Consider the following 113,387-nt stretch of genomic DNA (forward strand, 5'->3'; position numbering starts at 1 on the left):
CGACTCGGAACTCGCCATCATCGATGCGTCGGGCGCGCGCCGCACGATCATCTACAAGCCTGTCCTCATTCTCGGCGCGGTGCTGAGCCTTGTCTCCTTCGGTATCACCAATTTTGCCGAGCCGCCGGCACGTGCCGCTGCGCGCCAGATGGTCGCTGCAGCCTATGCCGACCTCCTCTCCTCGGTGATCGAAGAGAAGACCTTCCGCACCATTCAGGATGGACTTTATGTGCAAATCGGCCAGCGCCAGGGCCGAATCCTGCGCGGGCTCTTCGTTGCCGATCGCCGCGATCCGAACTACGACCTTATCTACTATGCCAAGGAAGGCATGATCGACGAAGGCGGTACCTCGCTCACCATGCGTGATGGCGAGGTTCAGCAGAAGACGCCGGACGGCAAGGTTTCGGTCGTCAAGTTCCTGTCCTACGCCTTCGATCTTTCCACCATGTCGGAGAAGTCCGACAATGAGCCGTCGCTGTCTGCCAGCGATGCCAGCCTCGCTTTCCTGCTATCTCCAGACGAGAACCTGGAAAGTTACAAGAAAAATCCTGGAAGCTTCCGTTCGGAACTGCACCGGCGTCTCGTCGACTGGATGTTCCCCTTCGTGTTCGCTTTGATATCGCTGGTCGTCGCAGGGGACGCACGCTCTCACCGCGAGGCACGGCTACATCCCATGGTGGTTGCGCTGGTCACGGCCTTCATGCTGCGCTGGCTGGGTTTCTATTTCACCAATCAGGTGAAGCAGAGCGCTGCCTTCATTCCCTTCGTCTATGCCGTTCCAGTGGTCAGTGGCCTCATTGCCGCCTATCTGCTGGCGACAGGCCGCAAGCTGCATATGCCGTCCTTCCTTCATACCGCAACTCAGGCGCTCCAACGTCGCGTCAGCCGGCCAAAGGCGAACGGTAACGGGGGACAGAGCGCATGATGTTCGGCACACTTGCCCGCTATTTTCTTCGTCGCTATGCCATGACCACCTTCTGGTTTCTGCTTGGCGTCTCGTCGATCATCTTTCTGGCCGATTTTAGCGAAACCGCGCGACGCATGTCCGGTCTTCCCGGATATTCCGTGCCGGCTGCACTGGGACTGACGGCGCTTCGGCTACCACTTATCCTACAGCAGACGGTTCCTTTCGTTGCCCTTTTCGTCGGCATGACGACGCTGATCTCGCTCAACCGCCGCTACGAGCTTGTCGTGACGCGCGCGGCGGGCATTTCCGTCTGGCAGTTCATGCTGCCCTTCATCACCGGCGCGATCCTGCTCGGTATCCTCTGCGTTGCGGCGCTCAATCCGCTTGCTGCCTGGGGCGAAAGCAAGTCGCTCTCCGTTGAGGCGGGATGGCGTAACGATGGCAGCGGCCCGCGTCAGCAGCAGGTGATTCCATGGCTGCGCCAAAGCAGCGGCGGAGAGGACACGATCATCGGAGCCAAGAGCTTCGAGGATAACGGCGCGCTGCTGAAAGATGTGGTGCTGATTCACCTCGACAAGAACGGCAACATCCTTTTCCGACAGGACGCCGCCTCGGCGAAGTTGGAAGATGGTTACTGGCTTCTTAACAACGTTTCGGAGATTCGACCGGGTCACGTCCCCACCCATCAGGCGACGGCCAGAATCAGTACCAATTTGAGACAGGAATTCGTTCAAGAGCGTCTGACTCAGCCGGAAACCGTTGCTTTCTTTGATCTTTCTCGAAAAATCGAAGTGGCGAAATCCTTCGGCCTGTCATCCAAGGCACTCGAGACGCAATATCACTTCCTGCTCTCCATGCCATTTCTGCTGGTGGCGATGACGTTCATTGCGGCAACTGTTTCTCTAAAGTTCAGCCGTTTTGCACAGTCCCGTTCAGTGATTCTGGGTGGAATCCTTTCCGGCTTCGTGCTTTATGTGGTAACCGTGCTCGTAAGGGCATTCGGGAGTAGCGGCGTTGTTCCGCCCTTCGTTGCGGTCTGGATTCCAGTCGTCGTAGCGTTGGCATTGGGGGCAACCATTCTGCTTCATCAGGAGGACGGCTAGTGGCGGTATTTGACCGCGGGAATATCAGACGGCTTGCGGCAGCCCTTCTGACAGGGGCTTCTGTGTGCGCATACGTAGCTACCGCATCCAGCGCTTTCGCTGATGACGGGGTGATTGTGGGCGACGCTCAAGACCAATCAAAACTCCTGCTTACAGCAAATGAACTCACCTATAATCGTGACGCTCAAGAAGTGATCGCGACGGGTGGCGTGCGCTTGAAATATTCGGGCTACCGCATGGTGGCCCAACGCATTGAATATAATCAGGGCACCGGCCGCGTCGTTGCTCGCGGAAACATCGAACTCATCGAACCAAGCGGCAACCGCATCTACGCCGATGAGTTGGACGTGACCGACAATTTCTCGCAGGGCTTCGTGAATGCTCTGCGCGTGGAAACGACCGACAACACGCGCATTGCCGGCGAAAGTGCTGAACGCGTCAATGAGGATGTTATGATCCTCAACAACGGCGTTTATACGGCCTGCCTTCCCTGCGCCGAGCGTCCGGACAAGCCGCCGCTTTGGCAGGTCAAGGCCGAGCGTGTCATTCAGGATGGCAAGAGCCAGACGGTTCGGTTGGAGAAGGCTCGTTTCGAGCTTTTCGGCAAGCCGATCGCCTATCTTCCGTTCCTCACCGTTCCCGACAACAGGGTAAAGCGCAAATCGGGCTTTTTGTTCCCTCAGATGAGCATAACCGACAAGCTCGGTTTCGGTATCGGCGTGCCCTATTACCAAGTGCTTGGCGATAGCGCGGATCTGACGGTCACACCGACCTTCTACACGGCGCAGGGTCTTCTTCTTCACGGTGAACTGCGCAACCGTTTCGAGATGGGAACGCACACGCTGACATTTGCCGGCATCGACCAGCGCGACCCGGAACGATTCGACTCTGGCACCAGCGACGCGCTGAACGACCGTCGCGGCATGGTTGCCAGCAAGGGTGACTTCAAGATCAATCCCCGCTGGTCATTCGGCTGGGACGTCATGGTGCAGTCCGACAACAACTTCGCCCGCACCTATGATCTCAAGGGCTATAAGAGCGAGACCCAGACCAACAAGCTTTACCTCACCGGCCTCGGTGATCGTAACAGCTTCGATGCCAATGCCTACTACTTCAACGTCCAGGACAAGGACGACTTTGAGTTGGAAGAGCGCAGGCAGGCGATTGTTCATCCAGCCGTCGACTATCGCTACTTCCTTCCCGATCCCGTCTATGGCGGCGAGCTTTCGCTGACGACGAACCTCACGAGCCTGACGCGCCGCAATCAGGATGCCTACGCGCTCGGAACCTCCAACCGCTTCCCGGGTCTTGAAGGCACCTATACGCGCCTGACGACGGAAGCCGAGTGGAAGAGAACCTACACCTTCGACAGCGGCCTTCAGCTGACACCGCTCGGCGCCCTTCGTGGAGACATCTTCTCCACCGATATGGCGACACAGGGTCTCACCTATGGCAGTTCGATTGACGATGACGCGGCCTTCCGCGGCATGGCAACGCTTGGTCTCGAAGCACGCTACCCGATTTTGTTTACGGCGCAGAACAGCAGCCACGTGATTGAACCGATCGCTCAGGTATTCGTGCGTCCGGATGAGCAATTCGCCGGTCGCCTTCCAAACGAAGATTCGCAGGCCTTCGTCTTCGATGCGACCAACCTGTTCGAACGCGACAAGTTCACGGGCTTCGACCGTGTCGAAGGCGGTACGCGTGCCAATCTCGGTTTCCGCTATAACGGCACGTTCGACAATGGCTACGGCATCCGCGCGATTGCGGGTCAGTCCTTTCATCTGGCCGGCGAAAATTCTTTCGCGTCGCCGGATCTCGTCAATGCCGGTGCGGATTCCGGTCTGGAATCAGACCGCTCCGACTACGTGACGATGGCGGCGATCGATGCACCGATCGGTCTGTCCTTCTCCAACAGCCTGCGTCTCGACAAGGATAACTTCGAGATCAACCGGATGGAGAACAGCGTCCACTACGCGGATAACCGTTTTACCGGCAAGGTCAGCTATACGCAGGTCAAGGCACAGCCGAATTACGGCTATGACCGCGATCGTGACATCATCCAGACGTCGGGAAAGATCCGTCTAGACGACAATTGGGCTCTGTTCGGCGCGATCAACTACGATTTGAACAACAAGTTCTCGAGCGAGCGCCGTATCGGTGTTCTCTATCAGGACGAGTGCACCATCTTTACCGTCAGCTACTCGGATGAGGGTAACCTCAGCACCGTGCGCGAGGCGGCAAATGACTGGTCGATCAATGCCCGCCTCGCCTTCCGCACACTCGGCGACATCAGCGTCGGCTCGGCTGCGGAAGACTGGGACAAGGCCGATATTGGCTGGCAGCCAAATAGCTACTGATAGCCTAGACCTTACAAAACAACGGCGGGATCTTCCCGCCGTTTTCATTTGCAGCGACACCTCCACCGGGTGTGGCGCTCGATATGATGTGATCGACAGACTGCCGTTAAGGTCACGCTTTTGCCGCAGATATCGACGATCTGGTTGTGACGGACGATTGCGGTGGTAATCATTCCAGTGGTATACACGGGCGCGTTCATATTTAGGATCGCGGAAGAAGGCGAAGCATCACCGTGAGGTGAGCGTACAAGCTTCATGCCGCGAGAGTTTCAAAAGCAATGCCGTGGAACCGGTCCACTGGCTTGCCGAGAGGGAGAGACCAGGATGAACTTCGGAAAGAAGGCGATGCGCAGCGTCGCGTTTGCCTTTGCGATCTTCGCAGTTCCCATGATTGTCGCGCCGCAGGCGAATGTCGCTTTTGCCGACAGCGCGGTGAAGATCGTCGTCAACAAGACACCGATCACCTCTGACGATATTGCACGCCGCGTGGCTTTCCTGAAGCTGCAGCGCCAGTCGGGCAATCTCAACGAGAAGGCCCGCGAACAGCTGATCGAGGAGGCTTTGAAGCGCGAGGAAATCGCCCGCGTCAAGGCTTCGGTCAGCACCGCAGATGTCGATGCCGCCTTCGGCCGCTTTGCTGCCAGCAACAAGTTGACGAAAGACCAACTGACCAAGGTGCTGACACAGGCTGGCGTGGGTGCCGACCACTTCAAATCCTTCATCGCCATACAGATGAGCTGGCCACGCCTGGTCAATGCGCGCTATGGCGGCAAGAACCGCATGTCGACACAGGACTTCATCACGCGCCTCAAGGAGCGCGGCCAGAAGCCTGTGACGTCGGAATACTTCTTGCAGCAGATTATTTTCGTCGTACCGGAATCGAAGAAGTCCATCATCGGCAAACGCAAGAGCGAAGCGGAAGCGTCCCGCAAGCGCTATCCGGGCTGCGAGCAGGCAAAGACCTTCGCAGCCACCATGCTGGATGTTTCGATCAAGGACCTTGGCCGGATTCTCGAACCGGAACTTCCCACAGAGTGGAAGGACCTGGTTACCAAGACGCCTGAGGGCGGCACCACCGCCACGCGCGTGACCGAGAAGGGCGTCGAGTATCTGGCTGTCTGCAAGAAGCAGCAGGTTTCCGATGACTATGCGGCGGAAGTTGTCTTTCGTGCCGAAGACCTGAGCAAGGCGGAAAAGGGTGAGAACCCGAACGAGAAGAAGTATCTGGACGAGCTTCGCAGCAAGGCACAGATCACTCAAACCTGATCCTGGTGCGGCACCCAGATGCGGTGCCGCTATGGTTTCCGAGATATCAAAATGCCGCTGATCGGCAGGGTCGCACCTTTCGAGACCAGCGCAACAGGTGAAAGATCCGAACGTCGTGACGTCGCTTGAACTGCCTCTCGCTTTGACACAGGGCGATCCCGCCGGCATCGGTCCCGATATCGCGCTTGCAGCCTGGGCAAGACGTGATGAACTCAACGTTCCGCCATTTCTCTTCGTCGGTGATCCAGACGTGCTGACGAGCCGGGCAAATATTCTTGGCATTCCGGTCAACATCGCCACCTGCGAGGCTGAAGAAGCGGTTTCTGCATTCACCACCGGCCTGCCCGTTTTACCTGTTCCTGTCGGTTTTGACGTACAGGCAGGCCAACCTCATGTCGGCACAGCCATCTCCACCATCAAAGCCATCGAGGCCGCTGTCTCGTTGACGATGGTGCGAAAAGCGGCTGCCGTCGTTACCAATCCGATCGCCAAAGCCGTGCTGTACGAAGCCGGCTTCGGCTTTCCAGGCCATACGGAATTTCTTGCGGATCTCGCGCTCAAGCACACAGGCCAGGCAGCGCGACCGGTGATGATGATCGCTGGGCCGAAGCTGCGTGTCGTGCCCGTGACAATCCACATTCCCATCAAGGATGTGGCATCTGCTCTGACGGAGGAGCTGATCATCGATACCTGCCGGATCGTTGCCAGCGACCTCAGAAGCAAGTTCGGCATGGATGCGCCAAGACTGGCGGTCGCTGGGCTAAACCCACATGCGGGCGAAGACGGCGCGATCGGCACAGAAGATCGCGATATCATCCATCCGGCGACCATGCAGCTGCGCAAGGATGGCATCGACGCATTCGGGCCTCTGCCGGCCGACACCATGTTCCATGATGCCGCGCGCAAGCGTTATGACGTTGCGATCTGCATGTATCACGATCAGGGCCTGATTCCGGCGAAGGCACTCGGCTTCGATGACTCGGTCAATGTGACGCTCGGCCTGCCATTCATCCGCACGTCGCCCGATCATGGCACCGCCTTCGGTATTGCCGGACAGGGTATCGCCAATTGCTCAAGCCTTGTGGCGGCGTTGAAGATGGCGGCCGCGATCGCTGCGCGGCAGGTTTCCTGATGGCAGCAATCGATGGTCTTCCGCCGCTGCGCGACGTCATCCAGCGCCACGGCCTTGATGCGAAGAAGTCGCTCGGTCAGAACTTCCTTTTCGACCTTAATCTGACGCAGAAGATTGCGCGTACCGCCGGTCCTCTGGACGGTGTTACGGTATTCGAGGTCGGACCTGGTCCAGGTGGCTTGACCCGCGCCATTCTCTCGCTTGGCGCAAAGAAGGTGATTGCCGTAGAGCGAGACAGCCGCTGTCTTCCAGCACTCGCAGAAATTGCCGATCACTATCCAGGACGGTTGGACGTGATCGACGGTGACGCGCTCAAGACCGATTTTGAAGCCCTTGTTCCCAAGGGCGAACTGGTCCGCATCATCGCCAATCTCCCCTATAACGTCGGCACCCAGCTTCTGGTCAACTGGCTTCTACCGCAGCAATGGCCGCCATTCTGGCTCTCCATGACGCTGATGTTCCAGAAGGAAGTAGGACAGCGCATTGTTGCCGAGGAAGGTGATAACCACTATGGCCGCCTCGGTGTACTCGCCGGCTGGCGCACTGTGCCGGAAATGGCTTTCGACGTGCCGCCACAAGCCTTCAGCCCACCCCCGAAGGTCACCTCGACCGTCGTGCATCTCCTGCCCAAGGAAAAGCCGCTGGCCTGCGATGTTGAGAAGCTTGAGAAGGTCACGGAAGCCGCTTTCGGCCAACGCCGCAAGATGCTGCGCCAGAGCGTGAAAAGCATCGGCGGAGAAGCCCTGCTTGAAAAGGCGGGCATCGACCCGACGAGACGCGCCGAGACGCTGTCGGTCGAAGAGTTCGTGCGGCTGGCGAACAGTTTGTAATCCTGCCACGGGCATTCCCAAGCCGACATTGATTTTGTTTTAGACCCTGCCGAGAGGGCCGCCATGAACGATGCCGGTTTCCAATACGAGCTTGCTCTCCCATCAGGAACCGCAGACTGCGTCGTGGTCCTTCTCCATGGGTCAGGACGGGATGAGGACGACCTCCTGGCATTCGGTCGGGCAGTGTTTCCCAACGCCGTTCTTTATGCCCTGCGCGGCGCTGTGCCCTGGGAAAATGGTTATGCATTTTTCCGCAGAAAGCCCGACCGGCAAATCGACGTGGACGATCTGAAAGCGCAGGCGACTAGGCTCTGCATGTTCATGGATTTTGTCATCCGTCAGACAGGCCAGACGCCGTTTCTCGTCGGCTATTCAAATGGTGCGATCATGGCGGCTGAGGTGCTGTGCCAGAATGGCAGCATGGCGCGGGGGGCCATCCTCTTGCGGCCGCTGTCGCCTAGAAGACATGAGGAACTCCCTAGCCTCTCCGGCTTTCCCGTCCTGCTGCTTGCAGCGAGGCAAGATGAAAGGCGGGCGGAGAACGACGCGCGTGATCTGGCCGACCAGTTCATTAGTGCTGGCGCGGATGTTCGTCTCGAAATGCTGGCGGGCGGCCACGGCTGGGCGGAAGACGCAGCCGATGAGAAGCTATCGCGTCAGTGGCTGGCAATTAAAGAACCGAGCTGATTAAAGCTGCGGCTCTTCCTCCAACAATCCCCTGACGAAATCGAACATGCCGTGGCGACGGTTGCGGCGGACACGTTCGGCCTTGACGATGGCTTCAACGGCCGAAAACGCGGCCTGAAGATCATCATTGAGGATCACATAGTCATAGTCGCGCCAGTGCTCGATCTCGGCGCGCGAATTGGCAAGGCGTGTGCGGATCACCTCTTCGGTGTCTTCGGCGCGGCGATGCAAGCGCGACTGCAGTTCGGTCATGGTCGGCGGCAGAATGAAGATCGACACCACGTCTGCCTGCATCTTGTCCTGAAGCTGTTCTGCGCCTTGCCAGTCGATATCGAACAGCATGTCGCGACCTTCAGACATGGCCTGCTCTACCGGCGCGCGCGGCGTTCCGTAGAAATTGCCGTGCACTTCCGCCCATTCCAGCAGTTGATCGCTGTCTCGCAGCACCTCGAATTCACGCTTGGTGATGAAGTGATAATGAATGCCTTCTATCTCGCTCTGCCGACGCTGGCGCGTCGTGACACTCACCGACAGGCTGATATTCTTGTCTCGATCCAGCAAGTTTCTGGCGATGGTGGACTTGCCCGCACCCGATGGCGAGGACATGACCAGCATCAACCCTCTGCGGGCGATATGAACGGGGGAGCTATCTGCTGGTACCATGGAGCCTACTCCAGATTTTGAACCTGTTCGCGGAATTGGTCGATCACGACTTTCAATTCGATACCAGCAGCGGTTACAGCACTGGCATTGGATTTGGAACAGATCGTATTCGACTCCCGGTTAAATTCCTGTGCAAGAAAATCGAGCTTACGCCCGATAGGACCGCCGGCGGCCAGAAGTTCCCGCGCGGCTGACACATGCGAGGTCAGCCGGTCAATCTCCTCACGCAGATCCGCCTTGGTGGCCAGCAGTGCGGCTTCCGCATAAAGGCGCTCGCGATCAAGACCTCCATTGCCATCGCCAATCAAAGCGATCTGTGCCTCCAGCCGCGCCCGGATGTGCTCCGGCTGACGGGAGGGATCGGCTTCGATCACAGACGTTAGTTGTTCGATACGGTCGATATGGGTAGAAAGCAGCGTGTAGAGCGATGCACCTTCCCTTTCGCGCATGGCTTTTAACGAAGCGACGGCCGCGGAGAATCCATCGACGATATCGGCGTTGCGGGCAGCTTGCGCATCTTCCGTTTCCTCCGGCTCGCGAAACTCCACGAGACCGCGCACGGACAGCAACGTATCGAAGCTGAGCGGCGCGTCGCTGACCACATTGCCCAGTTCCTGCTTCAAGGCCAACACCGCATCCAGCGCATCACGATTGACGACGGCCTCAAGCTTGGTCTCTGATGCAGAGACCGACAGCCCGGCCTGAATGTTACCGCGCGACAACCTTTTCGATGCGATGTCACGCAGCGCCGTCTCCAGTGCCTCCATGCCCGATGGCAGGCGCAGCCTTAGATCCAGCCCCTTGCCATTGACGGAGCGCAACTCCCAGGCCCAGCGATATCGTCCGGAGGAGCCTTCGCTGCGCGCGAAGCCCGTCATGGATTGCAATGTCATTCGAATGTCCCCCAGACCCTGGCGTGCGGCCACGCAGCCGCAGCCAGCCCTCTATTAATTCGCCGGTTTCTCTGCCTGATTGCCGCCTGGCTGACCGTCGACAACGGTTTCGGAGTTTCCGCCGCTAGCAGCCTTTTCGGCTTCGATCTTTCTCCAGCGACGGACATTGGCGTTGTGCTCGTCCAGCGTCTTGGCAAAGACATGGCCGCCTGTGCCATCGGCTACAAAGTAGAGATCGTCTGTCCGCCAGGGATTGGCGGTCGCCTCAAGCGCTGCCCGGCCCGGATTGGCGATCGGATGCGGCGGCAGGCCACGAATGATATAGGTGTTGAATGGCGTCTCTTTTTGCAGGTCCGACTGATAGATCGGCCGGTCGGATGGTTTGCCCTCACCGCCGAACAGACCGTAGATGATCGTCGGGTCGGATTGCAGACGCATGTTCTTTTTCATCCGGTTATAGAAGACGGACGCGACGTGCCCACGCTCATCATCCTTGCCGGTTTCCTTCTCGACGATGGAAGCAAGTGTGACGAATTCCTCGACGGTCTTCAGTGGCAGGTCCGGGTCGCGCCGCTGCCACAGCATGTCGACGAGCTTTGTCTGCGCCGCGCGCATCTGGCGCACGATCTCTTCCCGCTTGGTGCCGCGGGTAAAGGGATAGGTGTCCGGACGCAGGCTGCCTTCCGGTGGCAATTCGGTCGGAAGATCACCTTCGAGCACAGGGTCGGATTCAAGGCGCGCGAACATCTGTTTGACCGTCAGGCCTTCCGGGAAAGCAACTGTGTAGAGGATCGACTTCCCCGATTCCAGCAAGGACAGAATATCCTTCATCGATGCATGGGCCTTGATCTCATATTCGCCTGGCTTCGGCGTCTGACCGGCCTCCATGTAACGATCTGCCATGAGGCGGAAAATGCGTCCGTTGGAAATGGCGTCGCTTCGCTCCAGCGTATTGGCAATCTCCGCCAGACCAGCGCCATTGCGCACCGTGATGGTGGTGTTGGTCGGCAGCGGGCCCGGCTCATGAAAAGAGTGGATCATGTAGTAGAAGCCCGCGATACCCACCACGGTGACGGCCACGATCAGCGTCATCAAAAAATTCAGGAAGATCACGGTCTGGCTGTGGGCCTTGCGCGAGCGCTTCGGCGGCTCAGGCACTTTTTCAGGTCTCAGAGCCTCGGTCGGCGATTTGGGAATGATCGGTCCACCCTTGCTCTCATAGGAGCTGTCGCGGTCGTAGGGCGGCTGATTGTTCTCTCTGTTATCGCTCACCGGCGGTCCTTTTCAGTTCGGCATTACAACGGCTTATTTGAGCAGGCAATGCGGCAAAAACAGGTTCGGCAGGCTATTCTGCACTCTCAACTGGTGGACGGATCAAACACATCTTCGTTGACGAAGCGAGGTTCCTCCACCGTTCCAGTTCATCGAAGACGGACGCGCTCGCATCCTTGGTTTCGAAGAGCTGGCAGATCAGGCAATCCCGGCATGTCGCCGGGAAAGCTGAAAAACGTTCTGATCGATTCTTGGAAGGGCGGCAAGTGGCCGCCCCATGCTGACAGACTTAGAGGGTCAGTCCAGACACTCAGCCTTCGTAGCGGCGCAGGACCAGAGATGCATTCGTGCCGCCAAATCCGAAGGAGTTCGAAAGGGCCACATTGACGTCGCGCTTGCGCGCCTGGTGCGGTACCAGATCGATCGCGGTCTCGACATCGGGATTGTCGAGATTGAGCGTCGGCGGGACGATGTTGTCGCGGATGGCGAGCGTCGCGAAGATCGCTTCGATCGCGCCTGCTGCACCGAGAAGATGGCCTGTTGCCGACTTGGTGGACGACATGGAGATCTTTGAGGCGGCGTCACCCACCAGACGCTCGACCGCGCCAAGCTCGATTGTGTCGGCCATGGTGGAGGTGCCGTGGGCGTTGATGTAGTCGATGTCGGCTGGCGTCAGGCCGGCACGCTTGAGCGCCATGGCCATGCAGCGATAGGCACCTTCGCCATCTTCGGACGGAGCGGTGATGTGGTAAGCATCGCCGGAGAGACCATAGCCGACGACTTCGGCATAGATCTTCGCGCCACGTGCCTTTGCATGTTCCAGTTCTTCGAGAACGACAATGCCGGCGCCCTCGCCCATGACGAAACCGTCACGGTCGCGGTCATAGGGGCGCGACGCCTTCTGCGGATCGTCATTGTGCTGGGTGGACAGCGCCTTGCAGGCGGCAAAGCCAGCGAGCGAAATACGGCAGACGGGCGATTCAGCGCCACCTGCAACCATCACATCGGCGTCGCCAAGCGCGATCAGACGGGAAGCATCACCAATGGCGTGCGCACCGGTGGAGCATGCCGTGACGACCGAATGGTTCGGGCCACGCAGCTTGTGCCTGATGGACACCTGGCCGGAAACAAGATTGATCAGACGACCGGGAATGAAAAAGGGCGAGACGCGGCGCGGGCCTTTATCGCGAAGCGTGTAGCCTGCTTCCACGATGCCTTCGAGGCCACCGATACCGGAGCCGATCAGCACGCCGGTCATGATCTGGTCTTCATCGGTTTCGGGGTGCCAGTTGGCGTCGTTCAGCGCCATCTCGGCGGCGGCCATGCCATAGATGATGAAGGGATCGACCTTGCGCTGTTCCTTCGGCTCCATCCAGTCATCGGCATTGAAGGTGCCATCGGTGCCGTCACCGACAGGAATGCGGCAGGCAATTTTCGCGGGCAGATCTTCGACTTCGAATTCCGTGACGAGACGGGCGCCATTCTGACCGGCCAAAAGCCGCTCCCAGGTCACTTCCGTTCCACAGCCAAGGGGAGATACCATGCCGGTACCCGTGATAACGACACGTCTCAAAGTCAATTGTGCGCCCTCATAGTCCAATCATAGGTGTTTGGTATATGTCATCTTGCGTGCGACAAGCTTCATCCGGTCCAAAGAGACCGCATGATAAAATATTGGCCCGGACAGGCCGGGCCACATCGGGAAGGCTTTTGGGCCTTCCCTTGATCCATTCAAAGATTAGGCCTGAGCCTTTTCGATGAACTTGACAGCGTCGCCAACAGTCAGGATCGAGTCAGCTGCGTCGTCTGGAATTTCAACGCCGAATTCTTCTTCGAACGCCATAACCAGTTCAACGGTGTCGAGCGAGTCAGCGCCCAGGTCGTCGATGAAGCTTGCGCCTTCAACGACTTTGTCGGCGTCAACGCCAAGATGATCAACTACAATTTTCTTTACGCGTTCTGCGATATCGCTCATGTCGGTTTCCTCGACCTTTACTTTGAAAGGAATGCCCCTTCAGGCACCCTGCCCTGTTAAAACCCCCAAGCGCCCCTTTAAGGCAGGCACCGTGGGCAAACCCGTTCAACCCGGTCAAGCTAACATCGTCGCAAGAAATCGCAACGGTCGCCTGTCACTCCGGGACGACTGTTCACAGTCTTCGCCCGCTTAACATGCTTTCCTGCGGGAAAAAAGCCTTAAAATAGCGCTAACACACGCGCTCTACAGGCAATTTTCTTTTCGATACATGTCAGAAGTCGAAGTGTGCAAGCGCCACCACAGCAAGATGCAAGGCGCTTTCACCTGTTGGATCGTCCAATCACCCCTCACGAAAATCACAGCGGATTTTCATGCAGGATGGATCAGATCATGGCCATGCCGCCATTTACATGCAGCGTCTGACCGGTCATGTAACCGGCCTCGTTGGAGGCAAGATAAAGCACGGCAGAAGCGATTTCAGCGCCCGTACCCATGCGCTTCATCGGGATCGCTCCCATGATGCCTTCTTTCTGCTTGTCGTTCAGCTTGCCGGTCATCGCGCTTTCGATGAAGCCCGGCGCCACGCAGTTGACGGTCACGTTGCGCACAGCGATTTCCTGTGCCAGCGACTTGGAAAAGCCGATCATGCCGGCCTTGGAGGCGCAGTAATTCGTCTGGCCCGCATTGCCGGTGACGCCAACGATGGAGGTGATGTTGATGATGCGGCCGAAACGGCGGCGCATCATCGGGTGGGTCAGCTCACGTGTCAGGCGGAACATGGACGTCAGATTGACCTCCAGAACATTGTCCCAGTCCTCATCGCTCATGCGAACGAAAAGGCCATCCTTGGTGATGCCGGCATTGTTGACGAGGATGTCGACGCCTTCGAGTTCGGCTTCGGCCTTCTCGCCAAGTGCCTTTACCTCTGCGCGGTCAGCCAGGTTGGCCGGGAAAATCTTGACGCGCTCGCCGAGCTCTGAGGCCAATGCCTCCAGCTTTTCGACGCGGGTGCCGTGAAGGCCAACCGTGGCCCCCTGCGCATGGAGCATGCGGGCGATCTCTTCGCCGATGCCGCCGGTCGCGCCGGTAATGAGAGCCTTGCGGCCAGTCAGATCAAACATGCTGTTCGTCCTTTTATTTTTTCTCTTGAACTCAGCCGAGAAGCGTCTGAAGTGCGGCTTCGATATCCGCAGGGGAATTGACGGCAACGCCGTTGACGGTCTTGTCGATGCGGCGAGCGAGGCCCGTCAGAACCTTGCCGGAGCCGATCTCATAAAGTGTCGTCACATCATTTGCGGCAAACCACTCGACGGTTTCGCGCCAGCGAACCTGGCCTGTCACCTGCTCGACCAGCAGGGCGGCAATCTCATCGGCATCCGACACGGGTGCTGCGCGCACATTGGCGACAACCGGAACGACCGGATTGTTCTTCTGGACAGAAGCCAGCGCCTCGCGCATCGCCTCTGCGGCAGGTGCCATCAGGGCCGAGTGGAAGGGTGCGGAGACCGGCAACATGATGGCGCGCTTGGCGCCCTTTTCAGACGCAAGGGCTGCTGCCTTTTCCACGGGTGCCTTCGCGCCGGAAATGACCAACTGGCCGCCGCCATTGTCATTGGCAATCTGGCAGACGCCGCCGCTCGCTGCTTCGGCGCAAATAGCCTCCACATCGCCATGCTCGAGGCCGATGATCGCCGCCATGGCGCCCTGACCTACGGGAACGGCAGCCTGCATGGCATTGCCACGGATGCGCAGAAGACGGGTGGTATCGGCCAGCGAGAAGGTACCGGCTGCACAAAGCGCCGAATATTCGCCAAGCGAATGGCCCGCAACGTAGGATACTTTTTCAGCGAGCTTGAGGCCACGCGCTTCCAGGACGCGCATCACGGCGACAGAAACCGCCATCAGCGCCGGCTGTGCATTGGCGGTCAGCGTCAGCGTCTCTTCCGGACCATTCCACATGATGTCGGACAGTTTCTGTCCCAACGCTTCATCGACTTCCTCAAAAACGGTGCGGGCTTCTGCAAAATTCTCCGCCAGATCCTTGCCCATGCCGACAGCCTGGCTGCCTTGGCCGGGAAATGTGAATGCGATAGCCATGGAATGCGGTCCTTCTTTTTTGGCCTGTTCTCGGGCCATCCCTTCCATTGTGGGGCTTTCCATTCACATTCCGGCCCGCAAAGTCAAGGCTTTGCGCCGCTTGCGACGCCTTTGCCATCTGTTTCGCCGTCCTCTTCCACAGAGATTGAGACGGAATGTTTTTTCTTGCGCTGCGGCAATTCCGCATTACTTTCTGCCCACCTTCCAAGCAAAACGAGACATTTCCATGAAACAGAACACGTTGGGACGCACGGGCATTTCCGTGTCGGAAATCTGCCTTGGCACGATGACATGGGGCACGCAGAACACCGAGGCCGAGGCCCATGAGCAGATGGACTACGCGCTCGAGAACGGCGTGAACTTCTTCGACACCGCCGAGCTCTACCCGACGACGCCGGTCTCTGCCGAAACGCAAGGACGCACGGAAGACTATATCGGGACATGGTTCGAGAAGACCGGCAAGCGCAGCGACGTGGTTCTCGCCACCAAGGTTGCCGGCTCCGGTCGCGATTATATTCGCGGTGGGCGCGATATCGATGCCGCAGCCATTCGCGAAGCGGTCGACACCAGCCTCAATCGCCTGAAGACCGATTACATCGACCTCTACCAGATCCACTGGCCAAACCGTGGCACCTATCATTTCCGCGGGGCCTGGAGCTTCGATGCGTCCAAGCAGAACAAGGAAAAGACGCTCGAAGAATTCAACGAGAAGCTCGAAACACTGGGAGAGCTGGTAAAGGCCGGAAAGATCCGCGCCATCGGCCTTTCCAATGAAAGCGCCTGGGGCACGCAGAAATATATCGATATTGCCGAAGCAAAGGGGCTCCCGCGCGTCGCCTCCATTCAAAACGAGTACAATCTTCTCTATCGCACCTTCGACCTCGATCTGGCCGAAGTGGCCCACCACGAAGATGTGGGCCTGCTTGCCTATTCGCCGCTTGCAGGTGGCATCCTCACCGGCAAGTATCAGAACGGCGCGCGCCCGGAAGGATCGCGCGGGTCGATCAATCACGACATCGGCGGACGGCTTCAGCCTCTGCAGGAAGCGCCGGTGAAGGCCTATCTGGAACTGGCCTATGAGGCTGGTATCGATCCTGCCCAGCTCGCGATCGCATTTTGTCTTACGCGCCCCTTCATGGCGTCCGTCATCATCGGTGCAACAACAATGGAGCAGTTGAAGACGGATATTGCCGCGGCCGATGTCACGCTCTCCGACGAGGTGCTGAAGGGCATAGCCGATATCCATCGTCAGTACCCGATGGCAATCTGATCGAGGCCCTTAAACCAGGCTTTTTCGGGCAGCGCGCTTGCATTCGCAGCAAAATTCAGTATAAGCGCGCTGTTCACAACACCCGGTCTTATGGCTGGTGGCTGAACGGAGGGCTGGTTTCGATCTCGAAACAGCAGGAACCATAAGGTTTTTCCGGCCTCCCGTGTCTCCGCTCTCGACCGTCTCGAACAACGCTTTTCTTGCCTCCGGTTTTCCGATCAAGAGCAGTCGTTGAGGCTTAGCGCCGTTGCCGGGTGATGAATGAAACGCAAGAAAGGCAAAGCTTAAATGGCTCTTTACGAACACATCTTCCTTGCCCGGCAGGATATCACTGCCCAGCAGGTCGACGCACTTGTCGAACAGTACAAGGGCGTTATCGAATCGTTCGGCGGTAAAGTCGGACGCATCGAGAACTGGGGTCTGAAGTCCCTCACCTACCGCATCAAGAAGAACCGCAAGGCTCACTACGCTCTGATGGACATCGACGCTCCGGCGGCTGCTATCCACGAAATCGAGCGCCAGATGCGCATCAACGAAGACGTTCTTCGTTACATGACCATCGCTGTGGAAGCTCACGAAGAAGGCCCATCTGCCATGTTGCAGAAGCGCGACCGTGACGACCGCCCGCGCCGCGACGGCGACCGTCCTGACCGTGGCGACCGTGGTCCCCGTGATGGCGCACCGCGCGAAGACCGTCCGCGCCGTCCGCGCGAAGACCGTGCATAAGGAGAAACAATAATGGCTGACGCATCCTCTTCCCAGGCACGCCGCCCCTTCCACCGCCGTCGCAAGACGTGCCCCTTCTCCGGCGCAAACGCTCCGAAGATCGACTACAAGGACGTTCGTCTCCTGCAGCGCTACATTTCAGAGCGTGGCAAGATCGTTCCTTCGCGCATCACCGCCGTTTCCCAGAAGAAGCAGCGCGAACTCGCTCAGGCGATCAAGCGTGCACGCTTCCTCGGCCTGCTGCCTTACGTTGTAGCGTAATTTATCTTTCGAGGCCGCGGTTTCACGCGACCTCGTTCTCCCTCTCGAAGCAAGCGACTCTCAGTCAGCCTCTTCAAGAGCTCCAATTCCTTCCGCGTTGGGCGCGGATCGACTGACACCAAACCCCATGTTGGGGACGACGTTCAAACGAACGGTCCTCTAACTGCTAAGACAAGCAGGACAGCGACGTTGAGACAATTGAACCAGACAGTGCTGATCGCCGGCATTCTTGCCGGCATATGCGCCGCGTTTCTAACGCTTGGCGCAACGGCACAGTCGTCGATGTCTTTCCTGCTCTATGCAGCTTCCGCCATGCCGGTCCTCGTTGCCGGTCTCGGCTGGGGCAATGCCGCGGCCATCGTTGCCGTTCTTTCCGCTGGGTTCCTCGGCGCACTTGCCGTCTCCCCGCTTTTTGCCGTGACGATCGCGATCTTTACACTGATCCCGGCTGGCTGGCTGTCTCACCTCGCAAACCTCGCGCGGCCTGCGGCTGAAATCGGCGGCCCTGAAGACCTGATGGCCTGGTACCCGCTGTCCGGCATCGTTCTGCATCTGTGCGGCCTGATCACGGTCTCGGTCATCATTCTCGGCACGATGATCGGCTATGGTCCCGAACTGGTTTCGCAAATGGTCGACCTGATGATGGCCTCGGTCCAGGCAAGCGAATCGACCTTCAAGCCAGATCCGGCAGCCCTTTCGCAAACGAAGTCGCTTCTGGTTCTGATGCTGCCGATGATCCAGGGCGGCCTCTGGGTTATGCTTCTGTTCGCGGCCTATTATTTTGCAAGTCGCATGGTGCGCTCCTTCGGGAAGGGTCTTCGCCCACGCGAAGATATCGCAGCCGCACTTCGCATGCATCGCAACGCGATCTTCATTTTCCTTGGAGGCATCGTCCTGACTTTCTTTGGTGGTGTTCCCGCCATGGTCGGCGCGGTTCTCTGCGGTACATTCGGCGCGGGATTCATCATGGCGGGTTACGCCTCGCTGCATCACCGTTCCAAGGGCAAGGACTGGCGGCTGCCGGTTCTTATCCTCGCATACCTTTCAGCGATCTTCATGTTTCCGCTGTTCCTCATCCTCCTCCTAGGTCTCAGCGACGTGCGCAGCACGATCTCTCTGACACCTGCGCGGAACTCCGATAAATCGAACGAAACCAACTCCAAATAAGAAAGGATCAAGAAGATGGAAGTCATTCTTCTCGAGCGTATCGCAAAGCTTGGCCAGATGGGCGAAACCGTAAAGGTTCGCGACGGCTACGCACGTAATTTCCTGCTGCCGCAGGGCAAGGCACTGCGCGCCAACGCTGCCAACAAGACCCGTTTTGAAACCGAGCGCGCAACGCTCGAAGCCCGTAACCTCGAGCGCAAGTCCGAAGCCCAGAAGGTTGCCGACGCACTCGAAGGCAAGAGCTTCATCGTCGTTCGTTCCGCTGGCGAAACCGGTCAGCTCTACGGTTCTGTTGCTGCCCGTGACGTCGTTGAAATCCTCGGCGCTGAAGGCTTCAACGTTGGCCGTAACCAGGTCGAACTCAACACGCCGATCAAGACCATTGGTCTGCACAACGTCACGCTTCACCTGCACTCGGAAGTCGAGCTTCAGGTTGAACTGAACGTTGCCCGTTCGGCTGAAGAAGCTGAGCGTCAGGCCAAGGGTGAAAACCTCACCTCCGCTGACGCCATCTACGGCGTTGACGAAGATGCACTTCGTCCGGAAGACTTCTTCGATCCGGAAGCTGACCGCGACGGCGACGACGACTAATATCTTGAGGCCTTTTGGCTCAAGGACAAAACCCCGGATGGCGACATCCGGGGTTTTTGTTTGGGCGTTGCGAAAACTATCCGCCTGTGGCTTTCGCCGCTGTCGTCACTCTGGTCGGCATCCGTGACGGCAGCGTCATGGCGATGACGCCAGCCAGAATACACACAAGCCCGATCATCGTGCTTGCATGCAATTGCTCACCCAGAAATATCACGCCGATCGCCACGCCTACGGGCACGCGCACATAGGCCTGCGCCGTCGTTCCGAGAGATCCAAGCGTGCGGACCAGGCGGAAGTAGATGGTAAAAGCGAGCGCGGTGGAGAATATCGAGAGCCCAATCAGGGCCGCAATCGAACGCGTTGAGGGTGCAAGCTCCCACGGGCGGTCCACCACCAGGCTGACAGGAATGAGAATGATCGCCCCGCAGATCAGCGAGGCTGCAGCGGGGATCATCGAATCGATGCCCTTGAAGTTCTTCCCGAAAATTGCCGCGCCTGCATAGAAGGCGGTGGCAAGAATGACCGCCATTTGCGCCAGCACCACATCGCCTAATCCATTCAGCGCCTGAACGCCGATCATGACCACTGTCCCAACGAGACCGATCATGACGCCGATGAGCTTCCGGCCATTCACCACCTCATGCCGGGTGATGATCGCCGTCAGCAGAAAGGTGAAGACCGGTGTCAGCGAGTTGAGAATGACGGCAAGCCCGGCATCGATGTAATGCTCTGCCCAGGCGATCAGCGTGAATGGAAGGACGCTGTTCAGCACGGCCTGGATGGCAAACATCTTCCACAGCGCTGGATCCTTTGGTAGCCGCAAGCCTCGCGAGAGAATGATAATGGTGAGAATGCTGCCGGCTATCGCGGTGCGAGCCGCAATCAGCGTCAGCGGCGGGATCGTCTCGATGCCGATCTTGATGAAAGTGTAGGAACTGCCCCACAGGCACCCCAGCAACACAAGCAGGGCAAGTTCGGGCAGCAGCTTTTTGTCGGTCATTCTGTCAGTCTCTCTGTCGAAGCGATCCCTGTTTATAGAGTTGTGTTACGATGGGAAGCTTCGGTATCGGCCGAACAATGGCCCGCTGACGAAGGCATACTCGGATGATAGTGTTTCTCCCATGACCGGTATCGCCTCCCCCATCACCATTGCCGCCATCGCCAACCTGATTGGCGATACCACGCGTGCAAACATGCTCTGCGCCCTTATGGGTGGGCAAGCGCTGACAGCAGGTGAGTTGTCCCGGGGTGCGGGTGTAACGCCGCAGACAGGCAGCGAGCATCTGGCGAAAATGGTGGACGCCAATCTTCTGACGACGGTGAAACAAGGCCGCCATCGCTACTACCGGCTTGCTTCTGCGCAGGTTGCACATGGGATCGATGCGCTGATGTCGATTGCCGCAGCTGGGCCGAAACGGCATCATCCCATCGGGCCGAAGGAAAAGGACATGCGGCTTGCCCGCAGTTGCTACGACCACATCGCAGGCCGGCTTGCTGTGGCGATGGCCGACAGTCTCAGCGGCAGGGGACACATTCTGCTTTCCGACGAAGGTGCACTGGTGACAGAACAGGGCAAGGCCTTCCTGGCGGATTTCGGCATCGGTCTCAACGATGGCACCCGGTCGAAGCGACCGCTTTGCCGCACGTGCCTGGACTGGAGCGAGAGACGGCACCACATTGCGGGACACGTCGGTACTGCGCTTTTTCAGCGCACACTCGATCTTGGCTGGGTGACGCGCCGGACCGATAGCCGCGCGTTGAGGATCACGCCTGCCGGCGACAAAGGATTTCGAGAAATCTTCTGCCTGCCTGCTGAGTGGCGGGAAGGCCGAGAGGACGCGACCAGATCAACAAGATAAAGCCCTCCACGTCTCGATTTGAGCTGAAAGGCTTGAACGTGAAAGGCTTGCCTAAGACTACTTGGCCGCCGCTTGTTCAGCCACGGGCGCCTTGCTCGTATCGACGCGCACCACCACGGACAGTCCGGGAGACAGTTCCGTCGCGGCCGGCTGATCCGGATCGATCGACACGCGTACGCCGATTCTCTGCGCGATCTTGACGAAATTGCCCGTCGCATTGTCCGGCTTGATCACCGCAAATTCTGAACCCGCGGCGGGCGAGAAACGCTCGACCCTGCCCTTCAATTTGCGATGATGCAGCGCATCGACAGAAATCGAGACAGGCTGCCCGACTTCCATACCTGCAAGCTGGGTTTCCTTGAAGTTTGCAACGACCCAGACCTCATGCGGCACGACCGCCATCAACTGGCTGCCAGCGGCGACATATTGGCCGACACGCGCGCCAACCTCACCCAGTTCGCCATCGCGTGGGGCCCTGATCTCCGTATTTTGCAGATCGATCCGGGCGAGTTCGACCGCGGCTTGGGCATTGGCGACGGCGGCCTGAAGTGAGCTGCGGTTGACGATGATGGTCTGTAAATCCTGACGCGCGACTTCGAGTGCTGCCTTGGCCTGCGACAGCCCGGCACGGGACTTTTCGAGATTGGCTTGCGCTTCTTCCTGAAGACTTGAAGTGCCGACACCGCTACGGATCAGGTTGTCCTGACGGTCGGCAGCAAGCTGCGCCTGTTTCAAGGACGCTTCGGCACTATCCACCGCGGCCTGGCTGGACGCGATATTGGCGCGGGCAGCGTTTTCCTGCTGGCGGGAATTATCCGAGGCTGCCGTCTGGCCGGCGAGTGTGGCCTCGGCCTGGGCCAGTCTTTGGCGGAAGATGCGGTCATCGATCTTGACCAGCAGGTCACCCTGCTTGACCTCCTGATAATCCTTGACCGGGACATCCACGACGTAGCCGCTGACCTGTGGACTCATTGTGGTGACGTAGCCGCGTACATAGGCATTGTCGGTCATTTCGACATGGCTGGAAAAGGGTGGCAGGCGCCAGGCATAGAGAACCAGCGCTACCCCGGCGATGCCGCCGAGAAGAACGATAAGAGTAACGGGTGTGAAAATCTTTTTTAGCATTTTTGGGTCTCTGAAGGATCAGGATTGGGAAACGGCGGCGGCGCTCTCGCCGCCCGTCATCAATGGTTTGATGCGTAGCCACGCTAAGTGAAGGAGCAGCATCACGAGAGCGGCGGCGGCGCAGACGGCGATCAGCAGGAATGTGTCGTTGTAAGCCAGGATATAGGCCTCTCTCGACACCTGCTGGGCAAGAAGGGTCACGCCCTCCGCCCGTAATAGCGTCGGATCGGTAAGCACATGGCTGTAGGCACCGGAAAGCTGGCTGATGCGCTGCGCGACCTGCGGATTTTGCAGAAGGATGCTTTCCACCAGGATGTTGGAGTGGAATTTTTCCCTCAACGTCACGAAGGAGCCCAATAGGCCTGTCGTCAGCATCGATCCGGTAATCTGGGTGAACAGGAAGATGGTGATGAAATTGACGAGATAGGGCGGGCCTTTCGCCAGTGCGGCACCAAAGCCCTTCGCCATCACCGGCGGCAGGAACATGGCAGCACCGAAGGCGATCATCGCCTGGCTCAGATACATTTGTTCGGGACGCGTCAGGTTCGTCGATGTGCTGTCCATGAACGCGCCAAGCGCGATACAGGACAGCGCGATAACGTGCGCAGTCTCGACATATTTCGTCAGCATCAGCAAAGCACAGGTCGCGCCGCCAAGCACAGTTGCCAGAATGATGAGACCGTAAAGGCCCGTGGTCTGGTCATTGAGGATGCCGAGTTGCTGATAGAGGCTGACAGCTGTGGAAGACTGTTCCGACGAGACGGCGCGATAGACCAGCAGGACTGCGATAAGATGCAGATTGGTGCGCGAGAAGATCCAGCGCAGATCGAGCATCGGGTTCTTGCGTGGCAATTCGATCATTGTCATCACGGTCAACAGGGTGATCGAGGTTGCCAGCAGAACGCCGAGCCACCAGGTCTCGAACCACCAGTAAAAACGGCCAAGCGTCAGGAACACGGCAAGGCAGCCAAGCCCACCGGCAAACAGCAGGTAGCTTAAGATATCCAGGCGCTCGATGACCTTGACCCGGGGTGGTGCTGTCAATGGCAGAAGATAAATGATGGGCAGAACCGCAAGCGCCAAACCCACTTCCATGCTGTAGAGCGCGTGCCAGCCATCGATCTGCAAGAGAGGTGGCGAGACGATACGGGCTATGGGCGCAGCCAGAAGCGTTCCTGTAAGCGCGATGCTGAGGCCAAGCGTTAGCTTGCGTTGCACCGGGAAGGCTTCAAGGATGTAAAGAAAGCCAAGCGAGGAAAGTGGTGCGGCCGCCATGCCGCTGACGAAGCGCACGACGATGGCGGAGTGCAAATCCGTGACGAAGAGGTTGAGACACGACGCCAGGACGAAAGCGATGATGCTGATTTCCGCGAACGGCCGTAGGCCATATTGCTGGCGCACCTTGAAGAGCGCAATCGAGAAGGTGGCATAAGGCGCCATATAGGCGGCCGACAGCCCCGCGACTTCCGCCACCGTGCCGGAAAACTCGCCCTGTAGCTGATACAGATTGGCCATGACGATGTTCATACCCATTCCCTGGGTGATGAAGAAGGCAAGACCGGCGGCGATATACATCAGCTTTTCGCGAAGCGGCTTTTCCGCAGGCTGCGTTGGCGGCACCGGTGCAGCCTCCTCCGGCGCAGGCGCTGTCGCTGCGGGCGAAGCGGCTTGCTCACCTGCGTCATCCATAGGCGCGTCGCGCGTGCTCGTTATGGCAGTGCTCACGGCGTCACCTCTTCTTCCGAGAGTTTCTGTAGATTGCCCGTCAGGCGTCTCACCACGTTCAGCGCCACGCGGATCTCATCGGTCGAGATATCCAGCGCGATCTCGGCTCGCATGGCTTTTGCCTGCGCATCCACATCTTCGAATGTCTGCAGTCCGGCGGGTGTCATGTGAATTCGTTTCGCCCTCCGGTCGATCTCATCAGAACGCCGTTCGATGAGCTTTTGTTTCTCCATGGCATCCAATAGCCGCACGAGCGTCGGCGTTTCGATTTCCAGCTCCTCAGCAAGCTCCTTTTGCGTCAACGAACCCCTCCTCGACAGCGCAAACAATGTCCGCGCGCGTGCCAGCGTCAAGCCTCTCTCAGCAACGCGGGCGTCGAAGAAAGAGCGGAGCTTGCGATTGAAGGCCGCCATCTCATCGAAAAGCTGTTCTTTCTCAGTAATGCGGGACAACGTAATTAGACCTTATAATTAGGTAGCTACTTATTTTGTTCCTATCTATTTCGATCCTTGCTAAATTTCAAGTGTCTTTGGTGGATCGGAGCCATGCCTTAAAATCATGGCGGAGGATGCGTGATTCGCTCGGCGCTTAAGACGTCAGCCGAATCATCCTGTGGATTAATGGGGACAACCCGTTATGTTGGGCCCCCCGCCTCTCTTTAGGTAAAGTGAGGTGCGAGTGTTGCCTTCAGGTCATTGACGGCCACGCCTCCAGGCTTCAAACCGGCAGGCTTGCAGAAGAGAAGATAAGGCTAAAGGGAGATCACGAGACCATGAATGACGCCGTGAGAAAGATCACCCCAGCGCCCGCCGCCGAACCGCTTTACCGCGAGGCGCCCAACAACATTGAGGCCGAGCAGGCGCTGCTGGGCGCCATCCTCGTCAATAACGATGCCTATTATCGCGTGTCGGACTTTTTGAAGCCGGTGCATCTTTATGAGCCCCTGCACCGCAAGATTTTCGAAGTCGCGGGCGATATCATCCGCATGGGCAAGACGGCCAACCCCGTCACCATCAAGACCTTCCTTCCGGCAGATGATAAGGTCGGCGACCTGACCGTTGCCCAGTATCTGGCGCGTCTTGCTGCCGAAGCGGTTTCGATCATCAATGCCGAGGATTACGGCCGTGCGATCTATGACCTGGCGCTTCGCCGCGCGCTGATTCAAATCGGCGAGGATGTCGTCAACATCGCCTATGACGCGCCGCTCGACATGCCGCCGCAGGCGCAGATCGAAGACACCGAGCGCCGTCTTTTCGAACTTGCCGAGACGGGCCGATATGATGGCGGCTTCCAGTCGTTCAACGATGCGGTGGCGCTCGCCATCGACATGGCCGGCGCTGCCTTCGAGCGCGACGGCAATCTCTCCGGTATTTCCACCGGCATCCATTCGCTCGATGCCCGCATGGGTGGCCTGCAGCGATCGGACTTGATCGTGCTTGCCGGACGTCCAGGCATGGGCAAGACCTCACTTGCCACCAACATCGCCTACAACATCGCGGCAGCCTACGAGCAGGAAGTGCAGCCGGACGGTACCTACAAGGCCAAGAATGGCGGCGTCGTCGGGTTCTACTCACTCGAAATGTCGTCCGAACAGCTCGCAACCCGTATCATCTCGGAGCAGACGGAGGTTTCGTCCTCGAAAATCCGCCGTGGTGACATCACCGAAGCCGATTTCGAAAAACTCGTCGCCTGCAGCCAGATGATGCAAAAGGTACCGCTATATATCGACCAGACCGGTGGTATCTCGATTGCGCAGCTTGCCGCTCGCGCGCGCCGTCTGAAGCGTCAGCGCGGTCTTGATGTTCTGGTGGTCGACTACGTTCAGCTGATGACCGGCTCCGGCAAGGGCGGCGAAAACCGCGTGCAGGAAATCACCCAGATCACCACCGGTCTGAAAGCGCTCGGCAAGGAACTCAACGTTCCGATCATCGCGCTCTCACAGCTCTCCCGTGCGGTGGAAAGCCGCGAAGACAAGCGCCCGCAGCTCTCCGACCTTCGTGAATCGGGCTCCATCGAGCAGGACGCCGACGTGGTGCTCTTCGTGTTCCGTGAGGAATACTATGTGAAGAACATGGAGCCGCGCGATCCCGCAGACCCGAAATATGCCGAGTGGGAATCGCTGTTCGACAAGGTCAAGGGCACGGCCGACGTCATCATCGCCAAGCAGCGTCACGGACCGACCGGTACGGTGAAGCTCGCATTCCAGGCCGAGTTCACCCGCTTTGCGGATCTGGCCGATCCATCCTTCAGCCAGTATGAAGAGCACTAACAGTCCCTCCGCCTCATGTTTCTGCAGAGATGAGGCGGAGTCTTTTCAAGGGGATAGCGGCGGCGGTTCAGAAACTGAATCGCCCGCCTCAACCGCTTTCAAGGCAATGACCTGATCCTGCGGCCGAATGGAACTCTGGCGGTGTGTGATGGCGATAATCGTGAGATCTCCGTCCAGCTTGCGGAGCTGATCCATGATCTCACGCTCGGTTTCTTCATCGAGGGCAGAGCTTGCTTCGTCGAGAAGCAGGATTGACGGCGCGCCGTAGAGCGCGCGCGCAATCGCTATACGCTGGCGCTCACCACCGGATAGTTTCAGCCCCCTCTCCCCAACAATTGTGTCGAAGCCATCCGCCATTCCTTCAATGCGCTTCAAGATGGCAGCTTGGTCCGCGACCTTGCGCAAGCGCTCTTCATCATGCGGGCGACCGAGAGCGATATTGGTGCGCAGGCTGTCATTAAGGAGTTGAATCTCCTGCGGCACAATGCCGACCACCGCGTACCAACTGCTTTTGCCGACCTCGCCTAGCTCCACACCATCGACGAGGATGCGACCCTCCTGTGGCGTCATCGTCTTTTGCAGGAGCTTGAACAGGGTGGACTTACCGGAACCAGTTTCGCCGGTAATGAAGGTCAGACGTTCCCGTGAGGCGGTGAAAGAAACGTTATTGACGCCACGGCCATTGTCGTAACGGAAGCCGACATTTTGAAGTTCGACGTTCTGTACGAGCGCAGGTGCAGGCTTGGCTCCTAGCTCCTCCCGCTCCTCCCGCTCCTCCGGCGCCATCCACATACGGGCGCAGGGCATGAAGCGGGCAAGCGACCGCATGGCTTCGCTGACCGATTGCCCTATCATCTCAAAAGGCGTGTTGAGTTGAAGAAGTAACGTGTTGAACAGAACGATATCGCCGACGGAAATGAGGCCTTGCTGATAGCGCGGAAGGAGCAGCCAGAAGCTGAGGATAAGTTGAACGCAAAGCGCCAAAGCGATCGTTGAAACGAAAGCGATCCGTCGGAGCGAATAAAGCCGCCAGTTCTGGTAGATCGCTGTCGCATTGTCGCCGAAGCGTTGCTGCATCCATGCTGTGCTGCCAGTGTGCCGAAGAGGTTCGATCATATTCAACGCGTTGCCGACGAATGCAGCATTGTGCTGCCCGGCATCTATTGCCTGCTCCAGATAGCGATTGGTGAAGCGGTTGGAGGCAAGTGTCAGGCCGATGAAGAAGACGCCGTAACAAAGAACGATCAGAACCAGCTCCAGGCTGATCACAGCACCCATCACGATGGTGCTGAACAGGAAATTGGCCAGTCCGGGCACGAAATAGATAAGGCCAATCTGCATCAAAATCGACGCAGCGGATGCGCCCTGCATCTGCGCCTGCTGAATTTCCGCCGGATTATGGTCGGTGAAAAAGGCAGCTTGCTTGCGCGTGATTCTTTCGAAGAAGCGCGTGGTCGCCACCAGTTCCAGCCGTTCCGAATGGATCACTGCGAGATATTGCGTACAGCGCTGAATACCGGTCGCCAGGGCTGTCAGGATCGCATAGAGGGAAAATGCCACGATCCACGGACCGGCCTCTTTGGGCACGTCATCGATGATGCGCGAAAAAACATAAGGGCCGGATACTGACAACAACGCGCCTGTGAATATCGTAACGATCAGAACGACAATCGAACGCCAGGAAGTCCTCAGATCGTCCTGATATATCCGCAGCAAAGGCCGGAAGGCGATCTTGTAGTCTTTGAACAAAACGGTGCTCCCGCTTTTCACAAACTAGAAAGTCGTCGTTCCGGACATAGCGCCGTTGTCAAGTCTGCACAACCCTGGGGTCGCTGGACTACAGCCCAAGCGCGCGTAAAACCGCCACGGTTACCACACCCGCAGCTGCGGCAGGTAGAAGCGAAAGGCGCATCGCAGCGAGCGCGGTGACAGCGCAGCCGATGGTTTCGGCAAGGCCGCTCGTCAATGCTGTTGGGGTGACGACGGCCATCAGGACCGCAGGCGGCACGGCGTTGAGCGCGCGTTTGGCTCGATCCGTCATATGGACGTGACGGATGAGAAGGAGACCGCCGAAGCGTGTCGCGAGTGTCGCGACCGCCATGGCGAGGATGGTCAGCAGTGTGTTGGCATCGATGCTCATTGGGGCATCTCCGCCTCGTCCTTGACCAAGGCGGCAACGGCAAGTCCTGCGAGAGCACCTGCAGCGATATACCATGCGCCGGGTACGTATCTATGGGTGACGAAGGCGGCCGTCGCACTCGCCAGAAGAACGAAGCCCGTTTGCCTGCCTTTCCAAAACCCCATCAGAAGCACGATAAAGACCGCAGGGAATGCAAAATCGAGGCCGATGATGGTCGTGTCTCCCATGACGGAGCCGAGCAGAGCGCCTGCCAGCGTTGACAGGTTCCAGACGACATAGATCGAGAGAGCAGCGGCGGCGAAAAATGCCGGACGGAGCGTGCTCGTCATGCTGCGAAATTCCGCCAACGCCCAGGATTCGTCCGTCAAGACAGGCATGGCAAGCCAGCGCTGCCAGGGCTTGAAGCCCTCCATCTTCACGCCGATCGAAGCGCTCATCAATATGTGTCTGAGATTGACGAGCAGTGCCGCAAAACCGAGCGCTCCCCAGCTTGCTGGGTGGGTCCACAGGTCCATGGCGACGAATTGTGAGCCGCCGGCGAAAACGAGGAGTGACATCAGGCAGGCTTCCAGCGGCGACAGGCCTTTGCTGACGGCGATTGCGCCGAAGACAACGCCAATCGGCACCATGGCGACCAGCAGCGGGGACGCAGCTTTGAGGCCGGCGATTAATTCCTGGCGTCCCTCAGGTTTGGCTTTGCTCACCATGTCATTCTCCTTTTTCAGGAGATGCATCTAGGGAACAGCGGGTCGGCCCGTATTGAACGAAAATGATCTGCCGGTCATGCGGCGCGGAATTGACCCGGCGTTACGCCCGTGCGGGCCTTGAAGTGGCGCGTAAAATGCGCCTGATCGGCAAACCCGCATTCGAGCGCAACCGAAGCCGGGCTTTCTCCCTGACGCAACAGATGCCTTGCTCGGCGGATGCGGATATCAGTGAGATAGGCGTGCGGCGTGATGTGGAATTCGCGGCGGAAGGCGCGGATCAAATGCGCACGGCTGAGCCCCGCCATACCCGCCAATTCCTCAAGCCCGACATCCGTATCGAAGTTGTCGTTGAGATATTCACGCGCCTGATAGACCGCGGTTTTCTCGCGTGTCTGGACGGGCAAGATGATGGCGCTGCCGTGCCGGGAAAACAGTTCTGCCAGAACCGAGAACATGCCCTCATCTGCCTCCAGCGCCCCTGCCCCGTTTTCCAACCTGCGATGGGCAATCTGGAAGGCCTGCGCCATCTTCGGGTCATGCGGCAGGAAACCTGGAAAGGATGGTGTGCCGTGAAAGGTGCGGCCCGTCATGTCTTCGATGACCTCAGACAAAAGCGCGATATCTGGATAGATCATGCGGTATCGATAACCGTCACCGCCGGGTGCACCGTCATGTATCTGGCCGGGATCGATCAGATAGAGATGACCAGGGCCAGTGCGCTCCGTCGTGCCCTTGATGGTCGAAATCTGCGAGCCGTTTTCGATGGCGCCGATGGAAAACGTATCATGCGCATGCGGCGAAAACTCATGCGTCAGGAACGTCGCGGTCATGCACTCCATGCCTTTGAAACGCTTGTCCCGCCAGAACCTGGTGGTTTCCGCGCGCGAAAGCGGCATGTGGTCGGTGGCCTGTTCCTGCGAAACATTGTGCATAGCTCGGGTTTAGCCCAATCCGTCATGACCGTCTTGAACAAAAGTGATAGACCACGGCGACATTCAAAAGGTGCAGACCATGACAGACGACCTCGATGACAGCTTCTCCGAGATGGATGCGGATGCATTCGAAACCGCGCCACTTCGGCTGACCATAGATCTCGCCGCACTTGCAGATAACTTTCGCGACATGCAGCGCCGTTCCGGCAAGGCACGCGCCGCCGCCGTGGTGAAGGCGGATGCCTATGGCATGGGGATTGAGGATTGTGGCGCGACGCTCTATCACGCCGGTGCTCGGGATTTCTTTGTCGCCAGTGTGTCGGAGGGCGTTACGCTTCGTCCTCATGCGCCGGAAGCGCGCATCTTCGTTCTTTCCGGCATCTGGCCGGGCCAGGAGCGCGATGTCTTCGCCCATGATCTCGTGCCAGTCATTGCCTCTGAAGAGCAGCTCTCCTTCTGGACGAGCGCGCTTGCGGAGCGCGGCGATCATCCTTTTGCGCTGCATGTCGATACGGGTTTCAACCGGCTTGGGCTTCCACTCGAAGACGCGCTTTATCTCGCCGATGACCCGACACGTCCAGCAAGCTTCGATCCCGTATTGGTCATGTCGCATCTTGCTAGCGCCGATACCCCCTCTTCACCAATGAACAAGGCGCAGCTTGAATCATTTCGCAGAGTTAGCGCGGCTTTCGAAGGTATAGAATCAAGCCTTTCAGCCTCTGCCGGAATCTTCCTCGGCCCGGACTACCACTTCGACCTGACGCGTCCAGGCATCTCGCTTTACGGCGGCGAAGCGGTCAATGACATGAAGAACCCCATGTGCCCGGTCGCTAAGGCGGAGGCGAGGATCATCCAGATTCGCGAGGCCGGTGAAGGGCAGACGGTCAGCTATGGCGGCACCTATCAGTTGAAGCGGGCGAGCCGTCTGGCGATCGCGGCCGTCGGTTATGCCGATGGCTATTCGCGATCGCTCTCCGGCTCCGGCATTCCGCTGCGCGAGATGGGCCGTGGGGGCGCGGAAGGGTTCATCAATGGCTATCGCGTCCCGGTCGCTGGTCGCATCACCATGGACCTCACCATTTTCGACGTCACCGACGTGCCGGAACGTGCCATTCGCGCAGGCGACTATATCGAGCTCTTCGGGCCGAATGTTCCAGTCGATGAAGTGGCACGGGCCGCGGGCACCATCGGCTACGAGATGCTGACAAGCCTCGGGCTTCGGTATGAGCGGCAATATCTGATCGGCGACGAGTAACGATTTCCACCTCTTGGAAAGCTCGGACGATCCGTGCTAGACGAGAACAAAACGGGATCGAAATTCTTCGCGACCCCGCTCGTTACTCTCTAAAAGAAAAAGACTGACATTCATGGCCAAAGCCAAGACACAATTCGTCTGCCAGAACTGCGGCACGGTGCACACCCGTTGGGCGGGAAAATGCGAGGGCTGCGGCGAGTGGAACACCATCGTCGAAGAAGACCCGATGGGCGGAATTGGCGGCGGCCCCGGCAAGACGCCGAAGAAGGGCCGTCCAGTCACCCTCACCTCGCTTTCCGGTGAAATCGAGGAGGCACCGCGCATTCCAACCGGCATGAGCGAACTGGATCGTGCGACGGGCGGGGGCTTCGTGCGCGGATCGGCAGTTCTGATCGGTGGCGATCCGGGCATCGGAAAATCGACCCTTCTAATGCAGGCTGCGGCGGCACTCTCCCGGCAAGGTCATCGTGTCGTTTACGTATCGGGCGAAGAGGCTGTAGCGCAGGTGCGCTTGCGGGCGCAGCGTCTTGGTGCGGCGGACACCGACGTGTTGCTGGCGGCTGAAACCAACGTCGAAGATATTCTGGCGACGATTTCCGAGGGCAAACGGCCCGATCTCGTCATCATCGATTCCATTCAGACGCTGTGGAGCGACACCGCCGATTCCGCCCCTGGCACAGTGACGCAGGTGCGCACCGGCGTTCAGGCGATGATCCGGTTTGCCAAGCAGACGGGTGCCACCATGGTACTCGTCGGCCATGTAACCAAGGAAGGCCAGATCGCCGGTCCGCGTGTGGTGGAACACATGGTGGATGCCGTGCTCTATTTCGAAGGCGATCGTGGGCATCATTACCGCATCCTTCGTACCGTCAAGAACCGTTTCGGCCCGACCGATGAAATCGGTGTGTTCGAAATGTCTGACAGGGGTCTGCGCGAGGTCTCCAATCCATCGGAGCTTTTCCTTGGAGAGCGCAACGAAAAATCCCCGGGTGCGGCTGTTTTCGCCGGTATGGAAGGCACGCGGCCAGTGTTGGTGGAGGTTCAGGCCCTGGTGGCGGCCACGTCGCTCGGCACACCGCGTCGTGCTGTGGTGGGATGGGACTCCTCACGCCTTGCCATGATTCTTGCCGTGCTCGAGGCCCATTGCGGCGTGAAGCTTGGCCAGCACGATGTCTACCTCAACATCGCCGGTGGCTACCGGATTTCGGAGCCCGCGGCAGACATGGCGATTGCTTCTGCACTGGTTTCCTCGCTTGCCGGTCTTGCCCTGCCTGCCGATTGCGTCTATTTCGGCGAAATCAGCCTGTCGGGCGCAGTGCGGCCGGTTTCCCAAACGGCGCAGCGGTTGAAGGAAGCCGAGAAACTTGGATTTTCCGCCGCATTTCTGCCTTCAGCATCGGCAGAACTCCCGAAGGGCTCAAAGGGGCGCTGGACGGAGATTGAAAGCCTCCCCGATCTCGTGGCGCGCATTGCCGGCTCGGGCAACCGCTTCAGACAGGCTGAGGAAGACGAATAATGATCCTTTCGCTGGTTACCCGGCTAGTGTAAGAGGATCGCAAATTGGCACAGCGGCTCCCTGTTTGGGTGCTGCGACCTCCGGAGTTGGTAAATGCCCATTACGATTTTCGACGGTATCGTTCTTGCCGTTGTGCTTTTCTCCGCCGTTCTCGCCATGGTGCGCGGGTTCTCGCGTGAAATTCTGTCCATCGCAAGTTGGGTTGGCTCCGTTGCAGCTGCTTATTATCTCTACCCGCTGCTGCTTCCCTATGCGCGCAACTATACCGATGACGACAAGATCGCGATTGCCGGTTCGGCCGGTCTGGTCTTTCTCGTTGCGCTGATCATCATTTCCTTCATTACCTCGCGTGTCGCCGACTTCATCATCGACAGCCGCATTGGTGCGCTGGATCGCACACTCGGTTTTCTCTTCGGTGCGGCGCGTGGCCTGCTTCTGCTCGTCGTCGCGGTCGCCTTCTGGAACTGGCTGGTCGATGTCAGAACGCAGCCCGAATGGGTGACGCAGGCCAAGTCCAAGCCGTTCCTCGATGGTTTGGTCGGAAAGCTTGAGGCGGTTCTGCCGGATGATATCGAGCCGCAAATCCGCGCTCGCATTCTCGGCAAAAAGACAGAGACGACACCTGAGCAGGCGCCCGCGGAAGACGCACCGGCAACCACGGCACCGGTACCAGCGAATTGATGCGATAGCGCGCCTTGCAATAGATGCAAGGCGCGCTATTTGTGCTAGATACTTCGACATAGGCAGCAGACAGGCCAAACCGGCAAAGCAATTCGTCGGGGCGGTTTTTGTTTTTGGCAGTAAGCAAAGGCAAGCCAGATGAATGAGCCGCTTTCGCATTCCACCTTCAATGACATTATCGATGGCGATACGCTGCATGAGGAATGCGGTGTGTTCGGCATCCTCGGTCACGCGGATGCGGCGGCCCTCACGGCGCTCGGCCTGCATGCTCTCCAGCATCGCGGCCAGGAAGCGGCCGGTATCGTTTCCTTCGATGGCAAGCGCTTCCATCAGGAGCGGCACATGGGGCTGGTGGGCGATCACTACACCAACCCAATGACACTTGCCCGCCTGCCCGGCTCGATCTCTATTGGTCACACCCGCTACTCCACCACCGGTGAAGTGGCGATGCGCAACGTGCAGCCGCTGTTTGCCGAATTGGAAGAAGGCGGTATCGCCATTGCCCATAACGGCAACTTCACCAACGGCCTGACGCTTCGCCGCCAGATCATCGCAACCGGTGCGATCTGCCAGTCCACCTCCGATACCGAAGTCGTGCTGCATCTCATTGCGCGCTCGCGCCACTCCTCCACCGCCGACCGCTTTATCGACGCGATCCGCCAGATGGAAGGCGGCTATTCGATGCTTGCGATGACCCGCACCAAGCTGATTGCCGCGCGCGACCCCACCGGCATTCGCCCGCTCGTCATGGGCGATCTCGACGGCAAGCCGATCTTCTGTTCGGAGACCTGTGCACTCGACATTATCGGCGCGAAATTCGTGCGCGACGTGGAGAACGGCGAAGTCATCATCTGCGAAATCCAGCCAGATGGCTCGATCAGCATCGACGCGCGCAAGCCGAACAAGCCGCAGCCCGAACGCCTCTGCCTGTTCGAATATGTCTATTTCGCCCGTCCCGACTCGGTCGTCGGCGGTCGCAACGTCTACACGACGCGCAAGAACATGGGCATGAATCTCGCCAAGGAAGCACCGCTTGAGGCCGACGTCGTCGTGCCGGTGCCGGATGGCGGCACGCCTGCAGCGCTTGGTTTTGCGCAGGAAAGCGGCATTCCGTTTGAATATGGCATCATCCGCAACCACTATGTCGGTCGTACCTTCATCGAGCCGACACAGCAAATCCGCGCTTTTGGCGTGAAGCTGAAGCATTCGGCCAACCGGGCGATGATCGAGGGCAAGCGTGTCGTTCTGGTGGATGATTCGATCGTTCGCGGCACGACATCGGTTAAGATCGTACAGATGATCCGTGAAGCGGGCGCCAAGGAAGTCCACATCCGCGTTGCCAGCCCGATGATTTTTCATCCCGATTTCTACGGTATCGACACGCCGGATGCCGACAAGCTTCTCGCCAACCAGTGTGCTGACGTGGATGCGATGGCGAAGTATATCGGCGCGGACTCGCTCGCCTTCCTGTCGATCAACGGACTTTATCGTGCTGTTGGCGGCGAAGACCGCAACCCTGTCCGTCCGCAGTTCACCGACCATTACTTCACCGGTGAATATCCGACCCGCCTGCTCGACAAGAATGGCGAGTCGATGGGGAGCAAGATTTCCATGCTCGCCAGCAACGGCTGATCGCTTCAAGCCCGCATCTAAACTGCGGGCTTTTGTTTGCGGCCACCTGCGACCTTGAAGCCGCTTGCCGGACATGTCCTCCCTCAGTAAGAGAGAGCGGACGACCGAACGACATTCAGGGGGGACCATGACCATCGACCTTAAAGGCCGGATCGCACTCGTGACCGGCGCTTCACGCGGAATCGGCTATTTCACTGCGGTCGAACTGGCGAAAGCCGGCGCCCATGTCATCGCCTGTGCACGCACCGTTGGTGGGCTGGAAGATCTGGACGATGCCATCAAGGCGGTCGGTGGAACGGCAACGCTCGTTCCCTTCGATCTCGCCGACATGAAGGCGATCGATGCTCTCGGCGCCTCTATTCACGAACGTTGGGGCAAGCTGGATATTCTGGTTGCCAATGCCGGGATGCTTGGCGTCATTTCACCTGTCGGCCATATCGAGGCCAAGGTGTTTGAAAAGGTGATGAACATTAACGTCACCGCGACGTGGCGCCTGATCCGCTCGGTCGAGCCGCTTCTGTTGAAATCCGATGCTGGACGTGCGCTGATCCTGTCGTCCGGCGCTGCCCATTCCTGTCGTCCGTTCTGGGGCGTCTACTCCACCTCAAAGGCTGCCGTCGAAGCGCTGGCACGCACCTGGGCTGCCGAAACCGAGCAGACCCATCTGCGCATCAACAGCATCAATCCGGGTGCGACGCGCACGGCGATGCGGGCTCAGGCGATGCCCGGCGAAGATCCCGACACCCTCCCCCATCCTTCGGAAGTGGCCCAAGCCATCGTTCCGCTTGCCTCTCCGGAGCTTACCGAGACCGGCAAGATCTATGTGGTTCGCGACCAGAAATTCGTCAGCTATCGCGCGCCGGAATGACTTGCGAACCGGCGTGAATCTGAAAGCGATGCTCTTGACCGACAACGGGCATCGTTTCATAAAGCAAGCCATGAAAATAACGATCTGCCGCTGCTGCTGAGTTGAATTTTGCTGGCTTAACCCCCGGCCAGATCGTTTTCGTCTCCTGAAAGGTCAAAGCAGACAAACGCTCCGGTGGGGTCAATCTCCGATACCCGAAGGAAATACGCATGTCCTTGCGCTTGAAGCTCTACAACACGCTGACCCGCGAAAAAGCCGAATTCCAGCCGATCGATGCGAAGAATGTGCGCATGTATGTCTGCGGCCCGACGGTCTATGACTACGCTCATATTGGCAACGCCCGCCCTGTCATCGTTTTCGACGTGCTCTATCGCCTGTTGCGCCATGTCTATGGCGAGAACGGCGTCACCTATGCGCGCAACATCACCGATGTGGACGACAAGATCAATGCGCGGGCGCTTCGCGATTACCCGGACCTGCCGCTGAACGACGCGATCCACGCGGTGACGGAAAAGACCGCCAACCAGTTTCATCAGGATGTCGCAGCGCTTGGCTGCCTTGAGCCGACGGTGGAGCCGCGCGCAACCGATAACATCGCCCAGATGATCGACATCATCGAGAAGCTGATCGCGCGTGGCCATGCCTATGTCGCAGCGGGCGAAGTGCTGTTCGACACCAAATCCATGAGTGACTACGGCCAGCTTTCCAAGCGCCCTTTGGACGAACAACAGGCCGGCGCACGCATCGCGGTCGATGCGCACAAGAAAAACCCCGGCGACTTCGTGCTGTGGAAGCTTTCAAGCCATAACGAACCCGGCTGGGAAAGCCCGTGGGGTCGCGGCCGCCCCGGCTGGCATATCGAATGCTCGGCCATGTCGGGACGCTATCTTGGCGAGGTCTTCGACATTCACGGCGGCGGCCTCGACCTGATCTTCCCCCACCATGAAAACGAAATCGCCCAATCGCGTTGCGCTCACGGAACGCATGTGATGGCCAACGTCTGGATGCATAACGGCTTCGTGCAGGTCGAAGGCCGCAAGATGTCGAAGTCCGACGGCAATTTCGTTACCATCTATGATCTCCTGCACAGCGAAGCCTTTGGCGGGCGCAAATGGCCAGGCGAAGTTCTGCGGCTGGCAATGCTGATGACGCATTACCGTGAGCCGATCGACTTCTCGGTGAAGCGTCTGGAGGAAGCCGAGCGGCTGCTGGCGAAGTGGCCGGTTGCGGAAGCGGGCGACGCCGAGGTCGACCAGAGCGTGCTCGACGCGCTTGCCGACGATCTCAATACCGTCGCCGCCGTCCAGGCACTGCATGCTCTGGCCCAGGCCGCCAACGCCGATCCGGAAAAACTTCCCGTGTTTGCGGCGAGTGCCGCACTTCTTGGCGTGCTGCCGAAGAAGACGGAGGTGGATGAGGCAATTGCTGCTGCTGTGGATTCGCTCGTTGCCATGCGGCTGGAGATGCTGAAGGCGAAGAATTTCGCCGAGGCGGATCGGATCAGGGATGAGTTGTCGGCCAAGGGCATTCAGTTGAAGGACGGCAAGGACAAGGAGACGGGGGAGCGGGTGACGTCTTGGGAGTTGAAGCGGTAGGGTTTCAAACTGCCGGTCTTACTTTTCATTCGCAGCTTACCCCCTCTGCCCTGTCGGGCAGGTCGCTACGACCGGCAAAGAACCGAAACTCTCCAGCAAAACGGCTGGACCGTCATACGCTCCTGGAACGATGACGTCCTCCACCAGATAGACGATGTGTGCCTCAACATCCTGCGATCTATACCAAAGGAGCCATCATGACCACTCACACCGGCGGATGCCAATGCGGCGCGATACGGTTTCGAGCAGAAGGCGTTTTGAAGGATAGCTCGATCTGCCATTGTCGCATGTGCCAGAAAGCGTTCGGGGCCTATTATGCCCCACTCGTTTCTGTGCGTGGTGCGGAGTTTCATTGGACACGCGGTGAGCCGAAGCGGTTCCAATCCTCCAACCATGTGAAGCGTGGCTTCTGCGGTGACTGCGGTACGCCGCTGACCTATGAGGCGCCGGATGGGATGGCGATTGCGGCGGGTGCCTTCGATGATCCAGCGGCGCTACCGCCCGTCATCCAATGGGGCGTCGAGAACAAGATCGGTTTTGTCGATCATCTGCACACGCTTCCGGAAGAAGAAACCGAGGCGGATTTGACGTCTGCAAGTTTCATCGCCGGCCTTGTATCCTATCAGCATCCGGACCACGATACGGTGGAGTGGCCAGAGGAGAAGGGTTGATGAGCGAGGCAGGATATTCAGGTGGGTGCCAGTGCGGGGCAGTCCGCTTTCATGCGGGCAAGCTTGGCCGGCCGTCGATTTGCCATTGCCGCATGTGCCAGAAGCATTTCGGCAATTTCTTCTGCGCGCTCGTCACGGCTGATCAGGCGCACCTCACATGGACCCGCGGCCAGCCCAGCCTCTTCCGGTCGTCGACCAAGATCCATCGCGGCTTCTGCAACAAATGCGGCACGCCGCTGACCTATTACTATCCGGGCGGCGTCGAGATCGCCATTGGCGCCTTCGATCACCCCGATCAGATCGAGCCACAGGTGCAGGTCAACGCGCATATGCAGATGCCTTGGATCAAGGCGCTGTTCGACAAGCCGGAGATCAGGCAGAGCGTCGACGAAAGCACGATCATTTCCTATCAGCATCCAGACCACGATACCGTGGTCTGGCCGCCCGAAGACGAAGCAAACAAGGCATAGCATCAAGGACTGAATTCCATGACTGAAATACTGCGTGGCCTCTATCCGGAGATCGAACCCTACGAGACCGGCTTTCTCGATGTCGGCGATGGCCACACGATTTACTGGGAGCGCGTCGGCACCAAAGGCGGCAAGCCTGCGGTCTTCCTGCATGGTGGCCCGGGCGGTGGCGTCAACCCGACGCAGCGCCGTGTCTTCGATCCCGCTCTCTATGACGTCGTGTTGTTCGACCAGCGCGGCTGCGGACGCTCGACGCCGCATGCGAGCCTCGAAGCCAATACAACCTGGCACCTGGTCGCGGACATCGAAAAGCTGCGCCAGAAATTTGGCTATGACGAATGGCAGGTCTTCGGTGGCTCCTGGGGCTCGACGCTGGCGCTCGCCTATGCCGAGACCCATCCTGAGCATGTCAGCGAGTTGATCGTGCGCGGCATCTATCTGCTGACCAAGCGGGAACTGGACTGGTACTACCAGTTTGGCGTTTCGGAAATGTATCCCGAGCGTTGGGAAACCTTCATCGCGCCTATTCCCGAGGCGGATCGCGGGCAGATGATGGCGAGCTATTATCGCTATCTCACGGGTACCGACGAAAAGAAGAAGCTGGAATGTGCCAAGGCGTGGAGCCAATGGGAAGGTGCGACGATCGCGCTCGTGACCGATCCGGCACGCGTGGATCAATTCGGAGAAGATCACTACGCCATCGCCTTTGCCCGCATCGAAACCCACTTCTTCGTCAATGCCGGCTGGCTCGACGACGGACAGTTGCTGCGCGATGCCCACAAGCTGAAAGACATTCCGGGCGTCATCGTGCACGGTCGCTATGATATGCCCTGCCCGGCAAAGACGGCGTGGGACTTGTCCAAGGCGTGGCCGAAGGCCGACCTCCACATCATCGAAGCAGCAGGTCACGCGATGACCGAGCCCGGTATTCTCGATCAACTGATCCGCGCGACGGATCGCTTCGCTGGGAAGTGAGACCAGCCCTGCCGTCGCCTGATGTTCAGCCTTGAGCGTCACGCGACGGCGATAAAATTGAGCAAAATCTGGAATCGTTTCAGCTTCTTACGGCCATCACCTCTCAGACTGATTCATCTCGCATAGGCTTGCTGTTTGAGCATTTGCAGCTTTTCTAACCAAAGCTTCACGGAAATGAATTGGTACATCACGCCAAAGGGGAATACTGCGAAGAGACCCCGATCATATTGGCAGTATTCCCATGGCAATGAACCCCACCATTCAGGCTCCCCAGGCGGGCGATAGCGTCCGTGGCTTCATCTACGCACTGACGGCCTATCTTCTTTGGGGTTTCCTGCCCTTCTACATGAAGGCCGTAGCGCATATTTCGCCGCTCGAGGTCATCGTTCATCGCGTCGTCTGGTCGGTACCGATTGCAGCCATCGTGCTGATCGTGCTCGGTCGAACCGCCGAAATCCGCCAGGCGCTGACCACGCCTCGCATGCTTGCCATGGCCTGCCTCACCGCATCGCTGATCAGCGTCAACTGGGGTATCTACATCTGGGCTATCGGCTCGGGTCATGCGCTGGACGCTGCACTCGGCTACTTCATCAATCCGCTCTTCAGCATTCTTCTCGGCGCCTTGATCCTGAAGGAAAAGCTCAGTCGCATGCAGATCGCTGCCATTTCGCTGGTTGCGGTTGCCGTGGCGCTTTTGACATGGAATGCCGGCGGCCTGCCTTGGGTGGCGCTCGCGCTGACCGTATCCTGGGGCTTTTACGCCTTCTTCCGCAAGACGCTGCCGATCGGGCCGACACAGGGCTTCCTCTTGGAGGTGCTGCTGCTGACTCCCCCCGCTCTTGCCTTCATCGTTTATCTGGCCTTCACCGGGCAAGGACATTTCTTTGCGGGCACAGCGCAGGATAGCTGGCTTCTGGCGGCAAGCGGACTCATCACCGCCGTCCCTCTGATCTTCTATGGCAATGGCGCCAAGCTCTTGAAGCTCTCCACCATCGGCATCATGCAGTATATCGCACCATCGATGATCTTCGTCATCGCGGTTTTCGTCTTCAAGGAACCCTTCGACATGGTGCGCATGATCGCCTTTACGATGATCTGGGCGGCACTGGCGGTCTATACCCTGCCGAGCCTGATGAAAGGCAGAGCTGCCGGTTGACCGGCAGCGTTAAGCTTTAAAGCTTCGCAATCACCGAAGGGTCGCCTTCCGGATTTTGCTGTGACACGGCACGTTCGATGATGGCCGGCACTATATCGTCGATCCGGTCGATCACCAACGGGTTCAGCAAATGAGCGCGGTGGATGAAGCCTTGGTCGCGCATATGGCGGATCAGCTCCAGCATAGGGTCCCAGAAACCGTTGATATTGGCGAAGACCATGGGCTTGGCGTGACGACCAAGCTGCGCCCAGGTCATGATCTCGACGATCTCTTCCACGGTGCCGATACCGCCGGGCAAAGTGACGAACGCATCCGCGCGCTCGAACATCATGTGCTTGCGCTCATGCATGTCCTTGGTGATCACAAGTTCGTTCAATTGGCCAAGAGAATGGCGTGTCGCTTCCATATCGACGAGAAACTCGGGTATGATGCCCGTTACTTCGCCGCCGTTTGACAGAACGCCGCTTGCGACTGCACCCATGATGCCCTTGGTGCCGCCACCATAGACGAGGCGAATGCCGTTTTCGGCCAGGGATTTCCCAAGGTTGCGGCCTGCTTCCATATAGGCGGGATCGCGCCCGGGCTGAGAGCCGCAATAGACGCAGATGGATCGAATCGAATGGTTTTCATGTGTCATGGCCGGCACCGAACTACGCAGGGTCAATTCCGTCAAGAAATTTTGGGGGAAGATACGACAAACGCGGCGCTTTGGCGGAGGTGACGCTTGTATGAAAAGCGCTAAAACGCTAGCAATCCACGATAATATTGCGAAGAATGATCTGGAGACACATAATGAAAAATAAAAGAGCTGGATTGTTGGCGCTTGTCGTGCTCGGCATTGCCACGCTGCTCATGGTCTTCTTCGTTCTTCCTCGCATGTCCGGTGATGACAAGCCGATCGGCGACGCCATCAACGAAGCCAGCAATGCCGTCAAGAACAGCGTTGAGATGGGCAGTGAAAAGGCGGGCGACCTTCTGTCGGATGCCGCCAAGGACACGACCAATATTGCGGAAAAGGTTGGCCGTCTGGCGGAATCCGCCAACAAGTCCATCAAGGACATGAGCAACCTCTTTGCCGACAGCAAGGTGCCCTCCAATGAAGAGTTTGCTGCCGCCCGCAAGCAGGTCGAAGACTCGCTTCGCGAGTTGGAAAACATCGACATTCCGGAATCGCTCGACGAGACGACCTCGCGTCTGATCACGACTGCGCGTACGGCAGCCGAGCGGACCACGGCCTATCTTCGCAGCTTGCCGACAGATGCCGCAGCGGCCGCAGCTCAAGTCCGCCGTCTTGCTGGCGTGTTCGCGGGCACGGATGATGGCGCTCCTCGAACGGAGGCGCCTGCCGCCGCTCCTCAGCCGGCCCAGACGCCTGCACAGCCCGCGACACCATCGGCACCGACAACCACGGGCGATGCGGCTCAGCTCCCGACATTCGACGTTTTGCGCGTCGAGCCGGATGGTTCGGCGGTGATTGCCGGCAAGGCGCAACCGGGTTCGCAGCTTGAAATCGTCAACAAGGGTGAGGTTATCGCCAAGACGCCGGTTGAGGGCAGCGGCGATTTCGCAGCCGTTCTCGACAATCCACTCCCACCTGGCGACCATGAACTGGTGCTGCGCGCAACCGGAAAGGACGGCAAAGTCTCCGAGTCCAGTGAAGTGGCGACCGTGTCCGTCCCCGCCCAAAACAACGGCGATCTGCTTGCCATGGTCACGACACCTGGCAAGGCCAGCCGCGTTCTGACCATGCCGGAAGCCGCTCCGCCTGCCCTGCAAGCGCAGGCCATACCACCTGCTGCAAACGGCACACAAACGCCCGCGAACGCTGCACAGAGCGGCAATGCAGCGTCAGCCAACGCCGCACCTGAAACTGCGTCCGTGCGCGTCACCGCCGTCGAGTTCGACGGCTCAAAAATTTATATCGCCGGCTCTGCACCCGCGGGCACGACGATCCGCGCCCTGGTGGACGATACCCGTGTTGGCGAAAGCAAGGCAGAAGCCTCCGGCAGTTTTGTCGTTGAAGGCGACATCCAGCTTTCGGTCGGCAGCCACATCATCACGGCGGAAGCGCTCGATGCGTCCGGCAAGGTGACCGTGCGTGTGCGCGTGCCGTTCTCCCGCCCGGACACGGATCAGGCCACGGTTGCCATGCAGCCATCCGGCGCACCTGCCGCCCAGCAGAACGCGACGGCATCCGGCAAGGCTCCGGCTGCGGTCACCGATCAGGCTGCGTTCGAAGCGCTGCGCACGGAAGTGTCGAAGGCCTTCAGTATCCTGTCCGGTCTCTTTAAGGACGGCAAGACACCGACGCTTGACGAGGTCGCGGCAGCAAAGTCTGCAACGGTTATCGCGCTTCGTTCGCTTTCGGAGTTCCGCACTGCGGCTTCTGCCGACCCGGCCTTTACCGCATTCGTTGCTGGCATCTCTCACAAGGCGCGTTCCCTGCTCTCGCTCGTTGAAGCACTGCCAAGCGATGTCGCGGCTGTCGGTAAGGCCATTTCAGGCCTGACAGCTCGTTTCGAGGAGCTGAACGCATCAGCCCCCACAACATCTGCGCCGGCGAATGCTGGCACTCCGGCTACTGATGCGTCCGGCACAAAGACCTTCGAACAGGCGCCGCTTGCGCATAGCGACAGCGCGGTGATCATTCGCCGCGGCGATACGCTGTGGCAAATTTCGCGCCGCGTCTATGGTCAGGGCGTGCGTTACACCACCATCTACCTTGCCAATCAGCAGCAAATCCAGAACCCGGATCTGATCGAGCCAGGCCAGATTTTCGACGTACCGGAAAAGGCGCTGCCAAATGCCGAAGAGATCCACCGCAACCGGTTGAAGACGCGGTAAGAATAGGACCCAGGGCATTGCAAATGCCCTGTCAGGACACTATCTAATTTAGACAACGGCGGCTCATCAGGGCCGCCGTCTTGCTGTCTGCATCCCGGCAGACGCCGGAGCAGAGCATGGCCGACAAGAAGAAGACGATTTCAGCGGATTCCAGCAATCCGATGCAGACCATTGTCAACCTGTGGCCCTATATGTGGCCGGAGGGCAGACCCGATCTGAAGATGCGGGTGGTCTGGGCCACCTTCTTCCTGCTCATTGCCAAGCTGGTGTTGATCTCCGTTCCCTATTTCTTCAAATGGGCGACCGATGCACTGAATGGCAAGGTCGATATGGCGGGGCTGCTGCCCGTCTTCCTGCTGGGTGCGGTTGCGCTGGTCATCGCCTATAACATCACCCGCATTATCCAGATCGGCTTCAACCAGCTTCGAGATTCACTCTTCGCCAGCGTTGGTCAGCACGCGGTGCGCCAGCTTGCCTACAAGACCTTCGTGCATATGCACCAGCTTTCGCTGCGCTTTCATCTCGAGCGCAAGACGGGCGGTCTTTCGCGCATCATCGAGCGTGGCACGAAGGGCATCGAAACCATCGTGCGTTTCACCATCCTCAACACCGCCCCGACATTCATCGAATTCCTGCTGACGGCGGCGATTTTCTGGGTGTCCTATGGCTTCTGGTATGTCTTCGTCACCGTCGTGACCGTCTGGGCCTATATCTGGTTCACGGTCAAAGCCAGCAACTGGCGCATTTCCATTCGTCGGTCGATGAATGACAGCGATACCGACGCCAACACCAAGGCGATCGACTCGCTTCTCAACTTCGAAACGGTGAAATATTTCGGCAATGAGGGCATGGAAGCCCAGCGCTTCGATGCCTCCATGGCGCGTTACGAGAAGTCCGCCGTCGCCATTTGGACGTCGCTCGGCTGGCTCAACTTCGGCCAGGGCGTCATCTTCGGTCTTGGTTCGCTCGTCATGATGGTGATGTCGGCGCTCGCGGTTCAGCGCGGCGAACAGACCATCGGCGACTTCGTCTTCATCAATGCGCTGCTTCTCCAGCTTTCCGTACCGCTCAACTTCATAGGCTTCGTCTATCGCGAAATCCGCCAGGGTCTGACGGATATCGAGCAGATGTTCGATCTTCTGGAAGTCGAGGCGGAAGTGGTGGATGCACCGGATGCCAAGCCACTCCAAATCGGCACGGGCGCTGTCAGCTTTAAGGACGTCCAGTTTTCCTACGATCCTGAGCGCCCGATTCTCAAGGGCATCTCCTTCGATGTGCCGGCCGGCAAGACCATTGCCATTGTCGGACCGTCCGGAGCGGGGAAATCGACGATCTCCCGCCTGCTCTATCGTTTCTACGATATCCAAGGCGGTTCGATCACCATTGATGGCCAGGACATTCGCGACGTGACGCAGAAAAGCCTGCGCGCGGTGGTCGGCATGGTCCCGCAGGACACGGTGCTGTTCAACGACACTCTGGCCTACAACATTCGCTACGGCCGCCCCGACGCACCTGACGCCGATGTCACGGCCGCCGCCAATGCGGCGCAGATCAGCGGCTTCATCAGCAAGTTACCGGACGGGTTTCAGACCATGGTCGGCGAACGCGGCCTGAAGCTTTCCGGCGGCGAGAAACAGCGTGTTGCGATTGCTCGCACCATATTGAAGGCACCGCCGATCCTCATCCTCGACGAGGCAACATCGGCGCTCGATACCCATACAGAACAGGAAATTCAGAGCGCGCTGGATGTGGTCTCGCAAAACCGCACCACGCTGGTGATCGCTCACCGCCTCTCCACCGTCATCGGTGCGGACGAGATCATCGTTCTGAAGGATGGAAACATCGCCGAGCGGGGCACCCATTCGTCATTGATGCTGGCCGGTGGCCTCTACGCCTCGATGTGGAGCCGTCAGCGCGAAGCGATCCAGGCCGAGGAAAGGCTTCGGGAAGTTCGCGAGAAGGACGACCTTGGCGTCGTGGATCGTGGCGAACCCGCGCATTGACCGCGGTATAAACCGGCCCAACTGCTGCGCACCATTGCTCGTGACGCGGTTTGCCTGTAGTCACCTATGCGTGTTTTGTCGCCTTGAGACGTGAATATTGTCGAGAAACGACTATATGGTGCATGTCTTGCAGGAACGAGCCAAGTTTTCGCCCTCGGGCGTGCAGGCAAATCGAGGTCCCAGTGGGAGCGCCCTTCTTGGCGCATATCGCAAAGGCCGATAAAGAAACTTCGGAGAAGAAAGACCAATGAACCTGTTCGATACCATTCGTAACACCCTCGTTCCGATCCACAAGGAAGGCTACATTTTTGTCGCCGCCTTCTTCGTGGCATCGCTGGTGCTCGGCTGGATCGCCGAACCTCTGTTCTGGATCGGCATGGTTCTGACCGCTTGGTGCGCCTACTTCTTCCGCGATCCTGAACGCGTCACGCCTCAGGATGATGAGCTGATCATCAGCCCGGCCGATGGCACCGTATCGGCTATCCAGACTGTGGTTCCGCCACTGGAACTGGAACTCGGCAAAGAGCCGATGGTACGCGTTTCAGTGTTCATGAACGTGTTCAACTGCCACGTGAACCGCTCGCCGGTACGTGGACGCATCGTCAATGTCGCCTATCGCCCGGGCCTCTTCCTCAATGCCGATCTCGACAAGGCATCCGAAGATAATGAGCGCAACGGTCTCGTGATCGAAACCGCACATGGCCGCGTCGGCGTCGTGCAGATTGCGGGCATGGTCGCGCGTCGCATCGTCTGCTGGGTCAAGCCGAACGAACCGGTCGATGCCGGTGAGCGCTTCGGTCTCATCCGCTTCGGTTCCCGCCTCGATATTTTCCTGCCGGAAGGTTTCTCTCCGCGGGTATCCGTCGGTCAAACGGCGATCGCCGGTGAAACCGTTCTCGCCGAATTCGGCTCTGCCAAGGGAGCCGTCATCAGCCGCCGCGGCTGATGACACATCAGGGAGAGCGTTCGATGGACGAGCCAGCGCCACAGCCAGGCATCAACGGCAAGCATGAGGTCAGCCAGGATAGTGGACGAGGCCCGAGGCTTCGCGAAATTCCGCTTCGTCTCGTCATCCCAAACCTTGTCACCGTGCTGGCGATCTGCGCTGGCCTCAGCGGCGTTCGCCTTGCCTTTGAAGGCCGCTTCGAGCTTGCAGTTGCCATGGTGCTGCTCGCCGCCTTCCTCGATGGCATCGACGGACGCCTGGCGCGCATGATGAAGGCGACGTCCAAGTTCGGCGCGCAGATGGATTCGCTGGCCGACATCGTCAATTTCGGCGTTGCCCCTGCCCTCGTCGTCTACGCCTATCTCCTTGATCAGGCCCGCTCGCTTGGCTGGATTGCAGCCCTTATCTACGTCATCGCCGCCGGGCTGCGCCTGGCGCGCTTCAATGTGATGATCGAGCGCGAGGTCAAGGCACCCTGGCAGAACGAGTTCTTCGTCGGTGTCCCCGCACCCATGGGGGCGATGCTGGTGCTGCTTCCCGTCTATATCGGTTTTATCGGCGTCGAGCCGAGCAGGACATTCGCTCACATCGCTGCCGCCTACACGGTGCTGATCGGTTACCTCCTGATCAGCCGCCTCCCCGTCTGGTCGGGTAAATCGGAAAGCCGTATCCGGCGCGATCTCGTGCTTCCAGCGATTCTGATCGTGGTGCTCTACGTGGCGCTCTTGATGAGCTTCACCTGGGAAATCCTGATCCTCACCGTGCTCGCCTATCTGACCTTCCTGCCCTTCAGTGCTCGTATCTGGCACAAGCGCTATGGAACGTTGACGATCGAAGAGCATGACCATGGTGACTGCGGCGACGGTCTCGACCGCGGCATCTGATTTTTGACGAGACTGGATCATTCTTGCCGTGACAACGGATGGTTTAACGTGCGTCTTTTTTCAGGCGATCCCGAACACGAAATGTCGCAGTCTGCAATTTTCAATTGATTGAATCCGCCTCGAATTCGTCACGATTGACCCCGAGAGAGCTTGTCAGAAAGGCCGACGAATCATGGGCCTGACAAGCGATCTGCGGAGGGTGGAATGACTGAAACGAAGAAAATCGAGATGCCGGCAAAGCCGGATTTGAAGGCGCATTATCAGCCGCTTGGCCTGAAGGCTGTGGCAGCTGCCGCCATGATGGTGGCGCGCAAACCCAAGCAGGCAAAGACTGCCTGATCTCTTTCATATTCAGCAGGCAATGTGGGGCCTGCCGACTTTGCAAGTGGCGCTTTTGGGCGCCATTTTCATTTTTGACGTCAGGGCGCAACCTGCAAGAAGCGTATCCGTTGTCTAAAACAACGACAGTTGCCCGCTCTTTTCCTTGACCGGAGCAAGAGGTGCTGCCTCCTCTACCGGTGCGATCAAATCAGGACCGACATTGGCGACCTTGTTCACCTTATCCGACACCGGGATCATTTCGAAAAAGTGCTCATCCGCTGCCCGCATCAGGCTTGAAACCTGGCGTGGCTCCTGCGTCTTGCAATCTAGCCAGCGGCTAAAATCCTCCGGCGCAATCACCACCGGCATCCGGTCATGGACGCGCGACATGGAGGTGTTGGCGGCGGTGGTGAGGATCGCGCCTGTATCGACTTCGGATCCATCTGCGGAGGACCATGTCTCCATCAATCCGGCGAAGGCAACAATGCCGCCGCGCTTTGGTCTGATGTAATAGGCCTGCGGCTTCCCGCCATCTTCTTTGGCCGGTCGCTTCCATTCGTAAAATCCGCTTGCCGGGATGAGGATGCGGCGGTGGCGCATGGCAGCGCGGAAGGAGGCCTTGCCGATGGCGGTTTCGGAGCGGGCATTGATCAAAAGCGGGAAGGTCTTGGGGTCTTTCACCCAACCCGGCATGAAGCCCCAGCGCACGAGCATGGCCTGACGGTTGGGCAGATTGCTTCCCAATTCCTGCCGTTCACCCTCGACGATGATGAGGATCGGCTGCGTCGGCGCGATGTTGAAACGCGGCGGAAAGTCCTCCAGCCCTATCAGGTCGAGATAGTCGGCAATCTCTTCCGGCGTGGCCTTCAAAACGAAGCGACCGCACATAAGCCTATCCTCTCGGCGCAAACAGAATGAGCGAGGCGCCAGCCAGGCAAACCACGCCGCCCGCCAGATCCCAACGATCCGGCGCATGACGTTCCACGATCCAAAGCCATAGCAACGACGCCACGATATAAATCCCGCCATAGGCAGCATAGGCCCGGCCAGCGGCCTCGGTCGGCACAAGCGTCAAAAGCCAGGCGAAAGCCGCAAGCGACACCATCCCAGGTATCAACCACGCCACCAATTTGCCCATGCGCAGCCACGCCCAAAAGGCAAAGCAGCCGGCAATTTCAGCAAGCGCTGCCATTGCGTAGACGAGAGGGAGTTTCATGCCTGTTTCCTGAACCTGCTTCCGGCAACATCTCGGTGGACTGTTCGAATCCGTCGGCGCATCATAGCGAAAAGCATGACCTTGGTGCATTTTCCTTCAGCCTTCCGAGCATCCAGCCACAGTTTCCTTCACCTCAAGGAGAGGTTACATGACCCTGAAGCTCTATATGCATCCCCTCTCGTCCTTCTGCCACAAGGTGCTTGTGGCGCTTTATGAAAACGGCACATCTTTTGAGTCGGTTATCGTCGATTTCTCCAATTCTGATTCAAGAGCGGCGTTCTTCGAGAAATCGCCGATGGGGAAGATGCCGGTGCTGCAGGATATGGAATCCAACGTAACGCTGCCGGAAAGCAGCATCATCATCGAGTATATCAACACCCACTATCCGGGTCATTGTGGCCTCCTGCCGCAAGACGCGGAAGAACAGCTCCAAGTGCGGCTCTGGGATCGGTTTCTCGACCTCTACATCCACCAGCCTATGCAACGTATTGTTGGGGAACGTCTGCGTCCCGAAGGTTCTCTCGACCCGCATGGCGTGTCCGAAGCGCATGCGACCATCGACAAGGCCTACGGCGTTCTCGAGCAGCACCTTGCAGGCCGCCAATGGGTTGCGAGCACGACGTTTTCGATGGCGGATTGCGCGGCCGTCCCGGCGCTCTTCTACGGGTCGATCGTTCATCCGTTCAATGATGACCTTAGAAACACCAGCGACTACTTCGAGCGGCTGGTTTCGCGGCTCTCCGTCAAGCGGGTCATTGATGAGGCGCGCCCCTATTTTCAGTATTTTCCCTATCGGGAGACGATGCCGCCACGTTTCCTGCAAGGTTGACTGCATAATAAGAAGCAGATTCTTGAAGGAAACCGCATGCTTCTTCCCCAGCCCGCATCTTCCGCCATCATCAAGCGTGGCGACCGATTGTTGCTGGTGCGTCGTATCAACCCGCCATCGCAGGATATGTTCGCCTTCCCGGGCGGCCGCGGCGAAGCTGGCGAGACACCGGCGGATACTGCCCTTCGCGAGTTGCAGGAGGAGACCGGGATCGTCGCCCGTCATCCACAGCTTTTCGCCACCTATGATCTGCCGTCGCGCGACAGCGCGGGGCAACTGACCAGCCACTTCCTGCTCTCGGTATTCCTGGTGGAAGCGGATGAGCAGGCCGCGGCCCTTGCTGCGGACGATGCGGCCGATGCGGGGTGGTTTACGCTGGAGGAAATACGCCGCCTTCCCGCACCCGAAAGTGTCGTCCAATGCGCAGAGCGCCTTTTAGGCCAGTTGCATGAACAGTAGAATCACAGCTATCTGGGCGAGGTGTGTCACGAGTCGATATTGGGTTGCGCGTAAAGTCATGGGTCGACGGGTTTGTTTTTTGTCAGCACTGTTGGTGAGCGTGGCCATGCCCGTTGCCTCCTATGCTGCCAGCCAAAAACCGCCGCAGCCTCCTGCACCGCCGCCTCAGGAAAGCAAGCCAGCACCCTATGACGACAAGCTGGCGCGGCTGTCGGAAATTCTGGGTGCGGTGCAATATCTGCGCACGCTATGCCCCTCCACAGGACCGCAGGAATGGCGCAAGGCGATGGGCGATATTCTGGCGGCGGATACGGCAAACGAGCCGCAGCGCAAGCAGCGAATGACCGCCGCATTCAACCGCGGATATCGCACCTTTGCTGCCGTCCATACCAGTTGCACACCTGCCGCACTCTCGGCAGAAGAGAAATACCGTAACGAAGGCGCAACACTCGCACAAGAAATCACGTCCCGCTTCGGAAATTAGAGGATTGTTAACCTCTTTTCGCCGTGGGGCGTGCCGTTTTGATAAAAGACTGTTAGAGTTGTTAACAGGGTGGTAACGACTTGAACGCCCTGTCGAGGATGAAATATGCAAACGAGCCGTAACGAAATCCACGATATGATCGCGCATGAAAAGATGCAGGTCGCTCTGGAACATCAAAACGAAGCCTGGGCCGATGGTATGGCCGATGGTATCGAGCCGGAGATCATCGCAGATGCCGCTATTGCCTTGGCCATGCGCGAAACCATTCGCATGCATGGAGAAGCCGGCGCAGAGGCCATGCTCGAATCACTGCGCCAGCGCATGCTCGCTGGCGAATTTTCCCCGCAGCGGATCATCCAGTAAGCGGGAGTTTATCGATGCTGTCTTTCCGTCATGACACCGCGCGGTCTTCCGCCGCGTTTGCTGCTGTTTTTTCTGCCGTGGTTTCCGCCACAGCCCTGCCGCACTCGGCCTTTGCTCTCTCTGAGTTGAAGCCCGGCCCAGGCGGCCAGACCGAACAGGCCCAGGCATCCGACGCGCCCAAGGTGTCGGAACCGGCGCAGGTCGACGAAGGCCCTGATGGCATTCCGATGCCGGATCCGTTGGTGAACCACCAGGGCGGCCAACAGCAGGCCGCACCAGAGCAAAACGATGCGCCGCAAATTTCCGCACAGATCGAGCATGATATCAGCAAGGCGCCAGAGCCGGTGCGTCGTCTGCGTCAGTTGATTATTGACGCGGCTTCCACCGGTGACATCGAAAAGCTGCGACCGCTGATCAATGCCGGTCCGAACCAGACACGCGTTGACGGCGAAGGAAACGATCCTATTGCTGCGCTGAAGAGCTTCTCCGGTGATCCGGAAGGGCTGGAAGTGCTGGCGATCATCCTCGACCTGCTCTCTACCGGCTACGCCCGTGTGGATGCCGGCACGCCGGATGAGATGTATGTCTTCCCCTACTTCGCTGGCAAGTCGCTCACCACGCTGACCAAGCCGGAAAAGGTGGACCTGCTGCGCATCATCACCGCCGGGGATCTGGCCGACATGCAGGAATACGGCAATTACAGCTTCTATCGCATCGGCATTTCACCCGACGGACAGTGGAAGTTTTTCGGCGCCGGCGACTGATCGGGCACCCGACCAGGTTCTAACGCTTGCCCTTGAGAAGCAAAAATCCTAACTCTAGAGCGTCCCTTTTTCTTGCTTTCGGGCCAACAGGGGACGCTCTCAGTTTTTGAAGCCACGCAGCGTGCTTTTGAGAAGATCGATCCCGATTTCAAGCCGATGCTGTGGGGTGAACCCAGCCGAACGGTAGTGCCATGTCCTGCGCCTTTTTAGCCACCCGTCGTTTTATCCGCATCGGCGGCGAAGCCGCGTCCGACTTCCTGCAAAATCTGATCACGACAGATCTGGAATTGCTTGGACCGACAGAAGCGCGCGCAGGCGCCCTGTTGACTCCGCAGGGGAAGATTCTGTTCGACTTTCTGGTTTCGCGTGACGGGACGGATTATCGCCTGGAGACGAGTGCGGACCAACAGGAAGCACTGCTGCGCCGTCTCACCATGTACAAGCTGCGCGCTGCCGTCGATCTCAAAGCCGAGGACATCGACGGCGTCAGCGTCTATTGGGACGAAGAGGCACCGAAGCACGCTGTCACCGACGGTCGCTTTGCCAAGGCCGGCGTAACGCTTTATCGCGTGCCTGGACAATCCGCCGATGGCGACGTTTCTGGTTATGATGCCCTGCGCATCGCCAGCGGAATCGCAGAGTCCGGGAGCGACTACACGCTTCAGGATGCCTTTCCGCATGATGTGCTGATGGATGTGAATGACGGCGTGTCCTTCAGAAAAGGCTGCTTTGTCGGACAGGAAGTCGTCTCGCGCATGAAACATCGCGGCACGGCGCGCCGGCGCGTCGTGCTTGTCTCTGCGGCGAGCACCCTTCCGCCTTCCGGCAGCGAGATCATGGCAGGCGGCAAACCGATGGGCGCCCTCGGCACCGTCATCGGCAACCAGGGCCTTGCCATCATCCGTGTCGACCGGGCTGCGGACGCCATGGCATCAGGCAGCGTGATGACCGCTGGGGACACGACTGTCACCGTCGCTCTGCCGGCCTGGACCGGCCTGAGCTTTCCTTCCGTCGATCCGCTTGCTGGCGCCGAGGATTAAGCGGTGGCACCTTCCAAGGCTCCGCGTGCATGGCAACGCATGCTGTCCGGCAGGCGTCTCGACCTTCTCGATCCCTCTCCTCTTGATGTCGAACTTGCCGATATCGCTCATGGTCTGGCGCGCGTGGCGCGTTGGAACGGGCAGACGCGTGGCGACCATGCATTCTCCGTGGCGCAGCATAGCCTCATCGTCGAAGCGATTTTCTGTCATCTGAACGCCTCCGCTTCGCCGGACGATATGCTGATGGCGCTGCTGCACGATGCGCCGGAATATGTGATCGGCGACATGATCTCTCCTTTCAAATCCGTCGTCGGCGGCGGCTACAAGAGTGTGGAAGCCCGGCTTGAAGCCGCCATCCACCTGCGCTTTTCGCTGCCGCCTCATCCCACACGAGAGCTGAAAGACCGCATCAAGAAGGCGGACACGGTCGCAGCCTTCTTCGAGGCGACGGAGCTTGCGGGTTTTTCGCTCGCGGAAGCCCAGAAATTCTTCGGCCTGCCGCGCGGCATCAGCCGCGACATGATCGCGATCGATCCGGTTCCGGCACTTGAGGCGCAACGCCGTTTCATCGAACGCTTCGAGGCAATCGAAGCGCTGCGCAAGGCTTCATCATGACTGCAATCGTCGTCTCGCCTCTCTCCCGCATCGGAGAAATGGCCGTGCGCCACAAGGCGCGTGAAATGATCACTCTGATTGCGAAGGAACAGGCCTTTCATCGCCCAGCCGTGATTGCTGCCGAGCGGCATCTGACGCTGCAGATGAACGACATCGCCTTCAAGGGGAACGATACGCTGATCGCGCCGGATGACGCCCATGTTCTGCGGCTGATCGAATTTGCCCGGGAATGGGATCAGTCAGTACCGCTTCTGATCCATTGCTGGATGGGCGTGTCCCGGTCGCCTGCAGCGGCCGTCGTCGCCGCACTTGCGCTCTACCCCGATCAGGATGAAACGGCGCTGGCACGGCGGCTTCGAACCGTGTCGCCTTATGCCACGCCCAATGCCCGCATCATCGAAATCGGCGACAGGCTGCTTGACCGAAAGGGTCAGTTGGTGAGCGCAATCAAGGCGATCGGCCGTGGTGCCGATACCGATGGGGACGTCCCCTTTGTCCTGCCGCTGACCGATATGGGCCCGATTTAGCGGGAACCCGAGCCGGGACCCATCGTTACCAATCCTGAAACCGCAAGATCATCAAGGGACGATCCATGGAACAACAGGCAACGGACATCATCGTGGCATCGCAGGCCGCGCTCAGGCAGGCGAGCGCCTTGGCGGTGCAATATTCCTTCTCCGTCATCGGCGCACTTATTCTTCTCATCATTGGCTGGCTGGCCGCGGCATTTCTTCAGCGCTGGGCGTTTCAGGGTCTTTCCCGCATTCGCGGCTTCGACGCGACGCTTGCCGGCTTCTTCGCAGGCGCCATCCGCTATGTGGTGCTCATTCTGGTCATGGTCATGGTGCTTGGCCAGTTCGGGGTTCAGACGGCTTCCATCCTCGCAGCACTCGGTGCCGCAGGTCTTGCCATCGGTCTGGCACTACAAGGCACGTTGCAGAATATCGCAGCTGGCATCATGCTGCTTGTCCTTCGTCCGTTTCGCGTCGGCGAGTATATCGAAACGAGTGCGGTCTCCGGCACCATCATCGAAATCGGCCTCTTTGCAACTGAGCTGAAGACCAGCGACGGTCTCTATCGCCTAGCGCCAAATTCGACGCTGTGGAACGTGCCAATCACCAATCACAGCCGTTTCCCAACCCGTCGCCACGAATTGAGCGTGACGGTGCCAAAGGGTGAGAGCATTGCCGAGACGCAGGACATGCTGCTGCAAATTGCTCGGGGTGACAGCCGCGTGCTGCTAGACCCGGCACCCGCCACATTCGTTGATACAGCCAGCGCCGATAGCGCGACCGTCAAATTGCGTTATTGGGCGCAGAGCTCAAACTGGTTTGCGACAACACGCGATATGACGAAGGCATTGAAGCTCGCTTTCGATGAGCGCGCTGCAAAGGTCCAGGCAGAAGAGGGATCTACCCCTACGCCCTGATCCTTGACACTGTCCAGACAATCAGAATAAGGTTGCATATTGCAACTAATCCCGGTTTTCCGTCATGGCGTCATCCGAACTGATTGTCGATGAGATACGTATCCACTCCCGCAAGATGGTGCGGGAGCTTGGTTTTACCGGTCGGGGCTTTGCAGGTACCGACCTGTCACCGTCATCCGTTCACGCTCTTCTGGAGATCGAAAAAGGCGATGTGGCAGCGCGTGACATTGGCGATGCTCTGCATATGGATAAATCGAGCGTCAGCAGAATGCTTCGCAAGCTGATCGATGCGGGCTGGGTGGCAGAAGACCCCGGCGAGACAGACAATCGGGTCAAAAGTCTCTCACTGACATCGGCCGGAAAAAGCCAGGTTGGCCAGATCAATCATTTTGCCCGGCAACAGGTGCGAGCTGCAATCGAGCGACTGACTCCGGAGCAGCGCCACATCGTCTCCAACGGCTTGCGTCTTTACGGCGAAGCGCTGGCCCAGACAAAAACGCCCGCCGCCATTTCCATCCAGTCGGGCTACAGGCCCGGGATCATGGCGCGAATCACGGAATTACACGCGCTTTTCTACGCCAGAACAGCGGGCTTTGGACAGGCATTCGAGTCTGTGGTCGCCGGCGGTCTGGCCGAGTTCGGATATCGTCTCGGCAACCCGAAAAACGCTATCTGGACGGCCATTCAAGACGGCCAGATCATCGGCTCCATCGCGATCGACGGTGAAGATATGGGGGAAGGAAAAGCGCATTTGCGCTGGTTCATCGTCGATGATTCAGCGCGAGGGAGCGGCGTTGGAAAACAGCTTCTCGACACCGCTCTCGCTTTTGTGGACGCTCGGAGATTCACAGAGACGCATCTTTGGACCTTTTCAGGTCTGGAGGCTGCCCGCCATCTCTATGAGAGCCGCAGCTTCAGTCTCGCCGAGGAGCGCCCTGGATCGCAATGGGGCAGCAAGGTTTTGGAGCAGAGGTTCGTCAGACCAGCAAAACCTGAGGGACGGTGAACCAACACCGCCTCACGTGCCCGCTCTCCCTGCTTCACTGTCCCATGGTGGAGCGGTGCGCCCAGCCGGTCATGCGTTTTTCCACCCAAGCCATGATGGCATACATGACGATGCCTTCGACCGCGAGCATGAGCAGGCCAGCGAACACCAGTGGTACGTTGAACTGGCTCTGGGCCGAACTCATCATGTTGCCGAGGCCATAGTTGGACGCCACAGTCTCGGACACGACGGAGCCGACGAAGGCAAGCGTGATGGCGATTTTCAGTGAGCCGAAGAAATAGGGCATGCAGCGCGGAATGCCGACTTTCAGCATGATGTCCATCTTCTTGGCGCCGAGCGCGCGCAGCACATCCTCGGTTTCCGGCTCGATGGTGGCAAGACCGGTCGCGACATTGACGACGATGGGGAAGAAGGAAATCAGGAAGGCCGTCAGCACGGCTGGCACCGTTCCGATGCCGAACCAGATGACGAGCACTGGAACAAGCGCCACTTTGGGGATGGCATTGAAGCCGATCATCAATGGATAGAGGCCTGCATAGATGGTTTTCGACCAACCTATGAAGAGGCCGATGCCAAGACCCGCGACCACCGCGATGGCAAAGCCGAGCGTCGTGGTATAGAGCGTCTGCAGCGAGTTTTTCCAGATCGGCGACCAATATTGCACGACCGCCTGCCCCACCCGGGTGGGTGATGGCAGCACGGTCTGCGGCATCTTCAGCGCATAGACCAGCAACTCCCAGGCGACGAAGAGCGCCAGCGTATAGAGCCATGGCGCTGCCTTGACCCAATTGACGCGGGCGATCAATGGCTTTGGTGGCGTTGCCACGACCTGGCCTTCGACAACCGCACTCATGCCGCTACCCTCGCCTGAGCGATTTCGCCGTGCAGTTCCTGAACCATGTCGTTGAAGCCTTTTTCATACATGAGGGACAGTTGGCGTGGGCGCTCGAATGGTACGCGGTGTTCCGCCAGCACCCTGCCCGGCCTTGCGCTCATCACGAAAATTTTGTCGGCCAGGAAGACTGCTTCACGCAGATCATGGGTGACGAGAATGATCGTCACGCGCTGGACCGCATGAAGATCGCGGATGACGCACCACAGTTCCTCACGGGTGAAGGCATCGAGAGCGCCGAACGGCTCGTCCAGCATCAAAAGTTCCGGCTCATGGATGAGCGCGCGGCAAAGATTGGCGCGCTGCTGCATACCGCCGGAAAGCTGCCACGGGTACTTCGATCCGAAGCCTTTCAGCCCGACGATCTCCAGCAGCCGTTCGGCTTTGGCGACATACTCCGCCTTATGGGCGCGCAGCCTGCGGCGGTGCTTCTCGACAATCTCCAGCGGCAGAAGGATGTTTTCAAGCGTGGTGCGCCACGGCAGCATGGTGGGGTTCTGGAAGGCCATGCCGACGATGGAGACCGGTTCGGTCACCTGCTTGCCGCCGACGATCACATTGCCACGCTGGGGAATGTGCAGCCCGGTCACGAGTTTCATCAGAGTCGATTTTCCGCAGCCCGATGGGCCGACCACGGCTGCGAATTCTCCGCGATCCACGGTAAGCGTCAGGTTCGAAACGGCGAGCGTTCCCGAAGCGCCGCCATAGCGCATGTCGACGCCGTCGATTTCCACCAGATGAGCCATATCTCCAAGTTCCTGTTATATTTCAAAATGCGTGATGGCCGCGCATGCGAGGGACGAACTCCATGGAGCGATCAGCCCCATCGATGGATGCTCCGGGTCGCGCCCGAGCATGACGAACGTTAAGTCGTCCTATTCTAAAGCGCGTCGCGATCTTTGAGATTCTCTGCTCGCGCTTTAGTCCTTGCTCATCGCATGTAGTCATCGCAAAACCGCTGCACAGTTTTGCGATGACCATGCTCTAGGCCGCCGTTATGGCAGCATGCGCTCTTCCTTGGGCGGCAGGTAGCTTGCGTCGAAAACCTGTTCAGCCTTGACGTTGCCCTTGAGGCCGATTGAAACCTTCAGCGTCTCCATGGATGCCGCAAGTCGTGCCGGATCGACGCCACCCATGCCGTTTTCGATCACGTAGGGCGTCTTGATGTTCATCGAATTTGCCATATTGAGGCGCTGCAATTCGATGTCAGGGTTCAGCGTTTCGTTGCGCTTCAGAACTGCAGCAACGCCTTCTTCCGGGTTCTTGACGGCATCGGCAAAGCCCTTGGCAAGCGCCTTGAGGAAGCCTTTCACCGCTTGCGGATTTTCTTTAGCAAAATCAGTGTTTACCAGCACGGCGTTGCCATAGAGATTCAAGCCATGCTCTGCCATCAGGATCGTGGCGATATCGTCGTCGGAGATGCCTTGCGCCTTCAGGTTCAGGATCACCGAGAAGGCGAAGCCGAAGACGGCATCGACATCACCCTTTGCCAGCATCGGTTCGCGCACCGGGAAGCCGATGGACTGGATCGTGATCTTGCTGTCATCGATCTTGGCGACTTCCTTGAACGCCTTCCACTGGGCGAAGGCGCCGTCCGGCGGCGGCGCACCAAGCTTCTTGCCTTCCAGCGACTTCGGGTCTTCCGTGACGCCCAAGGACTTGCGACCGACAACTGCGAAGGTCGGCCGCTCATAGACCATGTAAACGGCTTTCACCTTCTGTGTCGGATCTTCGTCGAGAAACTTCATGACGGAATTGATATCGCCGAAGCCCATCTGGTAGGCGCCGGTTGCAACCCGTGGAATGGCTTCGACGGAGCCGTTGCCGCTATCGATGGTGACATCCAGGCCCTCGGCCTTGAAATATCCCTTATCGAGCGCGAGCAGAAAGCCTGCGGACGGGCCTTCGAATTTCCAGTCGAGCGTGAATTTGATCGGCGTATCGGCGAAAGCTGCAATGGGTGCGACGGAGATGCCGGCAAACATGGATAAAGCGGCTAAAGCCGCTGTCTTTGAAAACAGCCTTCGCGTGAACATTCAGAAATTTTCCTCTGGAGGTTTTTTTGTGTCGTTGCCGTCATACAAACCAATTTCATTCCTAATAGCAAGAACTAATAGCTTATAAATTGCGCAAATTTTATTATGACTATTTTTTAATCTTGTTAGGCTTGGGCTTGAGGCATCTCGCCGATTGAATAGGCGAAACATAGATGTCGTACTGGCAGTGCTAAGGATATGAACACATCGTTCTTCCGCTCATGGATTGCGAAATCCACCGAGACGATGAAAATGGCAGCATCAACGACAGTCCGGAGAGACGCATGACATCGGCCCTTGGCATCCACCACATCACCATGATCACGCGGAAGGTTCAGGCAAATGTGGATTTCTATGCGGGTTTCCTCGGACTGCGACTTGTCAAGCGAACAGCCGGCTTCGAAGACGCCATGCAACTCCACCTGCTTTACGGCGACTATGCCGCCTCCCCCGGATCACTGATGACATTCCTTGTCTGGGAGGATGGCGGACAGGGGCGCGTCGGTTACGGCCAGACGCTGGAGGTGTCTCTGGCCATCGATCCAGCAGGCATCGGCTTCTGGCTCACGCGCGCCTTGCAGGCGGGCGTCCATACCGAAGGACCGATGGAAGAGTTCGGCGAGCCTGTCATCCGGCTGAAGGATCCGGACGGCATCATCATCAAGCTTGTCGGCACCGGCGTTTTTCCTGAAGCCCAGCCGCATGATGCGCCCGGCATTCCGCTGGAACACGCCATCCGCCGCATTCGTGGCGCTACTGTACTGAGCGAGGTACCGGAAGAGACCGAAAGCTTCCTCTCCAACTATTTCGGCTACGCGCGCCAGGACAAACAGGGCGCAATCCGCCGCATGTCGTCCGAAGCCGGCGACATTATTGACGTCCGCGATGCAACGGGCTTCTGGTCCAGTGCGCCGGGCACAGGCACCGTGGATCACATCGCCTTTCGCGCCAAGGACATGGATGAACTGGACGAGACGCTCAAGCGGCTGAAGTCCCTGAATTCTTCCACCACCAATGCACATGACCGGAAGTATTTTCACTCGCTCTATGTCCGTGAGCCGGGCGGCGTGCTGATTGAGATGGCAACCGACGCGCCGGGCATGACCATCGACGAGCCGCTGGAAAGGCTCGGCGAGGAACTGTTCATTCCGCCGCTTTTCATGCGCGACGAGGAAGACGTGCGCGTGGCGCTACCGCAATTTTCCATGCCGGGAGAGGAGCGCGTCATCTACCGCGACCTGCCCTTCATCCATCGTTTCCACACGCCTGCGGACTCTGATGGCAGCACCATTGTCCTGCTTCACGGTTCGGGCGGCAGCGAGACCAGCTTGATGGCACTGGCACATCGGGCCAATCCCAACGCCACGCTGCTCGGCGTTCGTGGCCGGAGCACTGAAGAAGATGTGGCGCGCTGGTTCCGGCGCTTTGGCGATCTCAACTTCGACCAGACGGATATTGCTGCTGAAGCCGAAGCCTTCGCCGCCTTCATGCAAGGCGCGATCCAGTCGTATGGCATTGATCGCGCCAAGTTGCGCTTCATCGGCCACTCCAACGGCGCCAACTTCCTTGCCGCCTTCTTCGCCCTCCACCCCGATTGGGCGGCCGATGCCTTGCTGCTTAGACCGATGCCGGTTCTGGAGCATTGGCCTGCCGTGGATTTAGCCTCCAAACACTTCCTGCTGGCTGCCGGAGAGACAGATCGCCATCGCGACAAGGCCCATGCGCTTGCCGACATTCTGAAAGGCAGCGGCGCCGATGTGGCAGTCAGGGTTCTGCCGAACAATCACGACCTTGGATTCGAAGACGTCGAACTGGCCAAGGAATGGATCGCGGCGCGCGCAGCCAATTAGGCGCCAAGAACGACCGCAGCTTAAACCAAAAGACGCCAAGACGCTTGCAGATACCGCAATAAAAGGCTTTAAAAAACAGAGCTATACGCGGAGTGCTTATGACATCTTTCCTGCTGCTTCTTATCGTCGGCTATGTTGTTGCGTTTTTCTACACGCTACGCGCCAGCATCAAGAACTCCCGACGCCTCGCAGAGCTTGAGAAGGAAATGTCCAGCCTCAAGGCCCAGATGGCGGCGGGTGTCGTGCCTGTTGGTACGTCCGCTGAGGCTCAGGAGCAGCCAGAAGATGCTGCTGCGAGTGCAGTTGCTGAAAATCTCTCATCATCAGCCTTCCAAGCTGAAGCCGATACGGATCAAAACGTTGTTCCGCCACCGCTTCCCGTTCAGTCGATGTCAGAGGACATAAAGCAGGACGAAGCCGTTCCCACAGAGGCCCGCGCCAGTTCCGCTACTGCTGCCACACAGGAAAGCTTCGAAAGCAGGCTGGGTGCGCGTTGGGCTGTCTGGCTCGGCGGCATCACGCTTGGTCTCGGCGGCATATTGCTGGTCAAATACTCCATCGAAAACGGCCTGCTGAGCCCCGCTGTGCGGCTTGCCATGGCGGCCCTCTTCGGTCTTCTGCTTGCTGCTGCTGGCGAAGCCATCCGCCGCCGGGCCGTGCCCGGCATTGCGGCCGCCTATTCCAATGCCATGATCCCTGGCGTATTGACAGCCGCCGCCTCGCTGACCCTCTTCGGTGTGGTCTTTGCCGCCTATGGCATCTACGAGTATATCGGACCGACGACGGCTTTCATCCTGCTTGCGCTGGTGGCTTTCGCCACATTGGGACTGTCGCTGCTTCACGGTCAGGCGCTTGCAGGGCTCGGGCTCTTCGGCTCGATGATCACGCCCTCTCTTATTGTTACCGAGACGCCGAACATCTGGGCGCTCTTCGGCTTCCTCACGGTCTCATGGGTGGCAACGGCGCTTGCGGCGCGATACCAGCGATGGAAGGTCGTGCCCGCTCTTGGCAATATCGGCCTTGGCCTCTGGGCTATCGGCTACACCATGGCGTCGAACACGGTTCTTGCCGAGCCCGTCATGTTCGCCCTTCTTGCGGTGATCGCGGGCTTGATCTGGATCTGGCCTGGCAAAGTCTACGAGTATGTCGCAGATGAAAAACCGCCTGTGACCGAGGGCGATGCTGCAAAACCCGCAAACCGCCTTCTCGTGTTCCTGGCAAGACCGCCGCTCGCGATCAATCTCACCGCCTCGCTTGCGATCGTTCTCACCGCACTTGCCATGCTGGCCAGCAGCGCCGGTATCAGCATGCACCCCGCTTTCGTCGTTGCCGTGCTCATCATCGGGCTTGCGGCGCTGGGTGCCGGCCGCCTCAATGCGGTGTGGCCCGCCGTCTTCGCTGCGCTCGCAGCACTTGGCTGCGCCAACATCCTGGCGCAAAACAACCTCGAATTCCTGTCGACCTTCGGCAGCGTCGCAACACCTGCCTCGATCGCCGTCGATCACAGCCTTCAGGCTTCGATCACCCGCATCATGGGCATCGTCTTCCTGCTGTTTGCCGTGGAAGCGATACGGCGCAGAACATCGAGGGATGCGGGTTTCGGCACACTCTGGGCGTTGATCGGCTCCATCGTTCCCGTCGGGCTCGGCGTCATCAGCTTCGTCGAATATGGCAATCTGACGCGGGACTGGCTGCACGCGGCCTATGGCCTGGCGATCGGTCTTGTTCTCTTTGGCGCTGCCTATCGTTTCGACCGAAGCTCTGAGCCTGCCTTCCAGCGGCCCGTCAATATTCTCGCTGTCGGCTCGTTCCTCGGCTTCCTGTTGACGATCCATGCCCTGACGAACGGCCTCGCAACCACCATCCTTATCCCGCTTCTCGGCTTTATCTACGTTCTCGGAACGGGGCGTCGTTCCTGGGCGGCTCTCGCCTGGATCATGGCACTTGCGCTTGTGATCGTGCTTGGCAGGATTGCCTGGGAGCCGACGATCGTCGGTCCGCAAAACCTCGGTACCACGCCCGTCTTCAATGCGCTTCTTGCAGGCTATGGCGTTCCTGCCCTGCTTGCCGTGGTCTCGGCATGGCTGTTGCGCCATTCACCCGATCTCCGCGTCCGAAACTTCCTGCAAGCTCTTGCAAGCCTGATGGTGTTGTTGACGCTGGCGATCCTCGTGCGGCATGCGATGAATGGCGGCGTGTTGAACGACGCGGTGCCGACACTGGGCGAACAATCGATCTACACGCTGCTGACGATCGGCATGTCCGGTGTGCTGATGACGCTCGACATGAACAGCCCAAGCCCGATCTTCCGCTACGGCTCGATGCTCGCCGGCTGCCTTGCGATCGTCAATGTGCTGGTTGCCCATTTCTTCGTGCTGAACCCCTACTTTACCGGCGAGAACACCGGACGCTGGCCGTTCTTCAACCTGCTTCTTATCGGCTATCTGCTGCCGGGCGCGGCCTATGCGGGACTTGCTTTTTATGCCCGAGGCAAACGCCCTCAGCCTTATGTTGCCTTGCTCGCGCTTGCAGGCGCAGTTCTTGGCTTTGCCTGGGCAACGTTATCGGTGCGCCGCTTCTGGCAGGGAGAAAACATCGCGGACTGGAAGGGCTTTCTCCAGGGAGAGACCTACAGCTATTCCGTCGTCTGGCTTGCCATCGGCGTGCTGCTCCTGGCGCTCGGCTCTCGCTTTGATGCCAAGAGCCTGCGGCTTGCCTCCGCTGCACTGGTGCTGCTTGCTGTTGCCAAGGCGTTCCTTATCGACATGAGCAATCTGGAAGGGGTGTTGCGCGCCCTCTCATTCATCGGACTTGGCGTGGTGCTGATCGGCATCGGCCTCTTCTACCAGAAGATCCTGACCGCCAAGCCGAATGATGCCGCGGCTGAGCAGTGATTGCGCCGCTGCCTTACCCGCTCTAAAACGCGATGTCATGAGAGTGGGGAATCGCGAATGCATGCTGGGTCTTTTGCGCCATATGAAACGCTTGCCGAAACGCTGATCCCGCATGCGGCGGAGGGCGATGACGGTTCGCATGATCTCGCGCATATTCACCGCGTCTTCCGCAACGCCATGCGTATTCATGCGCAAGAGGGCGGGAACGGCACGGTGCTGGCCGCAAGCGTTCTGCTGCATGATTGCGTGGCGGTGGAGAAGAATTCGCCACTGCGTTCACAGGCGTCGCGTCTGGCTGCCGAGAAGGCGAGTGCCATTCTTGGCGGCCTCGGCTGGACGCAACGGGATATCGAAGCCGTGGCCCACGCCATTCTGACGCACAGCTTTTCCGCCAATCTGACGCCCGAATCGCTTGAGGCGAAAATCCTGCAGGATGCGGACAGGCTGGATGCCATTGGCATGGTGGGTGCGGCCCGCTGCTTCTACATTGCCGGGCGCCTGGGCTCCGCCCTATATGATCCAGCCGATCCACTGGCGAAAGACCGCCCGCTCGATGATCGCCGCTTTGCCATCGACCATTTTGAAAACAAGCTTTTCAAGTTGGCCAATGGCTTTCAAACCGAAACCGGGCGACAGCTTGCAAAAGAACGACATGAGCGTCTTCAACGGGTGCTCGATATGTTTCTCGACGAAATCTGAGGAAACGGCGATGCAGATCACCCAATTGAATATCTACCCTGTGAAGAGTGCCAGAGGCATTGCACTTTCGCAGAGCGCCATTTCCGCTGAAGGCCTGCCAGGCGACCGGCGCGCGATGCTGGTGGACCCCTCCGGTCATTTCATCACGCAACGCGAACTTCCTGCAATCGCCAGCTTGACTGTGGTGCCGGAAGCCGGCGGCTATCGCCTGTCCGTCGATGGCAAAGGCGAAATCCTCGCCGTTCCGTCGCCCGCGCGGCTCGAAGTTACCGTCTGGAAATCAAATGTCGATGCCGCTTTGGCGACGGATGACGTCAACGGTGCGCTGTCGCAGTGGCTTGGGAAAGAGATGAAGCTCGCCTTCTTCGATGACCAGTCAACGCGCCTTGCCAATGTGGAGTGGACCGGCACCGAGACGCCCGTCACCTTTCCAGATGGCTACCAGATTCTCGTTGCGACCACTGCCTCGATTGAGGCTCTCAACGCGGACATGTTGGCCAATGGCGAAGACAACATCGGCATGGAGCGTTTCCGCCCCAACATCGTGCTGGAGACGGATGAAGCATGGGCGGAAGATCGCTGGGCGGCGATCGATATCAATGGTATTCGCTTCGATCTCGTCAAACCATGCGCCCGCTGCATCATGACCACGCAAGACCAGAAAACGGGCTCACGTGATGTTCCCTCCCCGATGAAGGCCATGGGCCGTATCCGCATGTCCGCAGATCGTCGCATTCCCGGCGTGCTCTTCGGCTGGAACCTCACCCCTCGCGGTGCGGGGACGATCAGCCTCGGCGATGTCGCCACGGTCGTGGAGTGGCGCGACGAGGCTTGGCCGATTAAGCGACGCGCCTAGATCTTACGCGCAGCCACGATGAGGAAGATCGGGCGGCGGTTCTCGTGCACGAGTTCCGGGCGTTCGGACAGAAGAGCAGGATCCGGCTTCGGTTCCGATAGCCGCTCGATGGCAAAGCCCGCCTCGATCAGCGAGTTGATGATGCTCGATAAGGTGCGGTGATACTTGATGACGTCATCCGCCATCCAGTTCGAATGGCGCTCGCCCTCCTGTTGGTAATTGTCGAGCGGCCAATGAAGAATGTCGCCGGCTTCTCCGTAAAACCAGTCCTGCTGCTCAAGTGCAGTAAACACGGGATGTTCGATCGAGAAGACGAAGGCACCACCCTTCTTCAGCAGCTTAAAGACGCGCGCAAAGACCGGCTCAAGCGACGCGACATAATGGAGAGCCAGCGAACTCAACACGACATCGAAGCTATCCGCCTCGAAGGCCGCATCTTCGATCGCCTCGCGCCGGTAGCTGATCCTGGGATGCGCGTTGATCCGTTGCGCCCTCTCCAGCATTTTCTCTGACAGATCGAGGCCGACGACGTTTGCCGCGCCTTGCTCAACCGCGTAGCGGCAATGCCAGCCAAAGCCGCAGCCGAGATCCAGAACCGACTTCCCCTTCAGCGGCGGCAAGAGCGCACGGAACTCGTGCCATTCGCCAGCTTGTGCCAATCCGCCTTCCGAACGGGGCATGGCGCTGTAGCGTTCGAAGAAACCCTCATCGTCATAAATGTTCTGTTTCATCGCAGGCTCCAGTTTATCGATGATCACTCGTCGCAATGGTCCATCAACCTCGCTGATGCACCTGTCAAGAAAAGTCGCTGGTGTCATCGCGTGCGGATGAATACTGTTCTTCTCCTATCCGGAGGAACATCATGGCCACATTATCCAGCGCGTCTACCAGCCGGCCCATGCCGTGGCTGATCATTCTGGCTGGATCGCTGATCGCCGTGATGACCTTTGGGCCGCGCTCGGCCATGGGTTTCTTCCAGCTGCCGATGCTGGCAGATACGGGCTGGGATCGCTCGACATTCGGGCTCGCCATGGCGCTGCAGAACCTCTTCTGGGGTCTGGGACAACCGTTCTTCGGCGCACTGGCTGACAAGTACGGCACCGGACGGGTGCTGGTTCTGTCTGGATTCCTCTATGCGCTGGGGCTCCTGTGCATGTCCTTCGGCACCTCGCCCTTCTGGCTGCATTTCGGCGGTGGCGTTCTCGTCGGGCTTGGCATTGCAGCAGGCTCCTTCAGCGTTATCCTGTCGGCCTTTGCCCGGCATGTGACGCCTGAGCAGCGCTCCATGGCCTTCGGGATCGGCACGGCTGCAGGATCGGCGGGAATGTTCATCTTCGCGCCCATCAGCCAGGGATTGATTTCCAATTATGGCTGGTCGGACAGTCTCGTCTTTCTCAGCGTCATGATGCTTTTGGTGCCGCTTCTGGCATGGCCGCTGCGCGGTGACTCGTCGTCGGGCTCGCAGTCGCAGGCCCAATTTCAGCAGACCGTCGGTGCCGCTTTGAAAGAGGCGCTTGGTCACAAGAGCTACTTGTTGCTGACAACAGGCTTTTTCGTTTGCGGCTTTCAAGTGGCTTTCATCACCGCGCATTTTCCCGCCTATCTCGGCGATATCGGTATCGAACCGCGCTATGCGGTGATCGCCATGGCGCTGATCGGTTTCTTCAATATCGGCGGATCGCTTGCGGCCGGCTTCATCGGGCAGCGCTACTCGAAGCCGCATTTTCTGGCCTATATCTATATCGGCCGTTCGATTGCGGTGACCGCCTTTCTTCTTCTGCCGCAGACGCCCGTCTCCGTCGTCATCTTTGCTGCAGTAATGGGGGTCTTATGGCTCTCCACGGTGCCACCGACAAATGGCCTAGTCGCGATCATGTTCGGCACCCGCCACCTCGGCATGCTGGGTGGCGTGGTGTTTCTGTCGCACCAAGTCGGTTCGTTCCTTGGCGTATGGCTCGGCGGCTTCCTCTACGACAAGCTTGGCTCTTACGATCTCGTCTGGTGGCTGGGTGTTGCGATGGGCATTTTTGCCGCCATCGTGCATTGGCCGATTGAAGAACGACCCGTCATGCGGCCTGCGGCTGCGGCGGCTTAAAGCCAAGAGACGAGTTGATTCAACCGGGTTGACCGACTGATCCTGCACCGCCTGCCGTCTCATTCAACTTCCGCTCCAAGGCCTTTAGAGCCGCCTGGACGAAACCGTCGCGGGCGGCATTTTCTTGAATCCCTCTCGGCTCATAGACGTGTCTGTTGAGAAAATGATTCGTCAGCCGAAAGGCCGCAGACAGGCTTTGGCAATCCGCCGACGGTGCATGTGCCTCGCCAAGAAAGGGAGGCAGCGCCAGCATACGCTGCGCGTAGGGCGCGCCAGCGGCACGAGAAACAGCTCTGCCCGTCTTTGGAGAAACATAGACCAGGTCGCTGCGAATTCCGGTCGCTGCACACTCGGTGAGATCGAGACCGAAGCCAAGATCGTTCAGCACGGCCAGTTCGAAGCGCACGAACAATTCGCCCGCATCCGCCGGGTCGGAGAGGTTGTCGAGAATGACATCGAGCGCACGATAGAGATGCGGGTGCGGATCGCGCTCCGGCAAGAGCCGCAGCAGCGCGCCCATGGCCTGTACGCCATACACTGCTGTCGCCGTTTCCATCAGTTGCGCAGCGCGCAATTGAAGCGGCTCGATGCGGTATTCACCCAAGTGATCATCAAGGCGGGCGCGCCAGGTGACGTCGACGCGATTGCCTGCCTGCAGGACGGGCTGCATGGATCTGGACCGGCCACCCCGTACCATTCCGAGATGGCGCCCACGGGCGCTCGTCATTACCTCGGCAATGACGCTCGTCTCGCCATGGCGCTTGACGCCAAGAATAATTGCCTCGTCCTGCCACTGCATGAAGATATCGCCCTGAGCTCAAACGCCACGACAGATAATCGTCGCATGACTAAAGCGTGTCGTGATCTTTCAGATTTGCTTCTTACGCTTTACAGCATCGGCCCGAAAGTCGGAATCGATTTTCGGACAGCACGATGCGTAGATCAAAGAAGATGGAGCGTCCTTTGTGCGTTCAACGGACGCACGGCGCTCCAGGTCTTTGTTTTATCGCATGTCGTTATTGCAAAACCGCTACACGCTTTTGCTTTGACCATGCCTCAAAGCACCATAGTCTGCGCAAGTGGTTCAGGTCCAATGTTTACGCCATGAGGCGTGCGACGAATGACTTGAGTTCGGGCTCGGCGAAAGGCTTGTCGAGAAGCGGCGTATCGACAAAATCCTCGGGGAACCCGCTGGTATCCCCATATCCGCTGACAAAACCAAACGGGATGGCGTGATCTTTCAATCGTCTCGCCAATTCATAGCTCATCCCGTCCGAGAGATTGACATCCAACAGGACGCAGTCCGGACGCGCACGCTCCAGCGCTTCCTGGGCTTGAGCAAGAGTGGTTACGATGTCGACAGTTTCGACCCCCATAGACTGGAGGCAGGCTTCGGCGTCCATCGCAACCAGATACTCGTCCTCGATGATGAGAACCCGTTGAGGCACCATGTTTATTATATTCTCCGGGCCGGGCCTCAAATCGAAGGCCGATTTCATTAAATTAGCTTTACGTGTTCCTGACATCGCAGATCAGCTTCGCTGCGTCATTTAAAAAAGACATATCAGGATACCGGGTGAAGCCCCAGAAATCATGATTCAAAACTCGGTGAGAGCACGCTCGTAGCGTCGTGCACACCCTTGTGTGATGTGTGTCTCTTCACCCAAAAGCGCGTCGCGATGTTTCAGATTCGCTCCCCACGCTTTGAGTCTTTGTTTGATCGCATGTTGCTATCGCAGAACCGCGGCACAGTTTTGCTCGGACCATGCTTTAGATGAAGGGGCGCTTGCTGCGCGAATCGAGATCCCATCTCGCAAGGTTTGCAAGCCCCTCCTGATCCAGCACGAGACAGCCCTTGTCGATCCAGCGGATGAAGTTTCGTTCCGCAAGTTTCTTCAGCGTCTTGTTCGTGTGCACGATGGAAAGTCCGAGGGTATCTGCCACATGTTGTTGTGTGACGGGAATGGGCACGCCCTTTTGCAGCAGTCCGACGCGCGTCGCCCTTTGATGCAGGAATGCCAGAAGATAGGCCGCGCGTTCGATGGCCGTTCGTCGGCCGACACTCAACAGATGACTATCGAGCATGCGCTCTTCACTTGCAGCGATCCAGGTGAGATCGAAGGCAAGCGAGGGGTGATCGGTGAAGAGGCTGTGGAGCCGCCCCCGCTCGAAGACGCAGAGCGTTACAGGCGACAGGGCCTCGACTGAGTGCTGCATCTCTCCCATCACAGTGCCCTGCAGACCAACGAGATCTCCCGGCATCAGATAGTTCAAGATCTGCCGCCGCCCGTCCTCCATTGTCTTGTAGCGAAAGCCCCAGCCTTCCAACACCGTGAAGAGATGGGCGCTGTGCGACCCCTCCATCAGGATCAGTGCGCCGCTTTCGACGCTCAGTTCACCGGTTTTGAAGTGCGAAACGAAATCAAGCTCCGGCGGAGTGAAATCACGGAAATGCGGCATGTCGCGAAGCGGGCACTCTTCACATGGCGTAGTGGAAACGCCGTTCGGTTTTTTTGGAGACATGACAATCCGTTAGAGGCAAGAAATGGGGTCGAGGTATCAGACGTATCAGTCCTACCACAAGACCTCTTTCCGCATTCTTGCGACCAGTCTCATAAAGGCATGACACGATGGTGAGCATTCGCGACTTGATCCATCGCGTGCCCACCTTACTGCTTGTTTTTATGCATGTCTCATTCGCGAAGCGGTCACCCGCTTCGCTTTCGTTACGCTCAATTGCGCGGGAATTCCAAGCCCATCTCGCGGAAGCGCTCCGGATCGTCGCCCCAGTTCTCTCTTACCTTGACGAAGAGGAAAAGGTGAACCGGCTGTTCGAGAATTTCCGAAAGCTCCTTGCGCGATGCGGATGAGATGGCCTTGATCGCCTCCCCTCCCTTGCCAAGCGCAATCTTCTTCTGGCTGTCGCGCTCGACATAGATGACCTGCTCGATGCGCACAGAGCCATCCTTGCGCTCTTCCCATTTCTCCGTCTCCACATGGGAGGCGTAGGGCAGTTCCTGGTGCAGACGCAGGAAGAGCTTTTCACGCGTGATTTCCGCCGCGAGCTGGCGCATCGGCAGATCGGAAATCTGATCTTCCGGGTAGTACCATGGGCCCTGTGGCAGTTCGCTCGACAGATAGTTCATCAGGTCATCGCAGCCGGAGCCGTTGGTGGCGGAAATCATGAAGGTGCGATCGAAGGCAACGATGTCGTTTGCCGCAGCTGCAAGCTTCAGCAGGTCTTCGCGCTTCACCTGGTCGATCTTGTTGAGGCACAGGATCTTCTTCTGACGAACATCCTTCAGGCCTTGCAGAATGGTTTCTGCGTCACCCTTTAGACCGCGCTCGCTGTCGATCAGCAGCAAAATGATGTCTGCGTCCTTGGCGCCACCCCAGGCAGAGGTGACCATAGCGCGGTCCAGCCTGCGGCGTGGCTTGAAGATGCCTGGCGTATCCATGAAGACGATCTGGGCATTGTCATGAATGGCGATCCCGCGCATTACCGCACGCGTCGTCTGCACCTTGTGGCTGACGATCGAGACCTTGGCGCCCACCAGCCGGTTGACCAGCGTCGACTTACCCGCATTGGTCGGCCCGATCAGCGCAACGAAACCCGAGCGCGTCGGGGCAGCTGCCTTGGCATCATCATCATTACCCTCACCGGGCGCTGCGGCGAAATCATTCTCAGTCATGGGTGTCCAATCAGTTTGCGGCAGATGGTTTCTGCCAGACGCCTTCGCGTTCCAATAGTTTTGTCGCGGCGACCTGTTCTGCCGCACGTTTCGAGCGATCGACGCCTGTTTCCGGCGCAACGCCTGGAATTTCCACCGTCACTGTAAAGCGCGGATCGTGATCCGGTCCGGAGCGATCGTCAACCCGGTAGTTGGGGGTCGCAGCGAACTTCGCATGCGCCCATTCCTGCAGTTCGGTCTTTGCATCGCGACGACCGGCATCCGCACCGTTGGCGCGGCCTTGCCAGTACTTCAGAATGAAGCTGCGCGCAGCCTCCAAGCCGCCATCCAGATAGATGGTGGCAATGAGACTTTCCACCACATCGGCACGCACGTTCAGCATGGCCTTGCCCGTCAACTTCTTGACGTCGGAGCCCGTGCGGATGAAGAGGTGCAATCCCATTTCATCGGCAATTGCCGCACAGGAATCGGCGCTGACAAGCTGGTTCAAGCGAACAGAAAGCTCGCCTTCCGTCGCGTTGCGGAAGGTGGAGAACAGCAACTCAGCGACACAGAGCCCGAGAACCCGGTCGCCCAGAAACTCCAGACGCTCATAGTTACCGGCTTTTGCGGAGCGGGCACTTGCATGTGTCAAGGCCCGGTCAAGCCGGGCCTTTTCCTTGAATTCATATCCGATCAACGCTTCCAGACGGGCGATCTCGTCCGTCTGGAGCGGCTTGGCCTTACTCATTTAACAACCTTGAAGATGCGATCCCAGCGCATATTTGCGGGCCATTCCCAGATATGGCTGAACGGCGTGTCGTTGCCGAGCGAGAAGAAGATGAGGCTGGCACGACCGATGAGGTTTTCAGCGGGCACGTAACCGACGTCGAAACGGCTGTCGAGCGAGTTGTCACGGTTATCGCCCATCATGAAGTAGTGACCTTCAGGGACGATGAACTCGCGGGTATTATCGCCACGGCTATCCGGCGACTGATCAAGCGTGTCATAGCTGACACCATCGGGAAGTGTCTCGCGGAAGACCGGCACGTCGGTGCCCGGATCGGCACGGTAATCCGAGGTGAAGAAGCCGTCCGGCTCCTTCGGAACGGGATTGCCATTGATATAGAGCACGCCGTTCGTCACCTGAATGCGGTCACCCGGCAGACCGACGAGCCGCTTGATGTAATCCACCTCCGGGTTCGGCGGCAGGCGGAAGACCACCACGTCGCCGCGCTTCGGCTGGCTGAACTCCAGAATACGACCGGAAAACAGGTCGGGCGAGAAAGGCAGCGAGTACTTGGAATAGCCATAGGAGAACTTGTTGACGAACAAATAATCCCCGACCAAGAGCGTCGGCATCATCGAGCCAGACGGAATGGTAAAAGGCTGAAACAACACGGTGCGAATAACCATCGCCAGCAGAAGAGCCTGAACGATGACCTTGACGTTTTCCCAGAGGGCGTTCTGCTTCTTTTCTGCTTTTTCGGACACTTAGAGACCTGTCTGCTCGTTCTTCGTCGTTGTCATAAAACCGCTCAACGGTCTTCTGAGATGCTTTAGTGCCTTTCATGACCAAAGGGAAGCTTTTCTATCGATATGCGTACCGGTCAGCCCGTTGCTGCTTTGACGTCATCTGGAAAGGGGAAGCGCCTCGATAATGACGAAGGCCTGCGCATAGGGAAAGTCATCGGTAATGGTCAGGTGGATCACCGCCTCATGCCCTGCCGGCAACATGGACTGGAGCCGCTCACCTGCGCCGTTGGTCAGACGCATTGTCGGCTTGCCACTTGGCAGGTTGATGACGCCCATGTCCTTCCAGAACACGCCCTGTGCCAAACCGGTCCCCAGCGCCTTCGAGCAGGCTTCCTTGGCGGCGAACCGCTTGGCATAGGATGCGGCGCGGTTCTTGCGCCGGTCGGATTTTTCTCGCTCGATATCGGTGAAACAGCGGTGGGTGAATCTGTCGCCAAAGCGTTCGATGGAGGCCTCCACCCTGCGGATATCGATGAGATCGCTGCCGAGCCCGATAATCATTCAACCACGTCCATGATGGCGTTACGGTTTGCGGCACGCGCGGCAATCTTTTGATGCTTGCGCTGACGGAAACCACTGATGACTGCATAGACCACAGCGTAGGTAACGACGGCGGAAATAGCAGCGGGAATCAGCGAACCGATCGTCATCGGCTCCAAAACCGGCTTCCACAGCTGCAGGAAGTTCATATGCGCAAATATTTCCACGAAATCCACGCGCGCCGCTACCTCGCCGCCATTGCGGCCAAGAATGAAATGACCGAGCTCCCAGGTGGACGCCCATATCAACGGAAATGTCAGTGGGTTGGCAAAAGTCGTTCCAAGTGCCGCAGCAACGAGATTTGCACGCAGAACAAAACCGATCATCATGGCAATCAGAATATGGATACCGAGAAAGGGTGTCCAGGCAACAGCCACGCCTGTTGCCGCCCCCGCGGCCACCGCATAAGGCGACGCCGAAAGGCGGACCAGCTTCAACTTCATATAGCGGAGAGAACGGCGCAGCCCCATACGCGGCCACAGTGCAGCGAGGAGTCTTTCAGAGAGTTTTGCAGGACGGCGGCGGCGAAAAGGCATGTGCGGACTTTATGTCATCGCCTGCATTCCGCCAAGTGGCGAAAAAGGCGCCGTACCGGAAGCGCGTCACGATCCGTAGACCCGTTTCCTGCGCTTCAATTATCAATTCTCTCGCACGCCTTATCCAGAAACTTTGAACGATGTTCCGCGGCGTGCGTTAACGGAGCCCCATTTGGCTCCGCATGAGCGTGGCGGCATGGCCGCCATGCATTTTTGTCTTATCTACGGAACATGCCGCGATCGACTTCACGCTGGCGCAGTTCGAGATCCACAGTGGAGACCGAGCCGCTGAGGTAATCGAATTCGCGTTCCTGAACCGACTTGCCACGAACAGCGCGGGCGATCTTACGAAGCGGTGCAAACATTTGCATTTCCTTTCCAGACTTGAGGCTTTGTCTTCAACGACAGGATTGCCGGAGGAAACCTCTGTTGCTCTTTATTTCTGGACTGAAGATAGCTGCATGGCCGCGCAATGACTACGGATAAGACAAGGCCGCTGCCATGCATTGAGCGCATAGCAACGACCTTGAAAGCATTTATTTAAGCAATGGATGCATCAATCGAAGGCACGTTTCACCGTTGAAACGCAGTCGAGGTCCTTTAATTGAGACAGAAGCTGGTTCAGCTGGCGCAGATCCCAGACTTCCACGTCGAGCGACAGTTCGGAAAAGTCCGTGCCGATCCGCACCATGTTGAGCGCCCTGATGTTTACATCCAGCGTCGCGATGGATTGAGCCACGGAGGCGAGCGTGCCCGGCTCATTCAGGGCGTTGATCAACAACCGCGCCATGAAGCGGGACTTGTTCGCCTCATCGAGATCCCAGCGCACATCGATCCAGCGTTCCGGCTCATCGTCAAACCGTTGAAGCGCAGGAGACTGGATCGGGTAGATGGTAATCCCCTTACCCTTTTCCATGATGCCGACGATCCGGTCACCCGGAACTGCCCCTGTCGCGCCGAAATGGACCTCGACATTATCTGACAGACCGCGGATCGGCATCGGATCGGGGCCATCCAGCACTTCGGTGGCGCCATCATCTTCGAGTGCGGAACGTGATTTTCCTGGGATCTTGAAGATCATGCCCGAGGCGCTGCGCATATTGAACCAGCCATCGTCGCCGGTCATCTTCACGGTCACGCGCTCGTCCTGATAATCCGGGAAGACTGCACGTAGTACATCGAGAGAAGACACCTCGCCGCGACCGACCGCCGCAATCGCATCCTCCGCATCCTTCTGAGCCAGACGGTGCAACACGGGCTTCAGCGCCTCTCGCGAGAAGGTCTTGCCGGCACGTTCGAAGGTGCGCTCCAGAATACGATAACCCAGGCCCGCATATTGCTTGCGGATCGCCATGCGGGTTGCACGGCGGATCGCAGAGCGCGCCTTGCCGGTGACAACGACCTCTTCCCAGGCGGCAGGCGGGACCTGGACGCCGGAGCGAATGATTTCCACCTCATCACCATTGTTGAGGCGTGTGACGAGCGGCATGATACGGCCATTGATCTTCGCACCGACAGTGGTGTCGCCAATGTTGGTGTGTACGGCGTAGGCGAAGTCGATGGGGGTCGCACCACGCGGCAGCGCAATGAGCTTGCCCTTGGGCGTGAAACAGAAGACCTGATCCTGAAACAGCTCAAGCTTGGTGTGCTCGAGAAATTCTTCGGGGTTGTCGCCTTCGGCAAGCGATTCGATCGTATGGCGCAGCCAGGAATAGGCGTTGGTCTCGGTCGAAAGCTGTTCCGTGTCGCCCGTTTCGCCATCCTTGTAGAGCGAATGCGCGGCAATACCGTATTCGGCAATCTCGTGCATGCGGCGGGTGCGGATCTGCAACTCGATACGCTGGCGCGACGGGCCAACGATGGTCGTGTGGATCGAACGATAATCGTTCTGCTTCGGGGTTGAGATATAGTCCTTGAAGCGGCCCGGGACCACACGCCAACGCGTATGCACGATACCGAGCGCGCGGTAGCAAGAGGGAATATCCTGTACAAGAAGGCGGAAGCCATAGACATCCGACAATTGCTCGAAGGACAGCGACTTGGACTGCATCTTGCGAAAAACCGAATAGGGTTTCTTCTGCCGCCCCTTGACCATGGCACCTTCGACGCCATTGGCCAGCAGCAATTCACGCAGCTCGTCCTCGATCTTCTTGATCAGGCCCTCATTGCGCTCTTCCAACTCCTGCAGTCGCTTGGTGACGGTCTCGAAGGCATCGGGGTTGAGATAGCGAAACGAGAGATTCTCAAGCTCGTCGCGCATATCCTGCATACCCATGCGACCGGCAAGCGGCGCATAGATTTCCATCGTCTCTTCGGAGATGCGGCTGCGCTTATCCGCCGGCATATGTTCCATGGTGCGCATATTGTGCAGGCGGTCGGCAAGCTTGACCAAGAGCACACGAACGTCGTCTGAGATGGCAAGCAGCAGCTTGCGCAGATTCTCCGCCTGCTTGGCCTTTTTGCTGACGAGATCAAGCTTCTTCAGCTTCGTCAGACCCTCGACCAGCCGGCCGATATCTTCACCGAACATCTCGTCGATTTCGGCACGCGTCGCGCTGGTATCTTCGATCGTGTCATGCAGGAGAGCGACGGCAATGGTCGACTCATCCAGATGCATTTCGGTGAGAATGGCCGCGACCTCCAGCGGATGGGAAATATAGGGGTCGCCATTGGCCCGCTTTTGCTGGCCATGCTTCTGCATCGCGTAAACATAGGCCTTGTTCAACAAGGCCTCATTCACATCAGGCTTGTATGTCTGAACCCGCTCCACGAGTTCGTATTGTCGCATCATGAATGGGATGCCCCGAAAAAGAAAGCGCGCCAACTGACGGGGACGACCCCGTCGGACTGGCGCACGATGATACATAATCCAGGATCAGATTATGACGACAATCAACTCCTAAGCGCAACCGGAAAAACCCCGGTCTGACGCTAAGCTTAGTAGTCGTCGTTCTTTTCCGGCGGAACGAGGCCTTCGATACCGGCCAGAAGCTCTTCTTCCGACATCTGGTCGAAAGTGATGGTTTCCGGTGCGTCGTCGTCTTCGTTCTCGGTTGTCGAGTTGGCGGCAATCGTGACCGGATCGGGTTCGGGCTCATCCACTTCCACATGCTTCTGCAGCGAGTGAATCAGATCTTCCTTCAGGTCGTCGGGCGAAAGCGTTTCATCGGCAATCTCGCGCAGAGCAACGACCGGGTTCTTGTCGTTGTCGCGATCAACCGTGATCTGAGAGCCTTGCGAAATCTGGCGCGCGCGGTGGCTTGCCAGGAGAACGAGCTCGAAACGGTTGTCTACTTTGTCAATGCAATCTTCTACTGTGACACGGGCCATTGCCTGTCCTTTGCGGGTCGTGATGTCGCTGATTAATGGTCCCGATACAGACATTGTCCGAGAATTTCAAGTTTTTCCTCATTTCACGTGGTTTGTCTCTGAGGAGACGCAACCACCCGCCCTTTTATTAGTTAGTGCAAATTGTAGCGGCAGGTCTGGACTGCGGGCCGAACGAGCTTATATGAATGCTTAATAATGTATCGCAGACCGAGATATTAGCTGATATCCGATACTCTTATTATATTCGCGGCTGGGAGCCGCTTTGGAGGAAGCCCACTTTATGTTCGACCCACGTGAGAAAATTGCGCTCTTTATTGATGGGGCGAACCTCTACGCTGCATCGAAAAGCCTTGGTTTCGACATTGATTACCGCAAACTGCTGAAGGCCTTTCAGAAGCGCGGCTACCTGTTACGCGCCTATTATTACACCGCCCTCATCGAAGATCAGGAATATTCCTCCATTCGGCCGTTGATCGACTGGCTTGACTATAATGGCTACAAGGTAGTCACCAAGCCTGCCAAGGAATTTACCGACGCGATGGGCCGCCGCAAGATCAAGGGCAATATGGATATCGAGCTTGCCGTCGATGCCATGGAACAGTCCGAGACGGTGGACCATCTCGTTCTCTTTTCCGGCGATGGCGACTTCACGACACTGGTGGATGCGCTACAGCGCAAGGGCCGCAAGGTCTCCGTCATTTCAACCATGTCGACGCAGCCGCCTATGATTGCCGACGATCTGCGGCGGCAGGCCGACCATTTTATCGATCTTCTGTCTCTCAAGGCTGAGATTGGGCGTGACCCCAGCGAACGTGCGCCTCGCCCGCCGGTCGAGACCGCAGAAACTGTCGACTGAAGACTTACGCGTTGTTTTGCTTGTGACAGGCGCTCAGGATCAATCCTGGCGCCTGAACACAACCCCTACCAAAGGTTGATTTATTACTTTAGCAAATAATTAACCATGGTTGTGTTTTTCTGTCCTTATTGATTTTTTACGTGCAGTTGGGGAACGCGCACGAACAGTAGGGGCTGTTTTACATGACGGGGCTGCACAACAATTCTCAATTGACCGAGAGACTCGATTTTCTCGGTCTCGATGCGGAGCAAAGGCAAGATCTTGCCTCTGTGAAGACAACCATCACCGGTACGCTCAGCAGCTCGCTTGATGCCTTCTACAAGAAGGCGCGAGCCGTTCCAGATACAGCGAAGTTCTTTTCCAGCGAAGCTCATATCCAGCACGCCAAGAGCATGCAGGTTAGCCACTGGACGCGCATATCATCTGGCGTCTTCGACGCTGATTATACCAAGGCCGTAAGTGCCATCGGGCGCACCCACGCGCGATTGGGGCTTGAGCCGCGCTGGTATATCGGCGGCTACGCCCTTGTGCTGGAAGGCATCATCAAGGCCATCGTCGAATCCGAACTGAAGGGCTTCCTGGTGGAGAAAAAAGGCAAGAAGGTTGCCAAAGGTATCAGTGCAACGGTCAAAGCCGCGATGCTGGACATGGATTACTCGATTTCCGTCTATCTCGACGTGCTTGCCGACGAACGTGCGAAGATAGAAGCAGAGCAGAAGTGCATGAAGGAAGAGCAGGATCACGTTCTGGCGCTGCTCAACAGCGCGCTCGACCGGATGGCGCAGGGTGATCTTACCTCGCGCATCGATGGTGCCCTGCCCGCAGAATTCGCCGGTCTGAAGGAAAACTTCAACGCGGCGATCAGCCGTCTTTCTGAGGCCTTCGCCGAGATCGTCGAAGAATCTCACAAGATCGCCAACAATACGCGGGAATTGACATCGGCAACCGACGATATGGCGCGCCGCACCGAGCAGCAGGCTGCCTCGCTGGAAGAGACAGCCGCTGCCATCGACCAGATCACCACCATCTCCAAGCAATCGGCATCAAGGACGGAAGAGGCGCAGGCGATCGTCAAGAGTTCGGCGGACGAAGCCGCTCGCTCCCGTCATATCGTCAGCGAAGCCGTCGAGGCCATGAGCGCAATCGAGGGCTCATCGCAAAAGATCACGCAGATCATCAGCGTTATCGATGAAATCTCATTCCAGACGAACCTTCTCGCGTTGAATGCCGGCGTCGAGGCAGCTCGCGCTGGTGAGGCGGGCAAGGGCTTTGCGGTCGTCGCACAGGAAGTTCGCGAATTGGCCCAGCGCTCGGCTTCCGCCGCCAGGGAGATTCGCACACTGATCGACAAGTCGTCTCAGGACGTGGCTCAAGGCGTTTCCCTCGTCAACCGCACCGGTGAGGCGCTGAACTCCATTGGCGGCAAGGTCGACGATATTCACGAACACATCGGCGCGATTACTCAAGCGGTGCGCGAACAGGCCGTCGGAATCCAGGAAATCAACATGGCCATCAACAGCATGGACCAGCTGACCCAACAAAATGCGGCGATGGTGGAAGAGACCAATGCCTCTACGCACGGCTTGAGCGACATCAGCAGCAATCTGGCAGCGCTGATTTCGCGCTTCCAGGTCGAAAAATCGATGACCTATCAGCAGCATCGCGCGGCGTAACGCAGCAGGCCGTTAGAGCGCCGTGCGTCCTACTAGACCCACGGCGCTCCATCTTCTTTGAGCTAAGATCGGCCCGCCACTCAATCAACGTCCGGGTCATATTCGCGCGGTCCATCGTCCTTGGCGAAGAGGACGCAGGGGCCGCGAGATCCCCGAGGATCATAGGCAAATCCTTTTTCCGCCAGCGCCTGGGTGATATCGCGAACACCCGAAAGGCCATAGAGATGGTCGTGGAGCTCGACGAAAATCCGCTCCACGCCCTGAAGCTTGGCATCGCGCAACAGATCACGCTCCGCCCCTTCGATATCCATCACCAGCACGTTGATGTCATGACGCTGGATGAAGGAGTCGATGTTCTCCGAGCCGATTCCGATGCGGCTTTCATAGGGGCCTTGCTTCTCGTCCATGGATGACATCCACAGATCGCGTCGAACGTAGAAGATGTGCGTGTCTGGATCCCCTGCGGTCAAAAGTCCCTGAGAGAACCGCACATTTCTTGCGCCATTGGCTTCCAGAATTCGTTCGGCAAGACGTGCCGTCGATGGGTTTGCCTCAAAAGCAAACACCGACACGTCCGGAATGCGGGCAATGACAGAGGTAATGACACCAATGCCTGAGCCAAGCTCCAGCACGCGGTCTCCGGGTCTTACAGCCCGCGCCACGCTTCTGGCTTCCTTCGCTTCATAACTGCCATCCTTGAGAGCCTGCCAGATTACCGGTGAGACTTCGTCTGACGACAAACGTAACAGGACGCCGTGTATCTCAAACGCTTCCATATTGCGTCCTTTCATAGTCCTTTAGGGAGAGCTCAGCTTGTTGGAGTGGATTGGCAGGCCGCTTGAGAACTTTCAAGCATAGATGCCATAGGCCGTGAGTTCGCTTGCAGGAACAGGCTTGCCGATCAGATAGCCTTGGATTTGGTCGCAGCCGAGTTGGCGCATGTGGGCGAACTGTTCTTCCGTCTCAACACCTTCGGCAATCATCGTCATGCGCAACTTACGGCCGAGCCCCACAACGAATTCGACGATGGCCAGCGCGTCCTGACTGCTGGTGATATCAGACAGGAAGGACTGGTCGATCTTAAGCTTGTCAAATGGAACGCGGCGCAGATTTCCTAGCGATGAGTAACCCGTGCCAAAATCGTCCATTGCCATGCTAATGCCGACCGCCTTGAGGTTGTCGAGAATGGCAAGCGTCTGGTCGCTGTTGCCGAGAAGCACGGATTCGGTGATTTCCAGCTCGAGACGCGCGGGATCGAGATTGCTCTTTTCCAGGGCTTCGACGACGTTTTGAATGAGATTGCTGCTGTGAAGCTGGACAGGCGAAAGGTTGATGGCAATCTTGATATTCGGCTTCCAGAGTGCCGCCTCTTTGCAGGCCGTCTCCATGACCCATTTTCCAAGCGCGTTTATAAAGCCGGTTCTTTCCGCAACAGGAATGAATTCCGCCGGTGGCACGCGTCCGCGCACAGGATGCGTCCAGCGCAGGAGCGCTTCAAATCCGCAGACAGCGCGCGTCTCTGTCGATACTTGCGGCTGGTAGAACACATCCATTTCGTTGTTCTGGAGAGCCGCCTGCAGATCCGCTTCGAAAGATCGCTTTTCTGCCAGCTGGCTCTGCATGTAGGGTCTGTAAACGCTGAGGCTGCCAGCCCCCGCGCGTTTGGCCTCATAAAGCGCGAGATCCGCGTGCTTCAGCAACTCATCGGCATGGGATTGCCGGTGGGAGATCGCAATGCCGACACAGGTGCCGATCCTAATCTCCATGTCCCCGATATGGTATGGGCTGGCGATCCTTTCGACCAGGCAGCGAGCAAGATCGAGCGCTTGATCTTCGTCGAGATTGTCCGCCACAAGGGCAAACTCGTCGCCCCCCAGCCGACAGATCAGCTCGTGGTTTTTTCTGATCGGCAGTATGCGCGCAGCCACGGCCTGGAGGAGGCTATCGCCGACGTCGTGGCCGAGCGTGTCATTGATCTCCTTAAACCCATCGAGATCGAGGAGAAGCAGTGCAACCTTATCGATGCCGGATGGAGGGTCCAGCCGGCGCACGAGTTCACGCCGGAAAAGTGCTCGGTTGGGAAGATTTGTCAGTGCATCATGATAGGCATCATACTCAAGGCGAAGGTTGTTAGACTGCAACTCTAACGTTGCAGTCTGTAATTCTTCCGTCAAAAGTGTGAGCTTTGTCTGGGCGCGATCGAGCAGCTGGTTGTGCCGCAAGAGAAGAAAGATCAGCGCCATGCCGCAAAGGATTAAACCTCCGGCAAGTCCGGTATAAATAATGTGGAGCTTGCGGACCTCTGCGTGGGCGGCGTCGATGATCTCGACGTCATTGGCGACGGATTCCGCAGCAACCGACGTAAGCTGTGGAACGTGCCCGCTGATCAGCGGAAGCAGCGCCCTTGCCTCCGCGGGGCTCAAGTTTTCCAGTCTTTTATCGACGTCCCCAAGGAGCTTGTCGACTTCTCCGATGACCTTGCGCATGTCCGGCTTTGCATCGATGAAGGCGGCTAGGCTCCCTTCTCTCAGAGAGTTCATTCTGCCAAGCACGATATCGAGGCGAAGTCGCAGCTCGTCCTTGTCAATTCCCTCTATGCCAAGAGCATATTCAGCAAGCAGGCTTTCAAAACGGACATATTCCCCCACGGTCTGGCTGACAGCCCATGAGTCGTTATAGCGAGCAAATTTCTGGAGCGCATTCTGCCGCTCAGCTATCACATAAGCGATGTAGCCGGTGGCGAGTATGAAGCAGCAAACAACGACTGCCAGCGCCTTTCGCAAATGTCACCTTTATTCAACTATGAGTTTGGCCACTTGCCAAGCGGAGCGCGTGTAGTAGGTCTGCGACTGAAGTTCTTGCATGCTATCATAGGGATATATGATGAAGAGCGGTCCTTTATCCCTAACCTGCATATATTCCCCGTCTCGCTTCATGGCAAGAATGACATTGTACTGGGTGAAATCCTTAACAGGAATCGTGCTGACATAGTCGTTCAGCGCCACGGCCTTTACGGTTTCTCCCTTGGCGCCCACGAACTCCATGAGCTTCGCCATGGAAACACCTTCAAAACGAACACGCGTCTCGTACCATGGTGTCTGGGTTTCCACGGTAACCAACCCCATATTTTCCAGCGCGTCACGATCGAACTGGGCCGTGCCGTTGACGTTGGTGTTGGCGATATTGCCTGAGATGGTGAGGATCGGCTTTCCCTTGGGCGCCGGAAAGTCTTTGGCATACACGCCCGCAGAGGAAACACCGAACAACAGGAGGCAGAGAATGAAGCGAATGATAGTCATCGGAGCACGCCCTTCTAGCCGGGTTGAGACGGAGGCGAGACCGCTCCACAGCCCCCGTTTTTTAGGTTATTATAAATTAGAATGTATTGAACTATCTTCGCGCAGTTTCGATCCATAGAGACAAGGCGAAAGGTCGTATGGCTCATAATACGCGTCTTTACATTACTTAGACACCGGGAAAAGAATCATCCTATGCGAGAAGCCTTGAGGCACTCTCTCCTAGCGTTTCCTTTTCCAATGGTAACAATGAATTTGGTCAGCCGACTTTAAACTTTCGGCCATAGATAATGATCTATTAACAAATAGACGCCGAGCTGCGAGGCTGCGACTCGATAGGCGCGGCCTTAACGTTAGTCGCACGCTCTGCTCAACCGCCTGTTTTCAGCAGCCTGGATTTTTGCCGGTTCCAGTCTCGCTCCCTCTCGGTCTCGCGCTTGTCGTGGAGCTTTTTGCCCTTCGCCAAGGCCAGTTCGAGCTTCGCGCGCCCCTTGTCGTTGAAGTAGATCTTCAACGGCACCAACGTCATGCCATCACGGTTGATCCCGGCACGCAGACGATTGATCTCCCGCTTGTTGAGGAGCAACTTACGACGGCGGCGGGGCTCATGATTGAAGCGGTTCGCCTGGAGATACTCAGGCAGGTGCGAGTTGATCAGCCAGATCTCATCGCCTTCGTCAGACGCATAGGATTCGGCAATGTTGGCCTTGCCCTCGCGCAGCGACTTCACCTCGGTGCCGGTCAGCACCAGCCCCGCCTCATAGGTGTCGAGTATCTCGTAATTGAAGCGCGCCTTGCGGTTTTCCGCGACGACCTTGTTTACGATGCGCTGGCTGCCTTTGGGGGCCATATCCTGATCCACTTCTCTGCCCGCACATTGAGTAATGTGCGGCTTTCGGCGCTTATGTAATCAAAGCGGTGCCGAAAGTGAAGATGCGCGGCTTGCGCGCATCCGTCTTATCACATCCACACAGGCGCTTTGGCGTGCTTAGCCCACCAATCCTGCATGCTTGAGGGCTGCATCGATTGCCGCTTCTGTCGATGGCTCCAACGTGTCCATCAGTGGCGAGCGGACCTTGCGGCTCCCATTGCGCGTCCGGGAGATCGCGTATTTTGTGCCACAGACGCCGGGCTCCACGAAGATGGCCCTATGGAGCGGCATCAGACGATCCTGGTAGTCGAGTGCCAGCGCGTAGTCGCCGGCAGCCATCGCCGCCTGAAACTCGGCACAGAGGCGCGGCGCAACGTTGGCAGTGACCGAGATGCAACCGACGCCGCCGTGGGCGTTAAAACCGAGCGCCGTGCCATCTTCTCCCGACAACTGCACGAAGTCCTTGCCGCAATGAATGCGCTGCTCGGAAACGCGATCAAGCTTGCCGGTGGCATCCTTGACGCCAACGATATTCTTGTGCGCCTTGACGAGCGCGCCCATCGTCTCCGGCGTCATATCGATCACCGAGCGTGGCGGAATATTATAAATGATGATGGGGAGATCGACCGCTTCCGCGACAGCGGAGAAATGCGCGAAGAGCCCCTTCTGCGTCGGCTTGTTGTAATAGGGCGTGACGACCAGAAGCGCATCTGCGCCGACTTCCTGCGCGTGCAGTGCAAGCTCGATCGCCTCACTGGTATTATTGGAGCCAGCACCGGCAATGACAGGGACCCTCTTCGCCGCGACCTCGACGCACAACTCGACCACACGTTTATGCTCGTCATGCGACAGGGTCGGTGACTCTCCCGTGGTGCCGACGGGCACAAGGCCGCTGCTGCCTTCGGCAATCTGCCACTCCACATGGGCGGCGAAAGCCGTTTCGTCCACTGCGCCATCGGCGGTGAACGGCGTAATCAGGGCGGGAATAGATCCCTTGAACATGCAAAACTCCTTGCGGTAAGCCAGTCCATGCTTCAGCCGCATTCCGTGGTTAAAACGGTTGTCACATTAGTTGGGAGCCAGTCGCCCCACAAGCGTTTAACCGAGGCTTTCGTCCAGGAAACGCAAATAGTTTATTGGCTTGGACCGGCATCCAGCGTCATTACACAGATGATTGGTTTGAAGCGTTTGATGAGCGCAATGTTACCGAAATTTGATCGAATGCGAGGCGTTCGGTTAAGGTTTCGTTAAGGCTGCAAGCAGCTAATGGATGCAAGGGCGACATTCTATGGGGCCTCGCGCGCATGGGCGACGGGAAACGCGGATGGCGCTAAAGCATCGGCCCGAAAATCGGAATCGCTTTTCGGAAAAGCACGATGCGTCGTTTCGAAGAGTGAGAGCGTCCTTAGTGCATACAAAAGGACGCACGGCGCTCTAAGGCACAGTTTCGTGTCTTTTGAGATAGGGCTGCAATCGTGTTCGATATTGTCCGCTGGTGAGTAAGGGATGAAGAAAACAGCAGTTTTTGGTTTGATGGCAGCGGGCGTGGTTGCAACCGTTTGGGGTGCGTGGGCGGGACCGGCGTCAGAAGGTGTCGTTCCCCTGCCCTTCGCGCGTCCCAACGCCCCTGCCGTTCCGGCGTTCCTGCCCGCCTCGCCTGAGGTAACGGGCTCGATCATCCGGCCGGCAAACCCGATTGACGTGTCTCAACTGAAAGCGGGCCTCGACGCGCTATCCAACAGAAACGCCAGTGGGGCAATTGCTATTCGCAACAGCCTGCCAGCCACCAGCCTTGATCGCCACATCCTGACCTGGGCTATCGCCATATCCGGCCAGCGGGATGTTTCCTCGGCCGAAATTACGGCCGCTCAACGGGAGCTTGAAGGCTGGCCGGGCCTTTCTACGCTAAGAGCCAATTCTGAGCGCGCGATGCTGCGGGAAAATCCCTCCGCCGCGCAGGTGCTGACCGCATTTGCTTCGTCCAGACCCGAAACGCCGGAGGGTGCGATTGCGCTGGCTCAGGCGCTCACCTCATCCGGCAACGCTGCGCGAGCCCAGCAACTCATCCGCCAGCTGTGGGTGAGCGAAGGCATGGATACCGATCTGGAAGATCGGGTGATCGCCGAATTCGGTGGCGTCCTGTCGCCGGCCGATCATAAGGCCCGGATGGACTACCTCATGTATCGCAGCCGCGTGAGCCAGGCCAAACGGTTTGGCGATCTCGGCAAGGCGCAGTCGCTGTACAAAGCCTGGGCTGCCGTTCTTCAACGCGCCAACAATGCGCCAGCATTGTTGAATGCCGTCGAAGCCTCCTGGCGCAACGATCCTGTCTATCTCTTCGCCCAGATCGAAAACCTCCGTCATCAGCAAAAATACGAAGACGCTGCAAAACTTCTGGCGCGCGCACCGAAGGAGAGCGGCAAGCTTGTCAATCCTGGAGAGTGGTGGAACGAACGCCGGATCATCGCCCGGGGACTTGCGGATCTCGGTGATTTCCAGGGCGCTTATCGCGTGGCGGCCAACCATTCCGCAGCCTCGCCCGTCGATGTTGCAGATGCGGAGTTCCATGCTGGGTGGTACGCTCTACGCGCGATGCACGACCCGGCACTTGCCGCACGGCACTTCAACGCCCTTCTTACCGCGTCCAATCGACCTCTTTCCGCGTCCCGCGCCTATTACTGGCTTGGACGTGCTGCCGAGGCCGGCGGACCGGGCCAGGCGCGGGACTATTTCTCCAAGGCCGCATCTCATCCCGGTACTTTTTATGGCCAGCTTGCTGCCGCACGCATCGGCGTGACGACGCTCAACGTCACCTACCCCTCGCCAAGTGCTGCCGACCGCGATCGCTTTGCTGGCCGCGAAGCGGTGCGTGCCATCGAACGGCTGGAGGCGGCGGGCTATAGCTGGCGCGCCGACGGGATTTACCGCGCGCTGGCGGAGCAGATCGACAGCCCTGGTGAATTGGCAATCCTCGCGTCACGCGCCGAGCGTAACAACAATCACCAGGTCTCTTTACAGATCGGCAAGACGGCTTTCAGCCGCGGCATTGATGCCGCCGCCCTCGCCTACCCCATCGGCGTCATCCCGGTGAGCGCCAATATTTCCGGATCAGGCAAGGCCCTTGCCTATGCCATTGCCAGACAGGAAAGCGCCTTCAACCCGGCGGCCGTTTCGCCTGCCAATGCGCGCGGTCTTCTTCAACTTCTGCCGGGAACGGCTAAGGGTGTCGCCAGCCGCCATGGTATGGCCTATACGCAAGCGAAACTGACCACGGACGCCGGATATAACGCCACGCTCGGCGCTCACTATCTCGGTGAGCAGATCGATAGCTTCGGCGGCTCCTACATCCTCACCTTCATCGCCTATAATGCCGGGCCGAAGCGCGTGCCGGAATGGATCGCCCGTTACGGGGATCCGCGCGGAAAACCGATCGATGAGGTTGTGGATTGGATCGAACGTATCCCGTTCCCCGAGACGCGCAACTACGTTCAGCGTGTGATGGAAAACTATCAGGTCTATAAAACGAGGCTTGGCCAGCAAGCCGACATCGTCAACGATTTACGCAACGGCCGAGCAGGTTGACGGCGTAGGATTCCTGATCCGCTCATCATTCGACGATGACTCCGCCGCTTGCGTAGGGAATGAAGCGCGTTGCAATTGTAATTCATTACGCGCACACGAGCTTCGTATTCTGGCGCCTGTCAAATCGATGAAACTGTGACTCATTCAGCGCAATATGACGAAGAGGAGCGTGACGGCTTTCATATCCGCAAACACGCTGATCCGCGGCCCGGCCCTTGATGGCCAACTATTCAAGCCTTCCAAAACAAGAAGCCCGGCGCGAGGCCGGGCTTTGTCATAGCGTCATACGTAAAATTAGAAGTCGCGCTGAAGACGAACGAAGCCTGTCCAGAATTCCGGACGGTTTTCTTCGTCATAATAGTTTGCAGTCACCTTCGTAGTGAAACCGTCCACCACCTTGTAATCAACCGTCAGACCTGCGGTCCAGGCATCATTGTTGGACCAGCCGGTGTTGACGATGTCGAATGCCGCATCCTTCGTCGCCACGTTGCCAAGCCACTGCACGCCAGGCGTGATGGTCAGCTTGTCGGTGACCTTGTACGCGTATTCTGCAACAACCGCCCACTCTGAGAGCGCGTAATAGGCGTTGACGCCGGAAGCATAAACGCCAGCAAAGCTGAATGCGCCCGGGCCGACATCGAAAGCACCGATCAGGCGGACAGCGCCGTCCTCGCGATCGGTATCGTAGCCGCCGATGAGCGACAGGCTGCCACCACCAAATTTCCCAGCAAGGCTTCCAGCGATACCGACGTTATTGTCGCTGTTGGTGTCACCAACAAAAGTGATACCTTCCAGCTCATCAACCGAGATACCAGCCGTGAAGGCGCCGGCATCGTAGGAATAGCGGATGGAGTTGAACAGCGTGTTGGATGAGAGAAGATCCGTCTCGCCGGAGAGATCGTCATCCCACCAGCTGTAGAACTTACCGACCTTCAGGCCGCCGAGTTCGATGAAAGCCTGATCGACAAAGAGAGCGGAACCGGTGTCGGCTGTGTTAGTAACGGAGGCAGCAGCGGAGCCGCTGTCGGCGTTACCACGAAAGCCGATGAAGCCGCGCAGGGCGCCAAGTTCGGTATCCGAGCGAACGTCCATTTCGAACTGGGCGCGTGTGAAGCTATCCCAATCCGACGTGCCCGATTCGTTGCGACCAAAATCTGTTTCAAAGCGGATGTAACCGCCGAACTTCAGGCAGGTCTCTGTGCCTGGAATATAAAAGAAACCAGCGCCGAAGGCGTCGCAAACCCGTACATATTCCAGAGGCTCAGGCTCAGCAGCGACGATGGCGTCGGCGGCATGCGCGCTAGACACGGTTGCAAGTGCAGCGGCGGCACCAAACAAAAAGCTCTTGATGTGCATATCGATCTCCAAGCGAATCAGGAGAAGCAGCGGGCAAATTGCAAACATGCGTTGCTTCTTAAATTCGAGTAGACGCAAAGAAGCATCGCAGCGCAACACGCATTGAGTTAATTCGGGGACCTTATCATCTTCTTCTTTTCAGACTGTGGCGCTAGCACAACGAAATGTGATCATAAGTGAACTGCGTAATGATACCGCCACGGATGCAGCAAAAAACCCGGCTTGAGAGCCGGGTTCTTGTAACTGACTGACGTTAGATCAGATTAGAACGAACGCTGAAGGCGAACGAAACCGTTCCAAGAAGAAGAGCTGTCGTCCTCGTCGTAGTAGTTAACTGCGACCTTCGTGGAAAGACCTTCCGTAATTTTGTAATCAACGGTCAGGCCAGCCTGCCAAGCGTCACGGCTCGAGAAGTCGTTGGTAACAATTGCGAGGCCAGTTGGAACTACGCCTACGGCACCGCCGACGATACCTGCGCCGGTCGTGACAACAGTATCGGAAACATTACCGAAGTACTGACCACCTGGAGTGATTGTCAGCCTGTCGGTTGCCTTGATAGCGTATTCAGCAGCAACTGCCCATTCAGACTGGGCGTAGTAAGCGTTCGCGCCAGAAGCCCAAACTCCAGCCAGGCCAAGGGTGCCGGGTCCGAGGTCAGCCGTAGCGATAAGACGAACAGCGCCTTCTTCCTGGTCAACGTCGTAGGAGCCGATCAGCTGAAAAGCAGCGCCACCGAGCTTGCCACCGATACCACCGGTAACGCCGACATTGTTGTCAGCTTCCTGAGTAAGGCCTGCAGCAGTAACGGTACGGAACTGACCGTTTGTGCCTTGGAGTTCGTCAACCGAAACGCCAGCCCAGAAAGAGCCTGCATCGTAGGTGTAACGAATAGAGTTGAATAGGCTGTTCGTGGACAGAACATCGGATTCACCAGAGAGATCATCATCCCACCAGCTGTAGAACTTACCGACTTTCAGACCGCCGAGTTCGATGAACGCCTGGTCAACGAAGACAGACGAAGAAGCAGCAGAGCTACCGTCAGCGTTGCCACGGAAGCCGATGAAGCCGCGAAGAGCGCCGAGTTCGGTGTCTGTGCGCGTGTCAACTTCGAACTGGGCGCGTGTGAACGAGTTCCAGTCAGACGTACGGTTGTTGGTGTTGACGCCGAAGCCTGTGCCGCGGTCGATGTCGGTCTGGAAACGAACGTAACCGCCGAACTTCAGGCAGGTTTCGGTGCCTGGGATGTAGAAGAATCCAGCGCCGAAGGCATCGCAGACGCGTACATATTCCAGGGGCTCTGGCTCAGCAGCGACGATCGCGTCAGCAGCCTTTGCGCCAGATACTGCTGCAAGAGCTGCAGCGGAGCCAATGAGAAGGCTCTTGATGTTCATGTTGACCTCCAGTCAAAGTGTCGAAGGAGCGGGCGGGATAGCGTGAACTGCTGTGCTCCTGTGACGCTGATTAGAGCCAAGATGACGGATTCGCGCAATTGATAAGGCAACATTTCGTCACAGTTACGCCTGCCTTTCACCGAACCGTTGCCGTTTCGCTACATATTTCGCAACAAAGCGGAACCTGTTAAGAGACCCTTAATAGCCTGGCGACGTTCGCTCACGTCAGCAAAATAAAAAAACCCGGCTCGAAAGCCGGGTTCTTGTAACTGACATGCGTTAGTTCAGATTAGAACGCGCGCTGAAGGCGAACGAAACCGTTCCAAGAGGAGGAGCGATCGTCTTCGTCGTAGTAGTTAACTGCAACCTTGGTGGAAAGACCTTCTGTGATTTTGTAATCAACGGTCAGGCCAGCCTGCCAAGCGTCACGGCTCGAGAAGTCGTTGGTAACAATTGCGAGGCCAGTTGGAACTACGCCTACGGCACCGCCGACGATACCTGCGCCGCTCGTGACAACAGTGTCGGAAACATTACCGAAGTACTGGCCACCTGGGGTGATGGTCAGGCGGTCAGTTGCCTTGATAGCGTATTCAGCAGCCACTGCCCATTCAGACTGAGCGTAGTAAGCGTTTGCGCCGGAAGCCCAAACTCCAGCCAGGCCGAGTGTGCCAGGACCGATATCAGCCGTAGCGATAAGACGAACAGCGCCTTCTTCCAGGTCGGTGTCGTAGCCGCCGATCAACTGAAGGGTTGCGCCACCGAGCTTCGCGCCGATGCCAGCCGAAACGCCAACGTTGTTGTCAACTTCGTCCTGAGCAAGCGGGAAGAAACCACCAACGGCTGGACCAGTAACGCGACGGAACTGACCGTCGGTGCCCTGAAGTTCGTCAACCGAAACGCCAGCCCAGAAAGAGCCTGCGTCGTAGGTGTAACGGATAGAGTTGAACAAGGTGTTGGTCGCGAGAACGTCAGCTTCGCCAGAGAGACCATCGTCCCACCAGTTGTAGAACTTACCGACCTTCAGGCCGCCGAGTTCGATGAAGGCCTGGTCAACGAAGACAGACGAAGAAGAAGCAGAGCTGCCGTCAGCGTTGCCGCGGAAGCCGATGAAGCCACGCAGGGCACCGAGCTCGGTGTCGGTGCGGGTGTCAACTTCGAACTGAGCGCGCGTGAACGAGTTCCAGTCAGACGTACGGTTGTTCGTGTTTACGCCGAAGCCAGTGCCGCGATTGATGTCGGTCTGGAAACGAACGTAACCGCCGAACTTCAGGCAGGTTTCGGTGCCGGGGATGTAGAAGAAGCCAGTGCCGAAAGCGTCGCAAACGCGAACGTATTCCAGGGGCTCAGGCTCAGCAGCGACGATCGCGTCAGCGGCCTTTGCGCCAGATACTGCTGCAAGAGCTGCAGCGGAGCCGATGAGAAGGCTCTTGATGTTCATGTTGACCTCCAGTCAAGTTTCATAAGGGTCTGGGTTCTTAAGCTGAAGGACAGCATTCCCTGCCCCATTCCCGTTTTTCGAAAACGAGCGATCCACCGCCGCGCTTCCGTTGCTGAAAATACAAAAGCTTTCGCGGGGCGCAATCGGCAAAGAGATTTATGACCGCTATAACTAGATGCTTCAGATAACCATGTTGCTTAAACAACACATTTAGTGGCGCGGTACCGTCCAATGATTTAACAAATAGTTAATAAAAACAACGATAAAGCTTGAGTATTAGAGGCTTAACATGGACTGCGACCAACGTTGCCACTTCGGCCGAAGGCAGCGATGGCCAGCGCCTGAAGGGGAACTTGACGGCCTTTCTGATGGCCAGTGCGGTAACGCAATATCCCTATGTGCGAGTGAAAGTGCGTGAATCGCGATCTCTCTCAGCATGGAATCGTTTCGAGCGGCGACTCGATTCGTCGCGAACGTAGAGATTCGGAGTTACCCTTGGAGTTGTTAAGAGGGAAAACTGGCTTGTCGGCAGGTCTTTTTCCACACTCTCATTAAAAGCGCTTGCATTCGTTTTTCTTACGCAATAATCAGGCGGCACCGGAGAGGTGGCCGAGTGGTCGAAGGCGCTCCCCTGCTAAGGGAGTATACGTCAAAAGCGTATCGAGGGTTCGAATCCCTTCCTCTCCGCCATTCCCCAATTGTCCGGACCGAAGGCATAGGTCACAGTTTGCACCTACGTAGGTGACAATCTCTCGCCGAGCGGCTAGAGTGCATTTCAATAAGACACTCCGATACGCATCTCTCACAAGTATTCTGGCACACGCACCCTGTACCTGAATATCATCCACCCTTGTTGACCGGGCCCGATAGGGTCAGTTGGTTATGGAGCAGCAAAGGGAACACCGATGATTCCGGCTTCCTTCCTCCCATTAAAGAACATTAAAAAAAGCGGTACCGGGTTGCAGCATAAGTTAGATGCGCTAGGGCTTGTTTCGTGCATCTTCCATACGTAGGCGCGTAACCGGCAAACGTTATGACGATGACGTTGTTTCTCGCCTCGTTTGGCAGCGCTGCAGCGGAGCTTAAGCGCACTAAAATCGGTCCTGATCCGTACGGGCAGAAAGAGTCTTTGCTAGTGAATGGCTCAACTGGGGTCTTCAGCTACATCGCTGCGGACGGCAGCTTGCAAGTCGTCGAACTCAAATGCGCTTCGTTCCTCGGCGACGAGGCCACCGACAAAGGTGGTCTTCTCTGTAGTTATGTGTTCGAACGCAAAGAGGGCCTCACCACTGAGCATTACCTGATCCATTCAATATCGAATTTCACGACACTCACTCGATCAGGCTTGGTCGAAAATTCTGAGCGCAAGAGACAAAACGCAGACCAATACGCCAGCGTCACGCAATATATGGTGTCCTGCGAGGGAACGCCGTAGAATCAGATATCCCCCTCCGGCCCAAAGTAGCGACCATTTCACCTTCGTCCGCTATGGAACATTATCGAGTTTGGTAGCGTTATCGCCTCGGAAACAACATGAGGTGATTTCAGATGGCACAGACCAAATTGAACGTTGTTGATGATTCTCTCGAAAGCCAGATCTCGGAACTTCGCTCCCAGATCGCGTCTCTTTCCAAGTCGGTGTCGTCCCGTGCAGGCGCGATCTCCGAAGAGGCGTCTGACTTTGTGGATGAAGCAAAGGGTCGCGTACAGCGTGCAGCACACAGTGCGGCAGAAACCGTGAAGGCGCAAAGCCAAAATGTGGTGGAAGCGGTCAGGGAAAACCCCGCGACAGCAACATCCGTTCTGACAGTTGTTGGCGCGCTCGGCTTTGCTCTTGGCTATTTCGTGGCAAATGCCTCGACTCAGCACAAAAGCAGCAGCCTGTATCGCTGGCGCTAACAGCGTCTAGTTCAAGGGCAGGAAGGCAACGCCTTCCTGCCCTATTTTTATTTTGGAATGGAGGAGTGAAGTGCAATTCTCTCAGGAGATTGAAAACGCCTTGGCCGCCTTTGCGCGAGACAGCGGTGTGACTAAGGATGAAGCAATTGCTCGCATTCTCCGCGAAAGGCTGATTGCGGAAGGACATCTGGCGTCCGGCCAGGAAGGCATTCCGCCGGAAAAGCTGAACGCCACCAATGACGACTGACATTTAGTAGCCAGACGGCTTCGGCACCGCCGTGCCACCCTTGTAGCGAGATGCAAGTTGGCGGAGCACGTTCGAGAATTCGAAGACGTCGGCACCCACCGCAACAAATGACGCACCCAACTCGAGATAGCGCTTATTGTAGGTCTCGTTGAAGGTCAAAATCCCGGCAGCCTTGCCTGCCGCAACAATGTTGCGAATCGCTCCCTCAATGACGTTCTGGACCTCCGGCTCATCGATCTTGCCGAGATATCCCATATCAGCCGCCAAATCGGCCGGGCCGATGAAGACACCATCCACACCTTCGACCTGAAGAATGTTATCGAGATCAGCAATCGCGGCGCGCGTCTCCGCCTGAATCAGAAGGCAGACATTGTCCGAAGCCTTTTGATTGTAATCACTGACACTGCCAAACGCCGACGCCCGGGCAACAACCGCACCCATACCGCGAATGCCGCGCGGCGGATAATGCATGGCGGATACAAGAGCGCGGGCCTGATCAGCAGAATCCACCATCGGGACCAAAAGTGTGCGCGCACCGGCGTCGAGCATCTGCTTGATGATCCAGCTTTCACCCGTTGGCACGCGCACGACGGGTTCGGCCGGCGATGTCGAGAGGGCGCGCAACTGCTCTATAATGCTGCGCAGATCGTTAGGACCATGCTCGCCATCGATGACGAGCCAGTCAAAACCAGCCGTGCCGGCGATCTCAGCAGTAATCGCCTCGCCCATATCGAGCCAAAGCCCGATCTGTGGTTCACCCCGGTGGATAGCGTTCTTGAAGCGGTTCTCAAGGGTCGGCATGGCAGTCCTCATGTCAAAAGCAATTTCAGGTCGGCGGTATGGTCATCAAGCGCAGCGCGGTTCGGCTGCGCGCCAGCGTCGAGCAGCTTCTTGCCGATGACGTAGGCCTTGGCATCATTGATGGCATCGACAGCGATGAAGCGGCCTTGCCTGAAATACCAGATGGAGTGGCTGCCTTCGCGTTGACCCGGGCGCAGCACTGTTTCGTCATAACCTGCGTTGAAGCCGGCGATCTGCAATTTTGCTTCATACTGATCCGACCAAAACCATGGCTTCGGTCGGTAGGGTTTCTCTTCCCCTGCGAGCACCAGCGCTGCGGCTTCCGCCTGATCGACCGCATTCTGCACCGATTCGAGGCGAACGACAGCACCCTCCATCGGTAGAAGCGTGCAGTCCCCCATGGCGTGGATGTCTGGGTCGGATGTGCGGGTGAATTCATCCACAACGATCCCATTGCCGACCTGCAAACCCGACTCACGAGCCAGGCGGTCGTTCGGCGTCACGCCAATGCCGGCGATAACGAAATCGACGTTGAGCGTTGCGCCATCGGAAAGCTCCGCCTTCGTCACGCGTCCATCTTTCCCATCCAGCCGAACGAGGCCCGTTTTCTCACGAATGGAAACGCCTTTTGCGACGTGAATGTCGCGCATGATGGTCGCAGTTTTGGCTGAGGCGACGCGCTGAAGAATGCGATCCGCCATCTCGATCAGCGTCACCTCAAGCCCAAGTTGGCGCGCAACGGCAGCCGCCTCCAGCCCGATGTAACCGCCACCAATTACCAGCAATCGGCGCCCGGGCTGCATTTCTTGCATCAGACGATCGGCATCGCGCTTATCGCGAACAGTCAGAACGCCCTCCAGATCTCCGCCCACACCCGCCGGAAGCTCACGCGGCGCAGCGCCTGTCGTCAGTGCAAGCTTGTCGTATTCCAGCAGAGAGCCGTCCTGCATCCGCACGGTCTTTGCCTCACGGTCGATCTCTTCCACCCAGGTCGACAGGCGGATATCGACTTTGTTCTCAACAAACCATTCTGCCGGGCGAAACTCCAGTCGATCGAAGGTCATCTCACCCATGAGATATTTTTTGGAGAGCGGCGGACGCTGATAGGGAAGCACGTCTTCCGAGCCGATGATGGTGATAGGGCGATCGTCCTTCAAAGAACGAAGCTTGGCAGCTAGGGCGAAGGCTGCCTGTCCAGCGCCGACAATGACCAATCTACCTGCCATATGAGATGCTCCACCCAAACCGTCGTCTCGAATATCAGCGCAGGCGTAACGGCAAGTACGCTTCACGTCAACCATGCGCTTACGCTCTTGCCTGCGTGGATAAACAAGCCCTGCGCAACCTTGTGCATGCAATAGTGTTTTAGCGATGAGACAGGTGAGACTGATGGCGGGATTGCAAAGTCCGAAACGAAACAGAAGGATCGATTCCTAGTGATTTCATTCAGGATCCGGCAAGGTCGCAGGCGTATCATTCAGGAACGAGAAGAGACAATCGGGAGGTTGTCATGACACTCAATATCGATATCAAGGCAAAGGATACGGTTCCGCAAGACGAGATGTATGAGAAGTATGTGATCGACCGTCCCGGCAAGATCACATTCATCGGCCATCATCTCAGTACCAGCAACACGATGCGCTGCCTCATCCGCAAAATCTCTCTTTATGGCGCGGATATCGAAGTCAGTCCGCATCTCGATCTGCCCAGTAATTTCTACCTCGAAATTATCGGCATTCGCGATGAGATCGGTTGCACATTGATCCGCCGGGAAGACGAGAATGCATCCGTCGGGTTCAACATGCTGATTGACCCGGAGTTTTTGCACCACATCCGCCGCTTGAGTTTCGAGACATCGCTCTGATAAGCCCGGACTTCGACTGACGCGAAAAACTCGCCTAAAACCGTCGCATTCATCCCGGCCTGCCTTGCGCAGGCCGATTTTGTTTCTATTGTGAGCCCGTCCGCCTCAAGAACCACGGAACGTACTGAAATGTCCGCCTTTTCGCGCTTTACGCCTCTCGCCTCCTCGCTACCCTCCACCGTTCCATTCGTTGGCCCGGAGGCCATCGAGCGGACCCGTAAATTGGCGGTACAAGCGCGGATTGGCGCGAATGAAAGCGGCTTTGGTCCCGCCCCATCCGTCTTGGAAGCCATGCGCAATGCGGCGCATGAAACCTGGATGTATGCCGACCCGGAGAATTACGAGTTGCGCGAAGCGCTCGCCATCCATCATGGGATTTCGCGCGGCAATATCGCCATTGGCAGCGGCGTGGATGGACTTCTCGGCGAAATCGTCCGGTTGGTGGTTGAGCCGGGTACACCTGTCGTGACCTCCTTCGGCGGATATCCGACATTCAATTATCATGTGAATGGCTATGGCGGCCGGCTGGTGACGACGCCCTATCTCGACGACCACGAAAATCTCGACGGTCTGCTCGATCTCGTCATCAAGGAAAATGCGCCGCTGGTTTACTTTGCAAACCCGGACAACCCGATGGGAAGCTGGTGGGATGCAAACGAGGTTCTGACATTCGCCAAGGCGCTGCCGGAAACCTGTTTGTTGATTCTGGACGAGGCCTATTGCGAAACGGCGCCCGAGAGCGCCGTTCCCAGCGTTCGCGCCATGATCGGCATGCCGAATGTGCTGCGCATGCGCACTTTCTCCAAGGCCTATGGTCTTGCAGGCGCACGCGTGGGCTACGCGATCGGTACGCTGGGTAATGCTGAAGCCTTCGACAAGATTAGAAATCACTTTGGCATGTCGCGAGTCTCCGTCGCGGCAGCGCTTGCAGCCCTGAATGACCAGGCCTATCTACGCGACGTCGTCAAGCGTATCGCCAATGCACGTGAGCGCATCTCCACCATTGCTCGCCAGAACGGCCTGTCGCCCCTGCCCTCCGCCACGAACTTCGTTGCGATCGATTGCCACAAGGACGGCGCTTATGCGAAGTCGATCGTGGATGGTCTGATGGACCACGGCGTCTTCATCCGCATGCCAGGCGTTGAGCCGCTCAATCGCTGCATCCGTGTCAGCGCTGGCCCTGATGACAAGCTCGATCTTTTCGCAGAGGCTCTGCCCAAGGTTCTCCAGTCGCTCGGCTGATATCAAGACAAGAAAAAACCGTGCCAGCCTTGTTTCTGCCGGTCACGGTTTTGATCTCGTTGCAAGCGTGCGGCTTTACCGTCTTCGTTTGCGGGTATGGCTGGTGTTGCGACCGGGACTGGAGGGACCAGTCGAAACGATTGGCGATCTTTTGATCGCTCCGTCTTTTTGAATTGTCCTGGAATTTAGTGTGTGGTCATCCAATCTCGAGCGGCGCGAAGGGCTGCTGCGAGGTCTGCCTTGGTCATGTTCCGGGCAAGATCGGCGCGCAACGATGCTGCTCTTTCCGAACCCTTGATGGCTGCAATGTTCAGCCACTTATGGGCAGCAACGAGGTCCACCGGGCATCCCCGGCCTGTCGCATAGATCAGGCCGAGATTGCAGAAGACATCCGCGCGGCTTTGTCCACCGGCAACTGCCAACTCGATATCGCGCATTTCAAATCTTGCCATTTTTCTAGTCCCTGTTTGCCCGTATTCTTCCTGTTTTTGGTGCTTCTCTGCGGAAGCTTTCAGCCTGGGGACGCTGCCGTCTTCTGCGGCTTTTTCGTCTCCTGCTGTCGTCAGGTTGTCCCTGCTCTTTGTTGACCTCACTATGCCAAACGGCTTTCAACGGGCGCTTAAAATCCATGATTAACGGGGGCCAAACAAAGTCCAAACGATTGGTAAAGTTGGATTTTTGTTAAATATGGGAAGGCCTGCAAATTAAGGATTTTCCACGCAATTTTACGAAAAGTTTACGGATGGATTTAAACGCTTTGCTAACCACGGCAGAAGCTCGCGATTTTTCAGTGCAGCAATCTTCGGCATCGAGAGCGTCAAAAAATTCGTCACGAGGCCCCGCCCCATGTTTCCTTTTACGTGAACGTCAACTATAAAGGTTGGCATTCGCATGGGAGTTGCGAAGGCTGACGGCCACGATGCGCTGTCGTGCCTGGTTTGGATTGGGAGGTCCATATGAAGAAATTGACGATTCTCGCAGGTCTGGCATTTCTGATCAGCAGCAGTGCCTTTGCTGCCGAAGCCATCGAAGGCAACTGGAAGACGGCAAGCGGCGAGACCGCAGCGATTGCCAAATGCGGCTCTGCCTTCTGCGTGACGCTGAAGACCGGAAAGCATGCGGGCAAACAGATCGGCAAAATGACGGGAAGCGGCGACAACTATGCCGGCGAGATCACCGATCCTGCCAACGACAAGACCTATAGCGGTTCCGGCACCGTATCAGGCAACTCTCTCAGCATGAAGGGTTGCGTATTGAAGGTGCTGTGCAAGTCGCAGACCTGGACAAGACTTTAAAGACCTGGGGCAGCCAAAGGCTGCCCCTTCTTCATTTAGAAGGGTGAGTCAGTTTCCGGATATTCCCTCTCCCATTAGGGATGAGGCATGAGAACCAGCCGAAGTGCGAACCCGATCAATAGGGCGGCGAAAGTCCAGCTCTGCGCGCGCTGGGCAAGTGGACGTCTCGACATCCAGCCGCTCAGCAACGAGCCGACGGTCGCATAGGTCAGGTCGAAGGCAAGGCCGACAACCACCAACGTCATTCCCAGCATCAGAAACTGAACGCCCAGCCCCTGCTCGCCCGGTACAATGAACTGTGGCAGCAAGACAGAGCAGAACAGCAGCGCCTTCGGATTTAGAATATTGGTGAGAAAGCCCCGCCACAGTGCCGTGCCGTGCGAGGACGGTTGTTTCGGACCGTTGATCCGAATCGCGTCATCTCCACTATATTCCGATCTCAGAATCTCCAGACCAAGCCAGAGAAGATAGGCGGAACCGACAAAGCGCACCACTTCGAATGCCATTGGGCTCGTCGTCAACAAGGCCGCCAGCCCCAAGCCGGCGAACGCCACATGGGCGGCTCTTGCAAGCGCCAAACCTGCGCCTGTTGCGATAGCTGGACCGCGCCCTGCACTCGCACCGGTTTGCAGGACAAGCACCATGTCTGGCCCCGGCAACAGATAGACGACGACCAGCGCGCCGACGAACAGAATGAACTCGCTCATGGTCAAGCCTCAAGATAATGGTCGGCGCAAACTAGATCAGGGACTTGAGGCGTGTCCTTGCGAACTGTATCAGTAGGTATGACGTTGAAGCACCGTTTGTGCCAATAATAGATCGATTTGTGGTGGTTTATGCCAAATCTTAAACTTGATGCGATTGACCGCCGAATTCTCACCGCGCTGCAGCGGGATGCGCGTCTGACCAATGTCGAGCTTGCCGAAGAGGTTGGATTGTCGCCATCTCCCTGTCTGCGGCGGGTTCGTGCGCTGGAGAAGGCAGGCGTCATTCGGGGTTATCATGCGAGCCTAGACCGCGTCGGCCTCAGTCTTGGGTTGACGGTTTTCGTTAGCGTCAAAATCGAGCGCCATCAGGACGCTTCTGCCGCCGCCTTCAGAGAGGCGGTCTCCGTCCTGCCAGATGTCATTTCATGCCATCTTGTCTCCGGCGAGGCTGATTTTCTCTTGCAGGTCGTCGTGCCCGATCTCGCAGCTTATGAACGGTTGCTGGTGGACCGCCTGCTGAAACTTCCAAGCGTCAGTGACATTCGCAGCAATTTTGCCATCCAGACGGTCAAATCTGAAGGCCCTTTGCCGCTCAGTCACCTGCCCAGCGCGGAGACTTAAAAGGGAGGGCCGATACAACCCTAAGACGTTTCGTCTCTGCGGGTCTGTCATATCGCTGTGATAAACCCGCTTTAGTTGCCCTCTCTAGAATTGTTCGAAACGACGACAATGGAGAGCGCCATGACCAATATCGACACAAGCAAGCTAAGCTGGGACGAGTGGGACGAGCTGCAAAATCCGCCCCCAGCCGTGACGGATTTCGACCGCGTCGTCGAATCCGCCATTTCGCGCCGCGGCTTCCTTGGCGGTGTGCTCGCCTTTGGGTCTGCCGCCGCGGCTCTCGGTACGCTGGGCAATCTCGCGACGTCCACGTCCGCTCAGGCACAGGACGCAGCCTCCCGCTTCCCGTTCAAGCCGGTGCAAGCGGCGACTGATCACACCGTTCATGTGCCGGAGGGTTATAGCTGGAAACCGCTTGCCAAGTGGGGGCAGCCACTCTTTCCGAACGTGCCGGATATCGACCCCGCGAAGGGCGTCAGCCTGGAGAACTCCGATAAGGTCTTCGGCGAGAATACCGACGGCATGGAACTCTTCGTGGTGGGTAGCCATCAGTTGATCGCCGTGAACCACGAATATGTGAACAACGAAACCAACCTCCCCCACCGCGAAAAAGGCATGCCCGCCAATCTGGATGAGGTGAAGATCCTTCAGCACATGCAGGGCGTGACTGTCATGGAAGTGGCGGAAGGCAAGGATGGCTGGGAGATCGTCGTCGATAGCCCGTTCAACCGCCGTATTCACCACAACACACCGATGAAGCTTTCGGGCCCCGCTGCTGGCTCCGATCTCGTCAAGACAGCAGCCGACCCGAAGGGTGTCGACTGTCTTGGCACCTTCAACAATTGCGGCGCCGGTCGCACGCCTTGGGGCACCTATCTGACCTGCGAAGAAAACTTCAACGGCTATTTCGGCTCCACCGATGCCAACTTCAAAATGCCGGATGACTACAAGCGCTACGGCATCGCCGCCGAGACACGCTACGGTTACGAGAAATTCGACGAGCGTTTCGATGTGTCGAAGCACCCGAACGAGCCGCGTCGTGCTGGCTATGTCGTGGAGATCGATCCGTCCAACGCGTCTTCCACGCCGATCAAGCGCACCGCACTTGGCCGCATCAAGCATGAAAATGCTGCCGTGGTCATAGCGCGCGATGGCCGTGTCGTGGTTTACATGGGCGACGATGAGCGCGGCGAGTTCCTCTACAAGTTCGTCTCCAATGGCATCTACGTGCCAGGCGGTGACACCTCGAAACTTTTGGACGAAGGCACGCTTTACGTGGCGAAGTTTACCGATGACGGCAATGGCGAGTGGGTGGCTCTGACGCCGGAATCGACCGGAATGAAGCCGGATGAAATCTCCGTCTTTACGCGCCAGGCAGCCTCCAAGGTCGGCGCCACGACCATGGATCGCCCGGAATGGGTCGCAATCAACCCCGTCGCCATCGAAGCCTATTGCGCGCTGACCAACAACAGCCGCCGCGGCGAAGTAAAGGACGGCAAGATGCGCACCAATGCCGGTGGCGATGTCATGGCTATCAACGCCGCCAACCCACGCGAGAAGAACGAATATGGCCAGATCGTTCGCTGGTATCCTGCCAATGACGATCACGCCGACGGCAAGTTCAAGTGGGATCTCTTCTGCATGGCCGGTAATCCGGATGTGCACAAGGACGCCTATGCGGGCTCCTCCAACATCAACTCCGGCAACATGTTCAACTCGCCGGACGGCATGATGTTCGACTCCACCGGCCTTCTCTGGATCCAGACCGATGGCGAAGACAGCAATGAAGGCCAGTTTGCCGGTCAGGGCAACAACCAGATGCTGGCGGGCGACCCGGTTACCGGCCGCATCGAGCGTTTCCTGACGGCGCCAAAGGGTTCGGAAGTGACCGGCCAGACATGGTCGGCCGACAAGCGCACCCACTTCGTCGGCATCCAGCATCCGGATGCCCCCTTCCCGGATGGCGAAGGCAAGCTGCCGCGTTCGACCGTTATCGCGATCAAGCGAAACGACAATGCAATGATTGGCTAAGGCTCAAGAAGACGACACGACATGGAGGCGCCGTTCATTGCGGCGCCTCTTCTCATTTTGCTCAGCAGACCCAACGACTATGCCAAGTCTTGACGTTTCCAGCACGTTGGAGGTTCGTGAGGCTTGGGATATTCGACGGGTGGACAATGCCACGCCGCTCAGGTCCACACGTAAATCAGAACCTTCTAACGCATTGAACTCTCGAGGTTGATCTGCCAGTCTCCGTCCGGGGGTATTTGAACTGGAGGAGAATGAGTTGCGTTTACTTTTGCCCTATATTCTTGTCGCCACCTGCATCGTGAGCGGACCTGCCATGGCAATCGATCCACCCGCGGCGCCACCTGCCGACCGGCCCTTGAATGAATTCGTGACCGCGGTCGAACAGGACGGCTCCATAACCTTCCGTCTCTTCGCGCCATCGGCGAAAACGGTCTCTGTCGTGCTCGGCTCCCGTGCGCCGATGGAAATGAAGAAGGCCGACAACGGTCTGTGGAGCGTAAAGACCGAGACGCTAAAGCCTAACCTCTATGAGTACTACTTCAACATCGATGGCTTCCGCAGTATCGATACCGGGACAAATATGCCGAAGCCCCAGCGTCAGGTGAACACCAGTCTTGTTCTCGTGCCGGGGAGCCTTCTCGATATCCGCGATGTGCCCCATGGCGAGTTGCGCCGGGTGACGATCCCATCAAAAGCGCTGAAGTCGCAGCGCCAGACCTATGTCTATACGCCGCCAGGCTATAACGGGGAGACTAAACCGCTGCCGGTCCTCTATCTCTATCACGGTTTTGGCGACACGGTGGACTCGTGGGTGGCGCAGGGTCGCGCGCCGCAGATCCTCGACAATCTGCTGGCGGAGAAAAAGATCGAGCCAATGATCGTCGTCATCCCGGATACCGAAGCGGATATCCCGGAGGCAATCGCGGAAAACTTCCCCGCTGCCGATCGACGCAAGACCTTTTACCCTATCAATGCCGACGCCATTGATCGCGAACTGGTAGAAGACCTTATCCCCTATATGAAGGCGCATTACCGCGTGCGAGACGATGCGGATGGGCGGGCGATCGTCGGCCTGTCGCAAGGCGGCTATCAAGCGCTCGTCTCGGGTCTGACCCATCTCGGCACGTTTGGCTGGATTGCGAACTTCAGTGGCGTTTCCACCACCACGGTGCCCAACAAGGCCGTGGAAGCCGCGCTCAGCACGCCGGAAAAAATCAACGAGGGCCTGCGCAATTTCACCGTCACCGTCGGCACGGAAGATCAGGTCACCGGCAAGGACATCGCCGGGCTGAAAACCATCCTCGACGACAGGAAGATCAAACACGAATACGTGGAATATAAGGGCCTCGGCCATGAGATGGATGTCTGGCGTCCATCGTTCGAGGCCTTCCTGCAGAAAGTCTTCAAGCAGTAGGGCACCCTGCGTTCTTCTGGGCGCGGAAGGGATGCTCTCGCTGTTTTGAAGTGCGTCGTCTCTTCAAAAATCGTTTTCGGTTTTCGGGCTGGTACGATAGCGACCCGTGATAGTACCAGTCGTCTCGACATCTTTTTGCGCGCGACGGCTGGTCCAAACGATGCGATATGCGAGCGGCTATGGGAAAAGTTTAAGAGACTGTTTCTGGCGCTGATTTCCATTCCGTCCTTGCAAAACCGAAAATTGAGCCTATATTGAATTTATCGACCATTGCTTGTGACGTCGGTCCAGAGCCTAGCTCCCGTCGGATTTCCTCTCAAAACATCGATCTAATCCCGCAAGGTATTTCGGGACAAACAACGATTGCTACGAAAGGAAATCGTTATGAACACTGGTACTGTAAAGTGGTTCAACGCCACCAAGGGCTTCGGCTTCATTCAGCCTGACAACGGCAGCACGGACGTTTTCGTTCACATCTCCGCTGTTGAACGTGCGGGCATGCGCTCGCTCGTCGACGGTCAGAAGATCAGCTTTGACATTGTCCAGGACCGCAAGTCCGGCAAGAACTCTGCTGACAATCTTCAGGCGGCATAAATTGTCTCTCGCTGACGCTGACCACGGATGTACTGGCAGCAGACGCTGAGTGACTGAAGAAAGGTCGGGCCTATAGCTCGGCCTTTTGTCTTTATGGCTTAGGAGAACCCTGATGCCAAAAACGCCTTACAAAACCGGCAATATCATCGTCTTGAAGCCCAGAAGTAACGGCGGTCATGCCTCCCAGCAGAGCGCCCGGGTTATCGCGGCAATGCCGGAAACACAGGGAAGCAGACGTTACCGTATTCGGCTCGACGGCGAAAATTTTGATCGCACGGTCAGTCAGGACGATATCGATCTTGCGGCAACGGCCAAGCAGACGCCTGTTGCCGTTGCTACCAAAGTCTCCGAACCGGGCGGTTGGATCAACCACGACCTCGTCCGAACACGAAAATAGCGGTGTAGAACCGAGTTAGGAAAAGCCTTTGCAAGTCCTCGTTAGAGATAACAATGTCGATCAAGCGCTTCGCGTACTGAAGAAGAAGATGCAGCGCGAAGGCCTGCTACGCGAAATGCGTGCGCGCCAGTCTTACGAGAAGCCTTCGGAGAAGCGCGTTCGCGAACAGGCCGAAGCCGTTCGTCGCCATCGCAAGCTTGCGAAGAAGAAAATGCAGCGTGAAGGTCTTCTGCCTGCACCGAAGAAAGCTGTCCGCACGCGTTGACAGCAACCGCATCGGTTCGAAAATCGAGCTCGATCTTCGGAAAACACGATGGGTAGATTGAAGTAGGAGCGTCCTTTGTGCGTCTAGAGAGACGCACAGCGCTCTATCGCAATGAAAGGGTTTCAAAATGACCGCTACGAAAGATGAATTCTTCAAGCCCGGCAAACTGACCCCTCAGCAAAAAGCCTCCGCAACCAATGATGCCGTTTCTCAGATTCTGGCTGCGGAAACCGCACAGCGCCTGAAGAAGACCGAACGGCTGCGTGAAGCCCGCCTTGCGCGCGAAGCCGAGACAGTCATCGTCACGCCAGCCGCGCCGGCGAAGAAGAAAGCCAAAGCTCGGGCTTGATATCACGACGTACAAAATCGAGAGGCGGCTAAGGCCGACGCTCGTTCACTCTTCAGTAGGCGCCATGTTCTGGCGCCTTTTTGTTGTGGTGAAGAGCCAAGAGCCAGAGAGGTAAAGGTCCCAAGGCTAAGTCCTCATTCTTGCTCCCTCCCCTCCACTAAGTTGGAGCTCGTCGCGCAAAACTGGTCACCGGTTTTGCGATAACCATATTCGATAAAAGAAGGACCTAAAGCTTAAGGAGCAAATCTGAAGGATTGCGACACGCTTTAAACAAGCAAGAGCCTCATATCATAACAATCGAGCCCCGGCCCGAAGCCATCCGGTGTGATTTTCGTGACCACAAAGCCGTGGCGTGCATAAAATCCATGCGTCCGCTGACTTGTTGAAAGCACGACCTCGGCGAGGTTGGGCGTTTCCTTCGCAATCTTGATCCGGTCACGGGTCATGCAGGTTCCGACACCTCTTCCGTGAAATGCTCGATCCACCATTCCCCAGACAAACGACGCCCGTTTGTTTTTTGCGTCCAGTTCGAGGCCGTGACAGGCGACGACTGCGCCATCCAACGTCGATACGAAGTAGAGATAGCGGAGCGGATCCTTCGTCTCGAGGAATTGAACAAACTGCTCGCGTTCGGCCGGCGCGAAGTACGTCGGAACATTGCTCTCGAAGATTGAGAGGCAGGACGAGAAATCTCCCGCGACGTAGGGACGTGATTTTATTGTCATGACGACAGCGATATATGCGAGGTTCGAGCGTTGCAACTGCTTGACCCTCCCCGCCCGTCGCCACTAGCAACCCCGTTAACGTCCCTGAACCCCACATGAACCTGCCTCTCAGGGTCGGTTCAGTCCAACTGTGGCAATGTCATGTCCAGAGTAAGGGACGGCAACAACAGGGGAATGGACATGACAATCTTGATACGTCGCTTCAGCATCATCGTTCTTCTGATGGCGATTTTCGCCATCTCGTTCGCCGCCCTCGTGGTCAATCCCAATCGCAGCTTCCAGCGCATCAGTGTCGGCACTGCCTATACCTGCCAGCATGGCTTTTCGCCCAGCTGCCAAGTGACCTTGTGAGGCCGGCAATGAACAGAAACTTCTCCAACGCCCTCTTCTCCGGACTTCGGGTGTTCATCATGGCGTCGGTTTTTCTAGGTCCATTTGCCGGGCTTGCCGTCTACAAGGCCGATCCAAGGCCGGTCTCCAAAGGTGTCGGCTTTGTGTTGCTGATGAGCTTGCAGCGCGGGGCTATCGGCTGAGCCGGTTTTTGCCGGCTTTTTCAAAATGCACATATTTCTGTCGCTTGCCTGTCGAAATAGGCTCCCTATAATGGGCCATGACAATAGCAAAGCACACGATTCCGCCCCTCGCCTTCATAACGCCAGAGCCTTTTGCGCCACGGACTTTCGATGATCCGAAAGAGGCCGTAGACGCGCTGACGGCACTCTATCATCGCAACACCGATTTCCTCATCAAATCCTTTACCGATCTTGCCAAGGGCGCACCCATCGAGGGTCGCTACCGCGCCTGTTATCCGCAGGTCAGCATGGAGACCTCGACATTCGGACATGTCGATTCCCGCCTCTCCTATGGCCATGTAACCTCGCCCGGCGTGTATACGACCACGATTACCCGGCCGCAGCTTTTCCGCCATTACCTGAAGGAACAGCTTGGGCTTCTGATCAAGAACCACGGCGTCCACGTCACCGTCTCCGAATCGGCTACGCCCATTCCGCTACATTTCGCCTTCGGTGAGGGCGCCTATGTGGAAGCATCCGCGGCCTCTTCGCTCTCAGACGTGCCGCTGCGCGACCTCTTCGATACGCCGGATCTCAACAACACCGACGATCTGATCGCCAATGGCGAATACGATCAGGTGCCGGGAGAGCCCGCACCGCTGGCCCCCTTTACCGCCCAGCGTATCGATTACTCGCTGGCGCGGCTCAGCCACTATACAGCGACCAGTCCGAACCACTTCCAGAACTTCGTGCTTTTCACCAACTATCAGTTCTACATCGACGAGTTTGCCACATGGGCACGCAAGCTGATGGCTGATGGTGGCGACGGCTACACCGCCTTCGTGGAGCCCGGCAATATCATTACCCATGCGGGATCGGACCGGCCAGAAACGGACATGACGCTTGGACGTCTGCCGCAGATGCCTGCTTACCATCTGAAGAAGAAGGGGCACGCGGGTATCACGCTCGTCAATATCGGCGTTGGTCCGTCTAACGCTAAGACGATCACCGACCACATTGCCGTTCTTCGTCCGCATGCGTGGCTGATGGTCGGCCATTGCGCGGGCTTGCGCAACAGCCAGCGTCTGGGCGATTACGTGCTGGCCCACGCCTATGTGCGCGAAGACCACGTGCTGGACGACGACCTGCCCGTCTGGGTGCCGATCCCGGCTCTTGCCGAAGTGCAGCTTGCGCTGGAAGGCGCGGTGGCGGAAGTCACCGGCTATGAAGGATTCGAGCTGAAGCGCATCATGCGCACCGGCACGGTTGCGACCATCGACAACCGAAACTGGGAGCTACGCGACCAGGCGGGCCCGGTGAAGCGACTGTCGCAATCGCGCGCAATCGCGCTCGACATGGAATCGGCAACCATTGCCGCCAACGGTTTCCGCTTCCGCGTGCCGTATGGCACCCTGCTCTGCGTCTCCGACAAGCCTTTGCATGGTGAGTTGAAGCTTCCCGGCATGGCAACGGAGTTCTACCGCACCCAGGTGGCACAACATCTGCAGATCGGCATTCGCGCCGTCCAGAAACTCGCAGCCATGCCCACGGAAACACTGCATTCGCGCAAGCTGAGAAGCTTCTACGAAACGGCGTTCCAGTAGGTCTCTGCTCTGGCGCTATTTTCGCGTCGGCACGAAAAGCGCCAGAGCCGTTCCAATCAGCGACGACAGGATAACCAGCAGGTGGAGGTTGACGGCCGCTTGGCCGAGTACCGATAGCGCGTGCTCTTCCGCCGACGCTCCGAAACCGATCGCACCTGCCGTGATGCCTGCCGGGTAGGTGCCGACGCCGCCTGGTGCATGAACCGGCAGCACGGAAGACAGTTCACCACCGAGGGCTCCGCCAAAACCCGCCGGGAGAGTGATCTCCCCCATCAGCATCAACACCCAAGCCAGCACGGCGATCTTGACGAACCAGTTGATCAGTGTGGCACCCCACGCTCGTAGAAAGGCGTTACCGTCCACCGGCAGGCCCGCCCTTAGCTCTGCAATGACCTTGGCAAGCTTGGTCGACGATCTTCGACCGACGAGACCGAAAGCGAGGTCACGCGCGAAAAATCCCAGCGCGGGTAGAAGCAGAAATGCCAGCCAACCGGTCCATATCCACAGGCTTCCTTCTTCCAGCGCCCAACCCATTCCGGCTGCAGCCAGAAGAGCATGGAGATCGAAGAGCCGCATGACCAGAAGGGCCGAAGTGCCGCGCAGAAGATTGACGCCGAATTCTCGCCTCATCAGCAACGGAAAACTGGTCTCACCACTTCGAAACGGCAGCATGATGTTGAGAATGTTGTGGAGCTGGACCACACGAAAAAGCGTCGCAAAGCGGCTTTTCGTTTCCCGCGGGAAGTAGTCGTAAATGCGCCAGGTGCGTAGAAGATAGGTGGCGACGAGAAGCAACAGAGCAAGAGCAATCGTTCCCCAGCCGGCGTGAGACCAAAGGCCGATAATCGTGCCCCAACCCCACACCCATTGAATGAACGCGGCGTAGCCGACGATGACGACCACCATGCCGAGCGTCATTGCGTTGCTTGCAAGCAACGCTGCCGGTTTGATCCTGTGTGAATTGTCTTTCAAATGACGGCCTAACTGGACAACTGGCGTGGTGACGCATATCCCGAAATTGAGCGTCTTAATAAAGTCTTACCGGGGAAGCCTCGTGCCCACACCGACAGCCCTTCGAAGCGAAATCCCGACGAGCACTGCGCCGGAATTATCGCTTGTCGTGCCAATTTTCAATGAGCAAGAAAGCGTCTGCCCTCTGATAGAGCGCGTTCTTGACGCGATGACAAGCTATCCTGGCACGTGGGAACTGATCCTCGTGGATGACGGCAGCACGGATGCGACGATCGTCAATGCCAAATCCTATCTTGGTCGCGATGGGCTCGATCTCAAGATCGTTGCCCTTCAGCGCAATTTCGGCCAGACGGCCGCGATGCAAGCGGGCATCGACACCGCAAAAGGGCGACTGATCGCCACCCTTGATGGCGATCTGCAAAACGACCCAAAAGACATTCCGATGCTGGTGGCCGAACTCGAACGGCGTGAGCTCGATCTTCTCGTTGGCTGGCGCAAGAACCGCCAGGATGGGCTGGTGCTCCGCAAAATCCCGTCCTGGATTGCCAACCGGCTCATCGGCCGCATCACCGGCGTGCGTCTGCATGATTACGGCTGCAGCCTGAAAATCTATCGCACCTCGGTCATCAAGCAGGTCAAGCTGATGGGCGAGATGCATCGCTTCATCCCCGCCTGGGTGGCGGGCGTCGTGCCGAGCAGCCGGATCGGCGAAATGGCGGTCACCCACCATGCGCGCCAGTTCGGCACATCGAAATACGGGATCTCCCGGACCTTCCGCGTCATCCTCGATCTATTGTCGGTCATGTTCTTCATGCGCTACAGGGCGCGGCCAGGACATTTCTTCGGTTCTCTCGGCCTTGGCCTCGGCGCGCTTGCTGTCGTCATCATGGCCTATCTCTTCATCGAAAAGTTCATCCTTGGCAATGACATCGGCACACGCCCGCTTCTGATGGTGTGCGTGGTCCTGTCGCTCTCGTCCCTGCAATTCATCACCACGGGGATCCTGGCGGAAATGATCGCCCGCCTCTATTACCGCGACGACCGCACGCCGAATTACATTGTCAGCAAGACCTTCACCTCAGACGAGACCTGACACGATGCGCAAGGTTTTCTCCCGCAATCTCGATTTAACGTTGATCCTGATTGCAGGATATTTCCTCCTTGCTTTTATCGTCCGCATTGTCCGTTCCTCGGCGCTGGAAATTGACGAAACCCAACAGGCTCTTCTGTCCCAGCATCTGCTGCTCGGATACGGCTCTCAACCCTTCCTCTACACCTGGCTGCAGCACGGCGTAAACGTGCTCGTCGGCCCGTCGATCGCGTCGCTCAGCCTGTTGAAGAATGGGCTGCTTTTCCTCTGTTGCTTGTTCTTCTGGCTGACAGCCAGGCTTTTGCTGCGCGATAGGACACTCGCCAATATAGCAACGCTCGGCGTGCTGACGATGCCCACTGTCTTCGTCATGGCGCAGAGGGATTTGACCCATACGGTTCTGGCACTGTTTTCCGTCGCCCTGTTTTCTTACGCGCTTTTCATGACGCTGAAGGCTCCGAATGTTGGCGGGTATCTCCTGACAGGGCTTGCCATCGGCATCGGCGCGATTGCCAAATATAACTTCGTCTTCGTTCCACTTGCAGCCGTCGTTGCCATCGCAATGGACAAGGAACTGCGTCAGCGGCTCTTTGAATGGCGCATGCTGCTGACGATCGGCGCAGCCGTTGCGCTTGTGCTACCGCACTGTCTTTGGGTGGTGAATCATTTCGATATCGCCACCACACAGACAACACGCGAAATGCGCGACATCAGCGATAGCACCACGCTTTATGCTGTCGATGGATCGCTTGATCTCCTTCTCGCCTTCCTGAAGGGCGTCGCTCTGCCCTCAGCAATCTGTGCCGCTCTCTATTTCGGCGACATCAAAGCAATTTTCCGAGCGAGCGATCAGTCCACACGCCTTGTCGGTCGCATCATTCTTTTTTCGATGATCTTTGTGCTGTTGATGGTCCTGGCCATGGGGATCACGCATATGCGGCAAAAATGGCTTGCCGTTTATGTGCTGCTGTGGCCGCTATACCTCTGTCTCAAAGTACAGGCCGCGGGTCTGTCCGGTGAGCGAAAGCTCAAGCCGATGCTGACGTCCACCTTCACGCTGGCCATTGGTTTCCTCGGCGTTCTCCTCGCACGCGGGCTGATCTCTCCCCATTTCGAGCGATACTCGCTAGTCCACATTCCCTATGACGGATTTGCCGAAACGCTTCGCCATGAGGGTCCGTTCAAGCCTGACTATGTCATTGCTTTCGGTGGGCTTGCGGGTGGAAACCTGAAAATCCAGTTTCCCGATGCTATGGTTGTAACAACAGATACCGATATCGAGACGATCCCCGCGCTCTGGCCGGCTGGCGCGGTTATCCTATTAGTCGATACGAAGGACGACGGGGAGTCGCCTGAGGATTTCAAGGACGCACTCGCTTCGCTTGCTGAGCGCGTTTCACTTCCGGCACCAACAGACATCCGTCATGTCAACGTGCCCTATGGCGCTTCTGGCCGTAGTCACACGTTCTACTATTCCCTCGAGACTGCCCAATCCAATTAACGCGATTTGATCGTCGGCTCGACCCGGATTGGGAAGTTGACCGAGTTGGCGATAAAGCATTTTTCATGCGCATCGGCGTGGAGTTCTCGTGCGGTCTGTGGATCTCCCTTGGCGAGGGTGATCACAGGCTTTAGGACCACTTCGGTAAAATGACCTGCGCCGTCCCGCTTCAAAACCATGGTGCCCTCGGGCTCATCCACATAGTCGCTGACCACCACGCCTGAGACAGCGCAGAAATGCAGATACCAGAGCTTGTGACATGCGGAGATGGAGGCAAGCAGCAGTTCCTCCGGATTCCAGCGTGCCGGGTCGCCGCGAAAGGCCGGATCGGAAGAGCCGGCAATATCCGGCTTTCCATCTGCCGAGATGACATGATCGCGATCATATTCCCTGTAGCCGGATGTGCCCGTCCCGCGGTTTCCCGACCATGTGACCTTGAGGGTATAGCGGTGCTCGTGATCGGCCATCGTCAAACTTCCGTGGTGTCGCGCAGGTGGTTCAACCCCTTGCGCAGTGTTTCAATAATCTGATCGACCTCGCCGCGGCTGATGGTCAAGGCGGGAGACGCCAGCATGCGATCGCCGGTGGCGCGCATCACGAGCCCATTGTCCAGGCAGTGGTTGCGGACCATGGCGCCAATATCGTCCGGCTTGTCGAAACGCTTGCGCGTCGCCTTGTCGGCCGTCAGTTGCAAGCCGCCCATCAGGCCGACATTGGCTGCCTCGCCCACCACCTCGTGGTCCAGCAGGCTCTGCCAGCCTTGCGTGAAATACGGGCCGATATCATCGCGCACCCGCTCGACCAGTCCTTCCGCCTCGATGATACGAAGATTTTCGAGAGCCGCCGCAGCGCAGACCGGATGGCCTGAATAAGTAAAACCATGGTTGAAATCGCCGACTTCCGTCAGCATCACCTCGGCCACGCGGTCCGATACCAGCACACCGCCAATCGGCAGATAACCGGATGACAGGCCCTTGGCGATCGGTGCGAGATCGGGCTCGTAACCGAAGTGCTGGTAGCCGAACCAGGAGCCCAATCGCCCAAAGCCGCAGATCACCTCATCGGAGACCAGCAGAATATTGCGCGCCTTGCAGATGCGGGCAATCTCCGGCCAATAGGTTTCTGGCGGGACGATGACGCCACCTGCTCCCTGTATGGGTTCGGCGACGAAGGCAGCGACATTCTCCTCGCCCAGTTCATCGATCTTGGCGTCCAGCTCACGTGCCACCTTGAGGCCGAACTCCGCTGGTGAGAGATCGCCGCCTTCCGCATACCAGTAGGGCTGGCCGATATGGCTAACGCCTTCGATCGGCAGATTGCCCTGCTCGTGCATCCAGGTCATGCCGCCAAGCGAAGCACCGGCAACCGTAGAGCCGTGATAGCCGTTGCGCCGTGCAATCACCTTCGTCTTCGTCGGGTGACCGAGTGCCTTCCAATAGACCCGCGCCATGCGAAACCACGTGTCTGTAGCCTCGGAACCGGAATTGGTGAAGAATACGTGGTCCATAGCCGGCCCGGCATGGGAGGCGATCTTCTGCGCCAGGAGAGCCGCGGGCGGTGTGGTGGTACCGAAAAAGGCGTTGTAGTAGGGCAGTTCGTTCATCTGCCGTGCCACGGCATTGGAAATCTCGCGGCGACCATAGCCGATATTGACGCACCAGAGACCGGCAAAGGCATCAAGATATTTCTTGCCGGTGCTGTCATAGATGAAGACGCCTTCGGCACGCTCGATGATGCGCGTGCCTGTCGCATTCAACTTCCCCATGTCTGAAAAGGGATGAAGATGATGTGCAGCGTCGATGGCAGCGAGGTTGGAGACTGGTCTCGATAAATCGTTCACGCCCTGTGTGCTCCCTGATCTGATAACAGGAAGCATGGCC

The 113,387-nt window shown here is 57.9% G+C and carries 116 protein-coding genes and 1 tRNA gene (1 of these 117 cut by a window edge); 67 read left to right on the top strand and 50 right to left on the bottom strand.

Going from position 1 to position 113,387, the window contains the following annotated elements; genetic code table 11:
• The 7 genes from lptF to AC07U5_RS09740 all read left to right on the top strand — a co-directional run.
• Positions 1-925, top strand: partial view of an LPS export ABC transporter permease LptF gene (gene lptF, locus AC07U5_RS09710; protein WP_062437915.1) — the 3' portion only. The gene continues 245 nt to the left of window position 1, outside the view; only the last 925 of its 1,170 coding nucleotides appear in the window; its start codon lies beyond the left edge, outside the window; it ends in the stop codon at positions 923-925.
• Positions 922-2,010: an LPS export ABC transporter permease LptG gene (gene lptG, locus AC07U5_RS09715; RefSeq protein ID WP_062598222.1), complete on the top strand. Its 1,089-nt coding sequence runs from the start codon at positions 922-924 to the stop codon at positions 2,008-2,010. Before lptF ends, lptG begins: the two co-directional genes overlap by 4 nt.
• Positions 2,010-4,370 carry an LPS-assembly protein LptD gene (locus AC07U5_RS09720; RefSeq protein WP_494722876.1) on the top strand — a complete coding sequence of 787 codons (2,361 nt, stop codon included), beginning with the start codon at positions 2,010-2,012 and terminating at the stop codon, positions 4,368-4,370. Before lptG ends, AC07U5_RS09720 begins: the two co-directional genes overlap by 1 nt.
• A 324-nt stretch (positions 4,371-4,694) precedes the next feature.
• Positions 4,695-5,636, top strand: a complete 942-nt coding sequence (locus tag AC07U5_RS09725; protein WP_062425616.1) for a SurA N-terminal domain-containing protein — start codon at positions 4,695-4,697, stop codon at positions 5,634-5,636.
• A 115-nt stretch (positions 5,637-5,751) separates the two neighbouring features.
• Positions 5,752-6,768 carry a 4-hydroxythreonine-4-phosphate dehydrogenase PdxA gene (gene pdxA / locus AC07U5_RS09730; RefSeq protein ID WP_494722877.1) on the top strand — a complete coding sequence of 339 codons (1,017 nt, stop codon included), beginning with the start codon at positions 5,752-5,754 and terminating at the stop codon, positions 6,766-6,768.
• Positions 6,768-7,598, top strand: coding sequence for a 16S rRNA (adenine(1518)-N(6)/adenine(1519)-N(6))-dimethyltransferase RsmA (gene rsmA / locus AC07U5_RS09735; RefSeq protein ID WP_494722878.1), 831 nt, complete (start codon positions 6,768-6,770; stop codon positions 7,596-7,598). Before pdxA ends, rsmA begins: the two co-directional genes overlap by 1 nt.
• Before the next feature lie 63 nt (positions 7,599-7,661).
• Positions 7,662-8,285 (top strand): alpha/beta hydrolase, encoded by a 624-nt coding sequence (locus tag AC07U5_RS09740; RefSeq protein ID WP_494722879.1) that lies wholly within the window; start codon positions 7,662-7,664, stop codon positions 8,283-8,285.
• On the opposite strand, the gene gmk is transcribed toward AC07U5_RS09740, so the two are convergent.
• From gmk to fabD, 7 genes are all read right to left on the bottom strand, one after another.
• Positions 8,286-8,948 (bottom strand): guanylate kinase, encoded by a 663-nt coding sequence (gene gmk, locus AC07U5_RS09745; RefSeq protein WP_062425619.1) that lies wholly within the window; start codon positions 8,946-8,948, stop codon positions 8,286-8,288.
• A 5-nt stretch (positions 8,949-8,953) separates the two neighbouring features.
• Positions 8,954-9,841, bottom strand: a complete 888-nt coding sequence (locus AC07U5_RS09750) for a YicC/YloC family endoribonuclease (protein ID WP_494722880.1) — start codon at positions 9,839-9,841, stop codon at positions 8,954-8,956.
• 54 nt (positions 9,842-9,895) lie between these two features.
• Positions 9,896-11,113 carry an endolytic transglycosylase MltG gene (gene mltG, locus AC07U5_RS09755; RefSeq protein ID WP_062425621.1) on the bottom strand — a complete coding sequence of 406 codons (1,218 nt, stop codon included), beginning with the start codon at positions 11,111-11,113 and terminating at the stop codon, positions 9,896-9,898.
• 310 nt (positions 11,114-11,423) lie between these two features.
• Positions 11,424-12,686, bottom strand: a complete 1,263-nt coding sequence (gene fabF / locus AC07U5_RS09760; protein WP_494723280.1) for a beta-ketoacyl-ACP synthase II — start codon at positions 12,684-12,686, stop codon at positions 11,424-11,426.
• Between the two features lie 165 nt (positions 12,687-12,851).
• Positions 12,852-13,088, bottom strand: a complete 237-nt coding sequence (locus AC07U5_RS09765; protein ID WP_027675866.1) for an acyl carrier protein — start codon at positions 13,086-13,088, stop codon at positions 12,852-12,854.
• Between the two features lie 383 nt (positions 13,089-13,471).
• Positions 13,472-14,209 carry a 3-oxoacyl-[acyl-carrier-protein] reductase gene (fabG, locus tag AC07U5_RS09770; RefSeq protein ID WP_062425623.1) on the bottom strand — a complete coding sequence of 246 codons (738 nt, stop codon included), beginning with the start codon at positions 14,207-14,209 and terminating at the stop codon, positions 13,472-13,474.
• Positions 14,210-14,240: 31 nt separating this feature from the next.
• Positions 14,241-15,185, bottom strand: coding sequence for an ACP S-malonyltransferase (fabD, locus tag AC07U5_RS09775; protein ID WP_494722881.1), 945 nt, complete (start codon positions 15,183-15,185; stop codon positions 14,241-14,243).
• Between the two features lie 226 nt (positions 15,186-15,411).
• On the opposite strand from fabD, the gene AC07U5_RS09780 reads away from it, so the two are divergent.
• The 5 genes from AC07U5_RS09780 (at position 15,412) to rplI (ending at position 19,200) form a co-directional block, all read left to right on the top strand.
• Complete coding sequence (locus AC07U5_RS09780) at positions 15,412-16,455, top strand: aldo/keto reductase (protein ID WP_494722882.1); 1,044 nt, start codon at positions 15,412-15,414, stop codon at positions 16,453-16,455.
• A 288-nt stretch (positions 16,456-16,743) separates the two neighbouring features.
• Positions 16,744-17,181 (top strand): 30S ribosomal protein S6, encoded by a 438-nt coding sequence (rpsF, locus tag AC07U5_RS09785; protein WP_062425625.1) that lies wholly within the window; start codon positions 16,744-16,746, stop codon positions 17,179-17,181.
• 12 nt (positions 17,182-17,193) lie between these two features.
• Entirely contained in the window at positions 17,194-17,442 is a 249-nt protein-coding gene (rpsR, locus tag AC07U5_RS09790; RefSeq protein ID WP_003502063.1) for a 30S ribosomal protein S18, read from the top strand.
• 189 nt (positions 17,443-17,631) lie between these two features.
• On the top strand, positions 17,632-18,609 hold the full coding sequence (locus AC07U5_RS09795; RefSeq protein ID WP_112359601.1) for a DUF2232 domain-containing protein: 978 nt from the start codon (positions 17,632-17,634) through the stop codon (positions 18,607-18,609).
• 15 nt (positions 18,610-18,624) lie between these two features.
• Complete coding sequence (rplI, locus tag AC07U5_RS09800) at positions 18,625-19,200, top strand: 50S ribosomal protein L9 (protein ID WP_062425627.1); 576 nt, start codon at positions 18,625-18,627, stop codon at positions 19,198-19,200.
• 76 nt (positions 19,201-19,276) lie between these two features.
• Here rplI and AC07U5_RS09805 read toward each other — a convergent pair whose 3' ends face one another.
• Positions 19,277-20,200: a DMT family transporter gene (locus AC07U5_RS09805; RefSeq protein ID WP_494722883.1), complete on the bottom strand. Its 924-nt coding sequence runs from the start codon at positions 20,198-20,200 to the stop codon at positions 19,277-19,279.
• Positions 20,201-20,321: 121 nt separating this feature from the next.
• Here AC07U5_RS09805 and AC07U5_RS09810 point away from each other — a divergent pair, with 121 nt between their 5' ends.
• Complete coding sequence (locus AC07U5_RS09810; RefSeq protein WP_494722884.1) at positions 20,322-21,059, top strand: ArsR/SmtB family transcription factor; 738 nt, start codon at positions 20,322-20,324, stop codon at positions 21,057-21,059.
• 57 nt (positions 21,060-21,116) lie between these two features.
• On the opposite strand, the gene AC07U5_RS09815 is transcribed toward AC07U5_RS09810, so the two are convergent.
• The 3 genes from AC07U5_RS09815 to AC07U5_RS09825 are packed head-to-tail and all read right to left on the bottom strand — an operon-like array spanning position 21,117 to position 24,361.
• Positions 21,117-22,184, bottom strand: a complete 1,068-nt coding sequence (locus tag AC07U5_RS09815) for an HlyD family secretion protein (protein ID WP_062437934.1) — start codon at positions 22,182-22,184, stop codon at positions 21,117-21,119.
• Positions 22,185-22,202: 18 nt separating this feature from the next.
• Complete coding sequence (locus tag AC07U5_RS09820) at positions 22,203-23,873, bottom strand: MFS transporter (RefSeq protein WP_494723281.1); 1,671 nt, start codon at positions 23,871-23,873, stop codon at positions 22,203-22,205.
• Positions 23,874-23,905: 32 nt separating this feature from the next.
• Complete coding sequence (locus tag AC07U5_RS09825; protein ID WP_494722885.1) at positions 23,906-24,361, bottom strand: MarR family winged helix-turn-helix transcriptional regulator; 456 nt, start codon at positions 24,359-24,361, stop codon at positions 23,906-23,908.
• Positions 24,362-24,681: 320 nt separating this feature from the next.
• Between AC07U5_RS09825 and AC07U5_RS09830 the strand changes: the two genes are divergently transcribed.
• Positions 24,682-26,178, top strand: coding sequence for a replicative DNA helicase (locus AC07U5_RS09830; protein WP_062425631.1), 1,497 nt, complete (start codon positions 24,682-24,684; stop codon positions 26,176-26,178).
• 45 nt (positions 26,179-26,223) lie between these two features.
• Here the strand turns inward: AC07U5_RS09830 and AC07U5_RS09835 are convergent, their stop codons facing one another.
• From AC07U5_RS09835 to AC07U5_RS09850, 4 genes are all read right to left on the bottom strand, one after another.
• Positions 26,224-27,927, bottom strand: coding sequence for an ABC transporter ATP-binding protein (locus AC07U5_RS09835; protein ID WP_494722886.1), 1,704 nt, complete (start codon positions 27,925-27,927; stop codon positions 26,224-26,226).
• An 88-nt stretch (positions 27,928-28,015) separates the two neighbouring features.
• On the bottom strand, positions 28,016-28,318 hold the full coding sequence (locus AC07U5_RS09840; protein WP_494722887.1) for an AzlD family protein: 303 nt from the start codon (positions 28,316-28,318) through the stop codon (positions 28,016-28,018).
• Complete coding sequence (locus AC07U5_RS09845) at positions 28,315-29,025, bottom strand: AzlC family ABC transporter permease (protein ID WP_113225396.1); 711 nt, start codon at positions 29,023-29,025, stop codon at positions 28,315-28,317. Before AC07U5_RS09845 ends, AC07U5_RS09840 begins: the two co-directional genes overlap by 4 nt.
• 74 nt (positions 29,026-29,099) lie before the next feature.
• Positions 29,100-29,921, bottom strand: a complete 822-nt coding sequence (locus tag AC07U5_RS09850; protein ID WP_494723282.1) for an AraC family transcriptional regulator — start codon at positions 29,919-29,921, stop codon at positions 29,100-29,102.
• Between the two features lie 115 nt (positions 29,922-30,036).
• Here AC07U5_RS09850 and alr point away from each other — a divergent pair, with 115 nt between their 5' ends.
• The 5 genes from alr (at position 30,037) to AC07U5_RS09875 (ending at position 35,909) form a co-directional block, all read left to right on the top strand.
• A complete protein-coding gene (gene alr / locus AC07U5_RS09855; protein WP_494722888.1) occupies positions 30,037-31,212 on the top strand; it encodes an alanine racemase in 1,176 nt (391 codons plus the stop codon).
• Positions 31,213-31,324: 112 nt separating this feature from the next.
• Positions 31,325-32,728: a DNA repair protein RadA gene (radA, locus tag AC07U5_RS09860; protein ID WP_062437950.1), complete on the top strand. Its 1,404-nt coding sequence runs from the start codon at positions 31,325-31,327 to the stop codon at positions 32,726-32,728.
• Positions 32,729-32,821: 93 nt separating this feature from the next.
• Complete coding sequence (locus AC07U5_RS09865; protein ID WP_062437952.1) at positions 32,822-33,409, top strand: CvpA family protein; 588 nt, start codon at positions 32,822-32,824, stop codon at positions 33,407-33,409.
• 138 nt (positions 33,410-33,547) lie between these two features.
• Entirely contained in the window at positions 33,548-35,041 is a 1,494-nt protein-coding gene (purF, locus tag AC07U5_RS09870) for an amidophosphoribosyltransferase (RefSeq protein ID WP_494722889.1), read from the top strand.
• Positions 35,042-35,168: 127 nt separating this feature from the next.
• Positions 35,169-35,909, top strand: a complete 741-nt coding sequence (locus AC07U5_RS09875; protein WP_343108584.1) for an SDR family NAD(P)-dependent oxidoreductase — start codon at positions 35,169-35,171, stop codon at positions 35,907-35,909.
• Here AC07U5_RS09875 and AC07U5_RS09880 read toward each other — a convergent pair.
• Positions 35,887-36,120: a hypothetical protein gene (locus AC07U5_RS09880; RefSeq protein WP_494722890.1), complete on the bottom strand. Its 234-nt coding sequence runs from the start codon at positions 36,118-36,120 to the stop codon at positions 35,887-35,889. The genes AC07U5_RS09875 and AC07U5_RS09880 overlap by 23 nt on opposite strands.
• Here AC07U5_RS09880 and cysS point away from each other — a divergent pair.
• From cysS to rarD, 6 genes are all read left to right on the top strand, one after another.
• Positions 36,119-37,504 carry a cysteine--tRNA ligase gene (gene cysS / locus AC07U5_RS09885; protein WP_494722891.1) on the top strand — a complete coding sequence of 462 codons (1,386 nt, stop codon included), beginning with the start codon at positions 36,119-36,121 and terminating at the stop codon, positions 37,502-37,504. The two genes, AC07U5_RS09880 and cysS, sit on opposite strands and share 2 nt — an antisense overlap.
• 45 nt (positions 37,505-37,549) lie before the next feature.
• Complete coding sequence (locus tag AC07U5_RS09890) at positions 37,550-37,705, top strand: DUF559 domain-containing protein (RefSeq protein WP_494723283.1); 156 nt, start codon at positions 37,550-37,552, stop codon at positions 37,703-37,705.
• Complete coding sequence (locus tag AC07U5_RS09895) at positions 37,702-38,175, top strand: GFA family protein (protein ID WP_494722892.1); 474 nt, start codon at positions 37,702-37,704, stop codon at positions 38,173-38,175. The genes AC07U5_RS09890 and AC07U5_RS09895 overlap by 4 nt, the downstream gene beginning before the upstream one ends.
• Positions 38,175-38,645: a GFA family protein gene (locus AC07U5_RS09900; protein ID WP_494722893.1), complete on the top strand. Its 471-nt coding sequence runs from the start codon at positions 38,175-38,177 to the stop codon at positions 38,643-38,645. Before AC07U5_RS09895 ends, AC07U5_RS09900 begins: the two co-directional genes overlap by 1 nt.
• 18 nt (positions 38,646-38,663) lie before the next feature.
• Entirely contained in the window at positions 38,664-39,620 is a 957-nt protein-coding gene (pip, locus tag AC07U5_RS09905; protein WP_494722894.1) for a prolyl aminopeptidase, read from the top strand.
• A 241-nt stretch (positions 39,621-39,861) separates the two neighbouring features.
• Entirely contained in the window at positions 39,862-40,776 is a 915-nt protein-coding gene (gene rarD, locus AC07U5_RS09910) for an EamA family transporter RarD (protein WP_494722895.1), read from the top strand.
• Positions 40,777-40,792: 16 nt separating this feature from the next.
• Here rarD and AC07U5_RS09915 read toward each other — a convergent pair whose 3' ends face one another.
• The gene (locus tag AC07U5_RS09915; protein ID WP_111848008.1) at positions 40,793-41,413 is read right to left on the bottom strand and encodes an LOG family protein; all 621 of its coding nucleotides are present in this window, start codon (positions 41,411-41,413) and stop codon (positions 40,793-40,795) included.
• Positions 41,414-41,568: 155 nt separating this feature from the next.
• Between AC07U5_RS09915 and AC07U5_RS09920 the strand changes: the two genes are divergently transcribed.
• The 5 genes from AC07U5_RS09920 to AC07U5_RS09940 all read left to right on the top strand — a co-directional run bounded on the left by AC07U5_RS09920 (position 41,569) and on the right by AC07U5_RS09940 (position 47,792).
• Positions 41,569-43,620 (top strand): LysM peptidoglycan-binding domain-containing protein, encoded by a 2,052-nt coding sequence (locus tag AC07U5_RS09920; protein ID WP_494722896.1) that lies wholly within the window; start codon positions 41,569-41,571, stop codon positions 43,618-43,620.
• A gap of 116 nt (positions 43,621-43,736) precedes the next feature.
• Entirely contained in the window at positions 43,737-45,623 is a 1,887-nt protein-coding gene (locus AC07U5_RS09925) for an ABCB family ABC transporter ATP-binding protein/permease (protein WP_494722897.1), read from the top strand.
• A 247-nt stretch (positions 45,624-45,870) separates the two neighbouring features.
• The gene (locus tag AC07U5_RS09930; protein ID WP_062437972.1) at positions 45,871-46,569 is read left to right on the top strand and encodes a phosphatidylserine decarboxylase; all 699 of its coding nucleotides are present in this window, start codon (positions 45,871-45,873) and stop codon (positions 46,567-46,569) included.
• A gap of 23 nt (positions 46,570-46,592) precedes the next feature.
• Positions 46,593-47,453: a CDP-diacylglycerol--serine O-phosphatidyltransferase gene (pssA, locus tag AC07U5_RS09935; protein WP_494722898.1), complete on the top strand. Its 861-nt coding sequence runs from the start codon at positions 46,593-46,595 to the stop codon at positions 47,451-47,453.
• A 204-nt stretch (positions 47,454-47,657) separates the two neighbouring features.
• A complete protein-coding gene (locus tag AC07U5_RS09940; protein WP_272865808.1) occupies positions 47,658-47,792 on the top strand; it encodes a hypothetical protein in 135 nt (44 codons plus the stop codon).
• A 114-nt stretch (positions 47,793-47,906) separates the two neighbouring features.
• Here the strand turns inward: AC07U5_RS09940 and AC07U5_RS09945 are convergent, their stop codons facing one another.
• Both AC07U5_RS09945 and AC07U5_RS09950 read right to left on the bottom strand, forming a co-directional pair.
• A complete protein-coding gene (locus AC07U5_RS09945; protein ID WP_494722899.1) occupies positions 47,907-48,662 on the bottom strand; it encodes an SOS response-associated peptidase in 756 nt (251 codons plus the stop codon).
• A 4-nt stretch (positions 48,663-48,666) separates the two neighbouring features.
• Positions 48,667-48,990 (bottom strand): YnfA family protein, encoded by a 324-nt coding sequence (locus AC07U5_RS09950; protein WP_494722900.1) that lies wholly within the window; start codon positions 48,988-48,990, stop codon positions 48,667-48,669.
• Positions 48,991-49,138: 148 nt separating this feature from the next.
• Here AC07U5_RS09950 and AC07U5_RS09955 point away from each other — a divergent pair, with 148 nt between their 5' ends.
• The 10 genes from AC07U5_RS09955 (at position 49,139) to AC07U5_RS10000 (ending at position 55,979) form a co-directional block, all read left to right on the top strand.
• Positions 49,139-49,819 (top strand): glutathione S-transferase family protein, encoded by a 681-nt coding sequence (locus AC07U5_RS09955; RefSeq protein WP_343108841.1) that lies wholly within the window; start codon positions 49,139-49,141, stop codon positions 49,817-49,819.
• A 36-nt stretch (positions 49,820-49,855) separates the two neighbouring features.
• On the top strand, positions 49,856-50,278 hold the full coding sequence (locus tag AC07U5_RS09960; protein WP_494722901.1) for an NUDIX hydrolase: 423 nt from the start codon (positions 49,856-49,858) through the stop codon (positions 50,276-50,278).
• Positions 50,279-50,336: 58 nt separating this feature from the next.
• Positions 50,337-50,762 carry a TIGR02301 family protein gene (locus AC07U5_RS09965; RefSeq protein ID WP_494722902.1) on the top strand — a complete coding sequence of 142 codons (426 nt, stop codon included), beginning with the start codon at positions 50,337-50,339 and terminating at the stop codon, positions 50,760-50,762.
• Between the two features lie 105 nt (positions 50,763-50,867).
• Positions 50,868-51,125, top strand: a complete 258-nt coding sequence (locus AC07U5_RS09970) for a hypothetical protein (protein WP_062425653.1) — start codon at positions 50,868-50,870, stop codon at positions 51,123-51,125.
• 14 nt (positions 51,126-51,139) lie between these two features.
• Complete coding sequence (locus AC07U5_RS09975; protein WP_494722903.1) at positions 51,140-51,889, top strand: hypothetical protein; 750 nt, start codon at positions 51,140-51,142, stop codon at positions 51,887-51,889.
• A 191-nt stretch (positions 51,890-52,080) separates the two neighbouring features.
• On the top strand, positions 52,081-52,929 hold the full coding sequence (gene ygfZ, locus AC07U5_RS09980) for a CAF17-like 4Fe-4S cluster assembly/insertion protein YgfZ (RefSeq protein WP_494722904.1): 849 nt from the start codon (positions 52,081-52,083) through the stop codon (positions 52,927-52,929).
• Between the two features lie 3 nt (positions 52,930-52,932).
• A complete protein-coding gene (locus AC07U5_RS09985; RefSeq protein WP_427928976.1) occupies positions 52,933-53,544 on the top strand; it encodes a YfbR-like 5'-deoxynucleotidase in 612 nt (203 codons plus the stop codon).
• On the top strand, positions 53,541-54,071 hold the full coding sequence (locus tag AC07U5_RS09990) for a tyrosine phosphatase family protein (RefSeq protein ID WP_112518942.1): 531 nt from the start codon (positions 53,541-53,543) through the stop codon (positions 54,069-54,071). The genes AC07U5_RS09985 and AC07U5_RS09990 overlap by 4 nt, the downstream gene beginning before the upstream one ends.
• A gap of 65 nt (positions 54,072-54,136) precedes the next feature.
• On the top strand, positions 54,137-54,973 hold the full coding sequence (locus AC07U5_RS09995; RefSeq protein WP_112518941.1) for a mechanosensitive ion channel family protein: 837 nt from the start codon (positions 54,137-54,139) through the stop codon (positions 54,971-54,973).
• Between the two features lie 64 nt (positions 54,974-55,037).
• Positions 55,038-55,979: a bifunctional helix-turn-helix transcriptional regulator/GNAT family N-acetyltransferase gene (locus AC07U5_RS10000; RefSeq protein WP_112518940.1), complete on the top strand. Its 942-nt coding sequence runs from the start codon at positions 55,038-55,040 to the stop codon at positions 55,977-55,979.
• Between the two features lie 34 nt (positions 55,980-56,013).
• Here the strand turns inward: AC07U5_RS10000 and AC07U5_RS10005 are convergent, their stop codons facing one another.
• The 3 genes from AC07U5_RS10005 to AC07U5_RS10015 form a co-directional block, all read right to left on the bottom strand.
• Positions 56,014-56,832, bottom strand: coding sequence for an ABC transporter permease (locus tag AC07U5_RS10005; RefSeq protein ID WP_062437994.1), 819 nt, complete (start codon positions 56,830-56,832; stop codon positions 56,014-56,016).
• Entirely contained in the window at positions 56,829-57,617 is a 789-nt protein-coding gene (locus tag AC07U5_RS10010; RefSeq protein ID WP_162692916.1) for an ABC transporter ATP-binding protein, read from the bottom strand. The genes AC07U5_RS10005 and AC07U5_RS10010 overlap by 4 nt, the downstream gene beginning before the upstream one ends.
• A gap of 249 nt (positions 57,618-57,866) precedes the next feature.
• Positions 57,867-58,856: an ABC transporter substrate-binding protein gene (locus tag AC07U5_RS10015; protein ID WP_376782018.1), complete on the bottom strand. Its 990-nt coding sequence runs from the start codon at positions 58,854-58,856 to the stop codon at positions 57,867-57,869.
• Positions 58,857-59,191: 335 nt separating this feature from the next.
• Between AC07U5_RS10015 and AC07U5_RS10020 the strand changes: the two genes are divergently transcribed.
• The 4 genes from AC07U5_RS10020 (at position 59,192) to AC07U5_RS10035 (ending at position 65,206) form a co-directional block, all read left to right on the top strand.
• Complete coding sequence (locus AC07U5_RS10020; RefSeq protein WP_494722905.1) at positions 59,192-60,757, top strand: VOC family protein; 1,566 nt, start codon at positions 59,192-59,194, stop codon at positions 60,755-60,757.
• A gap of 98 nt (positions 60,758-60,855) precedes the next feature.
• Positions 60,856-63,651 carry a DUF2339 domain-containing protein gene (locus tag AC07U5_RS10025; protein ID WP_494722906.1) on the top strand — a complete coding sequence of 932 codons (2,796 nt, stop codon included), beginning with the start codon at positions 60,856-60,858 and terminating at the stop codon, positions 63,649-63,651.
• A gap of 57 nt (positions 63,652-63,708) precedes the next feature.
• Positions 63,709-64,350, top strand: a complete 642-nt coding sequence (locus AC07U5_RS10030) for an HD domain-containing protein (RefSeq protein ID WP_494722907.1) — start codon at positions 63,709-63,711, stop codon at positions 64,348-64,350.
• Positions 64,351-64,360: 10 nt separating this feature from the next.
• The gene (locus tag AC07U5_RS10035) at positions 64,361-65,206 is read left to right on the top strand and encodes an MOSC domain-containing protein (protein ID WP_494722908.1); all 846 of its coding nucleotides are present in this window, start codon (positions 64,361-64,363) and stop codon (positions 65,204-65,206) included.
• Here the strand turns inward: AC07U5_RS10035 and AC07U5_RS10040 are convergent.
• Positions 65,203-65,937, bottom strand: a complete 735-nt coding sequence (locus AC07U5_RS10040) for a class I SAM-dependent methyltransferase (RefSeq protein ID WP_494722909.1) — start codon at positions 65,935-65,937, stop codon at positions 65,203-65,205. The two genes, AC07U5_RS10035 and AC07U5_RS10040, sit on opposite strands and share 4 nt — an antisense overlap.
• Before the next feature lie 131 nt (positions 65,938-66,068).
• Here AC07U5_RS10040 and AC07U5_RS10045 point away from each other — a divergent pair, with 131 nt between their 5' ends.
• Positions 66,069-67,301, top strand: coding sequence for an MFS transporter (locus AC07U5_RS10045; RefSeq protein ID WP_440612093.1), 1,233 nt, complete (start codon positions 66,069-66,071; stop codon positions 67,299-67,301).
• A gap of 19 nt (positions 67,302-67,320) precedes the next feature.
• On the opposite strand, the gene recO is transcribed toward AC07U5_RS10045, so the two are convergent.
• The 11 genes from recO to rpoZ form a co-directional block, all read right to left on the bottom strand.
• Complete coding sequence (gene recO / locus AC07U5_RS10050; RefSeq protein WP_494722910.1) at positions 67,321-68,100, bottom strand: DNA repair protein RecO; 780 nt, start codon at positions 68,098-68,100, stop codon at positions 67,321-67,323.
• Between the two features lie 298 nt (positions 68,101-68,398).
• Positions 68,399-68,752, bottom strand: coding sequence for a response regulator (locus tag AC07U5_RS10055; RefSeq protein ID WP_062426149.1), 354 nt, complete (start codon positions 68,750-68,752; stop codon positions 68,399-68,401).
• Between the two features lie 319 nt (positions 68,753-69,071).
• Entirely contained in the window at positions 69,072-69,824 is a 753-nt protein-coding gene (locus AC07U5_RS10060) for a Crp/Fnr family transcriptional regulator (protein ID WP_494722911.1), read from the bottom strand.
• Between the two features lie 209 nt (positions 69,825-70,033).
• Complete coding sequence (gene era, locus AC07U5_RS10065) at positions 70,034-70,993, bottom strand: GTPase Era (RefSeq protein WP_062438011.1); 960 nt, start codon at positions 70,991-70,993, stop codon at positions 70,034-70,036.
• A gap of 10 nt (positions 70,994-71,003) precedes the next feature.
• On the bottom strand, positions 71,004-71,723 hold the full coding sequence (gene rnc / locus AC07U5_RS10070; RefSeq protein WP_062425670.1) for a ribonuclease III: 720 nt from the start codon (positions 71,721-71,723) through the stop codon (positions 71,004-71,006).
• On the bottom strand, positions 71,720-72,466 hold the full coding sequence (gene lepB / locus AC07U5_RS10075) for a signal peptidase I (RefSeq protein WP_062425671.1): 747 nt from the start codon (positions 72,464-72,466) through the stop codon (positions 71,720-71,722). The genes rnc and lepB overlap by 4 nt, the downstream gene beginning before the upstream one ends.
• Positions 72,467-72,604: 138 nt before the next feature.
• On the bottom strand, positions 72,605-73,009 hold the full coding sequence (gene acpS / locus AC07U5_RS10080; RefSeq protein WP_062438015.1) for a holo-ACP synthase: 405 nt from the start codon (positions 73,007-73,009) through the stop codon (positions 72,605-72,607).
• Positions 73,006-73,584, bottom strand: a complete 579-nt coding sequence (locus tag AC07U5_RS10085) for a DUF2062 domain-containing protein (RefSeq protein ID WP_062425673.1) — start codon at positions 73,582-73,584, stop codon at positions 73,006-73,008. The genes acpS and AC07U5_RS10085 overlap by 4 nt, the downstream gene beginning before the upstream one ends.
• A gap of 218 nt (positions 73,585-73,802) precedes the next feature.
• Positions 73,803-73,949, bottom strand: coding sequence for a DUF3563 domain-containing protein (locus AC07U5_RS10090; RefSeq protein WP_082447229.1), 147 nt, complete (start codon positions 73,947-73,949; stop codon positions 73,803-73,805).
• 191 nt (positions 73,950-74,140) lie between these two features.
• Positions 74,141-76,375, bottom strand: a complete 2,235-nt coding sequence (locus AC07U5_RS10095) for a RelA/SpoT family protein (RefSeq protein WP_062426150.1) — start codon at positions 76,373-76,375, stop codon at positions 74,141-74,143.
• A 146-nt stretch (positions 76,376-76,521) separates the two neighbouring features.
• Entirely contained in the window at positions 76,522-76,914 is a 393-nt protein-coding gene (gene rpoZ / locus AC07U5_RS10100) for a DNA-directed RNA polymerase subunit omega (RefSeq protein WP_494722912.1), read from the bottom strand.
• Between the two features lie 280 nt (positions 76,915-77,194).
• Here rpoZ and AC07U5_RS10105 point away from each other — a divergent pair, with 280 nt between their 5' ends.
• Both AC07U5_RS10105 and AC07U5_RS10110 read left to right on the top strand, forming a co-directional pair.
• Positions 77,195-77,770 (top strand): LabA-like NYN domain-containing protein, encoded by a 576-nt coding sequence (locus tag AC07U5_RS10105; protein ID WP_144620989.1) that lies wholly within the window; start codon positions 77,195-77,197, stop codon positions 77,768-77,770.
• Positions 77,771-77,952: 182 nt separating this feature from the next.
• Positions 77,953-79,443 (top strand): methyl-accepting chemotaxis protein, encoded by a 1,491-nt coding sequence (locus AC07U5_RS10110; protein WP_494722913.1) that lies wholly within the window; start codon positions 77,953-77,955, stop codon positions 79,441-79,443.
• An 80-nt stretch (positions 79,444-79,523) separates the two neighbouring features.
• Here AC07U5_RS10110 and AC07U5_RS10115 read toward each other — a convergent pair whose 3' ends face one another.
• From AC07U5_RS10115 to dapA, 5 genes are all read right to left on the bottom strand, one after another.
• On the bottom strand, positions 79,524-80,219 hold the full coding sequence (locus AC07U5_RS10115) for an FkbM family methyltransferase (RefSeq protein WP_494722914.1): 696 nt from the start codon (positions 80,217-80,219) through the stop codon (positions 79,524-79,526).
• Between the two features lie 72 nt (positions 80,220-80,291).
• Positions 80,292-82,226: a putative bifunctional diguanylate cyclase/phosphodiesterase gene (locus AC07U5_RS10120; RefSeq protein ID WP_494722915.1), complete on the bottom strand. Its 1,935-nt coding sequence runs from the start codon at positions 82,224-82,226 to the stop codon at positions 80,292-80,294.
• A 9-nt stretch (positions 82,227-82,235) separates the two neighbouring features.
• The gene (locus AC07U5_RS10125) at positions 82,236-82,742 is read right to left on the bottom strand and encodes a putative pterin-binding protein (protein ID WP_113226993.1); all 507 of its coding nucleotides are present in this window, start codon (positions 82,740-82,742) and stop codon (positions 82,236-82,238) included.
• Positions 82,743-83,109: 367 nt separating this feature from the next.
• Positions 83,110-83,589: an SsrA-binding protein SmpB gene (gene smpB, locus AC07U5_RS10130; protein WP_062425680.1), complete on the bottom strand. Its 480-nt coding sequence runs from the start codon at positions 83,587-83,589 to the stop codon at positions 83,110-83,112.
• A 138-nt stretch (positions 83,590-83,727) separates the two neighbouring features.
• The gene (gene dapA, locus AC07U5_RS10135; protein WP_494722916.1) at positions 83,728-84,612 is read right to left on the bottom strand and encodes a 4-hydroxy-tetrahydrodipicolinate synthase; all 885 of its coding nucleotides are present in this window, start codon (positions 84,610-84,612) and stop codon (positions 83,728-83,730) included.
• A gap of 504 nt (positions 84,613-85,116) precedes the next feature.
• On the opposite strand from dapA, the gene AC07U5_RS10140 reads away from it, so the two are divergent.
• Positions 85,117-87,192: a lytic transglycosylase domain-containing protein gene (locus AC07U5_RS10140; RefSeq protein WP_494722917.1), complete on the top strand. Its 2,076-nt coding sequence runs from the start codon at positions 85,117-85,119 to the stop codon at positions 87,190-87,192.
• A 294-nt stretch (positions 87,193-87,486) separates the two neighbouring features.
• Here AC07U5_RS10140 and AC07U5_RS10145 read toward each other — a convergent pair whose 3' ends face one another.
• The 3 genes from AC07U5_RS10145 to AC07U5_RS10155 all read right to left on the bottom strand — a co-directional run bounded on the left by AC07U5_RS10145 (position 87,487) and on the right by AC07U5_RS10155 (position 91,377).
• Positions 87,487-88,548 carry a porin gene (locus tag AC07U5_RS10145; protein WP_494722918.1) on the bottom strand — a complete coding sequence of 354 codons (1,062 nt, stop codon included), beginning with the start codon at positions 88,546-88,548 and terminating at the stop codon, positions 87,487-87,489.
• A 263-nt stretch (positions 88,549-88,811) separates the two neighbouring features.
• On the bottom strand, positions 88,812-89,939 hold the full coding sequence (locus AC07U5_RS10150) for a porin (RefSeq protein WP_494722919.1): 1,128 nt from the start codon (positions 89,937-89,939) through the stop codon (positions 88,812-88,814).
• A gap of 289 nt (positions 89,940-90,228) precedes the next feature.
• The gene (locus AC07U5_RS10155; RefSeq protein ID WP_494722920.1) at positions 90,229-91,377 is read right to left on the bottom strand and encodes a porin; all 1,149 of its coding nucleotides are present in this window, start codon (positions 91,375-91,377) and stop codon (positions 90,229-90,231) included.
• Between the two features lie 599 nt (positions 91,378-91,976).
• Between AC07U5_RS10155 and AC07U5_RS10160 the strand changes: the two genes are divergently transcribed.
• From AC07U5_RS10160 to AC07U5_RS10175, 4 genes are all read left to right on the top strand, one after another.
• Positions 91,977-92,067 (top strand) — tRNA-Ser (locus AC07U5_RS10160).
• Positions 92,068-92,410: 343 nt separating this feature from the next.
• Positions 92,411-92,812, top strand: coding sequence for a hypothetical protein (locus AC07U5_RS10165; RefSeq protein ID WP_494722921.1), 402 nt, complete (start codon positions 92,411-92,413; stop codon positions 92,810-92,812).
• A gap of 113 nt (positions 92,813-92,925) precedes the next feature.
• Positions 92,926-93,276: a hypothetical protein gene (locus AC07U5_RS10170; protein ID WP_062425683.1), complete on the top strand. Its 351-nt coding sequence runs from the start codon at positions 92,926-92,928 to the stop codon at positions 93,274-93,276.
• Between the two features lie 70 nt (positions 93,277-93,346).
• Positions 93,347-93,523 (top strand): hypothetical protein, encoded by a 177-nt coding sequence (locus tag AC07U5_RS10175; protein ID WP_494722922.1) that lies wholly within the window; start codon positions 93,347-93,349, stop codon positions 93,521-93,523.
• A 3-nt stretch (positions 93,524-93,526) separates the two neighbouring features.
• Here AC07U5_RS10175 and AC07U5_RS10180 read toward each other — a convergent pair whose 3' ends face one another.
• Together AC07U5_RS10180 and AC07U5_RS10185 are read right to left on the bottom strand one after the other, a co-directional pair.
• Positions 93,527-94,324 carry an aldolase/citrate lyase family protein gene (locus AC07U5_RS10180; protein WP_494722923.1) on the bottom strand — a complete coding sequence of 266 codons (798 nt, stop codon included), beginning with the start codon at positions 94,322-94,324 and terminating at the stop codon, positions 93,527-93,529.
• Between the two features lie 8 nt (positions 94,325-94,332).
• The gene (locus AC07U5_RS10185) at positions 94,333-95,550 is read right to left on the bottom strand and encodes an NAD(P)/FAD-dependent oxidoreductase (protein ID WP_494722924.1); all 1,218 of its coding nucleotides are present in this window, start codon (positions 95,548-95,550) and stop codon (positions 94,333-94,335) included.
• A gap of 284 nt (positions 95,551-95,834) precedes the next feature.
• On the opposite strand from AC07U5_RS10185, the gene AC07U5_RS10190 reads away from it, so the two are divergent.
• Together AC07U5_RS10190 and AC07U5_RS10195 are read left to right on the top strand one after the other, a co-directional pair.
• Positions 95,835-96,188 carry a hypothetical protein gene (locus tag AC07U5_RS10190; protein ID WP_062598278.1) on the top strand — a complete coding sequence of 118 codons (354 nt, stop codon included), beginning with the start codon at positions 95,835-95,837 and terminating at the stop codon, positions 96,186-96,188.
• A 129-nt stretch (positions 96,189-96,317) separates the two neighbouring features.
• Complete coding sequence (locus AC07U5_RS10195; RefSeq protein ID WP_130978579.1) at positions 96,318-97,430, top strand: pyridoxal phosphate-dependent aminotransferase; 1,113 nt, start codon at positions 96,318-96,320, stop codon at positions 97,428-97,430.
• Between the two features lie 185 nt (positions 97,431-97,615).
• Here AC07U5_RS10195 and AC07U5_RS10200 read toward each other — a convergent pair whose 3' ends face one another.
• Positions 97,616-97,882 carry a sel1 repeat family protein gene (locus AC07U5_RS10200; protein ID WP_062425688.1) on the bottom strand — a complete coding sequence of 89 codons (267 nt, stop codon included), beginning with the start codon at positions 97,880-97,882 and terminating at the stop codon, positions 97,616-97,618.
• Positions 97,883-98,386: 504 nt separating this feature from the next.
• On the opposite strand from AC07U5_RS10200, the gene AC07U5_RS10205 reads away from it, so the two are divergent.
• The gene (locus tag AC07U5_RS10205; protein ID WP_062425689.1) at positions 98,387-98,725 is read left to right on the top strand and encodes a DUF2147 domain-containing protein; all 339 of its coding nucleotides are present in this window, start codon (positions 98,387-98,389) and stop codon (positions 98,723-98,725) included.
• 74 nt (positions 98,726-98,799) lie between these two features.
• Here the strand turns inward: AC07U5_RS10205 and AC07U5_RS10210 are convergent, their stop codons facing one another.
• Positions 98,800-99,432, bottom strand: coding sequence for a LysE family translocator (locus tag AC07U5_RS10210; protein ID WP_130978580.1), 633 nt, complete (start codon positions 99,430-99,432; stop codon positions 98,800-98,802).
• A gap of 129 nt (positions 99,433-99,561) precedes the next feature.
• Here AC07U5_RS10210 and AC07U5_RS10215 point away from each other — a divergent pair, with 129 nt between their 5' ends.
• From AC07U5_RS10215 to AC07U5_RS10245, 7 genes are all read left to right on the top strand, one after another.
• Positions 99,562-100,053 carry an Lrp/AsnC family transcriptional regulator gene (locus AC07U5_RS10215; protein WP_313060979.1) on the top strand — a complete coding sequence of 164 codons (492 nt, stop codon included), beginning with the start codon at positions 99,562-99,564 and terminating at the stop codon, positions 100,051-100,053.
• Positions 100,054-100,173: 120 nt separating this feature from the next.
• Positions 100,174-102,084 (top strand): PhoX family protein, encoded by a 1,911-nt coding sequence (locus AC07U5_RS10220; protein WP_494722925.1) that lies wholly within the window; start codon positions 100,174-100,176, stop codon positions 102,082-102,084.
• Positions 102,085-102,340: 256 nt separating this feature from the next.
• Positions 102,341-103,498 carry an esterase gene (locus AC07U5_RS10225; RefSeq protein ID WP_494722926.1) on the top strand — a complete coding sequence of 386 codons (1,158 nt, stop codon included), beginning with the start codon at positions 102,341-102,343 and terminating at the stop codon, positions 103,496-103,498.
• 384 nt (positions 103,499-103,882) lie between these two features.
• The gene (locus AC07U5_RS10230; protein WP_062425694.1) at positions 103,883-104,092 is read left to right on the top strand and encodes a cold-shock protein; all 210 of its coding nucleotides are present in this window, start codon (positions 103,883-103,885) and stop codon (positions 104,090-104,092) included.
• A 112-nt stretch (positions 104,093-104,204) separates the two neighbouring features.
• Positions 104,205-104,489, top strand: a complete 285-nt coding sequence (locus tag AC07U5_RS10235; RefSeq protein WP_062425695.1) for a hypothetical protein — start codon at positions 104,205-104,207, stop codon at positions 104,487-104,489.
• A gap of 28 nt (positions 104,490-104,517) precedes the next feature.
• Positions 104,518-104,754 carry a 30S ribosomal protein S21 gene (gene rpsU, locus AC07U5_RS10240; protein WP_062425696.1) on the top strand — a complete coding sequence of 79 codons (237 nt, stop codon included), beginning with the start codon at positions 104,518-104,520 and terminating at the stop codon, positions 104,752-104,754.
• A gap of 127 nt (positions 104,755-104,881) precedes the next feature.
• Complete coding sequence (locus AC07U5_RS10245; protein WP_062425697.1) at positions 104,882-105,103, top strand: hypothetical protein; 222 nt, start codon at positions 104,882-104,884, stop codon at positions 105,101-105,103.
• A gap of 266 nt (positions 105,104-105,369) precedes the next feature.
• Here the strand turns inward: AC07U5_RS10245 and AC07U5_RS10250 are convergent, their stop codons facing one another.
• Positions 105,370-105,864 carry a GNAT family N-acetyltransferase gene (locus AC07U5_RS10250; protein ID WP_112518925.1) on the bottom strand — a complete coding sequence of 165 codons (495 nt, stop codon included), beginning with the start codon at positions 105,862-105,864 and terminating at the stop codon, positions 105,370-105,372.
• Positions 105,865-106,008: 144 nt separating this feature from the next.
• On the opposite strand from AC07U5_RS10250, the gene AC07U5_RS10255 reads away from it, so the two are divergent.
• From AC07U5_RS10255 to amn, 3 genes are all read left to right on the top strand, one after another.
• Positions 106,009-106,179, top strand: coding sequence for a hypothetical protein (locus AC07U5_RS10255; protein ID WP_494722927.1), 171 nt, complete (start codon positions 106,009-106,011; stop codon positions 106,177-106,179).
• Between the two features lie 8 nt (positions 106,180-106,187).
• Positions 106,188-106,361 carry a hypothetical protein gene (locus AC07U5_RS10260; protein ID WP_165457048.1) on the top strand — a complete coding sequence of 58 codons (174 nt, stop codon included), beginning with the start codon at positions 106,188-106,190 and terminating at the stop codon, positions 106,359-106,361.
• A gap of 77 nt (positions 106,362-106,438) precedes the next feature.
• Positions 106,439-107,944: an AMP nucleosidase gene (amn, locus tag AC07U5_RS10265; RefSeq protein ID WP_494722928.1), complete on the top strand. Its 1,506-nt coding sequence runs from the start codon at positions 106,439-106,441 to the stop codon at positions 107,942-107,944.
• A 15-nt stretch (positions 107,945-107,959) separates the two neighbouring features.
• On the opposite strand, the gene AC07U5_RS10270 is transcribed toward amn, so the two are convergent.
• Positions 107,960-108,862 (bottom strand): lysylphosphatidylglycerol synthase domain-containing protein, encoded by a 903-nt coding sequence (locus AC07U5_RS10270; RefSeq protein ID WP_494723284.1) that lies wholly within the window; start codon positions 108,860-108,862, stop codon positions 107,960-107,962.
• Positions 108,863-108,998: 136 nt separating this feature from the next.
• Between AC07U5_RS10270 and AC07U5_RS10275 the strand changes: the two genes are divergently transcribed.
• Together AC07U5_RS10275 and AC07U5_RS10280 are read left to right on the top strand one after the other, a co-directional pair.
• The gene (locus AC07U5_RS10275; protein WP_062425699.1) at positions 108,999-110,009 is read left to right on the top strand and encodes a glycosyltransferase family 2 protein; all 1,011 of its coding nucleotides are present in this window, start codon (positions 108,999-109,001) and stop codon (positions 110,007-110,009) included.
• A 4-nt stretch (positions 110,010-110,013) separates the two neighbouring features.
• Positions 110,014-111,507 carry an ArnT family glycosyltransferase gene (locus AC07U5_RS10280; RefSeq protein WP_494722929.1) on the top strand — a complete coding sequence of 498 codons (1,494 nt, stop codon included), beginning with the start codon at positions 110,014-110,016 and terminating at the stop codon, positions 111,505-111,507.
• Here AC07U5_RS10280 and AC07U5_RS10285 read toward each other — a convergent pair.
• Positions 111,504-111,974: an OsmC family protein gene (locus AC07U5_RS10285; protein WP_333630983.1), complete on the bottom strand. Its 471-nt coding sequence runs from the start codon at positions 111,972-111,974 to the stop codon at positions 111,504-111,506. The genes AC07U5_RS10280 and AC07U5_RS10285 overlap by 4 nt on opposite strands.
• Before the next feature lie 2 nt (positions 111,975-111,976).
• A complete protein-coding gene (locus AC07U5_RS10290; RefSeq protein ID WP_494722930.1) occupies positions 111,977-113,347 on the bottom strand; it encodes an aspartate aminotransferase family protein in 1,371 nt (456 codons plus the stop codon).
• Positions 113,348-113,387: the final 40 nt, after the last annotated feature.

The sequence above is a fragment of the Agrobacterium sp. GW821-FHT02D03 genome (assembly GCF_059421725.1).

Bases quoted from the DNA above. Each gene is read 5' to 3' on its own strand.
- lptG (WP_062598222.1), top strand. From the start codon at position 922: ATGATGTTCGGCACACTTGCCCGCTATTTTCTTCGTCGCTATGCCATG.
- AC07U5_RS09725 (WP_062425616.1), top strand. From the start codon at position 4,695: ATGAACTTCGGAAAGAAGGCGATGCGCAGCGTCGCGTTTGCCTTTGCG.
- rsmA (WP_494722878.1), top strand. From the start codon at position 6,768: ATGGCAGCAATCGATGGTCTTCCGCCGCTGCGCGACGTCATCCAGCGC.
- AC07U5_RS09740 (WP_494722879.1), top strand. From the start codon at position 7,662: ATGAACGATGCCGGTTTCCAATACGAGCTTGCTCTCCCATCAGGAACC.
- gmk (WP_062425619.1), bottom strand. From the start codon at position 8,948: ATGGTACCAGCAGATAGCTCCCCCGTTCATATCGCCCGCAGAGGGTTG.
- AC07U5_RS09750 (WP_494722880.1), bottom strand. From the start codon at position 9,841: ATGACATTGCAATCCATGACGGGCTTCGCGCGCAGCGAAGGCTCCTCC.
- AC07U5_RS09765 (WP_027675866.1), bottom strand. From the start codon at position 13,088: ATGAGCGATATCGCAGAACGCGTAAAGAAAATTGTAGTTGATCATCTT.
- fabG (WP_062425623.1), bottom strand. From the start codon at position 14,209: ATGTTTGATCTGACTGGCCGCAAGGCTCTCATTACCGGCGCGACCGGC.
- fabD (WP_494722881.1), bottom strand. From the start codon at position 15,185: ATGGCTATCGCATTCACATTTCCCGGCCAAGGCAGCCAGGCTGTCGGC.
- AC07U5_RS09780 (WP_494722882.1), top strand. From the start codon at position 15,412: ATGAAACAGAACACGTTGGGACGCACGGGCATTTCCGTGTCGGAAATC.
- rpsF (WP_062425625.1), top strand. From the start codon at position 16,744: ATGGCTCTTTACGAACACATCTTCCTTGCCCGGCAGGATATCACTGCC.
- rpsR (WP_003502063.1), top strand. From the start codon at position 17,194: ATGGCTGACGCATCCTCTTCCCAGGCACGCCGCCCCTTCCACCGCCGT.
- rplI (WP_062425627.1), top strand. From the start codon at position 18,625: ATGGAAGTCATTCTTCTCGAGCGTATCGCAAAGCTTGGCCAGATGGGC.
- AC07U5_RS09805 (WP_494722883.1), bottom strand. From the start codon at position 20,200: ATGACCGACAAAAAGCTGCTGCCCGAACTTGCCCTGCTTGTGTTGCTG.
- AC07U5_RS09810 (WP_494722884.1), top strand. From the start codon at position 20,322: ATGACCGGTATCGCCTCCCCCATCACCATTGCCGCCATCGCCAACCTG.
- AC07U5_RS09815 (WP_062437934.1), bottom strand. From the start codon at position 22,184: ATGCTAAAAAAGATTTTCACACCCGTTACTCTTATCGTTCTTCTCGGC.
- AC07U5_RS09820 (WP_494723281.1), bottom strand. From the start codon at position 23,873: ATGGATGACGCAGGTGAGCAAGCCGCTTCGCCCGCAGCGACAGCGCCT.
- AC07U5_RS09830 (WP_062425631.1), top strand. From the start codon at position 24,682: ATGAATGACGCCGTGAGAAAGATCACCCCAGCGCCCGCCGCCGAACCG.
- AC07U5_RS09840 (WP_494722887.1), bottom strand. From the start codon at position 28,318: ATGAGCATCGATGCCAACACACTGCTGACCATCCTCGCCATGGCGGTC.
- AC07U5_RS09845 (WP_113225396.1), bottom strand. From the start codon at position 29,025: ATGGTGAGCAAAGCCAAACCTGAGGGACGCCAGGAATTAATCGCCGGC.
- AC07U5_RS09850 (WP_494723282.1), bottom strand. From the start codon at position 29,921: ATGCCGCTTTCGCGCGCGGAAACCACCAGGTTCTGGCGGGACAAGCGT.
- alr (WP_494722888.1), top strand. From the start codon at position 30,037: ATGACAGACGACCTCGATGACAGCTTCTCCGAGATGGATGCGGATGCA.
- radA (WP_062437950.1), top strand. From the start codon at position 31,325: ATGGCCAAAGCCAAGACACAATTCGTCTGCCAGAACTGCGGCACGGTG.
- AC07U5_RS09865 (WP_062437952.1), top strand. From the start codon at position 32,822: ATGCCCATTACGATTTTCGACGGTATCGTTCTTGCCGTTGTGCTTTTC.
- purF (WP_494722889.1), top strand. From the start codon at position 33,548: ATGAATGAGCCGCTTTCGCATTCCACCTTCAATGACATTATCGATGGC.
- AC07U5_RS09875 (WP_343108584.1), top strand. From the start codon at position 35,169: ATGACCATCGACCTTAAAGGCCGGATCGCACTCGTGACCGGCGCTTCA.
- cysS (WP_494722891.1), top strand. From the start codon at position 36,119: ATGTCCTTGCGCTTGAAGCTCTACAACACGCTGACCCGCGAAAAAGCC.
- AC07U5_RS09880 (WP_494722890.1), bottom strand. From the start codon at position 36,120: ATGCGTATTTCCTTCGGGTATCGGAGATTGACCCCACCGGAGCGTTTG.
- AC07U5_RS09895 (WP_494722892.1), top strand. From the start codon at position 37,702: ATGACCACTCACACCGGCGGATGCCAATGCGGCGCGATACGGTTTCGA.
- AC07U5_RS09900 (WP_494722893.1), top strand. From the start codon at position 38,175: ATGAGCGAGGCAGGATATTCAGGTGGGTGCCAGTGCGGGGCAGTCCGC.
- pip (WP_494722894.1), top strand. From the start codon at position 38,664: ATGACTGAAATACTGCGTGGCCTCTATCCGGAGATCGAACCCTACGAG.
- rarD (WP_494722895.1), top strand. From the start codon at position 39,862: ATGGCAATGAACCCCACCATTCAGGCTCCCCAGGCGGGCGATAGCGTC.
- AC07U5_RS09915 (WP_111848008.1), bottom strand. From the start codon at position 41,413: ATGACACATGAAAACCATTCGATTCGATCCATCTGCGTCTATTGCGGC.
- AC07U5_RS09920 (WP_494722896.1), top strand. From the start codon at position 41,569: ATGAAAAATAAAAGAGCTGGATTGTTGGCGCTTGTCGTGCTCGGCATT.
- AC07U5_RS09925 (WP_494722897.1), top strand. From the start codon at position 43,737: ATGGCCGACAAGAAGAAGACGATTTCAGCGGATTCCAGCAATCCGATG.
- AC07U5_RS09930 (WP_062437972.1), top strand. From the start codon at position 45,871: ATGAACCTGTTCGATACCATTCGTAACACCCTCGTTCCGATCCACAAG.
- pssA (WP_494722898.1), top strand. From the start codon at position 46,593: ATGGACGAGCCAGCGCCACAGCCAGGCATCAACGGCAAGCATGAGGTC.
- AC07U5_RS09940 (WP_272865808.1), top strand. From the start codon at position 47,658: ATGACTGAAACGAAGAAAATCGAGATGCCGGCAAAGCCGGATTTGAAG.
- AC07U5_RS09945 (WP_494722899.1), bottom strand. From the start codon at position 48,662: ATGTGCGGTCGCTTCGTTTTGAAGGCCACGCCGGAAGAGATTGCCGAC.
- AC07U5_RS09950 (WP_494722900.1), bottom strand. From the start codon at position 48,990: ATGAAACTCCCTCTCGTCTACGCAATGGCAGCGCTTGCTGAAATTGCC.
- AC07U5_RS09955 (WP_343108841.1), top strand. From the start codon at position 49,139: ATGACCCTGAAGCTCTATATGCATCCCCTCTCGTCCTTCTGCCACAAG.
- AC07U5_RS09960 (WP_494722901.1), top strand. From the start codon at position 49,856: ATGCTTCTTCCCCAGCCCGCATCTTCCGCCATCATCAAGCGTGGCGAC.
- AC07U5_RS09965 (WP_494722902.1), top strand. From the start codon at position 50,337: ATGGGTCGACGGGTTTGTTTTTTGTCAGCACTGTTGGTGAGCGTGGCC.
- AC07U5_RS09970 (WP_062425653.1), top strand. From the start codon at position 50,868: ATGCAAACGAGCCGTAACGAAATCCACGATATGATCGCGCATGAAAAG.
- AC07U5_RS09975 (WP_494722903.1), top strand. From the start codon at position 51,140: ATGCTGTCTTTCCGTCATGACACCGCGCGGTCTTCCGCCGCGTTTGCT.
- ygfZ (WP_494722904.1), top strand. From the start codon at position 52,081: ATGTCCTGCGCCTTTTTAGCCACCCGTCGTTTTATCCGCATCGGCGGC.
- AC07U5_RS09990 (WP_112518942.1), top strand. From the start codon at position 53,541: ATGACTGCAATCGTCGTCTCGCCTCTCTCCCGCATCGGAGAAATGGCC.
- AC07U5_RS09995 (WP_112518941.1), top strand. From the start codon at position 54,137: ATGGAACAACAGGCAACGGACATCATCGTGGCATCGCAGGCCGCGCTC.
- AC07U5_RS10000 (WP_112518940.1), top strand. From the start codon at position 55,038: ATGGCGTCATCCGAACTGATTGTCGATGAGATACGTATCCACTCCCGC.
- AC07U5_RS10005 (WP_062437994.1), bottom strand. From the start codon at position 56,832: ATGAGTGCGGTTGTCGAAGGCCAGGTCGTGGCAACGCCACCAAAGCCA.
- AC07U5_RS10010 (WP_162692916.1), bottom strand. From the start codon at position 57,617: ATGGCTCATCTGGTGGAAATCGACGGCGTCGACATGCGCTATGGCGGC.
- AC07U5_RS10015 (WP_376782018.1), bottom strand. From the start codon at position 58,856: ATGTTTGCCGGCATCTCCGTCGCACCCATTGCAGCTTTCGCCGATACG.
- AC07U5_RS10020 (WP_494722905.1), top strand. From the start codon at position 59,192: ATGACATCGGCCCTTGGCATCCACCACATCACCATGATCACGCGGAAG.
- AC07U5_RS10025 (WP_494722906.1), top strand. From the start codon at position 60,856: ATGACATCTTTCCTGCTGCTTCTTATCGTCGGCTATGTTGTTGCGTTT.
- AC07U5_RS10030 (WP_494722907.1), top strand. From the start codon at position 63,709: ATGCATGCTGGGTCTTTTGCGCCATATGAAACGCTTGCCGAAACGCTG.
- AC07U5_RS10035 (WP_494722908.1), top strand. From the start codon at position 64,361: ATGCAGATCACCCAATTGAATATCTACCCTGTGAAGAGTGCCAGAGGC.
- AC07U5_RS10040 (WP_494722909.1), bottom strand. From the start codon at position 65,937: ATGAAACAGAACATTTATGACGATGAGGGTTTCTTCGAACGCTACAGC.
- AC07U5_RS10045 (WP_440612093.1), top strand. From the start codon at position 66,069: ATGGCCACATTATCCAGCGCGTCTACCAGCCGGCCCATGCCGTGGCTG.
- recO (WP_494722910.1), bottom strand. From the start codon at position 68,100: ATGCAGTGGCAGGACGAGGCAATTATTCTTGGCGTCAAGCGCCATGGC.
- AC07U5_RS10055 (WP_062426149.1), bottom strand. From the start codon at position 68,752: ATGGTGCCTCAACGGGTTCTCATCATCGAGGACGAGTATCTGGTTGCG.
- AC07U5_RS10060 (WP_494722911.1), bottom strand. From the start codon at position 69,824: ATGTCTCCAAAAAAACCGAACGGCGTTTCCACTACGCCATGTGAAGAG.
- era (WP_062438011.1), bottom strand. From the start codon at position 70,993: ATGACTGAGAATGATTTCGCCGCAGCGCCCGGTGAGGGTAATGATGAT.
- rnc (WP_062425670.1), bottom strand. From the start codon at position 71,723: ATGAGTAAGGCCAAGCCGCTCCAGACGGACGAGATCGCCCGTCTGGAA.
- acpS (WP_062438015.1), bottom strand. From the start codon at position 73,009: ATGATTATCGGGCTCGGCAGCGATCTCATCGATATCCGCAGGGTGGAG.
- AC07U5_RS10085 (WP_062425673.1), bottom strand. From the start codon at position 73,584: ATGCCTTTTCGCCGCCGCCGTCCTGCAAAACTCTCTGAAAGACTCCTC.
- AC07U5_RS10090 (WP_082447229.1), bottom strand. From the start codon at position 73,949: ATGTTTGCACCGCTTCGTAAGATCGCCCGCGCTGTTCGTGGCAAGTCG.
- AC07U5_RS10095 (WP_062426150.1), bottom strand. From the start codon at position 76,375: ATGATGCGACAATACGAACTCGTGGAGCGGGTTCAGACATACAAGCCT.
- rpoZ (WP_494722912.1), bottom strand. From the start codon at position 76,914: ATGGCCCGTGTCACAGTAGAAGATTGCATTGACAAAGTAGACAACCGT.
- AC07U5_RS10105 (WP_144620989.1), top strand. From the start codon at position 77,195: ATGTTCGACCCACGTGAGAAAATTGCGCTCTTTATTGATGGGGCGAAC.
- AC07U5_RS10110 (WP_494722913.1), top strand. From the start codon at position 77,953: ATGACGGGGCTGCACAACAATTCTCAATTGACCGAGAGACTCGATTTT.
- AC07U5_RS10115 (WP_494722914.1), bottom strand. From the start codon at position 80,219: ATGGAAGCGTTTGAGATACACGGCGTCCTGTTACGTTTGTCGTCAGAC.
- AC07U5_RS10125 (WP_113226993.1), bottom strand. From the start codon at position 82,742: ATGACTATCATTCGCTTCATTCTCTGCCTCCTGTTGTTCGGTGTTTCC.
- smpB (WP_062425680.1), bottom strand. From the start codon at position 83,589: ATGGCCCCCAAAGGCAGCCAGCGCATCGTAAACAAGGTCGTCGCGGAA.
- dapA (WP_494722916.1), bottom strand. From the start codon at position 84,612: ATGTTCAAGGGATCTATTCCCGCCCTGATTACGCCGTTCACCGCCGAT.
- AC07U5_RS10140 (WP_494722917.1), top strand. From the start codon at position 85,117: ATGAAGAAAACAGCAGTTTTTGGTTTGATGGCAGCGGGCGTGGTTGCA.
- AC07U5_RS10145 (WP_494722918.1), bottom strand. From the start codon at position 88,548: ATGCACATCAAGAGCTTTTTGTTTGGTGCCGCCGCTGCACTTGCAACC.
- AC07U5_RS10150 (WP_494722919.1), bottom strand. From the start codon at position 89,939: ATGAACATCAAGAGCCTTCTCATTGGCTCCGCTGCAGCTCTTGCAGCA.
- AC07U5_RS10155 (WP_494722920.1), bottom strand. From the start codon at position 91,377: ATGAACATCAAGAGCCTTCTCATCGGCTCCGCTGCAGCTCTTGCAGCA.
- AC07U5_RS10165 (WP_494722921.1), top strand. From the start codon at position 92,411: ATGACGATGACGTTGTTTCTCGCCTCGTTTGGCAGCGCTGCAGCGGAG.
- AC07U5_RS10170 (WP_062425683.1), top strand. From the start codon at position 92,926: ATGGCACAGACCAAATTGAACGTTGTTGATGATTCTCTCGAAAGCCAG.
- AC07U5_RS10180 (WP_494722923.1), bottom strand. From the start codon at position 94,324: ATGCCGACCCTTGAGAACCGCTTCAAGAACGCTATCCACCGGGGTGAA.
- AC07U5_RS10185 (WP_494722924.1), bottom strand. From the start codon at position 95,550: ATGGCAGGTAGATTGGTCATTGTCGGCGCTGGACAGGCAGCCTTCGCC.
- AC07U5_RS10190 (WP_062598278.1), top strand. From the start codon at position 95,835: ATGACACTCAATATCGATATCAAGGCAAAGGATACGGTTCCGCAAGAC.
- AC07U5_RS10195 (WP_130978579.1), top strand. From the start codon at position 96,318: ATGTCCGCCTTTTCGCGCTTTACGCCTCTCGCCTCCTCGCTACCCTCC.
- AC07U5_RS10200 (WP_062425688.1), bottom strand. From the start codon at position 97,882: ATGGCAAGATTTGAAATGCGCGATATCGAGTTGGCAGTTGCCGGTGGA.
- AC07U5_RS10205 (WP_062425689.1), top strand. From the start codon at position 98,387: ATGAAGAAATTGACGATTCTCGCAGGTCTGGCATTTCTGATCAGCAGC.
- AC07U5_RS10210 (WP_130978580.1), bottom strand. From the start codon at position 99,432: ATGAGCGAGTTCATTCTGTTCGTCGGCGCGCTGGTCGTCGTCTATCTG.
- AC07U5_RS10215 (WP_313060979.1), top strand. From the start codon at position 99,562: ATGCCAAATCTTAAACTTGATGCGATTGACCGCCGAATTCTCACCGCG.
- AC07U5_RS10220 (WP_494722925.1), top strand. From the start codon at position 100,174: ATGACCAATATCGACACAAGCAAGCTAAGCTGGGACGAGTGGGACGAG.
- AC07U5_RS10230 (WP_062425694.1), top strand. From the start codon at position 103,883: ATGAACACTGGTACTGTAAAGTGGTTCAACGCCACCAAGGGCTTCGGC.
- AC07U5_RS10235 (WP_062425695.1), top strand. From the start codon at position 104,205: ATGCCAAAAACGCCTTACAAAACCGGCAATATCATCGTCTTGAAGCCC.
- AC07U5_RS10245 (WP_062425697.1), top strand. From the start codon at position 104,882: ATGACCGCTACGAAAGATGAATTCTTCAAGCCCGGCAAACTGACCCCT.
- AC07U5_RS10255 (WP_494722927.1), top strand. From the start codon at position 106,009: ATGACAATCTTGATACGTCGCTTCAGCATCATCGTTCTTCTGATGGCG.
- AC07U5_RS10260 (WP_165457048.1), top strand. From the start codon at position 106,188: ATGAACAGAAACTTCTCCAACGCCCTCTTCTCCGGACTTCGGGTGTTC.
- amn (WP_494722928.1), top strand. From the start codon at position 106,439: ATGACAATAGCAAAGCACACGATTCCGCCCCTCGCCTTCATAACGCCA.
- AC07U5_RS10270 (WP_494723284.1), bottom strand. From the start codon at position 108,862: ATGACGCTCGGCATGGTGGTCGTCATCGTCGGCTACGCCGCGTTCATT.
- AC07U5_RS10280 (WP_494722929.1), top strand. From the start codon at position 110,014: ATGCGCAAGGTTTTCTCCCGCAATCTCGATTTAACGTTGATCCTGATT.
- AC07U5_RS10285 (WP_333630983.1), bottom strand. From the start codon at position 111,974: ATGGCCGATCACGAGCACCGCTATACCCTCAAGGTCACATGGTCGGGA.